General features: G+C 70.3%; 110 protein-coding genes (1 of these 110 only partly in view). 53 read left to right on the plus strand and 57 right to left on the minus strand.

What is annotated here, in order from left to right:
• Nucleotides 1-17: 17 nt before the first annotated feature.
• From mctP to IE325_RS10550, 5 genes are all read right to left on the minus strand, one after another.
• Complete coding sequence (gene mctP, locus IE325_RS10530) at nt 18-1646, minus strand: monocarboxylate uptake permease MctP (RefSeq protein ID WP_190069525.1); 1629 nt, start codon at nt 1644-1646, stop codon at nt 18-20.
• The gene (locus IE325_RS10535) at nt 1643-1897 is read right to left on the minus strand and encodes a DUF3311 domain-containing protein (RefSeq protein WP_190069526.1); all 255 of its coding nucleotides are present in this window, start codon (nt 1895-1897) and stop codon (nt 1643-1645) included. Before IE325_RS10535 ends, mctP begins: the two co-directional genes overlap by 4 nt.
• 128 nt (nt 1898-2025) lie before the next feature.
• Nucleotides 2026-2223 (minus strand): YbdD/YjiX family protein, encoded by a 198-nt coding sequence (locus IE325_RS10540; RefSeq protein ID WP_190069527.1) that lies wholly within the window; start codon nt 2221-2223, stop codon nt 2026-2028.
• Nucleotides 2195-4333 carry a carbon starvation CstA family protein gene (locus IE325_RS10545; RefSeq protein ID WP_190069528.1) on the minus strand — a complete coding sequence of 713 codons (2139 nt, stop codon included), beginning with the start codon at nt 4331-4333 and terminating at the stop codon, nt 2195-2197. Before IE325_RS10545 ends, IE325_RS10540 begins: the two co-directional genes overlap by 29 nt.
• A gap of 88 nt (nt 4334-4421) precedes the next feature.
• Nucleotides 4422-5186 (minus strand): GntR family transcriptional regulator, encoded by a 765-nt coding sequence (locus tag IE325_RS10550; protein ID WP_030947772.1) that lies wholly within the window; start codon nt 5184-5186, stop codon nt 4422-4424.
• Nucleotides 5187-5507: 321 nt separating this feature from the next.
• On the opposite strand from IE325_RS10550, the gene IE325_RS10555 reads away from it, so the two are divergent.
• The 4 genes from IE325_RS10555 (at nt 5508) to IE325_RS10570 (ending at nt 10175) form a co-directional block, all read left to right on the plus strand.
• A complete protein-coding gene (locus IE325_RS10555; protein WP_190069529.1) occupies nt 5508-6782 on the plus strand; it encodes an extracellular solute-binding protein in 1275 nt (424 codons plus the stop codon).
• A 79-nt stretch (nt 6783-6861) separates the two neighbouring features.
• On the plus strand, nt 6862-7854 hold the full coding sequence (locus tag IE325_RS10560) for a carbohydrate ABC transporter permease (RefSeq protein ID WP_190069530.1): 993 nt from the start codon (nt 6862-6864) through the stop codon (nt 7852-7854).
• Nucleotides 7851-8681, plus strand: a complete 831-nt coding sequence (locus IE325_RS10565) for a carbohydrate ABC transporter permease (RefSeq protein WP_190069531.1) — start codon at nt 7851-7853, stop codon at nt 8679-8681. The genes IE325_RS10560 and IE325_RS10565 overlap by 4 nt, the downstream gene beginning before the upstream one ends.
• Before the next feature lie 9 nt (nt 8682-8690).
• Nucleotides 8691-10175, plus strand: coding sequence for a glycoside hydrolase family 3 protein (locus IE325_RS10570; RefSeq protein WP_190069532.1), 1485 nt, complete (start codon nt 8691-8693; stop codon nt 10173-10175).
• 98 nt (nt 10176-10273) lie between these two features.
• Here the strand turns inward: IE325_RS10570 and nagB are convergent, their stop codons facing one another.
• Nucleotides 10274-11059 carry a glucosamine-6-phosphate deaminase gene (nagB, locus tag IE325_RS10575; RefSeq protein WP_190069533.1) on the minus strand — a complete coding sequence of 262 codons (786 nt, stop codon included), beginning with the start codon at nt 11057-11059 and terminating at the stop codon, nt 10274-10276.
• 329 nt (nt 11060-11388) lie between these two features.
• On the opposite strand from nagB, the gene IE325_RS10580 reads away from it, so the two are divergent.
• Nucleotides 11389-12477 (plus strand): SIS domain-containing protein, encoded by a 1089-nt coding sequence (locus IE325_RS10580; protein ID WP_190069534.1) that lies wholly within the window; start codon nt 11389-11391, stop codon nt 12475-12477.
• Nucleotides 12478-12505: 28 nt separating this feature from the next.
• On the opposite strand, the gene IE325_RS10585 is transcribed toward IE325_RS10580, so the two are convergent.
• Nucleotides 12506-13258: an SDR family oxidoreductase gene (locus IE325_RS10585; protein WP_190069535.1), complete on the minus strand. Its 753-nt coding sequence runs from the start codon at nt 13256-13258 to the stop codon at nt 12506-12508.
• Between the two features lie 88 nt (nt 13259-13346).
• Between IE325_RS10585 and IE325_RS10590 the strand changes: the two genes are divergently transcribed.
• On the plus strand, nt 13347-14069 hold the full coding sequence (locus tag IE325_RS10590; protein ID WP_373315137.1) for a TetR/AcrR family transcriptional regulator: 723 nt from the start codon (nt 13347-13349) through the stop codon (nt 14067-14069).
• Nucleotides 14070-14524: 455 nt separating this feature from the next.
• Entirely contained in the window at nt 14525-15991 is a 1467-nt protein-coding gene (locus IE325_RS10595) for a sensor histidine kinase (protein WP_190069803.1), read from the plus strand.
• Nucleotides 15992-16175: 184 nt separating this feature from the next.
• On the opposite strand, the gene IE325_RS10600 is transcribed toward IE325_RS10595, so the two are convergent.
• A complete protein-coding gene (locus IE325_RS10600) occupies nt 16176-16433 on the minus strand; it encodes a WhiB family transcriptional regulator (RefSeq protein ID WP_006142322.1) in 258 nt (85 codons plus the stop codon).
• Nucleotides 16434-16752: 319 nt separating this feature from the next.
• Nucleotides 16753-17721 (minus strand): diacylglycerol/lipid kinase family protein, encoded by a 969-nt coding sequence (locus IE325_RS10605; protein ID WP_190069536.1) that lies wholly within the window; start codon nt 17719-17721, stop codon nt 16753-16755.
• A gap of 144 nt (nt 17722-17865) precedes the next feature.
• Between IE325_RS10605 and IE325_RS10610 the strand changes: the two genes are divergently transcribed.
• Entirely contained in the window at nt 17866-18312 is a 447-nt protein-coding gene (locus tag IE325_RS10610; RefSeq protein WP_190069537.1) for a hypothetical protein, read from the plus strand.
• 20 nt (nt 18313-18332) lie between these two features.
• On the opposite strand, the gene IE325_RS10615 is transcribed toward IE325_RS10610, so the two are convergent.
• The 3 genes from IE325_RS10615 to IE325_RS10625 all read right to left on the minus strand — a co-directional run bounded on the left by IE325_RS10615 (nt 18333) and on the right by IE325_RS10625 (nt 20395).
• Nucleotides 18333-19433 carry an RNA polymerase sigma factor SigF gene (locus IE325_RS10615; RefSeq protein ID WP_229911768.1) on the minus strand — a complete coding sequence of 367 codons (1101 nt, stop codon included), beginning with the start codon at nt 19431-19433 and terminating at the stop codon, nt 18333-18335.
• 17 nt (nt 19434-19450) lie between these two features.
• Nucleotides 19451-19864 carry an ATP-binding protein gene (locus IE325_RS10620; RefSeq protein ID WP_019058277.1) on the minus strand — a complete coding sequence of 138 codons (414 nt, stop codon included), beginning with the start codon at nt 19862-19864 and terminating at the stop codon, nt 19451-19453.
• Nucleotides 19865-20134: 270 nt separating this feature from the next.
• On the minus strand, nt 20135-20395 hold the full coding sequence (locus IE325_RS10625) for a UBP-type zinc finger domain-containing protein (RefSeq protein ID WP_190069539.1): 261 nt from the start codon (nt 20393-20395) through the stop codon (nt 20135-20137).
• A 94-nt stretch (nt 20396-20489) separates the two neighbouring features.
• Here IE325_RS10625 and IE325_RS10630 point away from each other — a divergent pair, with 94 nt between their 5' ends.
• Nucleotides 20490-22085, plus strand: a complete 1596-nt coding sequence (locus IE325_RS10630; protein ID WP_190069540.1) for a Na+/H+ antiporter — start codon at nt 20490-20492, stop codon at nt 22083-22085.
• A 7-nt stretch (nt 22086-22092) separates the two neighbouring features.
• Here the strand turns inward: IE325_RS10630 and IE325_RS10635 are convergent, their stop codons facing one another.
• Nucleotides 22093-22995 carry a 1-aminocyclopropane-1-carboxylate deaminase/D-cysteine desulfhydrase gene (locus tag IE325_RS10635; protein ID WP_190069541.1) on the minus strand — a complete coding sequence of 301 codons (903 nt, stop codon included), beginning with the start codon at nt 22993-22995 and terminating at the stop codon, nt 22093-22095.
• 43 nt (nt 22996-23038) lie between these two features.
• Complete coding sequence (locus tag IE325_RS10640; RefSeq protein ID WP_190069542.1) at nt 23039-23626, minus strand: N-acetylmuramoyl-L-alanine amidase; 588 nt, start codon at nt 23624-23626, stop codon at nt 23039-23041.
• 304 nt (nt 23627-23930) lie between these two features.
• Here IE325_RS10640 and IE325_RS10645 point away from each other — a divergent pair, with 304 nt between their 5' ends.
• The 3 genes from IE325_RS10645 (at nt 23931) to IE325_RS10655 (ending at nt 27500) form a co-directional block, all read left to right on the plus strand.
• Nucleotides 23931-25337, plus strand: a complete 1407-nt coding sequence (locus IE325_RS10645) for a family 2B encapsulin nanocompartment shell protein (protein ID WP_190069543.1) — start codon at nt 23931-23933, stop codon at nt 25335-25337.
• 123 nt (nt 25338-25460) lie between these two features.
• On the plus strand, nt 25461-26618 hold the full coding sequence (locus IE325_RS10650) for a family 2 encapsulin nanocompartment cargo protein polyprenyl transferase (protein ID WP_190069544.1): 1158 nt from the start codon (nt 25461-25463) through the stop codon (nt 26616-26618).
• Between the two features lie 285 nt (nt 26619-26903).
• On the plus strand, nt 26904-27500 hold the full coding sequence (locus IE325_RS10655) for a GNAT family N-acetyltransferase (protein ID WP_190069545.1): 597 nt from the start codon (nt 26904-26906) through the stop codon (nt 27498-27500).
• Between the two features lie 10 nt (nt 27501-27510).
• On the opposite strand, the gene IE325_RS10660 is transcribed toward IE325_RS10655, so the two are convergent.
• The gene (locus IE325_RS10660; protein ID WP_190069546.1) at nt 27511-28101 is read right to left on the minus strand and encodes a TetR/AcrR family transcriptional regulator; all 591 of its coding nucleotides are present in this window, start codon (nt 28099-28101) and stop codon (nt 27511-27513) included.
• Between the two features lie 135 nt (nt 28102-28236).
• On the opposite strand from IE325_RS10660, the gene IE325_RS10665 reads away from it, so the two are divergent.
• The 6 genes from IE325_RS10665 (at nt 28237) to IE325_RS10690 (ending at nt 31379) form a co-directional block, all read left to right on the plus strand.
• Nucleotides 28237-28821, plus strand: coding sequence for a dihydrofolate reductase family protein (locus IE325_RS10665; RefSeq protein WP_190069547.1), 585 nt, complete (start codon nt 28237-28239; stop codon nt 28819-28821).
• A 26-nt stretch (nt 28822-28847) separates the two neighbouring features.
• Nucleotides 28848-29069 carry a hypothetical protein gene (locus IE325_RS10670; protein ID WP_190069548.1) on the plus strand — a complete coding sequence of 74 codons (222 nt, stop codon included), beginning with the start codon at nt 28848-28850 and terminating at the stop codon, nt 29067-29069.
• Between the two features lie 95 nt (nt 29070-29164).
• Entirely contained in the window at nt 29165-29578 is a 414-nt protein-coding gene (locus IE325_RS10675; protein WP_190069549.1) for a YciI family protein, read from the plus strand.
• A 5-nt stretch (nt 29579-29583) separates the two neighbouring features.
• Complete coding sequence (locus IE325_RS10680; protein ID WP_190069550.1) at nt 29584-30813, plus strand: RNA polymerase sigma factor; 1230 nt, start codon at nt 29584-29586, stop codon at nt 30811-30813.
• Nucleotides 30814-30822: 9 nt separating this feature from the next.
• A complete protein-coding gene (locus IE325_RS10685; protein ID WP_190069551.1) occupies nt 30823-31158 on the plus strand; it encodes a DUF952 domain-containing protein in 336 nt (111 codons plus the stop codon).
• Entirely contained in the window at nt 31155-31379 is a 225-nt protein-coding gene (locus IE325_RS10690; protein ID WP_229911744.1) for a hypothetical protein, read from the plus strand. The genes IE325_RS10685 and IE325_RS10690 overlap by 4 nt, the downstream gene beginning before the upstream one ends.
• On the opposite strand, the gene IE325_RS10695 is transcribed toward IE325_RS10690, so the two are convergent.
• Complete coding sequence (locus IE325_RS10695) at nt 31376-32116, minus strand: VOC family protein (RefSeq protein ID WP_190069552.1); 741 nt, start codon at nt 32114-32116, stop codon at nt 31376-31378. The genes IE325_RS10690 and IE325_RS10695 overlap by 4 nt on opposite strands.
• A gap of 168 nt (nt 32117-32284) precedes the next feature.
• Here IE325_RS10695 and IE325_RS10700 point away from each other — a divergent pair, with 168 nt between their 5' ends.
• On the plus strand, nt 32285-33442 hold the full coding sequence (locus tag IE325_RS10700) for an inorganic phosphate transporter (protein ID WP_190069553.1): 1158 nt from the start codon (nt 32285-32287) through the stop codon (nt 33440-33442).
• 35 nt (nt 33443-33477) lie between these two features.
• Nucleotides 33478-33711, plus strand: coding sequence for a hypothetical protein (locus IE325_RS10705; RefSeq protein ID WP_190069554.1), 234 nt, complete (start codon nt 33478-33480; stop codon nt 33709-33711).
• 27 nt (nt 33712-33738) lie between these two features.
• Here the strand turns inward: IE325_RS10705 and IE325_RS10710 are convergent, their stop codons facing one another.
• Nucleotides 33739-35202: a glycosyltransferase family 39 protein gene (locus IE325_RS10710; protein WP_229911745.1), complete on the minus strand. Its 1464-nt coding sequence runs from the start codon at nt 35200-35202 to the stop codon at nt 33739-33741.
• Between the two features lie 1093 nt (nt 35203-36295).
• Between IE325_RS10710 and IE325_RS10715 the strand changes: the two genes are divergently transcribed.
• Nucleotides 36296-37099: a hypothetical protein gene (locus IE325_RS10715; RefSeq protein WP_190069555.1), complete on the plus strand. Its 804-nt coding sequence runs from the start codon at nt 36296-36298 to the stop codon at nt 37097-37099.
• Between the two features lie 96 nt (nt 37100-37195).
• Here the strand turns inward: IE325_RS10715 and IE325_RS47005 are convergent, their stop codons facing one another.
• A complete protein-coding gene (locus IE325_RS47005) occupies nt 37196-37333 on the minus strand; it encodes a helix-turn-helix domain-containing protein (RefSeq protein WP_190069806.1) in 138 nt (45 codons plus the stop codon).
• Nucleotides 37334-37352: 19 nt separating this feature from the next.
• Here IE325_RS47005 and IE325_RS10725 point away from each other — a divergent pair, with 19 nt between their 5' ends.
• Both IE325_RS10725 and IE325_RS10730 read left to right on the plus strand, forming a co-directional pair.
• Nucleotides 37353-37922: a hypothetical protein gene (locus IE325_RS10725; RefSeq protein ID WP_190069556.1), complete on the plus strand. Its 570-nt coding sequence runs from the start codon at nt 37353-37355 to the stop codon at nt 37920-37922.
• A 463-nt stretch (nt 37923-38385) separates the two neighbouring features.
• A complete protein-coding gene (locus tag IE325_RS10730; protein ID WP_190069557.1) occupies nt 38386-38583 on the plus strand; it encodes a hypothetical protein in 198 nt (65 codons plus the stop codon).
• A gap of 48 nt (nt 38584-38631) precedes the next feature.
• Here IE325_RS10730 and IE325_RS10735 read toward each other — a convergent pair whose 3' ends face one another.
• On the minus strand, nt 38632-38874 hold the full coding sequence (locus IE325_RS10735; RefSeq protein WP_166663417.1) for a hypothetical protein: 243 nt from the start codon (nt 38872-38874) through the stop codon (nt 38632-38634).
• Between the two features lie 87 nt (nt 38875-38961).
• Here IE325_RS10735 and IE325_RS46835 point away from each other — a divergent pair, with 87 nt between their 5' ends.
• Nucleotides 38962-39096 (plus strand): hypothetical protein, encoded by a 135-nt coding sequence (locus IE325_RS46835; RefSeq protein WP_308437648.1) that lies wholly within the window; start codon nt 38962-38964, stop codon nt 39094-39096.
• Between the two features lie 741 nt (nt 39097-39837).
• Nucleotides 39838-40035, plus strand: a complete 198-nt coding sequence (locus IE325_RS10745; RefSeq protein ID WP_102908989.1) for a hypothetical protein — start codon at nt 39838-39840, stop codon at nt 40033-40035.
• A gap of 154 nt (nt 40036-40189) precedes the next feature.
• Here the strand turns inward: IE325_RS10745 and IE325_RS10750 are convergent, their stop codons facing one another.
• Together IE325_RS10750 and IE325_RS10755 are read right to left on the minus strand one after the other, a co-directional pair.
• Nucleotides 40190-40687, minus strand: coding sequence for an NUDIX domain-containing protein (locus IE325_RS10750; RefSeq protein ID WP_190069558.1), 498 nt, complete (start codon nt 40685-40687; stop codon nt 40190-40192).
• Between the two features lie 35 nt (nt 40688-40722).
• Complete coding sequence (locus tag IE325_RS10755; RefSeq protein ID WP_190069559.1) at nt 40723-42081, minus strand: NsdA family TPR-like regulatory protein; 1359 nt, start codon at nt 42079-42081, stop codon at nt 40723-40725.
• Between the two features lie 224 nt (nt 42082-42305).
• Here IE325_RS10755 and IE325_RS10760 point away from each other — a divergent pair, with 224 nt between their 5' ends.
• The 4 genes from IE325_RS10760 (at nt 42306) to IE325_RS10775 (ending at nt 45349) form a co-directional block, all read left to right on the plus strand.
• Nucleotides 42306-43055, plus strand: a complete 750-nt coding sequence (locus tag IE325_RS10760; RefSeq protein WP_190069560.1) for a hypothetical protein — start codon at nt 42306-42308, stop codon at nt 43053-43055.
• 77 nt (nt 43056-43132) lie between these two features.
• Entirely contained in the window at nt 43133-44044 is a 912-nt protein-coding gene (locus IE325_RS10765) for a phosphotransferase family protein (RefSeq protein WP_190069561.1), read from the plus strand.
• A complete protein-coding gene (locus IE325_RS10770) occupies nt 44045-44740 on the plus strand; it encodes a class I SAM-dependent methyltransferase (protein ID WP_190069562.1) in 696 nt (231 codons plus the stop codon).
• 30 nt (nt 44741-44770) lie between these two features.
• The gene (locus IE325_RS10775) at nt 44771-45349 is read left to right on the plus strand and encodes an HAD domain-containing protein (protein ID WP_190069563.1); all 579 of its coding nucleotides are present in this window, start codon (nt 44771-44773) and stop codon (nt 45347-45349) included.
• Nucleotides 45350-45414: 65 nt separating this feature from the next.
• On the opposite strand, the gene IE325_RS10780 is transcribed toward IE325_RS10775, so the two are convergent.
• The 4 genes from IE325_RS10780 to IE325_RS10795 all read right to left on the minus strand — a co-directional run bounded on the left by IE325_RS10780 (nt 45415) and on the right by IE325_RS10795 (nt 49986).
• Nucleotides 45415-47109 (minus strand): relaxase/mobilization nuclease domain-containing protein, encoded by a 1695-nt coding sequence (locus IE325_RS10780; protein ID WP_190069564.1) that lies wholly within the window; start codon nt 47107-47109, stop codon nt 45415-45417.
• On the minus strand, nt 47099-47650 hold the full coding sequence (locus tag IE325_RS10785; RefSeq protein ID WP_190069565.1) for a MobC domain-containing protein: 552 nt from the start codon (nt 47648-47650) through the stop codon (nt 47099-47101). The genes IE325_RS10780 and IE325_RS10785 overlap by 11 nt, the downstream gene beginning before the upstream one ends.
• 382 nt (nt 47651-48032) lie before the next feature.
• A complete protein-coding gene (locus IE325_RS10790) occupies nt 48033-49205 on the minus strand; it encodes a DUF3631 domain-containing protein (protein WP_190069807.1) in 1173 nt (390 codons plus the stop codon).
• A 586-nt stretch (nt 49206-49791) separates the two neighbouring features.
• Nucleotides 49792-49986 (minus strand): helix-turn-helix transcriptional regulator, encoded by a 195-nt coding sequence (locus IE325_RS10795; RefSeq protein WP_019889361.1) that lies wholly within the window; start codon nt 49984-49986, stop codon nt 49792-49794.
• A gap of 120 nt (nt 49987-50106) precedes the next feature.
• On the opposite strand from IE325_RS10795, the gene IE325_RS10800 reads away from it, so the two are divergent.
• On the plus strand, nt 50107-50610 hold the full coding sequence (locus IE325_RS10800) for a helix-turn-helix domain-containing protein (RefSeq protein WP_190069566.1): 504 nt from the start codon (nt 50107-50109) through the stop codon (nt 50608-50610).
• Nucleotides 50611-50631: 21 nt separating this feature from the next.
• Nucleotides 50632-51786: a tyrosine-type recombinase/integrase gene (locus IE325_RS10805; RefSeq protein WP_190069567.1), complete on the plus strand. Its 1155-nt coding sequence runs from the start codon at nt 50632-50634 to the stop codon at nt 51784-51786.
• Nucleotides 51787-51793: 7 nt separating this feature from the next.
• On the opposite strand, the gene sodN is transcribed toward IE325_RS10805, so the two are convergent.
• Nucleotides 51794-52189: a superoxide dismutase, Ni gene (gene sodN, locus IE325_RS10810; RefSeq protein WP_007491258.1), complete on the minus strand. Its 396-nt coding sequence runs from the start codon at nt 52187-52189 to the stop codon at nt 51794-51796.
• Between the two features lie 145 nt (nt 52190-52334).
• On the opposite strand from sodN, the gene sodX reads away from it, so the two are divergent.
• Nucleotides 52335-52769, plus strand: a complete 435-nt coding sequence (gene sodX / locus IE325_RS10815; RefSeq protein WP_190069808.1) for a nickel-type superoxide dismutase maturation protease — start codon at nt 52335-52337, stop codon at nt 52767-52769.
• Here sodX and IE325_RS10820 read toward each other — a convergent pair.
• On the minus strand, nt 52673-53302 hold the full coding sequence (locus IE325_RS10820) for a CGNR zinc finger domain-containing protein (protein WP_190069568.1): 630 nt from the start codon (nt 53300-53302) through the stop codon (nt 52673-52675). The genes sodX and IE325_RS10820 overlap by 97 nt on opposite strands.
• A 99-nt stretch (nt 53303-53401) precedes the next feature.
• On the opposite strand from IE325_RS10820, the gene IE325_RS10825 reads away from it, so the two are divergent.
• Nucleotides 53402-54181, plus strand: coding sequence for a class I SAM-dependent methyltransferase (locus IE325_RS10825; RefSeq protein WP_190069569.1), 780 nt, complete (start codon nt 53402-53404; stop codon nt 54179-54181).
• Between the two features lie 88 nt (nt 54182-54269).
• Here IE325_RS10825 and IE325_RS10830 read toward each other — a convergent pair whose 3' ends face one another.
• Genes IE325_RS10830 through IE325_RS10840 form a run of 3 tightly spaced genes read right to left on the minus strand, consistent with a single transcriptional unit; the run spans nt 54270 to nt 56993 of the window.
• The gene (locus tag IE325_RS10830; protein ID WP_308437650.1) at nt 54270-55031 is read right to left on the minus strand and encodes an amino acid ABC transporter ATP-binding protein; all 762 of its coding nucleotides are present in this window, start codon (nt 55029-55031) and stop codon (nt 54270-54272) included.
• Nucleotide 55032: 1 nt separating this feature from the next.
• Nucleotides 55033-55992: an amino acid ABC transporter permease gene (locus IE325_RS10835; protein WP_190069570.1), complete on the minus strand. Its 960-nt coding sequence runs from the start codon at nt 55990-55992 to the stop codon at nt 55033-55035.
• Between the two features lie 32 nt (nt 55993-56024).
• Complete coding sequence (locus tag IE325_RS10840) at nt 56025-56993, minus strand: ABC transporter substrate-binding protein (RefSeq protein ID WP_190069571.1); 969 nt, start codon at nt 56991-56993, stop codon at nt 56025-56027.
• A 677-nt stretch (nt 56994-57670) separates the two neighbouring features.
• On the opposite strand from IE325_RS10840, the gene IE325_RS10845 reads away from it, so the two are divergent.
• The 4 genes from IE325_RS10845 (at nt 57671) to IE325_RS10860 (ending at nt 61039) form a co-directional block, all read left to right on the plus strand.
• The gene (locus tag IE325_RS10845) at nt 57671-58894 is read left to right on the plus strand and encodes an NAD(P)-dependent malic enzyme (RefSeq protein WP_190069572.1); all 1224 of its coding nucleotides are present in this window, start codon (nt 57671-57673) and stop codon (nt 58892-58894) included.
• A 285-nt stretch (nt 58895-59179) separates the two neighbouring features.
• Nucleotides 59180-60142, plus strand: a complete 963-nt coding sequence (locus IE325_RS10850; protein ID WP_190069573.1) for a zinc-binding dehydrogenase — start codon at nt 59180-59182, stop codon at nt 60140-60142.
• A 124-nt stretch (nt 60143-60266) separates the two neighbouring features.
• On the plus strand, nt 60267-60476 hold the full coding sequence (locus IE325_RS10855) for a helix-turn-helix domain-containing protein (RefSeq protein WP_190069574.1): 210 nt from the start codon (nt 60267-60269) through the stop codon (nt 60474-60476).
• Nucleotides 60476-61039 (plus strand): Clp protease N-terminal domain-containing protein, encoded by a 564-nt coding sequence (locus IE325_RS10860; RefSeq protein WP_190069575.1) that lies wholly within the window; start codon nt 60476-60478, stop codon nt 61037-61039. Before IE325_RS10855 ends, IE325_RS10860 begins: the two co-directional genes overlap by 1 nt.
• A 37-nt stretch (nt 61040-61076) precedes the next feature.
• Here the strand turns inward: IE325_RS10860 and IE325_RS10865 are convergent, their stop codons facing one another.
• Together IE325_RS10865 and IE325_RS10870 are read right to left on the minus strand one after the other, a co-directional pair.
• Nucleotides 61077-62126, minus strand: a complete 1050-nt coding sequence (locus IE325_RS10865; protein WP_190069576.1) for a PadR family transcriptional regulator — start codon at nt 62124-62126, stop codon at nt 61077-61079.
• 1 nt (nt 62127) lies between these two features.
• Nucleotides 62128-63141: a DUF4097 family beta strand repeat-containing protein gene (locus tag IE325_RS10870; RefSeq protein ID WP_190069577.1), complete on the minus strand. Its 1014-nt coding sequence runs from the start codon at nt 63139-63141 to the stop codon at nt 62128-62130.
• Nucleotides 63142-63309: 168 nt separating this feature from the next.
• On the opposite strand from IE325_RS10870, the gene IE325_RS10875 reads away from it, so the two are divergent.
• Nucleotides 63310-64161, plus strand: coding sequence for a hypothetical protein (locus IE325_RS10875; RefSeq protein ID WP_190069578.1), 852 nt, complete (start codon nt 63310-63312; stop codon nt 64159-64161).
• 204 nt (nt 64162-64365) lie between these two features.
• Here IE325_RS10875 and IE325_RS10880 read toward each other — a convergent pair whose 3' ends face one another.
• Nucleotides 64366-64548: a DUF6104 family protein gene (locus IE325_RS10880; protein ID WP_190069579.1), complete on the minus strand. Its 183-nt coding sequence runs from the start codon at nt 64546-64548 to the stop codon at nt 64366-64368.
• 126 nt (nt 64549-64674) lie between these two features.
• Between IE325_RS10880 and IE325_RS10885 the strand changes: the two genes are divergently transcribed.
• A complete protein-coding gene (locus IE325_RS10885; protein WP_190069580.1) occupies nt 64675-65664 on the plus strand; it encodes a hypothetical protein in 990 nt (329 codons plus the stop codon).
• On the opposite strand, the gene IE325_RS46635 is transcribed toward IE325_RS10885, so the two are convergent.
• From IE325_RS46635 to IE325_RS10915, 6 genes are all read right to left on the minus strand, one after another.
• A complete protein-coding gene (locus tag IE325_RS46635) occupies nt 65661-68585 on the minus strand; it encodes a tetratricopeptide repeat protein (RefSeq protein WP_190069581.1) in 2925 nt (974 codons plus the stop codon). The two genes, IE325_RS10885 and IE325_RS46635, sit on opposite strands and share 4 nt — an antisense overlap.
• A complete protein-coding gene (locus tag IE325_RS10895; protein ID WP_229911746.1) occupies nt 68582-68914 on the minus strand; it encodes a CU044_2847 family protein in 333 nt (110 codons plus the stop codon). Before IE325_RS10895 ends, IE325_RS46635 begins: the two co-directional genes overlap by 4 nt.
• Before the next feature lie 141 nt (nt 68915-69055).
• On the minus strand, nt 69056-72841 hold the full coding sequence (locus IE325_RS10900) for a multifunctional oxoglutarate decarboxylase/oxoglutarate dehydrogenase thiamine pyrophosphate-binding subunit/dihydrolipoyllysine-residue succinyltransferase subunit (protein ID WP_190069582.1): 3786 nt from the start codon (nt 72839-72841) through the stop codon (nt 69056-69058).
• Between the two features lie 280 nt (nt 72842-73121).
• Nucleotides 73122-74228 carry a HAMP domain-containing sensor histidine kinase gene (locus IE325_RS10905; protein ID WP_190069583.1) on the minus strand — a complete coding sequence of 369 codons (1107 nt, stop codon included), beginning with the start codon at nt 74226-74228 and terminating at the stop codon, nt 73122-73124.
• A complete protein-coding gene (locus IE325_RS10910; protein WP_003997964.1) occupies nt 74225-74962 on the minus strand; it encodes a response regulator transcription factor in 738 nt (245 codons plus the stop codon). Before IE325_RS10910 ends, IE325_RS10905 begins: the two co-directional genes overlap by 4 nt.
• Before the next feature lie 142 nt (nt 74963-75104).
• Entirely contained in the window at nt 75105-75782 is a 678-nt protein-coding gene (locus IE325_RS10915; RefSeq protein WP_190069811.1) for a spermidine synthase family protein, read from the minus strand.
• A 187-nt stretch (nt 75783-75969) separates the two neighbouring features.
• Here IE325_RS10915 and IE325_RS10920 point away from each other — a divergent pair, with 187 nt between their 5' ends.
• The 4 genes from IE325_RS10920 (at nt 75970) to lon (ending at nt 81157) form a co-directional block, all read left to right on the plus strand.
• Nucleotides 75970-76752 carry a rhomboid-like protein gene (locus IE325_RS10920; protein WP_229911747.1) on the plus strand — a complete coding sequence of 261 codons (783 nt, stop codon included), beginning with the start codon at nt 75970-75972 and terminating at the stop codon, nt 76750-76752.
• 107 nt (nt 76753-76859) lie between these two features.
• Entirely contained in the window at nt 76860-77453 is a 594-nt protein-coding gene (locus IE325_RS10925; RefSeq protein WP_190069584.1) for a hypothetical protein, read from the plus strand.
• Between the two features lie 425 nt (nt 77454-77878).
• On the plus strand, nt 77879-78634 hold the full coding sequence (locus IE325_RS10930; protein ID WP_190069813.1) for a hypothetical protein: 756 nt from the start codon (nt 77879-77881) through the stop codon (nt 78632-78634).
• A gap of 108 nt (nt 78635-78742) precedes the next feature.
• Nucleotides 78743-81157: an endopeptidase La gene (gene lon, locus IE325_RS10935; RefSeq protein ID WP_190069585.1), complete on the plus strand. Its 2415-nt coding sequence runs from the start codon at nt 78743-78745 to the stop codon at nt 81155-81157.
• Nucleotides 81158-81227: 70 nt separating this feature from the next.
• Here the strand turns inward: lon and IE325_RS10940 are convergent, their stop codons facing one another.
• Nucleotides 81228-82055 (minus strand): lysozyme, encoded by an 828-nt coding sequence (locus IE325_RS10940; protein WP_190069586.1) that lies wholly within the window; start codon nt 82053-82055, stop codon nt 81228-81230.
• A gap of 226 nt (nt 82056-82281) precedes the next feature.
• Here IE325_RS10940 and IE325_RS10945 point away from each other — a divergent pair, with 226 nt between their 5' ends.
• Nucleotides 82282-82776: a MarR family winged helix-turn-helix transcriptional regulator gene (locus IE325_RS10945; protein ID WP_190069587.1), complete on the plus strand. Its 495-nt coding sequence runs from the start codon at nt 82282-82284 to the stop codon at nt 82774-82776.
• Between the two features lie 19 nt (nt 82777-82795).
• On the opposite strand, the gene IE325_RS10950 is transcribed toward IE325_RS10945, so the two are convergent.
• Complete coding sequence (locus tag IE325_RS10950; RefSeq protein ID WP_190069588.1) at nt 82796-83584, minus strand: protein phosphatase 2C domain-containing protein; 789 nt, start codon at nt 83582-83584, stop codon at nt 82796-82798.
• A 407-nt stretch (nt 83585-83991) separates the two neighbouring features.
• On the opposite strand from IE325_RS10950, the gene IE325_RS10955 reads away from it, so the two are divergent.
• From IE325_RS10955 to IE325_RS10975, 5 genes are read left to right on the plus strand one after another with little or no spacing between them, the layout of a single operon-like run.
• Nucleotides 83992-86709, plus strand: a complete 2718-nt coding sequence (locus IE325_RS10955; RefSeq protein ID WP_190069589.1) for a sensor histidine kinase — start codon at nt 83992-83994, stop codon at nt 86707-86709.
• Nucleotides 86706-87209, plus strand: a complete 504-nt coding sequence (locus IE325_RS10960; RefSeq protein WP_190069590.1) for a roadblock/LC7 domain-containing protein — start codon at nt 86706-86708, stop codon at nt 87207-87209. The genes IE325_RS10955 and IE325_RS10960 overlap by 4 nt, the downstream gene beginning before the upstream one ends.
• Nucleotides 87206-87610 (plus strand): DUF742 domain-containing protein, encoded by a 405-nt coding sequence (locus tag IE325_RS10965; RefSeq protein ID WP_190069591.1) that lies wholly within the window; start codon nt 87206-87208, stop codon nt 87608-87610. The genes IE325_RS10960 and IE325_RS10965 overlap by 4 nt, the downstream gene beginning before the upstream one ends.
• Nucleotides 87591-88202, plus strand: a complete 612-nt coding sequence (locus IE325_RS10970; RefSeq protein WP_190069592.1) for a GTP-binding protein — start codon at nt 87591-87593, stop codon at nt 88200-88202. The genes IE325_RS10965 and IE325_RS10970 overlap by 20 nt, the downstream gene beginning before the upstream one ends.
• Before the next feature lie 25 nt (nt 88203-88227).
• Entirely contained in the window at nt 88228-89490 is a 1263-nt protein-coding gene (locus IE325_RS10975; RefSeq protein WP_190069593.1) for a styrene monooxygenase/indole monooxygenase family protein, read from the plus strand.
• Here IE325_RS10975 and IE325_RS10980 read toward each other — a convergent pair.
• From IE325_RS10980 to IE325_RS10995, 4 genes are all read right to left on the minus strand, one after another.
• On the minus strand, nt 89399-90565 hold the full coding sequence (locus IE325_RS10980) for a C40 family peptidase (protein ID WP_190069594.1): 1167 nt from the start codon (nt 90563-90565) through the stop codon (nt 89399-89401). The two genes, IE325_RS10975 and IE325_RS10980, sit on opposite strands and share 92 nt — an antisense overlap.
• Nucleotides 90566-90664: 99 nt before the next feature.
• On the minus strand, nt 90665-90979 hold the full coding sequence (locus IE325_RS10985) for a DUF8847 domain-containing protein (protein ID WP_190069595.1): 315 nt from the start codon (nt 90977-90979) through the stop codon (nt 90665-90667).
• A 14-nt stretch (nt 90980-90993) separates the two neighbouring features.
• Nucleotides 90994-91647 carry a TetR/AcrR family transcriptional regulator gene (locus tag IE325_RS10990; RefSeq protein ID WP_190069596.1) on the minus strand — a complete coding sequence of 218 codons (654 nt, stop codon included), beginning with the start codon at nt 91645-91647 and terminating at the stop codon, nt 90994-90996.
• A 251-nt stretch (nt 91648-91898) separates the two neighbouring features.
• Nucleotides 91899-92837 (minus strand): AurF N-oxygenase family protein, encoded by a 939-nt coding sequence (locus tag IE325_RS10995; protein WP_190069597.1) that lies wholly within the window; start codon nt 92835-92837, stop codon nt 91899-91901.
• A gap of 126 nt (nt 92838-92963) precedes the next feature.
• Between IE325_RS10995 and IE325_RS11000 the strand changes: the two genes are divergently transcribed.
• Complete coding sequence (locus tag IE325_RS11000) at nt 92964-94070, plus strand: ferritin-like domain-containing protein (protein WP_190069598.1); 1107 nt, start codon at nt 92964-92966, stop codon at nt 94068-94070.
• On the opposite strand, the gene IE325_RS11005 is transcribed toward IE325_RS11000, so the two are convergent.
• Entirely contained in the window at nt 94067-94585 is a 519-nt protein-coding gene (locus IE325_RS11005; protein ID WP_190069599.1) for a DUF3291 domain-containing protein, read from the minus strand. The two genes, IE325_RS11000 and IE325_RS11005, sit on opposite strands and share 4 nt — an antisense overlap.
• A 167-nt stretch (nt 94586-94752) precedes the next feature.
• Between IE325_RS11005 and IE325_RS11010 the strand changes: the two genes are divergently transcribed.
• Nucleotides 94753-96708: a sensor histidine kinase gene (locus IE325_RS11010; RefSeq protein WP_190069600.1), complete on the plus strand. Its 1956-nt coding sequence runs from the start codon at nt 94753-94755 to the stop codon at nt 96706-96708.
• On the opposite strand, the gene IE325_RS11015 is transcribed toward IE325_RS11010, so the two are convergent.
• The 6 genes from IE325_RS11015 to IE325_RS11040 form a co-directional block, all read right to left on the minus strand.
• Complete coding sequence (locus tag IE325_RS11015) at nt 96685-98160, minus strand: penicillin-binding transpeptidase domain-containing protein (RefSeq protein ID WP_190069601.1); 1476 nt, start codon at nt 98158-98160, stop codon at nt 96685-96687. The genes IE325_RS11010 and IE325_RS11015 overlap by 24 nt on opposite strands.
• Nucleotides 98157-99557 (minus strand): FtsW/RodA/SpoVE family cell cycle protein, encoded by a 1401-nt coding sequence (locus IE325_RS11020; protein ID WP_190069602.1) that lies wholly within the window; start codon nt 99555-99557, stop codon nt 98157-98159. The genes IE325_RS11015 and IE325_RS11020 overlap by 4 nt, the downstream gene beginning before the upstream one ends.
• A gap of 44 nt (nt 99558-99601) precedes the next feature.
• On the minus strand, nt 99602-100060 hold the full coding sequence (locus IE325_RS11025) for an SH3 domain-containing protein (RefSeq protein ID WP_190069603.1): 459 nt from the start codon (nt 100058-100060) through the stop codon (nt 99602-99604).
• Nucleotides 100061-100176: 116 nt separating this feature from the next.
• Complete coding sequence (locus tag IE325_RS11030; protein WP_190069604.1) at nt 100177-101415, minus strand: ATP-binding protein; 1239 nt, start codon at nt 101413-101415, stop codon at nt 100177-100179.
• The gene (locus IE325_RS11035) at nt 101412-102140 is read right to left on the minus strand and encodes a hypothetical protein (RefSeq protein ID WP_190069605.1); all 729 of its coding nucleotides are present in this window, start codon (nt 102138-102140) and stop codon (nt 101412-101414) included. The genes IE325_RS11030 and IE325_RS11035 overlap by 4 nt, the downstream gene beginning before the upstream one ends.
• Nucleotides 102141-102231: 91 nt before the next feature.
• Complete coding sequence (locus IE325_RS11040; RefSeq protein ID WP_190069606.1) at nt 102232-102738, minus strand: protein-tyrosine phosphatase family protein; 507 nt, start codon at nt 102736-102738, stop codon at nt 102232-102234.
• A 99-nt stretch (nt 102739-102837) separates the two neighbouring features.
• Between IE325_RS11040 and IE325_RS11045 the strand changes: the two genes are divergently transcribed.
• Nucleotides 102838-103644: a nuclease-related domain-containing protein gene (locus IE325_RS11045; protein WP_190069607.1), complete on the plus strand. Its 807-nt coding sequence runs from the start codon at nt 102838-102840 to the stop codon at nt 103642-103644.
• Between the two features lie 119 nt (nt 103645-103763).
• On the opposite strand, the gene ligD is transcribed toward IE325_RS11045, so the two are convergent.
• Nucleotides 103764-104645 (minus strand): non-homologous end-joining DNA ligase, encoded by an 882-nt coding sequence (gene ligD / locus IE325_RS11050; protein ID WP_190069608.1) that lies wholly within the window; start codon nt 104643-104645, stop codon nt 103764-103766.
• Between the two features lie 51 nt (nt 104646-104696).
• Between ligD and ku the strand changes: the two genes are divergently transcribed.
• Nucleotides 104697-105719 (plus strand): non-homologous end joining protein Ku, encoded by a 1023-nt coding sequence (gene ku, locus IE325_RS11055; RefSeq protein WP_444546208.1) that lies wholly within the window; start codon nt 104697-104699, stop codon nt 105717-105719.
• Between the two features lie 15 nt (nt 105720-105734).
• Here ku and IE325_RS11060 read toward each other — a convergent pair whose 3' ends face one another.
• The 4 genes in view from IE325_RS11060 to IE325_RS11075 are tightly spaced (each overlapping or abutting the next) and all read right to left on the minus strand, a layout consistent with a single transcriptional unit that may run on beyond the window.
• A complete protein-coding gene (locus tag IE325_RS11060) occupies nt 105735-106490 on the minus strand; it encodes a thioesterase II family protein (RefSeq protein WP_190069610.1) in 756 nt (251 codons plus the stop codon).
• A complete protein-coding gene (locus IE325_RS11065) occupies nt 106487-108508 on the minus strand; it encodes a beta-ketoacyl synthase N-terminal-like domain-containing protein (protein ID WP_190069611.1) in 2022 nt (673 codons plus the stop codon). Before IE325_RS11065 ends, IE325_RS11060 begins: the two co-directional genes overlap by 4 nt.
• Nucleotides 108505-111714, minus strand: coding sequence for a non-ribosomal peptide synthetase (locus IE325_RS11070; RefSeq protein WP_190069612.1), 3210 nt, complete (start codon nt 111712-111714; stop codon nt 108505-108507). Before IE325_RS11070 ends, IE325_RS11065 begins: the two co-directional genes overlap by 4 nt.
• Nucleotides 111704-112142, minus strand: partial view of a non-ribosomal peptide synthetase gene (locus IE325_RS11075; RefSeq protein ID WP_190069613.1) — the final stretch only. It continues 3434 nt past the right edge of the window; 439 of the gene's 3873 nt are visible here — the last part of the coding sequence; its start codon lies off the right edge, out of view; it ends in the stop codon at nt 111704-111706. The genes IE325_RS11070 and IE325_RS11075 overlap by 11 nt, the downstream gene beginning before the upstream one ends.

Below are 112142 nucleotides of genomic sequence, written 5' to 3' on the forward strand. Positions count from 1 at the left end.
GTATCGCTCGGTATCGCTCAGTGGGTCTTGCCCGCGGTCGCCGGAGGCAGTTCCGCCTCGACGCCCGGGTCGCCCGCGTCCGCCGTGTAGTCCTCCGGCCTGGTCTCGTCCACGCCCTCCGGGGCCTTCGCGGCCTTCAGGACGAAGGTGAGGACCACCGTGACCACCACGTTCAGCACGAACGCCGTGAGGCCGATGTAGCCGATCTCGCCGATGCCCGGGATCTCCTTCGCCGACCCGCCGAAGTGCTTCTGGGTCGGGGAGGCGACGCCGTACGCGGCGACCGTGCCGTAGATCATGCCGACCGCCCAGCCGGCCAGCAGGGCCCAGCGGTGGAACCAGCGGGTGAACAGGCCGCCGACCAGGGCCGGGAAGGTCTGCAGGATCCAGATGCCGCCCAGCAGCTGGAAGTTGATGGCGACCGTCTTGTCCATGGTCAGGACGAAGACCAGTGCGCCGACCTTCACCAGCAGGGACACGATCTTGGAGACCTTGGTCTCCTGCGCGGGCGTCGCGTCCGGCTTGATGAAGTCCTTGTAGATGTTGCGGGTGAAGAGATTCGCGGCCGCGATGGACATGATGGCCGCCGGCACGAGGGCGCCGATGCCGATCGCTGCGAAGGCCACGCCCGCGAACCAGTCCGGGAACATGTTCTCGAACAGCTGCGGGATCGCCAGCTGGCCGTTCTGCACCTTGATGCCGGCCGCGATCGCCATGAAGCCCAGCAGCGCCAGCAGGCCCAGCATCAGGGAGTACAGCGGCAGGATCGTGGTGTTGCGGCGGATCACCTCACGGCTGCGCGAGGACAGCGTCGCGGTGATCGAGTGCGGGTACATGAACAGCGCGAGCGCGGAGCCCAGCGCCAGCGTGGCGTACGTCCACTGCCCGGCCTCGGCCGGCACCAGCGCACCGCGCGGCGCGCCCGTCGCCGGGTTGGTCTGGCTGTACGCCTCGCCCGCCTTGGCGAAGATCTCGTCGAAGCCGCCCAGCTTGATCGGGATGTAGATGATCGCCACCGCGATGACGATGTAGATCAGCGTGTCCTTCACGAACGCGATCAGCGCGGGGGCGCGCAGACCGGACGAGTAGGTGTACGCGGCCAGCACACCGAAGGCGATGAGCAGCGGCAGGTCCTTGATGAACCAGTTGGTGTTCTCGCCGCCGCCGACGCCCATCACGTCGAGCACGGCCTGGATGCCGACGAGCTGGAGCGCGATGTACGGCATCGTCGCCAGGATGCCGGTGACCGCGACGGCCAGCGACAGGCCCTTGGAGCCGAAGCGGCCGCGCACGAAGTCCGAGGTCGTCACATAGCCGTGCTTGTGGGACACCGACCACAGGCGGGGCAGGAACGTGAAGATCAACGGGTAGACGAGGATCGTGTACGGCACCGCGAAGAAGCCCGCCGCCCCGGCCGCGTAGATCGCCGCCGGGACCGCCACGAACGTATACGCCGTGTACAGGTCGCCGCCGAGCAGGAACCAGGTGACCCAGGTGCCGAACGACCGTCCGCCCAGGCCCCATTCGTCGAGGCTGTGCTCGTTCTCGGCCTTGCGCCAGCGCGCGGCCAGGAAGCCCATGACCGTGACGGCCAGGAAGAAGAAGATGAAGACGCCGAGCGCGACGCCGTTCACGCCGTCGTTCACTTGCTACCTCCACGGCGTCCGCGCTGGTCACGCTGCCACAACTTGTACGCGATCATCGTCAGCGCGGTGGAGATCAGCACCCAGAGCATCTGGTACCAGTAGAAGAACGGGATACCGGCGATCGCCGGGTCGGTCTTGGCGTACGAGCCGACCCACAGCATCGCCACGAAGGGCGCGACGAGACAGAGCGCGATGACGACCCGTACGGGCGTCACCACCGGCCCTCTGTTCACTTCCGAGGCATCTGACATCTGACGGCTCCGTCCCCTCACTGATCACCTGAGAAACGCCCGGGCAATGTAGGTGACGGTGCAACGACAGCGGAAGACCCTGTCCGCATATCGGATGTGGAGGATTGGTGTAGGCGGCAACGGCATGCTCAGCAGCAGCGGAACCCCTGGCGCGGGTCGGTCTCCTGACGGTCCGTCCGCATCCGTTCGAAGTCACGCCGGGAGGGCACCCGGGCGTCCGGATGCCCTTGCCGTACATGCGCGACATAGCGGTCGTACGCCGATTCGTCGGTCAGCTCCCGCAGATACCAGCGGACGCTACGGAGTACGCGCCGAAGCGAGCGCATCGCGCTCCTCCTCCTTCTCCTCCTTGGTCGGGATCAGCCCCGCCGGAGCGATGATCTTCGACTCGACATACGGCGCCTCGCTCAGCGTGGACAGCGCCGGGCGGCGGATGTGCCGGACGCAGACGCGGGTGGCGTCGGCGATCACGACGACGATCAGGATCGCGAGGGCCGCGGTGAGGACGCCGTCCACCGTGGAGTTGGTGACCACGGTGTGCATGTCGTCCATGGACTTGGCGGGCGGCAGGACCTCGCCGCGGTCGATGGCGTCCTGGAAGACCTGGCGCTGCTTGAAGAAGCCGACCTTGGGGTCGCTGGAGAACACCTTCTGCCAGCTGGCGGTCAGGGTGACCGTCGCGTCCCAGACCAGCGGAACCCCGGTGATCCAGGCCCACTTGAGGCGCCCGGACTTCACCAGCAGGGTCGTGCAGACGGCGAGGGCGACGGCCGCGAGCAACTGGTTGGAGATGCCGAAGATCGGGAAGAGCTGGTTGATGCCGCCGAGGGGTTCGTGGACGCCGACCCACAGGAAGTAGCCCCAGAGGCCGCACACGATGGCGCTGGTGATGGCCAGACCCGGCTTCCAACTGACGTTCTTGAAGGGCCGGTAGACGTTGCCCAGCATGTCCTGGAGCATGAACCGGCCCACCCGGGTGCCGGCGTCCAGCGCGGTCAGGATGAACAGCGCCTCGAACATGATGGCGAAGTGGTACCAGAAGGCACGCAGGCCGCCCCCGGTGACCTGCGAGAAGATCTCCGAGACGCCGATGGCGAGGGTCGGCGCACCGCCGGTCCGGGAGAGCAGCGACGCCTCCTCGACGTTCTCCGCCGCCCGCGCGAGCGCCTCCGGGGAGATCTGGTAACCCCAACTGCCCACCACCTGCGAGGCGTTCTGCACCGTGTCGCCGATGACCCCGGCGGGCGCGTTCATCGCGAAGTACAGGCCCGGGTCGATGATGCTCGCCGCGACCAGCGCCATCACGGCGACCGACGACTCCATCAGCATGGAGCCGTAGCCGATCATCCGGACCTGCGTCTCCTTCTGGATCATCTTCGGCGTCGTACCGGAGGAGATCAGCGCATGGAAGCCGGACAGGGCGCCGCAGGCGATGGTGATGAAGACGAAGGGGAAGAGGGAGCCGGCGAAGACCGGGCCGTCGCCGCGTGAGGCGAAGTCCGTGACCGGGTCCATCTTCAGCGTCGGCAGGGCGACGATCACGCCGAGGGCGAGCAGGAAGATCGTGCCGATCTTCATGAAGGTCGAGAGATAGTCGCGCGGCGCGAGCAGCATCCACACCGGCAGGATCGAGGCGATGAAGCCGTACGCCACCATCCAGACGACCAGCGTCGAGGGGGCGAGGGTGAAGGTGTCGGCCCAGGACGACTCGGCGACCCAGCGGCCCGCGACCAGCGCGAGCAGCAGCAGGGCGACGCCGATGACGGAGACCTCGCTGACCCGGCCGGGGCGCAGGACCCGCAGGTAGAAGCCCATCAGCAGGGCGATCGGGATCGTCATCGCGATGGAGAAGGTGCCCCAGGGGGACTGGGCGAGGGCGTTGACGATGACCAGGGCCAGCACACCGAGCAGGATGATCATGATGACGAAGGTGGCCACCAGCGCGGCCGCGCCGCCGAACGGGCCGATCTCCTCGCGCGCCATCTGACCGAGGGAGCGTCCGTCGCGGCGGGTGGAGAAGAACAGCACCACCATGTCCTGGACCGCGCCCGCGAAGATGACCCCGACGATGATCCAGATCGTGCCCGGCAGATACCCCATCTGCGCGGCCAGCACGGGCCCCACCAGCGGGCCGGCACCGGCTATCGCCGCGAAGTGATGACCGAGCAGGACCCGGCGGTCGGTGGGGTGGAAGTCGATGCCGTTGTTGAGGCGTTCGGCCGGGGTGGCCCGGGTCCGGTCGACCTTCAGGACCTTGTACGCGATGAACTTGGCGTAGAAGCGATACGCGATGGCGTACGAGCCGAGGGCGGCGGCGACCATCCAGGCGGCGGAGACCTCCTCGCCCCGGGAGAGCGCGAGTACGGTCCAGCCGGCGGCACCGACCAGCGCGACGAGCGTCCAGATGACGACGGTTCGGGGGTTCGCGGTACGCACCGGGTGGTCCTCCCGTCCATGGGGTGACGGGAGGAACGTAGAACAGGAAAGGGGGATGCGCTACACCGCGTGCATCAGGACAACTCGGCTAGTCCTGCGGTCGCTTCAGCCGTGCCACGAACTTGTACCGGTCCCCCCGGTACACCGACCGCACCCACTCCACCGGCTGCCCGTCCCGGTCCAGGGAATGGCGGGACAGCATCAGCATCGGCAGGCCCACGTCCGTGCCGAGCAGGCCGGCCTCGCGCGGGGTGGCCAGCGAGGTCTCGATGGTCTCCTCGGCCTCGGCGAGATGGACGTCGTAGACCTCGGCGAGGGCGGTGTAGAGGGAGGTGTACTTGACCAGGCTGCGGCGCAGGGCCGGGAAACGCTTGGCGCTGAGGTGGGTCGTCTCGATGGCCATCGGCTCGCCGTTGGCCATGCGCAGGCGCTCGATGCGCAGCACCCGGCCGCCGGCCGTGATGTCGAGCAGGTCGGCGAGGCGGTCGTCGGCGGTGATGTAGCCGATGTCGAGGAGCTGGGAGGTGGGCTCCAGGCCCTGGGCGCGCATGTCCTCGGTGTAGGAGGTGAGCTGGAGCGCCTGGGAGACCTTGGGCTTGGCGACGAACGTGCCCTTGCCCTGGATGCGCTCCAGGCGACCCTCGACGACCAGTTCCTGTAGGGCCTGGCGCACGGTCGTGCGGGAGGTGTCGAACTCGGCGGCCAGGGTGCGCTCGGGCGGCACCGGGGTGCCCGGGGCCTGGGTCTCCGTCATGTCGAGGAGGTGCTTCTTCAGGCGGTAGTACTTGGGCACGCGGGCGGTACGGACAGTGGCGCCGTTCTCGTTCTCCGCACTGCTGACGTCGGTGCTCATGCTTCGCCTTCCCGGCTCCGGATGCGGGTCACATCGTGATCCCTTCTATATACCGTCGCCGCCACTTTTGGTCTAGTCCATAGCTCTGAGTGGTCTAGCGGACGAGATTACCCCGGCGCTGTGGTTTTCGCTGGCTTCTTACTTAAAGGTTCCTGCATATGTAGGTCGCATAACGGCTGGTCAGGGCCCTTTCCGTGACCCTTGACAGGGCTTTTGGTCTGGTCCAAGCTCCCCGTACTGGTCTACACCATTGGTCCAGGTCCCGGCCCATCGCACGTGCGGGGAGGCAGGGGGGTTTGTGGCATCCCTGAGGAGGGTGGCGTGAAGCGCAAGCTGATATCCGCGATCGGTGTCGCGGGCATGATGATCTCCCTGGCGGCGTGCGGGGGCGACAACGGCGACGGCGACAAGACCGGTGCCGACGGCTACGCGGGCGAGACGCTCACCGTGTGGGTGATGGACGGGTCCTCCCCGGACCAGTGGCAGAAGGACGTCCAGGCGGCCTTCGAGAAGAAGACCAAGGCCAAGGTCAAGTTCGAGATCCAGCAGTGGAACGGCATCCAGCAGAAGCTGACCACCGCCCTGTCCGAGGAGAACCCGCCGGACGTCTTCGAGATCGGCAACACCCAGACCCCGGCCTACGCCAAGACCGGCGGCCTCGCCGACCTCGCGGACCTCAAGACCTCGATCGGCGCCGACTGGGCCGAGTCCCTGAACGAGTCGTCCATCTACGACGGCAAGCAGTACGCCGCCCCCTGGTACTTCGCCAACCGCGTGGTCCTCTACAACAAGAAGATCTGGGCCGAGGCGGGCATCAAGGACACCCCCAAGACCCGCGACGAGTTCTACGCCGACCTCAAGCAGATCGGCGAGAAGACCGACGCCGAGCCCATCTACCTGCCCGGCCAGAACTGGTACCACTTCGTCGGCCTGACCATCGGTGAGGGCGCCGAGCTGGTGAAGAAGGACGGCGACAAGTACGTCTCCAACCTCGACGACCCGAAGGTCGCCGCCGCCATGGAGACGTACAAGAAGTTCCAGGCCCTGTCCAAGGCCCCGAAGGACAAGGACGAGGCCACGCCGCAGCAGGCCGAGGTCTTCGCCAAGGGCAACGTCGGCGCGTTCATCGGCATGGGCTGGGAGGCTGGTACGGCGGTCGCGGCCAACAAGAAGATCGAGTCGGACATCGGCTACTTCACCATCCCGGGTGCCACGGCCGACAAGCCCGAGGGTGTCTTCCTCGGCGGCTCCAACCTCGCGGTCGCCGCGGGCAGCAAGAAGCAGGAGCTGGCCAAGGAGTTCCTGAAGATCGCCCTGTCCGACCAGTACGAGGGCGAGCTCGCCAAGCAGAACGGCGTCATCCCGAACAAGGAGTCGCTGCAGACCAACCTCAAGGGCAACGCCGTCGCCGAGGCCGCCGCGCCGGCCGCCGCGGGCGGTGGCACCACGCCGCTGATCCCGGAGTGGGCGGCCGTGGAGAACGCGCCCAACCCGGTCAAGCAGTACATGACCGCCGTGCTGAACGGTAAGTCGCCGGCCGAGGCGGCCAAGCAGGTCGAGGCCGAGTTCAACAAGCGTCTGTCGCAGCAGCAGTAGACGCACCGGGGGAAGGGGGCCGCTAGCGGCGGCCTCCTTCCCCGCGTATCGGCAGGTCTAGGAGGAAGAGAACGCGAGCATGACCGTGCAGACCGAACGGCCGCCCTCCGGCCCGGTGGACGTAGCCAAAAGAGGCGAAAGCGGGCCTGCGAGGCCGCGGGCCGCGTCCCGCTGGGGCGCGCTCGCCCCCTACCTTCTGCTCCTGCCCGCCTGCGCGGCCTCCGTGCTGCTGCTCGGCTGGCCGCTGCTGAAGGACCTGCTGCTGTCGTTCCAGAACCTCAACATGGCGCAGCTGATCCAGCACGCCACCGAGTGGAACGGCATCGACAACTACACCGAGGTCCTCACCGGCGACGAGTTCTGGCGGGTCACCCTCCGCTCGATCCTGTTCACGGCGGTCAACGTCGCCCTGACCATGTTCCTCGGCGGGCTCGTCGGCCTGCTGCTCGCCCGGCTCGGCAAGCGCATGCGGTTCACCCTGATGATGGGCCTGGTGCTGGCCTGGGCGATGCCGGTGGTCGCCGCCACCACGGTCTACCAGTGGCTCTTCGCGCAGCGCTTCGGCGTGGTCAACTGGGTGCTGGACAAGCTCGGCTGGCACTCCATGGCCGACTACAGCTGGACCAGCGACCAGATGTCGACGTTCTTCGTCGTCACCGTGCTCATCGTCTGGATGTCCATCCCGTTCGTCGCGATCAACCTCTACGCCGCGACGACGACCATCCCGGCCGAGCTCTACGAGGCTGCCTCCCTCGACGGCGCCGGCGCCTGGAAGAGCTTCACGACGGTCACCCTGCCGTTCCTGCGGCCCTTCCTCTACGCGACCACGTTCCTGGAGATCATCTGGATCTTCAAGGCGTTCGTGCAGGTCTACACCTTCAACCAGGGCGGCCCCGACCGCCTCACCGAGATCCTGCCGGTCTACGCCTACATCGAGGGCGTCGGCAACCAGCATTACGGCATGGGTGCCGCCATCGCCTTCCTGACCATCCTGATCATGATCGGTCTGACCGCCTACTACCTGCGGATCGTGCTCAAGCAGGAAAAGGAACAAGAGGAGGCCGGCCTGTGAAGCGCTCGCTCTTCGGCCGCGTCTGGCCCAACGCCACGGCCGTCGTCCTGTGCATCGGCTTCGTCTTCCCCGTGTACTGGATGATCGCCACGGCGTTCAAGCCGACCGGTGACATCACCTCCGAGGACCCGGTCTGGTTCCCGACCGACATCACCCTCGGCCACTTCCGGACGGCGACCAGCGCGGACCACTTCTGGACGTTCGTCACCAACTCGCTCACAGTCACCGTGCTGGCAGTGGTGTTCTCGCTGGTCATCGCGCTGGCCGGGTCCTTCGCACTGGCGCGGATGCGGTTCAAGGGGCGGCGCGGCTTCATCATCGGCTTCATGCTCGCCCAGATGGCACCCTGGGAAGTCATGATCATCGCGATGTACATGATCGTCCGGGACGCCTCGATGCTCAACAGCCTCGTCCCGCTGACGGCCTTCTACACGATGATGATCCTGCCGTTCACCATCCTCACCCTGCGCGGCTTCGTCGCCGCCGTGCCCGCGGAGCTGGAGGAGTCGGCCATGGTCGACGGCTGCACCCGTATGCAGGCCTTCCGCCGGGTGATCCTGCCGCTGCTCGCGCCGGGCCTGATGGCCACCTCGATGTTCGGCTTCATCACCGCCTGGAACGAGTTCGCTCTGGTCCTGGTGCTGAACAAGGACGCCGAGGCCCAGACGCTGCCGCTGTGGCTGACCAGCTTCCAGACCGTGTTCGGCAACGACTGGGGTGCCACGATGGCCGCCTCGACCCTCTTCGCCATCCCGATCCTGATCCTCTTCGTCTTCCTGCAACGCAAGGCTGTCAGCGGTCTGACGGCCGGCGCCGTGAAGGGATAACGCCACCCGATGACGACATTCGCCAGCGGCACCGACACCCTCACGCGCGACGCGCTGACGGTCCTCCAGCCCGGCTTCACCGGCACCACCGCCCCCGACTGGCTGCTCCGCCGCCTCGGCGAGGGCCTCGCCTCCGTCGGCCTGTTCGGCCGCAACATCGCCTCGCCCGAGCAACTGGCCGCGCTGACGGCCCAGTTGCGCGCCGAGCGCGACGACGTCCTGGTCGCGATCGACGAGGAAGGGGGTGATGTGACGAGGCTGGAGGTCAGGACCGGTTCCAGCTTCCCCGGCAACCACGCCCTCGGCGCGGTGGACGACGTCGAGCTGACCCGCGAGGTCGCCGCGGAGCTCGGGCGCCGCCTCGCCGCCTGCGGGGTGAACCTCAACTGGGCCCCGTCGGCGGACGTGAACTCCAATGCCGCGAACCCGGTGATCGGCGTGCGCTCCTTTGGCGCGGACACGGCCCTGGTCGCCCGCCACACCGCCGCCTATGTCACCGGCCTCCAGTCGGCGGGCGTGGCGGCCTGCACCAAGCACTTCCCGGGCCACGGCGACACGGCGGTCGACTCCCACCACGCCATGCCCCGCATCGACGCGGACGTGTCCGTGCTGTCCGACCGCGAACTCTCCCCGTTCCGCGCGGCGATCGCCGCCGGCTCACGGGCGGTGATGAGCGCCCACATCCTCGTCCCCGCCCTGGACCCGGACCACCCGGCGACCCTCTCCCGCCCCGTCCTGACCGACCTCCTGCGCGGCGAACTCGGCTACACCGGCCTCATCGTCACCGACGGCATGGAGATGCAGGCCATCGCCGCCACCTATGGCATCGAACGCGGCAGCGTCCTCGCCATCGCGGCCGGTGCCGACGCGATCTGCGTGGGCGGCGGTCTCGCCGACGACGAGACGGTACGGCGCCTGCGCGACGCGTTGGTCGCGGCGGTCCGCTCCGGCGAACTCCCCGAGGCCCGGCTGGCGGAGGCGGCGGAACGCGTCCGCGAACTGGCCCGCTGGACGGCGACCACGACACCGGCGGCCGAGGGCGCCGGGCGGGAGGACATCGGCCTCGTCGCGGCCCGCCGCGCCCTGCGGCTGACCTCCACATCGCCCTTCACACGCCTCACCGAGGCCCCGTTCGTCGCCGCCCTCACCCCGGTCGCGAACATCGCGGTCGGCGACGAGACCCCGTGGGGCGTGGCAGCGGAACTGGCCCGCCTCCTCCCCGGCACCGAGACCGGCAGCTACACGGGCGAGGACGCGGCCCGAGCGACCCTCGAAGCGGCCGGCGACCGCCGGATCGTGGCCGTGGTCCGCGACGAACACCGCCACCCCTGGATGGCGGCGGCCCTGGACGCCCTGCTGACCGCCCGCCCCGACACGATCGTGGTCGAGATGGGCGTCCCCCAGGCCCCTGCCCGCGGCGCCCTGCACCTCGCCACCCATGGCGCGGCCCGCGTGTGCGGACGGGCGGCGGCGGAGGTCATCGCGGGGGCGTAGGGGTGTGACGACGAGAAAGGTGCCGGATCCCTTCACAGGGATCCGGCACCTTCATTGCCGTCAGGGGCCCGGAGCGGTCCCGGCCCTGAATCCCCTGCCTAAATCCCCTGCCAGTCCGGCTTGTTGGCATACGTGTGCCGGAAGTAGTCGGCCAGCTTCAGCTTCGACGCGGCGGCCTCGTCCACCACGACCGTGGCATGCGGGTGCAGTTGCAGCGCCGAGGCCGGGCACACGGCCGCGATCGGCCCCTCGACCGTCGCCGCGACCGCGTCCGCCTTGCCCTCACCGGTGGCCAGCAGCACCAGATGCCGAGCCTCCAGGATCGTCCCGATCCCCTGGGTGATGACGTGGTGCGGCACCTGCTCGATGTCCCCGTCGAAGAACCGCGCGTTGTCGACCCGGGTCTGCTCGGTCAGCGTCTTGATCCGCGTCCGCGAGGCCAGCGACGAACAGGGCTCGTTGAACCCGATGTGCCCGTCCGTCCCGATCCCGAGCAACTGCAGGTCCACGCCCCCGGCCTCGGCCAGCGCCGCGTCATACGCCTCGCACGCGCCCTGCACGTCCTCGGCCGTGCCGTCCGGCCCCATGAACGCGTCCATCCCGATCCCCAGCGGCTCCAGCACCTCGCGCCGCAGTACCGAGCGGTACGACTCCGGGTGCTCCGCCGGCAGCCCCACATACTCGTCGAGCTGTGCGATCCGCGCCCGCGAGGCGTCGACGGCGCCGGAGCGCACCTTCGCCGCGAGTGCCGTGTAGATGGGCAGCGGTGTCGACCCGGTGGCCACGCCGAGCACGGCGTCGGGCTTGCGCCCGAGCAACTGCGCCATGGCCTCGGCTATCAGCTCGCCACCCGCCTTGGCGTCCGGAACGATGACAACTTCCACGCTGGGCCTGCCGATCTGAAGAGGGACTCGAAGGGCACCCTGAAGGGGCATGTGGTTTAGACCAATCTAACAGAGCGGACCCTACGCGGCCCAGGTGAACGCAAGCCCCACGGATACATCCCGGATAGCTCGACCACATCGATGCGGGCATGTCGACGCGGACATTTCGACGGCCCGTCGGGCAGGCGTCATTCGCCATGGGGGAGTGGAATGGACACTGTCCGCCCGGACGGCTCACCGGACCGGCCCCGGGCCTCCGGGATCGCCCGGACCCTCCGAGGCGACACCGTCAAGCCCGGCACGATGAGCGCGAGAGTCAGGAAGGGCCCATGACCACCACGACCCCGTACCCGCCCGACCCCCAGGCCCCCCACAACGAGCTCCCCGGCCGGATCATGGCCCGCGAGATGGCCGAACAGCCCGCCGTACTGCGCCGGATCCTGTCCCAGGGCGCCCCCGCCATCCGCGAGGTCGCCGAGCAGATCGCCGCCCGCGCCCCACGCTTCGTCCTCCTCACCGCCCGCGGCACCTCCGACAACGCCGCCCTCTACGCCAAGTACCTCCTGGAGATCCGCCTCGGCCTGCCCTGCGGTCTGACCTCGATGTCGACGACCACGGCCTACGGTGCACGCCCCGACCTCACCGATGTCCTCGTCATCACGGTCAGCCAGTCCGGCGGTTCCCCCGACCTGGTCGCCTCGACCCGGGCCGCCCGCGAGGCCGGCGCCATCACCCTCGCGGTGACCAACAACCCCGACTCCCCGCTCGCCGGTGTCTCCGAGTACCACCTCGACATCATGGCCGGACCGGAGCGGGCCCTCCCCGCGACCAAGACCTATACCGCCTCCCTCCTCACCCTCTATCTCTTCGCCGAAGGACTGCGCGGCGGCACCGGAGCCCCCGCCAAGGTCCTCCCCGACCTCGCCGAGCGTCTGCTCGCCCGGCAGCACGAGGTCCGCACCCTCGCCGCCCGCTACCGCTTCGCCGAACGCATGGTGATCACCTCCCGCGGCTACGGCTACCCCACCGCCAAGGAAGCCGCCCTCAAGCTGATGGAGACCAGTTACATCCCGGCGCTCGCCTACTCCGGCGCCGACCTCCTGCACGGCCCGCTCGCCATGGTCGACAACGTCTCCCCGGTCATCGCGGTCGTCACCGACGGCAAGGGCGGCGAGGCCCTCCGGCCCGTCCTCGACCGACTCCGCGGACGCGGCGCCGACCTCGTCGTCATCGGCCCCCGGCACCAGGTCGAGCAGGCCTCGGCCGGCTTCGTCCTGCCCACCGAGGAGGTGGCCGAGGAACTCCAGCCGATCCTGGAGATCCTCCCGCTGCAGCTCCTTGCCTATGAGGTCACCATCGCCCGAGGCCAGGACCCGGACGCGCCACGCGCGCTGGCGAAGGTGACCGAGACGCGCTGACACCGGTCAACGCTCCGGGGCCCGGACGCTACGTCAGTGAGCCGCCCGTCGCGTCCACCCAGCTCCCCGTCACCCAGCGCCCCGAGTCCGAGGCCAGGAACGCCACCACATCCGCCACATCGGCCGGCGCCCCCACCCGGCCGAGCGCGGAGAACGCCTCGGCCTGGGCCCACCCACCCTCGGTCCCATGCAGGAGCCCGGCGGTGTTGTCCGTGTCTATGATCCCCGGCGCCACCGAGTTCACGGTGATACCGCGAGGGCCCAGCACCTTGGACAGATCCCGGGTGAACACATCCAGCGCCCCCTTGGTCATCGCGTAGGCCATCAAGTCCGGCATCGCCGCTGTGCGCGCCAGCCCCGAGGAGATGTTGACGACCCTGCCGCCGTCCCGCAGTCGGCCGAGACCGTGCTTGACGATGAAGTGGGGTGCCTTCACATTCACCGCGAAGACCTTGTCGTACTCCTCCTCGTCGATTCGGCCGAGGGCCGACGAGGTGCCGATCCCCGCGTTGTTGACGAGGATGTCCACCCCGTCTGCATACCGGTCGAACTCCTGCCACAGCGTCTCGGCGTCCCCGGGCAGCCCCAGCTCGACGCCGATCGTGAACCCTGAGCCGCCCGCCGCCTCGATCGCGGCGACCGTCTCCTTCGCCGCCGCCTCATTCCTGCCGTAATGCACGCCGACCCGCGCCCCGTCGCGCCCCAGCCGCTCGGCGATCCCCCGTCCGATCCCCCTGCTCGCCCCGGTGACCAGAGCCGTCCTGCCCGCAAGCGCACCCATCACGGCGCCCCCTTCGCATTTCTCTAGCGGTCGCTACAAAAAAGACCGTAGATCACGCCATCGGCGATTGTCTAGCGCTCGCTATAAAATGCACTCCATGGTGAGCAGCAAGGCGAGCGAGCAGACCGGGACCCAGGGCCCTCCGGCAACCGATCGGCGCCCGGCAGCCGAGTCCCGTCCAGCGGCCAAGCCCCGTCCGGCGGCCAAGCCCGGCCCGGCGACCAAACCCCGCGGCCGCCCCCGCTCCTTCGACCGCGAGACCGCCCTGGAGAAGGCGCTCCTCGCCTTCTGGGAGCACGGCTACGAGGCGACCTCCGTCTCCGATCTGACCCGCGTGATGGACATCGGCGCCCCGAGTCTGTATGCCGCCTTCGGCGACAAGCGGTCGCTCTTCGAGGAGGTCGTGCGCGAGTACGGCGTGCGCTACGGCTCCTTCAGTGATCGCGCGCTCGCCGAGGAGTCCACCGCCCACGCCGCCGTGGCGCGGATGCTGCGCGAGGCCGCCGCGGAGTACACCGATCCGGCCCACCCCTACGGCTGTCTCGTCGTCCACGCGGCGACCAACTGCTCGACGCCCGAGGTCGAGGAGTCCCTGCGGGAGCGGCGCAACGCCAACATCGCCGCCATCCGCAGCCGTATCGAAGCCGACATGGCCACCGGCGCCCTCCCCGCCGATGTCGACGCCGCCGCCCTCGCCCGTCACACCGGCGCGATGATCCAGGGCATGTCACAACAGGCGCGCGACGGGGCGAGTCAGGAGGAACTGGAGGCACTCGTGGAAATTGCCATGGCCATCTGGCCCCGCACATGAACCCACACGGGTTAGGCTGCGTGATGTATGCCAGGGCGTCCTAACGGTTCTCCAGCTGGTTCGGAGCCCTCGAAGAAGCGTCAACAGCAAACACGCTCCAACGCATGGACACATCAGAGTGGTCTAGTCCACAATGCGAAGGAGTGCGTAGTACGAGAACGCACCGACTTCCGTCTTCCCCGCACAGGAAGGCGGACCGAGGAACCGGAGCTCTCTGCCCTGACTGCCCCGGCTCCTCATCCTTCGGCCGACCGGGACCGCACACCCCACGGCCGATATTGCTCCGGGCTGCGGTGCCGCGAGGGTTGAGGGTCCCTCCAGGCGCCGCGGCCCGCGGGTGTTTCCAGGGCCTTTCCGAGTTCCCGGGACCCAAGGATGCACAGGCCTGATCGCCTCCAGGTGACTGGTTTCGAGCCCTGTCCGTACCGCCAGGTACGCTCAGCCACGTGCCCTCCATGAACGAACTCGTACGCCAGCACACGGCCCTCGACGACTCCGACCTCGAGTGGCTCCACCTGCTGGTCTCGGAGTGGCAGCTGCTCTCCGACCTCTCCTTCGCCGACCTGGTCCTGTGGGTTCCCACCAGCGACGGCACCCGCTATGTGTCGGTGGCGCAGATGCGGCCCAACACCGGGCCGACCTCCTACCAGGACGACATGGTCGGCCATCTCGTCCCGCGCGGGCGCCGCCCGATGCTGGACGCCGCGCTCGACGAGGGACGCATCGTGCGCGAGGGCGACCCCGAGTGGCGCGAGGAGGTGCCGGTCCGTGTCGAGTCGATTCCGGTACGACGGGAGGGGCGCGTCCTCGGTGTCATCGCGCGGAACACCAACCTGCTGACCGTGCGCACCCCGAGCCGGCTGGAGCTGACGTACCTCCAGAGCGCCTCGGACCTCGCGCAGATGATCGCGGCGGGATCGTTCCCGTTCGCCAATCAGCAGGTCGACATGGACGCCTCTCCGCGCGTCGGCGACGGCCTGATCCGCCTCGACGCCGACGGCCTCGTCCAGTACGCCTCACCGAACGCGCTGTCCGCCTACCACCGCCTCGGCCTCGCCGCCGACCTCGTCGGCCACCACCTCGGCAAGACCACCGCCGAACTCGCCCCGACCCACGGCCCGGTGGACGAGGCGCTCGCCAAGGTCGCCAGCGGCTGGGCGCCCCGCAACTTCGAGATCGAGGCCAATGACGGGGTCATCCAGCTCCGCGCGATCCCGCTCAAGCCCAAGGGCACCCGTGTCGGTTCGCTGGTCCTGCTCCGGGACGTCACCGAACTGCGCCGCCGCGAACAGGAGTTGATCACCAAGGACGCCACCATCCGGGAGATCCACCACCGGGTGAAGAACAACCTCCAGACGGTGGCGGCCCTGCTGCGCCTCCAGGCCCGGCGCATCGAGTCCGAACGCGGCCGTGAGGCGCTGGAGGAGGCGGTACGGCGCGTCGGCTCGATCGCGATCGTGCACGAGACGCTGTCCCAGAACCTCGACGAGCGCGTGGAGTTCGACGAGATCGCCGACCGGGTGCTGGCCATGGTCGCCGAGATCTCACCCGGCAAGGTCAACGGCCGGCGCACCGGCCGCTTCGGCATCCTCGACGCCGAGGTCGCCACTCCGCTGTCGATGGTTCTGACCGAGATCCTCCAGAACGCCCTGGAACATGGCTTCCGCGAGGGCGAGACCGGCACGGTCGAGGTCACGGCGGTCCGCGGCGGTACGACCAAACAGGCCCGCCTGCTGGTCACCGTCCAGGACGACGGCGTCGGCCTGCCCGAGGGCTTCGACCCGCACACCGCGGGCAACCTCGGCCTGCAGATCGTACGGACCCTGGTCGAGGGCGAGTTGGGCGGCACGTTCGACATGGTGCCGGCGCCGGAGCGGGGGACCCGGGTGATCCTCGACATCCCGGTGCGGGCGCAGAAGTAGGCGCGCATCAACTGGACATGGGGACAGCAAAGAGCCCCAGCCCGTTCAGGGGGCTGGGGCTCAACATGCTCGTTGCCGGCATTCGCCGCGCATCGGGGGTACTGCGCGCTGCGGCTCGGGGGCGGGAGATGCGTACTCGCTGTACGCGCCGCCAAGCTCAGGCTGTTTTAGCGGGGTGGGTGTGTCAGGCGGAGGCCTGACGGGCCCGGTTGCGGGCGGCGCGGCGCTTCATGGCGCGGCGCTCGTCCTCGCTGAGACCACCCCAGACGCCGGAGTCCTGGCCGGACTCGAGCGCCCACTGCAGACACTGATCCATAACGGGGCAGCGACGGCAGACGGCCTTGGCTTCCTCGATCTGCAGCAGCGCAGGACCGGTGTTGCCGATGGGGAAGAAGAGCTCGGGGTCTTCCTCGCGGCAAACGGCGTTGTGACGCCAGTCCATGGCTGCTACCTCTCCTTGGTATTACGTGCTGATTGCTTGTGAATGTGAACGCTTTCACGAATCCCTCAACAAGTGAAGGGCCGACCGCCAGGTTCCCTGGCGAGGTCCTGTGATTCGAAGAGGGGTTCCGGTGATCAGTGGAGGCCGGTGTTGCGGGCCGTCCCGATCGCCACGTAGAGACTCGCAAACCTCAGCGACGGATACAACCCCTTCCGGAAAGTTTTTTTTGATTCCTCGGTGTCGACTAGGTCACAGCCGTACTTCCATGGGGTGGATCCTGGCCTAAACGTTCGAGTGAAAGGACTTTAGCCCGTTCCGCTCACACAATCACACGCAGTGCACGGCGTACGCCTGTGAACGTCACGCTCGTACGCAGCCCGAGGTGGTCGCCGTCCATCTGAAGGGGCAGGGGGACCTTCGAATGCAAGGTGAACTGGTCCAGGTCGTGCAGCGTGACCGCGTGCTTGCCGCGGGCCCCGCGCTCGGGGGACGAAGTGAGCAACTGGGTTGCATACCGGGCAACCGCGACCGTGGACATTCGGCTGAGACCGAGTACGTCGAGGCCCGTATCGAACGAGGCCTTAGGCGCCGCGTACACCGGACGGTTGCCCAGATATGTCCACGGAGCGGTATTGCAGACTATGGACAGCACCAAATCGGTCACCGGGTCCTCGCCCGGCCGCTCCAGGGTGATCGAGCCGTGCCGGCGGTTGGGCTCGCCCAGGAACTGGCGCACCGCCTGGCGGAGGTAGAGGGCGTGTGTGGATTTCCGGCCGCGTTCACGCTGCTGCTCCACACGGCCCACCACACCCGCGTCGAAACCGAGCCCCGCGTTGAAGAGGAACCAGCGGGGCGGGACCGCCTCGTCGTCGGTGCCCGGGGTGCCGGCGGTCAGGCCGAGCCCGACCGTACGTTCGCTGCCGTCGCGCAGGGCGTCCAGGAGGGCGCCGGTCGCCTCGACGGGATCGTTCGGCAGGCCCAGTGCGCGGGCGAAGACATTGGTGGAGCCGCCGGGGACCACAGCAAGGCCGGGCAGGTGCCGCGGGTCCGGTCCCGCGTGCAGCAGGCCGTTGACGACCTCGTTCACGGTGCCGTCGCCGCCGAGGGCCACGACCAGGTCGATGTCGTCGCTCTCCGCCGCCTGCCGGCCGAGGTCGCGCGCATGTCCGCGGTACTCGGTGGTGACCGCCTCCAGCTTCATCTCGCTGGCGAGCGCATGGATCAGGACATCGCGCGTACGTGCGCTTGTGGTGGTTGCTGCCGGATTGACCACGAGAAGTGCACGCATGAGTTGCAGCGTACCTACTGGGGGGTACCGGGCACAGGCCGAGGTAGGGATCAAGTAAGAGAAGGGGCGTGAGCCTGCACACGGCCCGGTGCCGAGGGGGGACTGGGGCGGTCGGCTCGATTGTGTCGCGGCTACCCTTCAGGGGTGACCAAGGAGCAGAACCCCGCCACCCCGGAAACCACCGAGCCGCGGCCGCGGCGGCTGACGTACGCCGCGTCGCTGACCGCGCTGGAAGGGGCGGCGCTCGCTGTCGGGGGAGTCTGGGTGCTGGTGATGGGGCTGGCCGGCGATCCGGACGACCGGCAGCAGGCCGTCACGCTCGGCGTGACCCTGGTCGCGCTGGCGCTGCTGCCGCTGCTCGCCGCGCGGGGGCTGTTCGCCCGGCGCAGCTGGAGTCGGGGGCCGTCCGTCATCACGCAGATCCTGGCGCTGCCGGTGGCCTACAGCCTGTTGCAGGCGGACAGCATCGCCATCCCGGCGGGCATCGCGATCGCCGCGGCCGCGATCGCCACGCTCGTGCTGCTGGTCAACCCGGCGACGACCGAGGCCCTCGGGATCCGGGGGCCCGGTAGCGCACCGGATCAGAAGTAGCCGACGGCTCCGCGGCCGTCCTACTCCTCGACCAGCAGCTTCTCCCGCAGTTGTGCGAGCGTGCGTGCCAGCAGGCGGGAGACATGCATCTGGGAGATGCCGACCTCCTGCGCGATCTGCGACTGCGTCATGTTGCCGAAGAAGCGCAGCAGCAGGATCCGCTTCTCGCGCGGCGGCAGGTCCTCCAGGAGCGGCTTGAGGGACTCGCGGTACTCGACGCCCTCCAGCGCCTCGTCCTCCGCGCCCAGGGTGTCCGCGACCGCCGGGGACTCGTCGTCGGTGTCGGGGACGTCCAGGGACAGCGTGGAGTACGCGTTGGCGGACTCCAGGCCCTCCAGGACCTCCTCCTCCGAGATGGCCAGCTTCTCGGCGAGCTCATGGACCGTGGGGGAGCGGCCGTGCTGCTGGGACAGCTCCGCCGTGGCTGTCGTCAGGGCGAGGCGCAGCTCCTGGAGCCGCCGCGGGACGCGCACGGCCCAGCCCTTGTCGCGGAAGTGGCGCTTGATCTCGCCGACGACCGTGGGGGTGGCGTACGTCGAGAACTCCACGCCCCGGTCCGGGTCGAACCGGTCGACCGATTTGATCAGGCCGATGGTGGCGACCTGGGTGAGGTCGTCGAGGGGCTCACCGCGGTTGCGGAAGCGGCGCGCGAGGTGCTCGACGAGCGGCAGATGCATCCGGACCAGCTTGTTGCGCAGCTCCGCGTACTCCGGGCTGCCGTCTTTCAGCTCGCGCAGTTCGAGGAACATGGCGCGTGCCCCGCTGCGGTCCTGCGGGTTGTGCTGTGTGGCCTGCGCGGTATGTGCGGTGTGCGCGCCCATCGCCTCGCCCTCGGCGTTTCGCTCGTGCTCGCTCATCGTCCCGCCCGTTGCCCTCTCCCGAGCCCTCGCCCCTGCTCGGACCGGGGAGACCCCGATCCGATCGCCCAGAGGCGCGCCGTGCACGGCACCCTCGTCATCCCGTCCGTCGGCCAGGAGGCCGGCCTCCACGGAGTCGTCCTCCGGGTGCGGCCGGGCCTGCTCGGGGATGCCGTCGATGCCGTCCGCCATGCGTCGGGAAACATCCGGAGAGTCCGCGCCCCCGGACTGCAGCTCCCGTGTGCCGCGCTCTTCGTCCCGCACCGGCCCGTCCCCGTTCCTCACGCCGGCCCGGGTCCCGCGCCGCGCTGTTTGTAGAGGCTGATCGAAACGGTTTTGTCCTCGTCGACGGCGGAGGAGACCTTGCCCGCGAGGGCGGACAGGACGGTCCAGGCGAAGGTGTCCCTGGCCGGGGCGTGGCCGTCCGTGGTCGGGGCCGAGACGGTGACCTCGAGCGAGTCGTCGACGAGCCGGAACACACAGCTGAGCACCGAGCCGGGCACGGCCTGCTGGAGCAGGATCGCGCAGGCCTCGTCCACCGCGATGCGCAGGTCCTCGATCTCGTCGAGGGTGAAGTCCAAACGGGCCGCGAGACCGGCAGTCGCCGTACGCAGCACCGACAGGTAGGCACCCGCGGCCGGCAGCCGGACTTCCACGAAGTCCTGGGTCGCGGGCTCGCCTGCGATCTGGGACACCCTCACCTCCAAGGTGGTACAAGCTTCTCGGGGCCGAGGGTCGCCCCCCGGGGTAACGCGATGTGTGGTTCAGCGGTGACGCTATCGCGCTCTGAACTTTCCTGTCCCCAGGACCCCAACCCCTTGCTGTCACTCATAGTAAACACACGGATACGCTCCGTGGCTAGGGGGTCTGCGGGCCCAATTGGGAAGAGCGCGCGCCGGTTTGACGTACCCAGGCGTCAGACGGTCGAACCGTCCGGATCCCCAGTCGTCCAGCGTACGTCGGTGTCACACCAGTACGTGGTCGACAAAGCACCAGCGCCATTCCTCGCCGGGCTCGAACGTCCGCATGATCGGATGCCCCGATTCCTTGTGGTGGCCGGTGGCGTGCCGTCCGGGCGAGGAGTCGCAGCAGCCGACGTGACCGCAGCTGAGGCACAGCCGCAGCTGTACCGGGTGCCAGCCCTCCGCCAGACACTCGGGACAGGTCTCGCTGAGCGGACCGGGTTCCGGGTGCGGCAGCGCGTCGGCGTGCGTGCACTGTTTCATGATTGCCAGGTTACGACGGCCGCGCGCACACCCGCGCGGAAAATCGAGGGCGGGCCGCTGCGGCGATGGACAAGGGCGAGGGTGGGCGAGGCGTATGGATGTGATGCCGCTGCTGTTGCTGGTGGCGGGGAGCGCTGTGGTGGCCGCGGCCGGGCGGCGGTCGCCCGTGCCGGTGCCGCTGCTGCTCGTCGCGGCCGGGCTCGCCGTCTCGTACGTGCCGGGCGTGCCCGAGTACACCCTCGACCCGCACATCGTCCTGCCGCTGGTGCTGCCCCCGCTGCTGCACAGCGCGGCGACGGACAGCTCGTATCTCGATCTGCGGGCGCAGATGCGGCCCGTGATGCTGCTGTCGGTCGGATATGTGCTCTTCGCGACCTTCGCCGTCGGCTGGGCCGCCTATCTTGTGATCCCGGAGCTGCCGCTGACCGCGGCGCTGGTGCTGGGCGCGGTGGTGGCGCCGCCGGACGCGGTCGCCGCCACGGCGGTCGCGCGCCGGGTGGGGCTGCCGTCCCGGATCACCACGATCCTCCAGGGCGAGTCCCTGGTGAACGACGCCACCGCCATCACCGCCTACCGCGTCGCCCTCGCGGCGGCCGTCGGGGAGGGCGCCACCTGGGCCGAGGGCATCCAGGAGTTCCTGCTCGCTGCGGTCGGCGGCATCGGCATGGGCCTGGTGCTGATGGTGCCGATCCACTGGCTGCGCACGCATGTGAAGGAGGCGCTGCTCCAGAACACGCTCTCGCTGCTGATCCCGTTCGTCGCGTACGCCGCCGCCGAGCAGGTGCACGCCTCCGGGGTGCTGGCCGTCGTGGTCGTCGCGCTCTATCTGGGGCACCGCGCGTGGGAGGTCGACTTCGCCACCCGGCTCCAGGAGGACGCGGTGTGGAAGATGGTCGCCTTCGTGCTGGAGTCGGCCGTGTTCGCGCTGATCGGGTTGCAGCTTCCGGTGGTCCTCAAGGGGCTCGGGGAGTACGAGGGCACTCGTGCCGCCTGGTATGCGATCGCCGTGTTCCTCGTGGTCGTCGTCTCGCGGTTCGTGTGGGTGTATCCGGCGACGTTCCTGCCGCGCATGATGTCGGCGCGGATCCGGCGGCGTGAGGAACATCCCACGTGGAAGGGTCCGTTCATCATCTCCTGGGCCGGCATGAGGGGCGTCGTCTCGCTCGCCATCGCCTTCTCGATCCCGCTCACCATGCACGGCGGCGAGGACTTCCCCGAACGCAACCTCATCCTCTTCCTGACCTTCACCACGGTCATCGGCACCCTGGTCGTCCAGGGCGTGACGCTGCCCCCGCTGGTCCGGGTGCTGAAGCTCCCCGGGCGCGACGCCCAGACCGAGACCCTCGCCGAGGCGAACGCCCAGGCCCAGGCCTCCCGCGCGGCCGAACGACGCCTGGAGGAACTCCTCTCCGACGAACGCAACACCCTCCCCGACCCCCTGGCCGACCGGCTGAGAGCCGTCCTGGAGCGCCGCCGCAACTCCGTCTGGGAACGCCTCGGCCAGGCCAACCCCATCACCGGTGAGTCCGTCGACGACACCTACCGCCGGCTGTCCCGTGAGGTCATCGGTACCGAACGCGCGGTCTTCGTGCGGCTGAGGGACGGTCGCTACATCGACGACGAGATGCTGCGGACGCTGCTGCGCCGACTGGACCTGGAGGAGGCGGCGGCGTACCGGGAGGCGGAGTGAGGGCCGCTCACGCGGGGAACGGGGAGCCGGTGACGACCGCCGCGAGGGTCGCCCCGCGCGGGAAGGCGCCCTCCTCGGCCAGGGCGACAAGGCCGTACAGCAACTTGGCGACATAGAGACGCTCCACGCGCACCCCGTGCCGCTCCTCGAAGTCCGCCGCGAAGGCGTCCAGTTCAGGAGCGGTACGCGCGTACCCCCCGAAGTGGAACCGCTCGTCCAGCCGCCAGTCCCCGCGCGGGCCCCCGAACGCCTCCATCTGCAACGCCCGTACGTCGGCGCCGAGGAAGCCGCCCTTGAGGACGGGCACACCCAGGGCCCGCTGACCGGGCCCGAGCCCGGCGGCCAGCCCCGCGAGCGTTCCGCCCGTACCGCAGGCGACCGCGACCACGTCGGCCCGCCCGCGCAGTTCCTCGCCGAGCGCCCGGCACGCGCGTACGGCATGGGCGTTGCTGCCGCCTTCCGGGACGACGTACGCCCCCTCCGCGTCCGCGGCGCGCAGGATGCCCGCCAGCGTCTCGGGCTCGGTCTTGCGCCGATACGTCGACCTGTCGACGAAATGCAGCCGCATGCCGTCGGCCGCGCAGCGCGCCAGCGACGGGTTGAGGGGGCTGTCCGCCAGCTCCTGGCCGCGCACCACACCGACCGTGGGGAGACCCAGGAGGCGGCCCGCGGCGGCCGTGGCGCGCAGGTGGTTGGAGTAGGCGCCGCCGAAGGTGAGCACAGTGCGGCCGGAGGCGGCCCGGAGGTTGGGCGCGAGCTTGCGCCACTTGTTGCCGATCAGCTCCGGATGGATCAGATCGTCCCGCTTGAGCAGCAGTCGAAGCCCGTGCCGGGTGAACCGCTCGTCCGCCGACTCCTGGAGTGGGGAGGGGAGCCGGGGGCGGAGGGCGGCGAGATCAGGGCTGGTCACCCTGCCATTGTCGCCCGGTGCCCGCCCTGGCACGCGCCCCCCACTACAGCCGCTCCCGGATCCGCGCCCGCATCGACGCCATCGTGAACCCGCGCGGATCGACCTTCCCCGGCTGCCACTCCAGATGCCCGATCACCGACCGCTCCGTCCAGCCGTGATGCCGGCAGACCGCCGCCGAGACCCGCTCGATCGCCTCCAGCTGGGCCTGCGGCCAAGGGTCCTTGCCGTCGCCCAGGTTCTCGCACTCGAAGCCGTAGAAGTGCCGGTTGCCGTCGGTGTTGGCCTCGTTGTCGGGCGGCAGGGCCGTCTCCGCGATGACCGCGCGCAGGACGTCGTCGTCGCCGAGCCCGGCGTGGTTGGCGCGGCCGTAGCCGACGAGGTGGACCCTGCCGTCCTTGGTGATCACGCCGAGGCACAGCGGGCCCGGCAGTCCCTCGTAGCCCTTGCGGCACAGCTCCACCGTGTGTGCGCTGCCCTTGGTCACCGTGTGGTGGATCATCACGCCGTGCACCGGGCCCCAGGGCCCCACATGGTTGCGGTTGTGGTGCTCCCAGTCGCCCACCTCGACGACCGTCGCGCCCTCCGCCCTGAGTCTCTCCAGGAATCTGCTCGCGGACATGGGTGTGGCCATGGCCGCCCCCTTCATGCCGTGCGCCGGCCGCCGTCCGCGGCCGCCTCGTACTCGTGCTCTACCGAAAACGGGCAGACGGGACTCCTCGCGCCCCCTCGCCTCGCACGGCGTGCGAGCTGTTTCGGACACTCGCCGGGCCCGGTATGTGTGGACAAGAGCCCTCTATTTGCCCAGGGTTCCGTGATCCATTCCCGCTCTTTCGGGTAATAGCATCGACACGCTCCGTAATGGAAGGCTCGGTCGTGCAGATCGCGATGCGTGGCGCCAGGTCGGCGTCGGCGCACGACCGGGAGGGCAATTCCTTATGTCGGTAGGCGAAGAGGTCCGCACGGAGCAGGGCAAGCCGCAGCAGAGTCTCGGCACCTCGGCCGCGCGGAACCTGGCCACCACGACCAAGTCCGCGCCGCAGATGCAGGAGATCAGCTCCCGCTGGCTGCTGCGCACGCTGCCCTGGGTGAACGTCCAGGGCGGTACGTACCGGGTGAACCGACGTCTGACGTACGCCGTCGGGGACGGCCGTATCACGTTCGTGAAGACCGGGGACCGCGTCGAGGTCATCCCCGGTGAGCTGTGCGAACTGCCGGCGCTGCGGTCGTACGAGGACGAGGAGGTGCTCTCGGAGCTCGCCCGGCGCTGCCAGCAGCGCGAGTTCGAGGCCGGCGCCGTGATCGCCTCCTTCGGCGGCCAGACCGACGAGGTGTTCCTGCTGGCGCACGGCAGGGTGGAGAAGCTCGGCACCGGCCCCTACGGCGAGGACGAGTCCCTCGGCGTCGCCGCCGACGGCGCCTACCTCGGCGACCAGGCGCTCCTCGACTCCGACGCCATCTGGGAGTACACGGTCCGCGCGGTCACCGCCTGCACGGTGCTCGTGCTGCCCCGCCAGGACGTCGAACAGGTCGCGGAGCGCGCCGAGTCGCTGAGCGAGCACCTCCAGCAGCTGCGGGCCATTCCCGCACAGCGCACCAACAAATACGGCGAGAAGGAGGTCGCTCTCGCGGCCGGCCACAGCGGCGAGCCCGACATCCCGCACACCTTCGTCGACTACGAGGCCCGGCCCCGCGAGTACGAACTGAGCATCGCCCAGACGGTGCTGCGCATCCACTCGCGCGTGGCCGACCTCTACAACCAGCCGATGAACCAGACCGAGCAGCAGCTGCGGCTGACCGTCGAGGCCCTGAAGGAGCGCCAGGAGCACGAGCTCGTCAACAACCGCGAGTTCGGGCTGCTCAACAACTGCGAGTACGACCAGCGGCTCCAGCCGCACGACGGCGTGCCCAGCCCCGACGACCTGGACGAGCTGCTCAGCCGCCGGCGCGGCACCAAGCTGCTCCTCGCCCACCCGCGGGCGATCTCCGCTTTCGGGCGTGAGCTGAACAAGCGCGGACTGGTCCCCGAGACCATCGAGGTGGCCGGCAACCGCATCCCCACCTGGCGCGGTGTGCCGATCTACCCCTGCAACAAGATCCCGGTCACCGAGGCCCGTACGACCTCGATCATCGCCATGCGTACGGGCGAGGCCGAGCAGGGTGTGATCGGGCTCCAGCAGGCGGGCATCCCGGACGAGATCGAGCCCAGCCTGTCCTGCCGCTTCATGGGCATCAACGAACAGGCCATCATCAAGTACCTGGTCACGGCCTACTACTCGGCCGCGGTCCTGGTGCCGGACGCCCTCGGTGTGCTGGAGAACGTCGAGATCGGCCGCTGGCGGTGACACTGCCGCGCACTCTCTCCGCCGGTACGCCGTGTCTTGTGCCGTCGCCGTGGGTAGACCCTCCCGGTAGGCGCCCAGCCGTAGCGGAAGGGCCACTGTCCGCCGACTCTCCGAGGCGATGCCATGGGTGAGTTCATGACGGAGACGCAGCAACGCCCCGCCGGGGCGCGGCCGTCCACCGAGACGCTCGAAAGGCGAGGGCCCATCGCGACCGACAGGGACGGCACGCCGGGTCCGCTCGACGGTCCCGAGGCGGCGGGCATCCTGGACGGCGTCCGGGCCGCGGTCGACCCCGAACTGCGGGCTGCCATCGAGTCGTTGCCGCCGTCGCTGCGCCGGATCGGGCTCTACCACTTCGGCTGGCAGCACCCGGACGGCACCCCGGCGGCGGGCAACGCGGGCAAGGCGATCCGTCCTGCCCTGGTCCTCACGGCGGCCGCCGCGCTCGGCGGTCCGGCGGCGCGGGCGGCCTCCGTGGCGGCGGCGGTCGCGGTGGAGCTGGTCCACAACTTCACGCTGCTGCACGACGACGTGATGGACCAGGACACCACCCGACGGCACCGGCCCACCGCATGGACCGTGTTCGGCGAGGCCGACGCCATCCTCGCCGGGGACGCCCTTCAGGCGCTGGCCCTGCGGCTGCTCGCCCAGGACCCGCACCCGGCGTCCGCGGCGGCGGCCGCCCGGCTCGCGGACTGCGTCGTGGAACTGTGCGCCGGGCAGCAGGCGGACACGGCACTGGAGAAGCGGGGCCCGGACGAGGTCGGTCTGGACGAGGTGCTCGCCATGGCCGAGGCCAAGACCGGCGCGCTGCTCGGGTGCGCGTGCGCGCTCGGCGCGCTGTACGCGGGCGCTTCGCAGGAGCATGTGGTGGCGCTGGACGCGTTCGGCCGGGAGGCCGGGCTCGCCTTCCAGCTCATCGACGACGTGATCGGCATATGGGGCGACCCGAGCCGCACCGGCAAGCCCGCCGGCGCGGATCTCGCCGCCCGCAAGAAGTCCCTGCCGGTCGTCGCCGCGCTGACCTCCGGCGGTCCGGCGGCGGCGGAGCTGGCCGCGCTGTACGAGAAGCCGTACGACAGGGACGACGGGGACGACAAGGAGGCCCTGCATCGCATCGCGCTCGGCGTCGAGCGGGCCGGCGGCCGTGACTGGGCGCAGGCCCAGGCCGCCGACCGGATGGCCCGCGCCATGCAGGAGCTGGCTCGCGCGGTGCCCGACCCGGAGGACGCGGGCGGGTTGCTGGCGCTGGCGGAGTTCGTGACGCGACGCAGCAACTGAGCAGGTCGCCCTTCCCGGGGCAGCGAGACTCCGGAGCCACCGGACCGTACGGTTCCTGACCCCGTACGGCCGCTGGGCGGCTCCGGAACGGCGGGTCCCGCACATCCCCACGGTGTGCGGGGCCCGTCCCTGTGGGCCCTCCTGTGCCCTCCCTGTCGGCCCGTACCGGTCCGGACACCGGCCGGATCTCGACAAACAGGCCCCACGGACCGCACATGCGTGCCATTCGCCTTACGATCAGGGCCAGTTGACGGGCCGAGTGGCATGAAGGGGCGGGTACACACCATGGGCGTCGCGATCCGGACGGCGGGCTATGAGGACCGGGAGCTGGTGGTCCGGCTGCTGGACGCGGCCTTCCAGGACGATCCGGTCAGCGGCTGGGTGTTCCCGGGCGCGGAGCACCGCCGTACGGCACACCCCCGGTTGATGGCGGCGTTCACCGACATCGTGCTGGACCAGGGCCGTATCGACGTCACCGAGGACGGCTCGGCGTGCGCGCTGTGGCTGTCCCTGCCGGCCGAGGCGCACGACGAGGACGACGACGAAGGGCCCGCGCGGCTGCGTGAGGCAGTCGACCCGGACAATGAGCGGGTCGAGCGGATCGGCAGGCTGACGGCCGCCATCCACCCGCAGGGCCGGGCCCACGAGTATCTGTGGATGATAGGCACGACACCCGGGCGGCAGGGCGAGGGCCTCGGCAGTGCGCTCATCACCTCGGTCCTCGACCGCTGCGACGAGCAGGGTGTGGCCGCCTACCTGGAGGCGAGCAGCGCCCGCAGCCGGCAGCTGTACGAGCGTCTCGGCTTCACCCTCGAAGGCCGCCCCCTCGACCTCCCGGACGGCCCCCGGATGTGGCCGATGTGGCGCGAGCCGCGCGGCTGAGCCGGGGCCTTCAGCGAACCGGCACGATGGTCGCCACCATGAGCTCCACCAGCCCCTCCGGCACCCCCACCCCGGGCAGGACGCCGTCCAGTACGTCCGGCAGGGTCAGATGCTCCAGGAGCAGTCCGAGCATCGCGAGATAGAGCACCGTGACGACCTCGTCGCCGCCGGGCAGGCCGGCGGCGCGGTGGAACTCGATGCCCTCCTCCAGGTCCCCGCGCACCGACTTGGTGAATGAGGCGCGCAGTTCGGGGCGCCGGCCCGACTCCAGGCGCATCTCCAGCAGGGCCAGATAGCCGGTGCGGTCGCGGGTGGCGCGGGCCATCAGGTCGTGCATGAAGGCGGTGACCAGCGAGCGGTCCCTCGGTCCCGCCAGCAGGTCGGCCATCACCTGCGGGTCCGGGGCCAGCCGCACATGCAGCCGGGCGTCGATCTGGCGGAGCAGGTCGTCGCGCCCGGTGAAGTAGTTGGAGGCGGTGCCGACCGGCACCCCCGCCTCGGCGTCCACCGCGCGGAACGTCAGCCCGCGCGCCCCCTCCCGGGCGAGCACCTCGACGCCCGCGTCGACGAGCGCGGCCCGGCGCTCCGGATTGCCCGCCATACGGAATCCCCTCTCTCACTTTCACCGGTCACGGAAATGCTCCCGTAAATGGCTTGCGACCACTACAAGTGGAGTACTACAACTGAAGCACTACAACCGAAGTGGTTGTTCGACACTCTACGAAAAGAGACCGGCTTGCGAAAGCTCACCTACTTCATCGCCTGCTCGATCGACGGCTTCATCGGCGGTCCGGACGGCGACGCCACGGCGATGGTCTCCTTCGTCGACGAGGAGTTCATGGAGTTCCTCAAGACCGAATACCCGGAGACCATGCCGACCCACGGGCGCCGCGCCCTGGGCTTCGACGACCTGGCCAACCGGCGGTTCGACACGATCATCCAGGGCAGGGCCAGCTATGACCTGGCCCTGAAGGAGGGCGTCACCAGCCCCTACGCCCATATGCGCCAGTACGTCGCCTCGCGCAGCCTCACCGAGTCGCCCGACCCGCAGGTCGAGATCGTCGCGGGCGACCTGGTCGCCAAGGTGCGTGAACTCAAGGCCGAAGAGGGCGAGTTCGGCATCTATCTGTGCGGCGGCGCGCAGGTCGCCGGTGAACTGCTCGACGAGGTCGACGAGCTCGTCATCAAGACCTACCCCATCGTGTACGGCACCGGCATGCCGATGTTCGGCTCGGGCTTCGACGTCACGGAGTTCACGCTCGGCGAGGTCCGCACGTTCGGAAACGGCGCCGTGGTTCGTACGTACAGCAGGAAGCGCTGAGCCCTCACCCGCCCTACTCTGAGGACATGGGCAGCCAAGAGCACGTCTGTCCCGAATGCGGACAGCCCGTCGACACCGTCGTCAAGCGCCACAAGACGCTGGGCGCCTGGGTCCCCACCTGGGTGGGCGGCCCCTGCAAGAACCCGGACTGCGCGGCGTACGCCGACTCCGAGGAAGGCGCCGAGCCCGAGGAGAAGCGCGCGGAGAAGCACGAGGAGACCGACACCCCCGCCGCGAAAAAAACCTGAGAACCATGTCGAGAAGCCCGGCCCGGCTCCGACGTCCCCTGTGAGAGCCGCCCGACAAGGGTGGCCCGAGCCGACGCAAGCGAAGGAGCGGACTGATGAAGTACCTGGTCATGGTGCAGGGCACGCAGGCGGACTACGAGGCGATGCAGGGCCGGGGTTCGGAGAGCTCCGTGGCCTGGAGCCAGGAGGACGTCCAGGCGATGTTCGCCTTCATGCAGGCCCTCAACGACGACCTCGCCGAGACCGGCGAGATGATCGACGGACAGGGGTTGGCCGAGCCCGCGAAGACCCGCCACGTCACCCTGGGCGACGACGGCAAGGCGGTCATCACCGACGGGCCGTACAGCGAGACCAAGGAACTCCTGGCCGGCTACTGGGTCCTGGACTGCGCGAGCCTGGAGCGGGTCACGGAGATCGCCGAGCGCGTGCTCCAGTGCCCCCAGCCCGCCGGAGCCCCCGTGTACCCGGTCGTGATCCGGCCGATCGACAGCGGCACCGGGGACGTCTGAGCCGTATGGAAGGACCCTTCAGCCGTACCGAGGACCTGCTGCGCCGCCATGCGCCGCAGGTCCTCGGCGCGCTGGTGCGCCGGTACGGCCACTTCGACAGCGCCGAGGACGCCGTACAGGAAGCCCTGCTCGCGGCGGCCGAGCAGTGGCCGCGCGCCGGGGTCCCGGACAATCCGCGCGGCTGGCTGATCAGGGTCGGGGCGCGTCGGCTGACCGACGCCCTGCGGGCGGAGGAGGCGCGGCGGGCGCGGGAGGAGAAGGTCGCGGCGCTCGCGCCCCGGGACGCCTTCACGGCTCCGCCGCCGGGTGCGGACCGGGCGCCCCGCGAGGACGACACCCTCACCCTGCTCTTCCTCAGCTGCCATCCGAACCTGACCCCGCCCGCGCAGATCGCCCTCACGCTCCGAGCCGTAGGCGGTCTGACCACGGCCGAGATCGCCCGCGCCTATCTCGTCCCCGAGGCGACGATGGCCCAGCGCATCAGCCGGGCCAAGCAGAAGGTCCGCGGGGTGCGCTTCGGGCGCCCCGACAACTGGGAGGACCGGCTGCCCGCGGTCCTCCAGACGCTGTACCTGATCTTCAACGAGGGCTATACGGCGACCTCCGGCACCAGCCTCCAGCGGCGCGAACTCGCCGGTGAGGCGATCCGGCTGGCGCGCGAGGTCCACCGGCTCCTCCCCGAGCACGGCGAGGTGGCCGGGCTGCTCGCGCTGATGCTGCTCACCGACGCCCGCCGCGACGCGCGCACCGGACCGCACGGCGAGCTGGTCCCACTCGACGAACAGGACCGCGACCGCTGGGACAAGGCCGCCATCGACGAGGGCGTCGCCCTGGTCACCCGGGCTCTGTCGCGCGGCCCCGCCGGCCCGTACCAGCTCCGCGCCGCCATCGCCGCCGTCCATGACGAGGCCCCGTCCGCGCGGGAGACCGACTGGCAGGAGATCCTCGGCCTCTACGACGTCCTCCTGCGTCTCGTCCCCGGGCCCGTCGAGCGCCTCAACCGCGCGGTCGCCGTCGCCATGGTCCAGGGCCCGCGCGCGGGACTGGCCGAACTGGCCGCGCTGGAGGACGAGCTGGGTGCCGGCCACCGGCTGGACGCCGTACGCGGGCATCTCCTGGAGCGGGCCGGCGCCCTCGACGAGGCACGCGCCGCCTACGAGGCCGCGGCCGCCAAGACGCTGAGCCTGCCCGAGCAGCGCTATCTGCACACCAGGGCGGCACGGCTGAAGCCGTAACCTCGCCCCATGCCTCCCGAACACACGTACATCCTCCACCTCACCGAACGCTCCCTGTGGGACGCGGCCCGCGAGCGCGGCACGTACGAGATGTCGACGCGCGGCCGCACCCTCCGGGAGGAGGGCTTCATCCACTGCTCGACCCGCGCCCAGCTCCCGTCCGTGGCCGCCTTCCTGTACGGCTCCTACGACGGCACCGACGAACTGGTGGTGCTGGTCGTGGATCCGGCGCGGCTGGATGTGCCGCTGAAGTACGAGGCGCCGAAGCCCGGGGGCGAGGAGTTCCCGCATGTGTACGGGCCGATTCCGGTGGACGCGGTGGTGGACGTGGAGGCGTGGAGGTGAGCGGTCGGCGCCGCTTATGGCTGTGGGCCGTGGCCGTGTGGGTGATGCTCGTGGCCGTCGCGGGCGGGGCGACGCTGTGGCTGCGGGACTCCGCCGAGCCGCCGGGGCCGTATCGCTGGGAGTACGCCAGCCCCAGGCCCTCGCTGCCCGAGCCGGTGTGCACCGATGCCACGCCCGACGAGAACGGACGGGGAGCCTGCGTCGTCGCGCGGCTGCCCTAGGACGCGGGCAGTCCGCCGGTCTCCGGGTCGCGTCCCGTCAGGCAGTACGTCCCGCCCGCCGGATCCCGCATCACCGTCCAGTGGGCCCCCTGGGCGACGAGGACCGCGCCCAGCTCCTCGTGCCGGGCGCGGGTCGCCGGGATGTCGGCGCAGGCCAGGTCCAGGTGGGCAGTGACGGGCCGCTCCTCGCCGACGCGCTGGAGCAGGACGCGCACCGGCAGCCCGTCCGGCGGCCGCAGCACATGGAACTCGGGGAGGGAGCCCGGCGCCGACTGCCAGCCCGCCAACAGCCCGCTCCAGAAGGCGACCTCGGTGTCGTACGCGGACGGCGGTACGTCCACGCACACCTGGTCCAGCCGGCTGCCCCGCACCACGGGCGGCCGCACCGACTCCCCGTGCCAGGGCACCGCACAGAACAACTGCCCGGCGGGGGAGCGCAGTACGGCCCACCCCTCGTGCCCGGCGGCCAGGCCCGCACCGCGCTCCAGTGCCGCCTTCACGAATTCGTCCACGTCGTCCACGGCGAAGTCGAGATGCGCCCCGCCGGGGCCCGAGCCGACGCCCTGCGCCTTCACACAGGCGTCCGCCCCGCCGCGCGGCAGCAGGGTCACGAACTCGCCCTGCTCGCCCCGGAATTCGGACAGCCCGGTGTCGGTCACCGCGGTCCAGAAGGCATGGGCCCTGGCGAAGGAGTCGACGGGGCGGTCGATGAAGGCGTAGGTCCAGCGGATGCTCATGGGGTGATCGTAGAACCGCCGGAACGGGCCCGGCCGTAGCCGCCGTACGACGGGCCGAACGGCCCCCACGCTGGCTTTGCAGGACCCTTACCAACCGCGCGCCGGCTCCTGGGACGTGCTTTGCCATCAGTTCGCCCCGCATTGGTCCGCGCTTGTTTGCATTGGGGAATGGACCACATCACGTTCCTGGTGGCGGTCGTCATCGTGACGGCCCTCGCCTTCGACTTCACCAACGGATTCCACGACACGGCGAACGCGATGGCGACCTCCATCGCCACGGGGGCCCTCAAACCGAGGACGGCCGTGCTCATCAGCGGCGTCCTGAACGTCGTCGGCGCCTTCCTGTCCACCGAGGTCGCCAAGACGATCTCCGGCGGCATCGTGGACGACGCACTCGTCACACCGGGCATGATCTTCGCGGGGCTCGTGGGGGCGATCCTGTGGAATCTGCTCACCTGGCTGGTGGGGCTGCCGTCCAGTTCGTCGCACGCGCTGTTCGGCGGGCTCATCGGGGCCGTCTGGGTCGGTGCGGGGGAGCACGGCGTGCACTTCGACAAGGTTGTCGAGAAGGTGCTCATCCCGGCGGTGGCCTCGCCGATCGTCGCGGGAGTCGCGGCGCTGCTGGCCACCTACCTGGCCTACAAGCTCACCGCCCGCGCCCGCAGCCGGTCCGTCACCAAGGGCTTCCGGGTCGGGCAGATCGCCTCGGCCTCGCTGGTCTCCCTCGCCCATGGCACCAATGACGCGCAGAAGACGATGGGCGTCATCACCCTGACCCTGATCTCGGCCGGCGCCCTCGGCCATGACGCGGGCCCGCCCCCGTGGGTGATCGCCTCCGCCGGTCTCGCCATCGGCCTCGGCACCTACCTCGGCGGCTGGCGCATCATCCGCACCATGGGCAGGGGCCTCACCGAGATCCAGTCCCCGCAGGGATTCGCCGCCGAGACGGCCTCCACCACGGTGATCCTCACGTCGGCCCACCTGGGCTTCGCCCTGTCCACCACCCAGGTCGCCTCCGGCAGCATCCTCGGCGCCGGACTCGGCCGCCGGCTCGCCGAGGTCCGCTGGGGCGTGGCCGGACGCATGGTCATGGCCTGGCTGATCACCCTGCCCGCCGCCGCGCTGGTCGGCGGTGTCTCGGCGAGCGTGGTCAAGCACGGCGGCAACCTCGGCACGGCCGTGGTGGCCCTGGTCGGTGCCGCCGTCGCCGCCGGCATCGTCTTCGTCTCGCGCCGCAACCCGGTGTCCGCGCACAACGTCAACGACACCCACGAGGTCACGGTCCGCGACACGGAGCCGAAGACGCCGGTCGGCACGGCCGCCTGAGACAACGTCATCTGAGACAAGGGGAGTTCCCACACATGAGCCTCGACTGGACCGCTCTCGGCCAGGTCGCCGCGGTGAGCCTCGCCGTCACCGTGGCCGTGGTCGCCGTCTTCGCCCTCGGCGTGCTGGGCCTGGCCCGCCACGAAGGGGCGCGCGAGGAGGGCGGCGGCACCTCCACCATCGGCCTCGCCCAGGCCGGGCTGTGCTTCGTGGCCTGCGCGGCGGTGGTGGCGTACGGGATCTATCTGATCGTGCCGCAGTTCCACTGATCGTGCCCTGAGGCGGAGGAGGCCCGCTCAGGTCCCCTCCGCCGGCCCGACCCGCTCGTACACCGTCACCCGCCGCCCCCGCACCCGCACATCCGTCACGACCCTGAAGTGCTCCTCCAGTACGGCCGTCTTGGCCCTGTCCCGCTGCGCCGTCACCGCCCGCGCCACCTCGGGCACATCGGTGACCAGCAGTATCCGCCGCTGCGCCAGCATCGCGGCCCGTATCCGCTCCGGGGCGGTCTCCTCGCCCTTCAACGTCCCCGACGCCACGGGGCTCTTCGCCAGCGCTATGTCCCGCAGCCCCGCGAAGTCACCGGGGGAGACCAGCGCGGTGTCACGCCGGGCCGCCGGGACGAAGACCACCGCGTCCCCGGCCTCCTTCAGCCGCCGTACGTCCGCCGCGACGGCCAGGACATCGTCCACCCGGCTCTGGGGGGAACGCTTGGCCAGCGACTGCGGCAACAGCGCCACGACCGCCACGCCGACCATGACGGGGACCAGCCATGTCGACGCCCGCGGGAAGCGGGGTCCGGCCACCCGCACCGCCGTTCCCAGCGCGGTGCCGATGAGCAGGGCGAGGCCCAGCAGGCCGAACAGGACGTAGCGGTCCAGGAACAGCGGCCGTACGAGGGAGAGCCCGAGCAGGCCGAGCTGCGGCACCGCGAGCAGCGGCAGCCCCACGGCGGCGACCGACAGCCGTCCCGCGCGCGGACGGTCGAGCAGGGCGCAGAGGCCGCCGATCGCCAGCAGCACCGTGGGCCCGATCAGCATGTGCCAGGTCAACGGCGGTATCCAGGAGACCTGTTCGGACTGGCTCCGGCTGAACAGGATCAACGGCAGTACGGCGGCCACGGCGGCCGTCGCGGCCACGGCCCAGCGCATCCCGGTCCGCCGTCCGGCCCGGGTCCACAACAGGGTCGCCAGATGCGCGGGCAGGATCAGCAGCGACAGCCAGTTCAGCAGCCCGCACACCGCGACCGTGCCGGCGTAGGCGATCCAGTGCGCGCGCCCTTCCAAGGCGGTCACCAGCAGCAGCGTCGAGAGACCGGCCCCGGCCGCGATCAGCGCGTACGGCCGCCCCTCCTGGAGATGGAACTGCACCGCCGGAAGCAGCCCGAGCGTCAGCCCCGCCGCCAGGCCCGCCCAGCGTCCGGCCAGCCGACGGCCGATCTCGGTGACACAGACCGCCGCCACCGCCATGGTCAGCACGGAGGGCAGCCGCAGGGTGGTCGTGCCGGGACCGAAGCACTCGAAGACGGCGTGCATCAGCAGGTAGTAGAGGCCGTGTACGGCGTCGACCTGGCCCAGCATGTGCCAGATCTCCCCGGTGGAGCGCTCCGCGACCTGCCAGGTCGCGGCCTCGTCCCGCCACACACTGTGCTGCCGGGACAGGCCCCACAGACCGAGGGCGACGGTCCAGAGGAAGGGGACGAGGAGCAGGAGTGCCGTTCTCGGGCAACGCGAATTCGGCCGTATCGGGGCTGAGTTCACGCGGGGGCTCTCCGGGGATCGACGGGTTCGGCCTTCCGTTCGCGGCAGGGGCCGGCCGCCGGGGGCATGACAAAAATACGGGGCGGCGACGATCCATGGCCACCTCGCAGCGCGTGAAGACAATCACCGAGAATTCACGGAACCGTAAGGTCCGGAAATCCCGTCCGCACACGCCGAAGGGGCCCGACCGGAGAACCGGTCGGACCCCTTCAGGAGGCCGAAGAGCCTTGAGTGAAGCCAAAGGGCCTTGAGTCAGGCCTTCTTGGTCTCCTAGTAATGGGGCGGGTCGGTGACCTGCAGGGATCTTTCCTGCGGGTTGCTGACCTGGTCTTTTGGCGATTGGTGGCGATGGGGTGCGACGGTCGTTAGCGGGTGTCCTGCGGACTGTGTGCGGACTGCTTGGCCTGCGCGAGCAGGACCCCCGCTGGGGCGGGCGTCCCCTGGAGCACGGTGTCAGCCGGGGCGCCATCCGCACCGCCGTCGCCGACCTCGTGAGCAGGCGCACCGCGGCCGGGCGGGCCTTGCGCTGTGCCGGGACCGCAGAAGTCCCCAGGGTGCCGTCCAAGGGCCGGCAGTCATCACGCCGGCGTGAGACAGGGCTCCGGCGTTGAGTGCCTTGGTGAGGCAGCCGGATCGCCTGGGAGATGGCGGCCTTGGCCATCTTTGGTGCGTCGAATACGGCGATGAGGTCCCGATAGTCGCGCCAGTGCGTCATCTTGCGGTCCCTGACGGTCACGACGGAGACGAAGCGGTTGTCGTAGGGCCGTCCCGTCACCGCCGACGTGCCGTGGACTTCGTACTCCGGGCTCGACCGCATCCTCGGGTTCTCCACCGTGAGCGGCGAGCAGCGCCCGCATCTTCAGTTCGGTGACGCTGTCAGCGAGGACCCGCAGAGCACCGCGCAGAATCCTCGGCCTGATCGCTCAGGCCGAGGCCGCGTCGACTGATACCAAGCTGCGCACCCTGCATCCGGATTGGGGCGACGCCCGCGTAACGAGGTCGTGCGCATCCACGCAGAGACCGACGCAGCCGTACCCGACCCCACCTAACGCCCCGTTCCTAAACACCAACTCCGAGGGCATGATGAGCCGTTGTGAAAGAATTGGTGATCGCGCTCGTGGCAGCGGTGTTCGGGTTGGCCGGAACCGTGATGGGTGCCGTCATCGCAGCACGCTCAACCAGAATCGGCGCCGAAAAGAACGCTGAGAGCGTGAGGCGACAGGTACAGGACCAAGGTGCCGTTGAGCATGGCCATTGGCTGAGGCAACAACGGCTCAGTACATATGAGGGCTTCCTCGAAGCGTGGGACGACTGCTTGCGCATCACACAAGCGTCTGGAGACGGGCACGAGCCCGACTCAACGGGCCTCGATGATCTGAGAGGGGCCGCAGGCCGTATGGCGGAACGCGCACGGCGCATAGCCCTCTTGGGGCCGGAGGAAGTTACACACGCGGCTGAGGAACTGACCGCGACGATGCAGGAAGACGTAGAGGTCTCCACCCGGTTCATCGAAGCAGCCCAAGCCGCGACAGCGGCGGTCGACGGCCGCCCGGTTGCCCTCGACGCCATGACCGAGGCAACAGAGGAATACAGGCAGCGCACGGGGCAACTTGCTGAGCTCATACAGGCCGCACGTGATCAGGGACGAGATCTACGAGACCTCGATGGTCACCCCCTGTTGCGCGAAGTAATGCTGAGCATGGAGCAGTACGGGCAAGCTTCCGCAGAGGCGCAGGGAGCACTGTTGGAGAATTTCGAGCGGCTGTCCGCAACCATGGACGAGGCATCCACAATGGTTGATGTACTCAAGCGCAACAAGGAAGCACGGGAACTCAGCCGGGAACGCTTCACGAGCGCGGTACGAAAGGCGCTAGGCACCCCGCCTCTGCCCGAGTAGCGATTTTGAACGGGGGTGAGCGGTGCCCGTCTCCCCCGAACTGACCGAAGATCTCACCGCGCGGGTGGTCAGCTCCATGAAGTCGACGCCGAGTACCTAGGCCAGACTGTCGATGACGTCCAGGCCCGGGGCGTTGACTTGCGACTCCCAGCGGGAGACAGCGGCGACGCTTCGGCCGACCTTCTCGCCGAGGTCGGTCTGACTGAGCCCACGCTCACGCCGAATCTGGCGCAGCGCGCCCTACGCTCCCGATATGGCACTGGAACCCTGGGAAGCCACCCTCATAGCCGCGTCCGTCGGCGCTGTGGCTTCAACATCCGCCGTACTCCTCACGCACCTGCTGACCCGCGCCCGCGACCGTCGGCACAAGAGGTGGGATCGCCGTATGGACACATACGTCGAGTTGCTGAAGTCGCGTCGGGCCATGGGGTCCGCCCGTCGAGACTTCCTCGCCAAACGAACCACACCGTCCCAAGTCTTCGACGCAGGGGAGGAACTCAAGGATCTCGGCCCACTCCGAGCGCAGCTCTCGATGTTCGGCTCAACCGCCGTCCAGGCGCTGGATGACCTGGCACTGGTCGGGTTCACACAATGGATGAAGGCCGTCAGCGAGTGGCGTGACTTCGACAGCATGGCTCGCGCTGACCCCGAGTCAGCTCGGAGAGCCGAAGAGAAGTTGGAGCAGATCAAGACGCTGAGCGAAAACGCCGACCTGATCGAGAAGCGTATGACCGAGGCGATCCTTGCCGAGGCAGATTTCAAGGTGCCGTTCGAGTTGGAGCGGTGGCGGAGACCCTTCCGGAGGGACGCCGTCAAGCGCTGAGGCTCAACGCGGGTTCAAGGCACATCGGGCCGCGTTGATGACGGTGTGGGCGTCCGGCCGTAGCGGCCCGGGGGTACCCCACGGAGAGCCTCGCCCCAGGTGACCCGTCAACGCGGTCCGGCTCCGGTACAGTTGCTTGTGCCGCGAGCGGAGTGCCCGACACCTCCGTGAAGTTGAGTAGCTGGCCGTCCTTAGTTGATGGACCAGCTCGGACTGAATCGCAGGTCGTAAAATTGGGCCGCAGAAACGTCCGCGATCCCGAGCAAGCTTCCTCGGGACGTCATGCCAAGAACAAGGCGCACAGAGGCGCAGAGTAAGAGGGTGAAGGCTTCCTAAGTAAGCCTTGGTAAGGCACCGAGAGCCAGACGTCGGCACGGCCTCAGCAAGACCACACGTACATCACGTGGTGGTCGGCTGAGGGCTGAGTGCCGGAGGTTCGACCACCAGAAAGGTAGTCGAACCGTTGAACCTCTCTCTCGGTGTCAGGGCGCTGATCGTCGTCATCTGCGTCCTGATCTCCGCCATCGTCGGCATCCTGGCGGGCCTGCTTAAACACACCCCCGCGACTCCGAAGGCACCGGCCATCCTCTACGGCGGGGGCGTGTTCGGGGGGTCTCTGACCCTGTGCCTGCTCGTGATGTCTGCGCTCGGCGTGCTGTGAACCTGCGGAAGCCCCGGAGACCACGGTGGCCTCCGGGGCTCCGACGCATCAACCGGCGGGGACGAAGCGGAACAGCCGAGGCACACCCGGGCCGACGTACACGCCGTGCGGACTGGCGGTGGTCTCGACCCAGAACGTCTCCGGGTGGTCCTTCAGGAACTCCTCAAGCTCCTGCGACTGACGGTCATCCGTATCGCCATCCTTCGGCGGCCAGAACTCTCGCTTGCCGTCGAGCCGCAGGACGCGCTGCCACCGGTCCCCGATCCAGACCTCAATGTGTAAGAGCTGCATGGCAAACAGACTGCCTCAACCGGAGCCGTGGGGTAACACACTCTTGAAGCCCAAGGTCGAGCCGGCCTTCTAGGGTCGGCGACGAACGTGCCCAAGCCCAGCTCGGTACGCACCTCACCCGTGTCGCGCAGGTGCGCCAACGCCTTCTGGGCGGTGCTGGCCGCGATGCCGAACTCTGCACTCAGCTCGACGATGCCCCTCACCCGGCTGACCGGCGGATAGGTCTCGTCGCCGATGCGCTTGCTGATGACCTCGGCCACCTGGCGCCAGATCGGACGGGAACGGTCAAGATCGGCACTCACTCCTCGACCGTACGATCACGCAGTGTGCCGCGCTATCGCAGTCTCGTAGCGATACCGCGATACCTACTGGTCAGGACGACGAGGGGGCCACATGGCCGGGTTAAGTATTCGGGTGTACACGTACGATGCCCCCACCAGGGAGACGCGCGAGGCGGGCGCGCGCGAGTGGTCGGTCGACTCCATGCCGAACCTGCCGTTACTCGGCGACCGGTGACCCCTCTGCCAGTGCTACGCCTGCCAGGGCAACGGCACCCCCGACAGACGCTGACCTGACCTCCCATCAGCCCCACCCCAACTCGACCGGGGTGGGGCTTCGTTGCGTCTTCACCCATTGCTGACTGATCTGAGCTAAACTGATAAGCGTTCAGGGGTCGCAACGGCCTCTGATTCCCATCTGGATGTTCGGCGCAAGGCCGACTCCAGAAGACGCGCCCGTTGAGCTTGTGAGCCCGCACATGGGCTGGATGCACGCCAAGCCGTGAAACGGGGGCCGACGTCTACCCCCAGCAATTCGCAATGCCGGGCTGACACTTGTTCAGCCCACCCCGAGAACACCTTTGCGCCTGGTGCATCCGCGCAGGTGTCTCGGTCCGAACCGTAGGGTTCGGATCGAGGCTGCCTGCGCACCCGATCCGACCCATGACAGGGAAGGTAAGGATCGGTGGACGGCACCGCCATCATCATCATTCTCGCCATCGCTGGCGTGGCTTCCGTGCTGCTCTTCGCTCTGAAGGGTCTGTTGGACCAGGTCCCGGACGTGATCGACTCCGCCGGACGCGCACGCGACTCGTGGCGGCAGTTCCGCAGGCCCGAGGTGCCGCCCCCGGCGGACGACGAGGAGCCGCCCATGGCCGCGTAGGCCCGTCGGGGGTCTCCGTCGCTCTCCCTGGACATAGAGTCGCCCCGCCAGTACTCGCGCCCGGCGGGGCGTCCGTGGGCTCAGGCGGCGATGGCCACCCGGAACCGGATCGGAGCCAGAGCGGCACCCCTGGAAAGAGGTGTGGGCGTTCCTATCACCAGCCGTCGAGGGAGACTTCCGGACCACCCGCGAGGTAGCCGTGGAGGGCACTGGCGGTGGTGTCCACGAACTCCGCGGGGATGGCGTCTGCATCGACCCAGCAGACCTGGGAGTGTTTGCGTGGTTCGCGGTTTTCGGGTTCGCCGGTCCATTCGTGGGCGGTGAAGACGACGGTGAGGAAGCCGTTGGGGGCTTCGACGCCCCAGGCGCCGTGGATGATGTGGGCGACCTTCAGGGCTTCCGGCTTCACGGCCAGACCGGTTTCCTCGTAGAGCTCCCGCACTGCCGTCTCTGTGATGGGCTCGCCGGGTTCGCTCTTGCCGACAGGGAGATCCCACATGCCCTGGGCGAACTTCGCGTTCTGGCTGCGTTGGAGGAGGACGACGCGGTTGGTGGCCTTGTCGTGGACGATGACGGCGGCGACCAGCAGGGTCATGGATTCGAGGGCGGGCGGCAGGGCTTTGGGCTGGTCGTCGGTTGTCCGCTGAGCCACGGCTTGTGTCCCTTCATCGGCCGGATGGTGGCAGCTTAGGCCAGTGCTTCGCGTGCGCGGCGGGCGAGTTCGGCGGCTCCGGGCACTTTGCGGCGCTGGTAGATGGAGAGGGTGGAGCGGAGCGAGGTGATGGCCTTGCGGGTGCGGTCGGAGGTCATGCCCTCCATCAGGGTCAGGGACTGTGACCAGGCGGCGACCGCCTCGTCGGCTCGAGCCTGGGCGGCGAGGCTGTCGCCGAGGTCGGCGTAGGTGAGGGCGTGGACGCGCTTGTACTTCTCGGGGTCCCAGCGCACGAGGGCGTCGCGGTGTTGTTGTTCGGTGCCGACGTGGTCGGCGAGGTCGGTCAGGGTGCGGGCGGTGTGGCTGGCGACGGTGCCGGCGGCCGGGCCGCTGACGCGGGAGTAGCTGGGCTGAGGGCCGTCCTCGCGCAGGAGGGCGTCTTCGGCGGCGAGCAGGGCGCGGGCTGCTGCTGGCTTCGCGCCGACCGCAGCGTATGCGCGGGCGTGGGTGATGTGCAGTAGCGCCTCGGTCTGGCCGTCGACGTGGCCCAGGCCGCGGGTGAGGGCTCCTTCGACGAGGTCGACGCAGTGGTGGGGCTGCTTGAGGCTCAGTGCCTGGTGGGCGAGGGCGCGCATCATCCAGGAGGCGTGACCGCGCGGGTCGGCTTCGCAGGCGAGTTGGTAGCCGACCTGGTAGTAGCGCTGTGCGGCGCCTTCCTGGCCGAGGTCGTGGTGCTTCCACCCTGCGAGGTAGGCGAGTTCGGCGACGGCGCCGAAGGCCGCTTGCCGTAGGGCTTCGTTCGGGAAGCGTCCGCGGAGCATGGGGGCGGCGGTGTCGGCGAGATAAGCGGTGACGGTAGTCAGGCCATGGCCGCCGCCGAGGCGTTCGTCAGCCGCACTGAAGGCTGCGGTGATCTGCCGTACGACCTCCACGTCCTCGATCCCGACCAGCGAGCTGCCGGTGCGGGCCCGCAACATGCGGGCGGTGGCCTCGTGGTCGTAGAAGAGCGGCATGGCCACGCCAGCCGTGGTGAAGGCGGCCACGGCAAGGAAACGGCGGCGTTCGACGTCGGCTCGTCCCAGATCGGTGGCGGCCAGAACAGGATCGGGCTCCTCCGACATCGCCGTTTCGGGTGCTCGCAGGCCGATCTCGGCAGGGGTGACGGTGCGGCCTGCTCGGCGGGACAGCGCCTCTGCGAGGTACTGGCCGGTCCGTCCGGCCGGCTGGCGTGTGCCATTCGCCCAGTGGGAGACGGCCGACTTGTTGGTCTGGAGGATCTCGCCGTTCTCGGCCGCGATACGCCGGATGTCCTTCGCCAGAGCCTCGTAGGTGCAGCCGATCGTCTCGATGACGTCACGCAGGCGGGAGTTGGGACCTCTCGGCGCTGCTGCCACGATCGCCTCCGCTCAGGAGCTGTAAACCGCGTATACCGATTCAACTGCCTCTCACCGTACCCACTGTGCGTGACGGAGGGTTCACTAAACATCAGCCGCCCGGCCCCGGACCGACACCGGAACCAGGCTCCCCCTTCGGCCGGGCGGCCCCCGAAGTTCCGTACGCCTACACCGGGTTCGGGCATTCCTGTGCCCGAACCCGGCCGATCAGAGACGGAGACACGGTGACCACCATCGACACTGCGGCCATCACGGTCGTATTGCCTGAGGCGTTCGACGAGCGCTGGAGCCGCCTGCCCGGCATCCAGGTCGACGGCCGGCGCATCACCATCGACCCGGCCGAGTACTTCTTCCGCTTCGAGTCCAGCTCCTGGCTCGTCGCCGACTGGGAGCTGGTCAAGTCCCAGCTCCTGGACGTGGAGGAGACCACCGAGAGCACAGTCGAGCAGCTCGCGCTGGACTTCATCAAGGCCCACGCCGAGTCCACCTCGGACGCCGCCCGCGTGCTGTCCACCGCCTACGCGGTGTACGCGTACCTGTTCCGCGACGAGCACCTCGTCGGCCTCGGCCTGCCGCAGATCACGGCCGAGCACCTGCGGATGCTGCGCGAGGCGGCCACGCTGATGGCGCTGAACAAGGTGGAGCTGGACGGGCACATCTCCAACGTCGGCCCGTGCTGGTTCTTCCCGGCCGCCACCTCCGTCGTCTTCGACCTCAGCGACGAGATGGGCGGCATGCTCGACGAGGTCTACCACGGCGGCTGGTTCAACGAGCACCGCCGCATCGAGTCCATCAAGGCCCACGCCGCCCTTGGTGGCCGACTTGTGCACGGCTGCCAGTCCGTGCCGGACCAGACCGGTGGCGTCGTCGCGCCCTACGGTGCCTCGATGGCCGCCTTCCGTGACGACCTCGCGGCCTTCAAGGCCGGATGGATCGAGCAGGTCTACGCCCACCGCGTGAGCCCAGCCGCGTAACACCGCACACCAGGCTCCGGGGCGGGACGGCACCTCTCGCCCGCCCCGGACGCCCTCTACCTCCTTGGAGCCCCCACGTGACCGCGAACCCCAGCGCCGAACTTCTCGACAACCTGCTCACCATGGCCAGCCGTACCACCGCCGTGCGCGAGGAGGTGCGCGTGTGGTCCATGTCCGGGGTCGAGCGCCTGATTTTCCCCGACTCCACCACCGCGATCTTCAAGTACGCGAAGCGGCCCTTCGACGGCGAGGATCAAGCTCTCCGTCTGGCGCGCACACTCGGCGTTCCCGTCCCGCAGGTCCACGCCTCCGCCGTCCTGGACGGCTGGCTCGGCATGCTCATGGAGGATCTCGACCCTGCCGTCCGCGACGCCGACGACCTCGACGGCACCGCCGCGGCCGTGGTCCTGCACGGCACCCGCACAGCTCCCGCCCTGCCCGTGCTCGACCAGGCCCGGCTCCGCACGCTGCCGGACAGGGCCCTGGAGCACCTCGCCCGGCTTCGCAAGGCCGAGCGGTGGCAGGAGGCGGACGACATCGAGGACGCGCTCGACCGAATCGCCCAGGCCGCCGAGACCCGCTCGGCCGGTGCCACGGTGGCTCCGTTCGGCTGGGTGCACTCCGAGTTCCACCCCACCAGCCTCCACATCGGCCGGCACGGCTGGCGGCTGTTGGACTTCGCCCGCGCCTTCACCGGCCCCGGCCTGCTCGACCTCGCCAGCTGGCACGGCACCCTCGACACCCCCGACCCCGTACGCCTCCGTGTCTTCCTGGAGCAGTACGTCACCGCCGGCGGAACCCCCGACGCCCTCACCCGGCGCGGCGGGCTCACTGCCGAGAACTGGGCCCTGGGCTGGCATCGCATGTGGGCCGTCGAGTGGTTCATGGAGCAGTCGATCCGTTGGATCAACGACCCGGCCACCGACCCCGCCTACATCAAGGCCGTACGCCGCCACCTCACCGACGTTCTCCACTTCCTGGGGGTCTAGGTGCTCGCCCACGCTTCCCCCTGGTACGTCCACGCCCTACAACGCACCACGGCAAACCCTGCCGAGCCACTCTCGGTCCCCGCGCGGATGGAGTGGACCACGCGGCCGGGCACCGGGCCCGGCGCCGAGATTCTCGGCCCGGACCTGCGGCGCAAGCGGCTGCTGGAACTCGGCTGCGGCCCCGGCCACAACGCCGCCCACCTCGCCACCCGCTACGGTGCCCAGGTCACCGGCGTCGACCTCGTCGGCCTGCAGGTCCGTCGAGCCCGCTCGCACTACGGCCGGTTGAACAGCCTCACCTTCGTGGCGGGCCACGCTCTGTACTACCTGCAAGCCTCAGACGAGCAATTCGACGCGGTTTACTCCGTCTTCGGCGCCATCGGGCTCGTCGCCCCCGAACTCCTACTCCCGGCCATCGCCCAGCACCTCAAGCCCGGCCGCACTCTCGCCTTCTCCGTTCCTCACCCGCAACGCGGCGGCCTCCGCCCGGCCACCGACGACCGGCCGCGCCGCGACTACGTCACCCTCCCCGACCGCACCCGACTGCCCCTCGCCCGCTGGGACTTCGACGCCGACCGCTGGGAGAAACACCTCGACCGCGCTGGCCTCTGGCTGACCTCGGCCAAGGAGTTCCACGACGCCCGCCACGGAGGCTGTTGGCCCACCACCCTGCTGATCACCGCGCGCAAACTCTGACCCTCACCCCGGCTCCCCTGGGAGAATCCGATGCGCCCGCCCTACCTGCTCCTCGACATCGACGGCGTCCTCATACCTTTCCCCGACGCGGAGGGCTCGACCCCAGCCACCCACGCCCGCCACGACGTCGTCCCGACTGGCCGCAGCGCCGACGCCCCGGTCACCATCTGGCTCAACCCTGCCCATGGCCCCATGCTTATGGAAGTGATCCGTACCGGCATGGTCACGCCAGTCTGGTGCACCAGTTGGCGCCAGGACGCCGCCACTCTGATCGGACCGCTCCTCGGTCTCCCACCCCTGCCGCATGTCGATCTCCCGCGCCCCAAGATCACAACAAGCCACCCCAATGGCTACCTGTGGAAACGCGACTACGTCGACGCGTGGCTGGCTGACGCCCCCGCTGTGTGGATTGACGACGACTTCACTGACCTCGACCACTCCTGGGCCGCGGAGCGCACCGCCCGTGGCGCGGTGACCCTGCTGGTACAGCCTGATCCCCGTGACGGGCTGCAGGCTGAACACCTGGCCGAAGCCCGAGCGTGGTCCGAGCGGCTGCTCGCCGTGCGGACTGGTGCACCCGCTGCTCCAGGCGGAACCGAAGCAGCCTGACGCGGAGCCGTGGCAGAACAGTCGATGCCCCCGCCGCGCGGTATGGCGAGGGCATCCGACCGGGTTTAGCGGTGCCGACCACGTTCTTCTGGCGCCATGTGCACTGGTGTGGCCGGAGGATGTGGAGCGGCGGACATGGACGTCGTGCCGCTGATGGTGCTTTTCCTACGTGCTGCCTGAGCGCGCCTGTTCGGTTGAGCGGTGATGCGCCAGTTGAGGACCTCGGCGGGATGCTCGGCACTGTCGAGTTCCCTCCGGGCGCCGACCTCGGACAGGAGGCGGCGGGGATTGTGGCCGGCGGTCTCGGCGCGGGCGAGGGTCGTGGTCAGGGCTGGCCATGCGGGATCGGAGAGGACGCGGTCGGCGTGGTCGGGGAGGGCTGCGCGCAGGTCCTGCTCGAAGCGGTTGGCTGTTGTGGCACGTGGTGCGCGACGGGCGAGATCCGCCAAGACTGGCTGGGCGGCCTGCTGGTAACCGGCCTGCAGGTGGCGGAAGGCTTCTTCGGCCGCGGCGGCCTGCTGCTCGTGACCGCGCTGCTCATGCCACTTGGCGGCGGCGCGCGCCACGTGGAGCGCGGCGAAGATCAGGGTGATGGCGAGTCCGCCCGGATCGTGTGAGGCGTAGGCGAGTTCCTTGGCGGCTTCCCGCAGGGCGGTAGCGGCCTGGTGGTCGGCCCGGATCGCCGAGCGGCGGGCGCGGTTGAACGCCCTTGCCGCGGCCTGCAGTTCGGCCCGATGCCCGCCGTTGGCGGTGAGGGCCAGGTTGTGAAGGGTGTCGCCGAAGGCATCCAGGTGACCCTGGGCCACGGTGTCGTCTCCCGAGTCGAGGACGGCGTGGGCGTCGCGGATGGCGGTTTCGGCGCGGTGCCACGGTTCGGCCGGGTCCGCCATCTGCTGGGGGCGGTCGGCCAGGGGCTGGGTGGGGAGGCGTTCACACAGGCGGTTGTAGGACAAGTCGGCGGCGAGGCTTGAGCCCCCGAACCAGATGGGCTCGTCCTTGCTGGTGTCGCCGGGCGCGGCCAGGCTGTAGCCGGTCACCTCGCCGGTCTCGGGGCCGATGCGCGGCCTGACCTGGATGCCGAGGGAGCGCAGCACGGTGAAGTACTCGTCGATGCTGCGTACGGCGGCGGCGACCGCGTACGCCTGCTCGCGCAGCCACTCCCGCGCGGTCTCCTCCCGGCCCTGGCGTTCCGCCTTCGCCCGCTCGGCGCCGGTCGGGGTACGCGGGGCGGTGAGGTCACCGGACTTCAGGCGGCGCAGCCCGAACTCGGCCTCGATCTTGCGGCATTCCAGCTGTGCCCGCCAGCCGTCCCGGTTCGTACGAGGGCGGCGGCCGTCGGCTCGGACGGTGGTGGCCATGATGTGGATGTGGTCGTCGGCGTGCCGGACCGCGATCCAGCGGCACGCCTTTTCGTCTCCCTCGGGGGCGATGCCCGTGGCGGCTACGACGCGGCGGGCAACCTCGGCCCACTCAGCGTCGGTGAGGAAGCGGTCGCCGGGCGCGGTGCGCACCGGGCAGTGCCACACATGCTGCGGTGGCTGCTTTCCGCCGAGTTCCCGGGTGCGGAGGTCGACGTGGTGGTCCAGGCGCCGGGCGAGCTGGGTGTAGGTGGCCTCGGGGTCGCGGCCGGGGTCAGGGGCGCCGGCCATGTCCCAGGCAGCCACGATGTGGGAGTCCGTGTGCTCGTCGCGCCGCCCCTTGCCGAAGAGGTAGTTGATCAGGCCGAGGGTGCTGGAGCCGGTGGAGACGTCAGGCACCATGACCGGCTCCTTCCGCCAGGAGCCGGTCCACGAGTGCGTAACTGGCCTGGGCGGCCTGCTCAATGCGGTCGAGGACGGCCTCGGCACGCTCGGGTATCGCGCCGGAGTGGATGGCTGCCATGATCTGGTTGAGGTTGGTGCCGATCCGGTTCAGAGCCTTGGTGTGCGCTTCGACGGCCTCCACCAACGGGCGGACAGGGTCGTCTTCTGGGCTGCCGACCATGCCCGCCTTGCCGAGCGCGACGGCGAGGGCGGCGTCGCCGACGAAGCTGGCGAACTTCTGGTGGCGCCGTTTGGCCTCGGCGTCGATGAGCCGGACCGCAGTCGGGGTGAAGCGGATCTTCTTCTCCTGGTCGCGCTTCTCGGTGGTGCGCTTGCGGTTCATCCGCGCGGGCAGTGCCGGGGCGTCGGGCTCACGCCACGAGGTCTGCTCGACGGCGGCGGGCGGTTGACGGGCAGACGGCTCGGCATCTGGGGTGACGGAGTCGGTGACGGGCTGCTCGGCGCTGTCGGCGGCAGACGCGGTGCGGGGCTCGATCACCCCCTCCTCAGGCTCGGGCGCCCGCTGGCGCCCGGCCCCCTCTCCCGCCGCCACCCCAGGGGCGGAGGCAAGCGCGGACGAAGCCCCGTTAGGGGCTCGTTCGCTCCAGCTTGCTGCTGTTCGTCGGTCCCGGCTGAACCAACCCCAGCGGCGGGAAGAAGAGGGGTTCGTGTCGTTCTCGGTGTGCATGGTGGTGCTCCGAAGGAGAGGGGGGATCGGGCTGTGTCACGTCCGTTGCATCCGTTGCATCCGTTGCATGCCTGGTCAGCACAGGTACGGAGACGCAGGCAGGTACGGAGAACTCCGTCCCGGCGACAGAGTCCGTCCCCGCGCTGACCTGCGCGGGGACGGATGCGACGAAGCGATACGGACCCCGGTGGGATCAGAGAGCGCGCTTCGGTCCGGCGGGGCCACCGGGCGGGCCGACAGGCAGGGTCCCCGCCGGGGCGGCGGGCGGCCTGTTCTGCGGCATGCGGGCGGGGGCGGCGCCGTGTTCGGGCTCGGGTGCCACCTCGACGAGGTCCGGGCAGTTGCGGGCCCAGGCGTCCAGGAATCGGTTGCGCATGTACGCCTTGGCCTGCCTGCCCTTGTCGAACCGGTGGTTGGCCGGGCTGATGTTGAAGTCCCGCAGCAGGTTGCTCAGGTGGTAGGCGTTCAGCCCTTTGGTGCCGTGCTCCGCCCACGGGGCCTCGGCGTCCTGGAGCAGAGAGGCGACCAGATCCTGAGTGGCCAGGGCCTCGGGGTTGTCCGCCTGCGCGAAGATGCGGTGGATGTCGCGCAGGAGCCTTGTCTTCAGGCTGCTCTGCTCGTCCTGGGCCGCCTCGTGGCGGGTCATGGCCAAGCAGGCGGCACGAGCCTGGGCGGGCCACTGGCCGCCTGCCAGGTCGGCGATGATGACCAGCGGCTCCCAGGTGTCCGCCGCCCGGTCCTCCACCGGCATCTGCGGCACCATTCGGGCAGCCTGCCCGCGCAGGGGACCCAGCCAGGCGGTCAGCCGGTCACGCAGCGCGTTGAGTTCCGGCACTGAATACCGGGAGCGGAACGGGGTGACCTTTTCGCCCGGCTTACGCTTCTGCATCCGCAGAACGACCGCCCGGTCCATGACCGTGTCCGGCAGGTCGCCGATCCCTGCGATGGCAGCCATGGCGAAGGTGGGGAACGGGGTCGGTTTGTGATCCGGACCGGAGATCCGCCAGGCGGGCCGGTTGCGCTGGTGCCCGGCATTCAGCAGGCCGCGCAGGATCTCACTGTCACCGCTCGCCTTGGGACCGAAGATGGTGTCCGCCTCGTCCACCAGCAGGGTGGGCGGGTTCTTGCCGATGACCCGGAAGACGACCGCCGGGGAGGTGTTCACCGTCATCATCGGCTGGTGCACCGTCTCGTGGAGCACGTCCAGAACCCGGGACTTGCCGCACCCCTTCGTCGGGCTCACCACCGCCAGACGTGGCGCGTGCTGCAGAGCCGTCTGGATGTGTGTGGCCGCCACCCACAGGGTGACCGCGGTCAGTGCCTCCTCGCTGGGCAGCACCACGTACTTGCCGATCGCTGCTCGCAACTCGTCCAGCAGCGCGACCCCGTCAGCGGCTACCTGAGCACCGGCGCCTTCATGGCCGCCGGCGAGTGCCCCGCCATCGGTGGCTGCGATCTCTTGTTGCTCGGCCCGCTCCACGGGGACGTCGGTCCCCGGCGACAGGGGACGGCCGCTGTCCCGGTCGCCACTGCGGTCCCCTGGTGCAACTCCAGAGTCTTGGGGACCGGTCCCCGTTGGCGCGCCGATGCCGCTGACCTGCACGTCTCCAACGGATGTGGGTATGGGGACGGTAGGTCGCGTCGACAGGGGACCGGCTGTATCGAGGGGACGGTCCCCTGATACCGCAGCAGCAGAATGCTCGTCCCCGCGGCGTCCGGGGACGCCTTGGCCGGGGACCGCGACCTCGGGCCAGATGACCTTGGGGACCGTGTTCGGGTTGGTGGGGGACGTAGAGTCCTCCATAGACGTTCCTCTCGGACGAGGGGCAGGACGGGCAAGGTCCAACCCCTCGTCGGCTTGTTCGCTCAGGGATGGGCGGTGTGCGGGGGACTCTCCGGCCTTCGGCGTTGGCGCGCCGAGGGCCGTTTCCGTGTCCCGGGCCTCCGGCGGCTCAGGAGGCCAGACCCCACTCGTCTCGGCCCTCGATCAGCGCCCGCTCGTAGCGCAGCAGTTCGGCCTCGGGGTACAGCACCCGCTTGCCGATCTTGATGCCGCGCGGGCCCTTCTCGATCTGGCGCCAGTAGCGGACGGTGCTCTCCGCTGTGCGGTAGCGCTCGGCGACCTCGGCGGTGGTCAGATATCGCATGCATTCCCAATCGACTAGGCGGCAATCCGGTCTGCATAGGTTGTACCCGACGATCGCCGGTCAACCAAATCGGCAAGCGTGTGTTTCAATTGGGAAAGAAACGGTCAGGATGGAGGTTCGATGGCAGGCGACAAGGCCGACGGCGGTGAGGTGCCGCTGCTCTACAGCGAGGGCAACATCGCCGCGCGGGTGGCGCTGGAGCGCGAGGTCAGGGGATGGAGCACGATCGAGCTGGCGGACCGGGTGTCCAAGGCCGGCGTCAAGATGAACCAGACCGCCGTCTGGCGCATCGAGAACGGCACCCCGCGCCGCCGTATCAACGTCGACGAGGCGCTCGCCTTCGCCCGCGTCTTCGAGCTGCCCCTCGAAGAGCTGATGTCCCCGCCGTTGGAAGGGCTGGACCTCGACAGCAGACGGCTCGTCCAGGAAGCCGTCGAGGCGTACTACGAGACACGCGACGCCGGAGACCGACTGCACCACGCAGTCGTCGGCATCGCCGAGTACATCCAGGCCCACCCCGACAGCTCACGGGCCATCCACGAGCAGTGCCTTCGCCTCATGGGCGATGAGCGCGACGCCCGCACCCTCACCGAGCACATCGAGGGCGGCGGCTACCACCGATAACCAACCCAAGGGAGAAGCCACTTGGCGAACATTCAGAAGCGCCCCAATGGCAAATGGCGGGCCCGCTACCGAGACCTCGACGGCAAGGAGCACGCCCGCCACTTCGACCGCAAGATCGACGCTCAGCGCTGGCTGGACGAGGTCACGGCCAGCATCGTGACCGGCCAATACGTGGACCCGCGCGCCGGACGGATCACCTTCGAGAAGTACGCGAAGAAGTGGGAGGAGTCACTCATCGCCAGCGAGGCGGGGGAGCGCATCACCGACAACGCGCTCCGACTTCATCTCGTCCCGGCACTGGGCTCCCGCGCCATGGCGGCGATACGCCGCAACGACCTCCAGGTGCTCTTCAAGAGCCTGTCCGAGCTGCTCGGCCCCGGCAGCGTGCGCAACGTCTACGACGTTCTCGTACGCCTCATGACCGCGGCCGTCGAGGACAAGGTCATTGCGTCTAGCCCGTGTCGCCGGATCACTCTCCCGCCCATGCCGGACGAGGAGGTCACCCCGCCCACGGTCGCGCAAGTCGAGGCCATGGCCCGTGTGATGCCGCCGTACATCCGCGCAGCCATCGTCACGCTTGCCGGATCAGGCTTGCGAATAGGCGAGTTGCTCGGCCTCAAGGTGTCGGACGTCGACTTCAAGGCGGGCACCATCCGCGTCGAGCGCCAGCGCCTCCAGTCCGGGAAGATCGGCCCACCGAAGACCGCCAAGTCCCGACGCACCGTCCCGGTCGGCGAGGTGGTCACCGACGCCCTCCTGGTGCACCTCGCCGCACGCCCCTCCAAGGAGTGGCTGTTCACGATGGAGGAGGGCGAACCGCTCAACTACCGCCGCTGGAAGACGGAGTGGAACTGCGCTCGCAGGACGCTCCAGGCGGCGGAGAACGAGGCGGCCGAGTGCGAGGGCCGCAAGCCCGTCGAACTGCCGCACATGGTGACCCACGACCTGCGCCACTTCTTCGCCTCCGCCCTCATCGCCGGCGGAGCGAGCGTCAAGCAGGTCCAGCTGGTTCTCGGCCACGCGTCCGCCGTCATCACGCTGCGGATCTACGCGCACCTCTGGCCGGGCGAAGAAGACCGCACCCGGACCGTCATGGACGCCGTTCTCGGCGGCCTGCGGACCGGGTGCGGACAGGTAGGCGATGCGACCCGCGTAACCGCAGGTCAGACGGCCTAGCCATAGATCAAGCCTTCTTGGTCTCCCAGAAGATCTTGTCGATCTGGGCGATGTAGTCGAGGGCCTTCTGGCCGGTCGCCGGGTCGGTGGACCCCTTGGCGGCCGAGAGGGCCTTCAGAGCGTCGTTGACGAGCTGGTGCAGCTCCGGGTACTTCTCGAAGTGCGGGGGCTTGAAGTAGTCGCTCCAGAGCACCGAGACGTGGTGCTTGGCGAGCTCGGCGCGCTGCTCCTTGATGACGGTGGCACGCGCCTGGAAGTGCGGGTCGTCGTTGGCGGCCATCTTTTCCTGCACGGCCTTCACCGACTCCGCCTCGATGCGGGCCTGGGCCGGGTCGTACACACCGCAGGGCAGGTCGCAGTGTGCGCTGACCTTGACCTTGGGGGCAAACAGGCGGGAAAGCATGGAGCATTCCTTCCTCGTGATCGTCTTCTCAGGTGGGACATTACTCCCTGCAAGACGGGTTTTCGCGAGTGCCCCCATGGGCTTAGGACAAAAGTCCGGGGTCAGACTGAGACTGGTGGAGGACCCTACCGGGGAGGTGCCGGGGATGCCGGAGTTGTCGCAGGAGACCGAGCGCGGGCGGACGGACCGGCCCTTCGGGTGGGCCGAGGTGACCGGGCCGTCGATGGTGCCCACGCTGTATCACGGCGACCTGCTCGTGGTGTGGCACAGGGGCCGGATCCGGCCCGGGGACGTCGTGGTGCTGCGGCATCCGTTCCAGCAGGACCTGCTGGTCGTCAAGCGGGCCTCGGAGCGCCGTGACGGCGGCTGGTGGGTGCTGGGGGACAACTCTTACGCCGGGGGCGACAGCACCGACTACGGCGTGGTGCCGGACGAGCTGATCCTGGGCAAGGTCCGGATGCGGTACCGGCCGCGCAAGCCGGATCAGCGCTCGCCGTTCGCGCTGGCGCGCTGGGCGCTGTCGGCCGTGCGGCTGGTGCCGGCGGACCGGTCGGCCTCCAGGCGTTTGCGGGCGCGGTAGGCGGCCACGTTGGCGCGGGTCGCGCAGCGGTCCGAGCAGTAGCGCCGGGAGCGGTTGGTGGAGGTGTCGAGGTAGGCGTTGCGGCAGGGCGCCGCCTCGCACAGGCCCAGGCGGTCCACGCCGTACTCGGTGAGGTGGAAGGCCAGGCCCATCGCGGCGATGGCGGCGTAGCCCGCGGTCGCGTTCGACGGGTGGTCGGCCAGGTGCATGTGCCACAGGGGGCGGCCGTCGTCGTCCCGGAAGTCATGGCCGGAGATCTGCGGGCTCACCGGGAACTCCAGCAGCAGCGAGTTCAGCAGGTTCACCGCGAGGGCCTCGTCGCCCTTGTCCGCCGCCTCGAAGACCGCCCTCAGCCGTGCGCGGACCGAGCGGAAGCGGGTGACGTCGGCGTCGGTGGCCCTGCGGCCCGCCTCCTGGCTGACGCCGAACAGGTCGCGGACGGCCTCGACCGAGGTCAGCGAGTCCTTGCCCCGGGCCGGGTCCTCGCTGTTGACGAGTCGTACGGCATAGTCCGAGTAATAGGCCAGTTCCACTTGTAGTCCTTACGGAGGCGTTCTATCGTCGTGGTGCGGTCGGGTAACAGCTGATCGTGCTTCCAGGGTATTACGTGACATGCGCGTTGGAGGGGCTCGATGACGGACAGGTCCACATCCACCACGACCGGGGCCGGGGCCGACTGGCCGGCCTGGCAGGAGAGCTGGGACCGGCAGCAGGAGTGGTACATGCCCGACCGGGAGGAACGCTTCCGGATCATGCTCGACATGGTGGAGGCCCTCGTCGGACCCGCCCCGCGCGTGCTCGACCTCGCGTGCGGCACGGGCAGTATCACGGCCCGGCTGCTCGCCCGGTTCCCCGGGGCCACCAGCACCGGTGTCGACCTCGACCCGGCGCTCCTCGCCATCGCCGAGGGCACCTTCGCCGACGACGAGCGGGTCTCCCTGGTCACGGCCGACCTCACGGACCCCGACTGGCCGGCGCGACTGCCGTACGACTCCTACGACGCCGTCCTGACCGCCACCGCCCTGCACTGGCTGCACCGTGAACCCCTCGCGGCCCTCTACGGTCGGGTCGCGGAGCTCGTCCGCGACGGCGGTGTCTTCCTGAACGCGGACCACATGATCGACGAGTCGACGCCCCGGATCAACGCGGCCGAGCGCGCACAGCGCCACGCCCGTATGGATCAGGCCAAGGCGAACGGCGCCCTCGACTGGTCCGAGTGGTGGCAGCTCGCCGCCAAGGACCCGGTCCTGGCCGAGCCGACGGCCCGCCGCTTCGAGATCTACGGCGAGCACGCCGAGGGCGACACGCCGTCCGCCGAGTGGCACGCGCGCGTGCTGCGCGAGAAGGGGTTCGGGGAGGCGCGGGCGGTGTGGTCCTCGCCGTCGGATGCGCTGATGCTCGCGCTGAAGTAGACCGGCGGCGCATGGACGAAGGGGCGGTACGAGGATCCTCGTACCGCCCCTTCACCTTCGTGTGAGCCGTCTATGAGCCGTCGTCCGGTCAGAGCACCTTGGACAGGAACGCCTGGGTCCGTTCGTGCTGCGGGTTGGTCAGGACCTCGCGCGGGTCGCCGGACTCGACGACCACGCCGCCGTCCATGAAGACCAGGCTGTCGCCGACCTCGCGGGCGAAGCCCATCTCATGGGTGACGACGACCATCGTCATGCCGGACTCGGCCAGGTCGCGCATGACGTCGAGGACGTCGCCGACCAGCTCCGGGTCGAGAGCCGAGGTCGGCTCGTCGAAGAGCATCAGCTTCGGGTCCATGGCGAGGGCCCGGGCGATGGCGACGCGCTGCTGCTGGCCGCCGGAGAGCTGGGCGGGGTAGCTGCCGGCCTTGTCGGCGAGGCCCACGCGGTCGAGGAGCTCCCTCGCGCGGTCCCTGGCCTGGGCCTTGCTCGTGCCCTTGACCTGGATCGGCGCCTCCATGACGTTCTCCTGCGCCGTCATGTGCGGGAACAGGTTGAACCGCTGGAACACCATGCCGATGTCCCGGCGCTGCTGGGCGACCTCGCTGTCCTTGAGCTCGTACAGCTTGTCGCCCTTCTGGCGGTAGCCGACCAGCTGGCCGTCGACATACAGCCGGCCGGCGTTGATCTTCTCCAGGTGGTTGATGCACCGCAGGAACGTCGACTTGCCGGAGCCGGAGGGACCGATGAGGCAGAACACCTCGCCGGTCTGCACCTCCAGGTCGATGCCCTTGAGGACCTGGACCGCGCCGAAGGACTTGTGAACGCCCTCGGACTTCACCATGGCGGTCATGTCACACGCCCCTTTCGCTGCCGAGGCCGAGCATGTTCGCCTTGATCTTCTGCCACGGCGTCGGCGGCAGGTTCCGCGTCGAGCCACGGGCGTAACGGCGCTCCAGGTAGTACTGGAAGACGCTGAACACGCTGGTCATGACCAGGTACCAGATGCACGCCACGAAGAGCATCTCCATCACGGCGTACGACGTGGAGCCGATCGTGGAGGTGGCGCGCAGCAGTTCGTTGTACGTCACCGCGTACACCAATGACGAGGTCTTCAACATGTTGATGAACTCGTTGCCGGTCGGCGGCACGATCACCCGCATCGCCTGCGGGATCACGATGCGGCGCAGCGTCTTCGCGTGGCTCATACCGAGCGCGTGCGAGGCCTCGGTCTGGCCCTCGTCCACGGCCATCAGACCGGCGCGGCAGATCTCCGCCATGTACGCCGCCTCGTTCAGGCCCAGACCCAGCAGGGCGGCCATGAACGGCGTCATGACGTCGACCATCTCGTCCTTGTAGAGAGGACCGAGGTTCAGCACGGGGAAGATCAGCGCCAGGTTGAACCACAGCAGCAGCTGGACATAGACCGGCGTGCCGCGGAAGAACCAGATGTAGACCCAGGCCACCCAGCTCGTCACCGGGTTCTTGGACAGGCGCATCACGGCCAGGACCACGCCGAGGACCACGCCCATGACCATCGCCAGGACGCTGATCAGCAGGGTGCGGCCGGCGCCCGCGAGGACCGTGGAGTCGAAGACGTAGTCGCCGACCGCGTTCCACTGGATCTTCTCCGCGCTGGCGAACGCGTTGATGAGCAGGGCCACCAGGGCCAGCACCACGACACCGCTGACCCAGCGGCCGTAGTGCCGTACCGGAATGGCCTTGATCGCCTCGGGCGGGATGGCCCCGCCCTCCTTGGAGACGGCGGCCGACGGGTTGGCGTCGGCCGGCTCCTTGTCGAACTTGTCAGTCACTGTGACTGCCCTTCAGTGCTTGCCCGGGACGGTCACTTGCCGCCGTTGATCGCGGCCTTGTCGATCGCGCCGGACTCGGCGCCCCACTTCTCGAGGATCTTCTTGTACGTGCCGTCCTCGATGATCGCGTTGACGGCCTCTTCGAGGGCCGCGGTGAGCTCCTTGTTGTCCTTGTTCACCGCGATGCCGAACGGACCGGCGTCGACCTGCTCGCCGACGACCTCGAAGTCATTGCCGCCGCCGGACTTGCGGGCCAGGTCCACGGCCACCGGGTAGTCGTTGACGCCGGCGACCGCGCCGCCCGACTTCACTCGGGTCTGGGCCTCGGTGTCGTTCTCGAACGACTCGATGTTGATCTTCTTCTTGCCGCCGTCCGTGCAGGCCTTGGACTGGGTCTGCAGGGCCTTCTCGTACGTCGTGCCGCGCTGCACGGCCGCCGTCTGGCCGCAGAGGTCCTCGATCGAGTTGATCTTCTTCGGGTTGCCCTTCTGGACGTACACGGCGGTGCCGGCCGTGAAGTAGTCGACGAAGTCGACACCCGGGCCGAGCTTCTTGCCCTTGTCGTCCAGGCCGTCCTGGCGCTGCGGGGTGTCCGTGATGGAGGACATGGCGACGTCGTAGCGACCCGAGTTCAGGGCGGTGATCAGACCGTCGAAGGAGCCGGAGGTGAACTGGAACTCCACGCCCAGCTTCTCGCCCAGCGCGGCGGCGATGTCGGGGTCGACACCGACGATCTTGCCGCCCTCCTGGAACTCCATGGGGGCGTACTCGGCGTTGGTGCCGGCCTTGATGACGCCCGCGTCCTGGATCTTCTTGGGCAGCTTGGCGAACAGCGGGGCCGCGCTGGACGACCCCGTGCCCTTGGTGCCCTCGTCGCTGCCGCTGTCGTTCGTCTGGTCACCGCAGCCGGTGAGAATCAGGGCGCCTGCGACCGCGATCGAGCCGACCGCTGCCAGCCGGGAGCGTGCGGCGGTCGTACGACGGGTGGTGCTTGCGGTCATGGTGGGTTCCTCCGGCGGATGGGTGGAGTTGCCGATGGGGCAGGCACCTGCCGTTCTGACCGGCAGAGGCCTTGGTTTCCTAGGTCGACGAGAGCACACGCCTTCGAGTGTCGCGACCTCGTGTGATTACGGCATCTTGCCATTCGGACTGAGGCATTCAGGGCGCCCGTCATGTCAAAATCGGATAACGGGTTACCCCCGAACTGCCGCAGGTCGGTACAACTTGACCGCACCTTCTGCGGGAATCTGCCGTTCCGGCCGGAAGATCTTCGGTTTATCTCGGGATGTGGACCGGTCGTGTGCGGGATTTGTGGGGATTGGTCACTCTTCGCGGTTACTCGTGTTGACATGTCCGCTCATTTGGCCATGAACCGCACCGGCGTCATCGACGGGCTGTGTCTGATTTGTGTCCGTCGACGTGGGAGTTTCCATTCCCGCCATGTGATCTTGCACGTATTGGACTCGTCGGCGGCGCCGTCCGTCCGGTAAGAAGGTTCTTTACACCCCTCATCCGGGGCTCAGGGCGCGTGTGCGGCGCGCCGTCGCGTATGGACCGTACGTCTGACGTCCTATCCGACGTCGTACGTATCAACGAACAGGGCCATGCGCGGTCCCGCCCACTTCTCACCAGGAGTGGTCCCACCCTCAAACCATGAACACTTAAGGGGTCAGACAAAGTGGCAGCGGAGATCGTCAATCCTCGCAGCGGCGGCAATACCGATCAGGACGGCGGGGTCGAGCCCCTCGATTCCTTCGATCCCGCCTTCGCGCTGCACCGTGGCGGCAAGATGGCCGTGCAGGCCACCGTGCCGGTCCGCGACAAGGACGACCTGTCCCTGGCGTACACGCCCGGCGTCGCGAAGGTGTGCAGCGCGATCGCCGAGCAGCCGGAGCTGGTGCACGACTACACCTGGAAGTCGTCCGTCGTGGCCGTGGTCACCGACGGCACGGCGGTGCTCGGGCTCGGCGACATCGGTCCGGAAGCCTCCCTCCCCGTGATGGAGGGCAAGGCGATTCTGTTCAAGCAGTTCGGCGGCGTCGACGCGGTGCCGATCGCGCTCGACTGCACCGGGGTCGACGAGATCGTCGAGACCGTGGTGCGGCTCGCGCCCTCCTTCGGTGGAGTGAACCTGGAGGACATCTCGGCGCCCCGGTGCTTCGAGATCGAGCGGAAGCTGCAGGAGCGGCTGGACATCCCGGTCTTCCATGACGACCAGCACGGCACGGCGGTCGTGACGCTGGCGGCCCTGCGGAACGCCGCGCGGCTGACCGGGAAGGGGCTCGGCGATCTGCGGGCCGTCATCTCCGGGGCCGGCGCGGCCGGTGTCGCCATCGCGAAGATGCTGGTCGAGGCCGGCATCGGTGACGTCGCCGTGGCCGACCGCAAGGGCGTCGTGTCGGCCGACCGGGAAGACCTGACGCCGGTCAAGCGGGAGGTCGCCGGGTTCACGAACAAGGCCGGGATCTCCGGGTCGCTGGAGGCGGCGCTGGAAGGCGCGGACGTCTTCATCGGCGTCTCCGGCGGTACGGTCGCGGAGGCGGCCGTCGCCTCGATGGCCGAGGGCGCGTTCGTGTTCGCCATGGCCAACCCGAACCCCGAGGTGCACCCCGACGTCGCGCACAAGTACGCGGCCGTGGTGGCGACCGGGCGGTCCGACTTCCCGAACCAGATCAACAACGTGCTGGCGTTCCCCGGCATCTTCGCGGGCGCGCTGCAGGTTCGGGCGTCCCGGATCACCGAGGGGATGAAGCTCGCGGCCGCTGAGGCGCTGGCGGGGGTCGTCGGGGACGACCTCGCCGCGGACTACGTCATCCCGTCGCCCTTCGACGAGCGGGTCGCTCCGGCCGTGACGGCGGCTGTCGCGGCCGCGGCTCGGGCGGAGGGTGTTGCTCGGCGGTGACTGTGCCGTTGGCTTGATGGCCCCGTCCGATTGGGCGGGGCCATTTGTCTGCCTACCCGTGCGGGTGATTGAGGCGGTTGCGCTTGGGGCGGGGGTGCCGGTCGTGCTGAGGGCTGCGCCCCCAGACCCCCTGTCGGCCCTTAAGGGGCCTCGTCCTCAAACGCCGGACGGGCTGGGCCGGGAAGAGCGACCGGGGTTCGATGGCGGCCCTGTTTCTGGCAAGAGGGTGTGCGTCACAGTGTGATCCGGTACCGCTGATTGCCATCGGCACCTATCGTCGACGGCATGTTCGCCGTCTACGCCGCCCGAATCGACCGCGACCAGCCGCTCAACGGCCTTGAACTGGGGGACCGTCCGGCTCCCGAGGCCCGGTCCGGCTGGAGTGTCGTCAACGTCAGAGCCGCCTCCCTCAACCACCACGACCTCTGGTCCCTGCGGGGCGTCGGCCTCCCGGAGGACCGGCTGCCGATGATCCTCGGCTGTGACGCCGCCGGTGTCGACGAGGACGGCAACGAGGTCGTCCTGCACTCGGTCATCGGACAGAGCGGGCACGGGGTGGGTCCCAGGGAGCCGCGGTCCATCCTCACCGAGCGGTATCAGGGCACCTTCGCCGAGCAGGTCGCCGTGCCCACCTGGAATGTGCTGCCCAAGCCCAAGGAACTCTCCTTCGTCGAGGCCGCCTGTCTGCCGACCGCCTGGCTGACCGCCTATCGGATGCTGTTCACCAACGCCGGTGTGCGGCCCGGTGACTCCGTGCTGGTGCAGGGGGCCGGGGGCGGGGTGGCGACCGCCGCCATCGTGCTCGGGAAGGCCGCGGGGCTCAGGGTGTTCGCCACCAGCCGGGACGAGGCCAAGCGGAAGCGGGCGCTGGAACTGGGGGCCGTGGAGGCCGTCGAGTCCGGGGCCCGGCTGCCGCAGCGGGTCGACGCCGTGATCGAGACGGTGGGGGCGGCGACCTGGTCGCACTCCATCAAGTCGCTCAAGCCGGGCGGCACGCTGGTCATCTCCGGTGCCACCAGTGGCGATCGGCCCTCGCACGCCGAACTCACCCGGATCTTCTTCCTGGAGCTGAAGATCGTGGGCTCCACCATGGGGACCAAGGACGAGCTGGAAGATCTGCTCGCCTTCTGTGCCGCCACCGGTGTGCGGCCTGTGATCGATGAGGTGCTGCCGATGGATCGGGCCCGGGAGGGGTTCGAACGGATGGAGTCGGGTGAGTTGTTCGGGAAGGTCGTGCTCACCAACTGACGGTTCGCGCCGCGCGGTGCTTGCGGCGGGTTCGGGGCTTGGCTTTGCCCCGGGCCCGCCGCTTTTCTGTTTGCCGTTGTCAACCCAGGTTGACATGAGTCGTGTGTCAACCTACATTGACAACATGACCGACGCTACAGATCTCGCCGAGCGGGCGGGCGATCGCGATCCCCGGATCGGGCTGCGGGCCGTCGCGGCGTTGCGGCGGCTGCTGGAGCAGCTGGAGGCCGTGCAGGTGCGCAGTGCGCGCAATCAGGGCTGGTCCTGGCAGGAGATCGCCGCGGAACTCGGGGTCAGCAGACAGGCCGTGCACAAGAAGTACGGGAGGCGTTGATGTTCGAGCGATTCACCAAGGATGCCCGTGCGGTGGTGACGGGTGCCGTGGAGCATGCCGAGCGGGGTGGGGGGCGAACCGTCGATGCCGAGCACCTGCTGCTCGCGCTGCTCGACCGGGAGGGCAGCCGCGCCTCGTTCGCGCTGGCCGCGCTCGGGGGCGGGCAGTGGCTGGAGTCCGTACGGGAGGCACTGGGCGAGGCCCGGCGGCGGGGCGGGCTGTCGCAGGCCGAGGCCGACGCGCTCGCCGGGCTGGGGATCGATGTCGGGGAGGTCGTCGCCCGGGTGGAGGAAGTGCACGGGGTCGGGGCGATGTCCGGGGACCGGAAGGACAAGGGGTGGTGGTCCGGGCACCGTTCCTTCAGCCGGGCGGCGAAGGACGTGCTGGAACGGGCGTTGCGCATCGCCGTCGCCCAGCGGGACCGGCATATCGGGGACGAGCACATCCTGCTGGCCCTGACCGCCCGCCCCGGTGTGCCCGCCGAGGCCCTCGCCGATCACGGGGTGACCCATGAGTCCGTGACGCGTGTGCTGTACGGCGGGGGAGAGGCCAAGGCCGGCTGAGGGGCCCGGCCTCACCCTTGCCGCCCAGCGGGCGGTGTCACGGCTTCGGTTCGCGCAGCAGTGCTCCGATATGTGCCGCCGCCGACGACAAGTGGTGGCGGGCGTCGCGGAGTTGGTCCGGGGTCACGCCATGGTCCCGGGCCGCGTCGCGGATGTCGTCGCGGAAGCGGTCCAGCAGGCGGTCCAGGTCGCGGGCCGGGTCTTCGCCGGGGGCCTCATGGGCCCAGGTGGGTTCGTAGGCGGCCGGGAAGTCCTCGGGAGTGTCGGAGTAGTCGGGCTGGTGCTGGGGCGACTTGGGGGCGTCCGGGCGGCCGAAGCCGAAGTCCCTGCCGAACTCCTTGCCGTAGTCCTTCCCGAAGTCGCCGAACTCCTTGGCCAGTTCCGTCAGGCCCTCCCGGACGCCCGTCGGCCAGTCGCCGCGTGCGAAGTGGTCCTGGACATGCTCCTGGACCCGGCGGGCGATTCGCTGGACCTCCTCCTGGGCCTGGGCGCGGGCGTGGTCCTGGGCCTCCTTGGCCTGGCGTCGGGCGCGCTGGGCCTCCTCACGGGCACGGCGGCTCTCGTCCTTGGCGCGGCGGGCCTGTTCCTTCCACTCCTGCTTGGCCCGGCGCATCTCCTCCTTGGCGGCGCGCCACGCCTCCTTGTCGGTGTAGTCCGAGAAGTCGCCGAAGGGTGTGTCGGTCCTGCCGCCCTTGCCCTTGCGGGCCTCCGACGCCGCCGCGCGCATCTCGCGGCGCAGATCGCCCGCGGCGCCCCGCACATCGGCCCTTATCTCGGCGGCCAGCTCGGCCACCGACTCCCTGATCTCCAGCTCCAGGTCGGCCAGCTCCCCGCTGCGGTCGGCGAGTTCGGCGCGGCCCGCGTCCGTGATGGCGTACACCTTGCGGCCGCCCTCGGTGGTGTGGGTGACCAGGCCCTCGGCCTCCAGCTTGGCGAGTCGGGGGTAGACGGTGCCGGCGGACGGTGCGTACAGCCCCTGGAAGCGCTCCTCAAGGAGGCGGATCACCTCATAGCCGTGGCGCGGGGCCTCGTCCAGCAGCTTCAGCAGATAGAGACGGAGGCGGCCGTGGGCGAAGACGGGAGGCATGTCAGAGCACCTTCTTGTCGGTCGTGCCGTCGGCCGGGGTGTCGGTGGAGTCGTCGCCCGGGCCGGAAACGGAATTGTCCCCCGAGGTGTGCTGTGCGCCGTTCGCAGGGTTGGTCGTCGCATCCGTGGGTGGGGTCGTCGAGTCTGTGGGTGGGGTGGTCGAGTCCATGGGTGGGGTGGTCGAGGACTCCGCGTCCCACGGCTCGTCCTCCCGGGGCGGGCGGCGCAGCAGGGCGATGGAGCCGGAGACCGTCGTCGCCCGGAGTTTGCCGGTGCCGTCGCCCAGGCGGCCGGTGATCTTGTGGGCGCCCCACTGGCCGTGCACCCGGAGGTCCTCGAAGGCGTTGGAGATGGTGCCGCTGGCGGTGTTGGCCTCGACGTCCGCGTCCGCCGGGGCCGGCAGGCGGATGGCGATCTCGCCGGAGACGCTGGTCAGCCGGATGTCCGTAGGGCCCTCCGGGTCGAGGTCGACGATCATCGAGCCGCTCACCGACTCGGCCTTCACGGAGGAACCCGAGCCCTCGACGACCGTGAGATCGCCGGAGACGGAGTTGAAGCGGAGGTCGCCGGTGACGGCCTGCGCCTCAAGGTTGCCCGAGACGGTGTCGGCGCGGACCGGCCCCGACAGGCCGACGAGTGTGGTGTCGCCGGTGACTCCCTTGACGACCGACGGGCCGTGGATCCCGGAGACGACCGCCCCGGCGCCGACCACGCCCACCTCCACGCGGGTGTCGGCCGGCACGGCAAGCGAGACCACCGTATTGCGACGCCAGCCCTTGCGGTCGAGCCACTTGAGGAAGCCCTTCCACGGCAGGTCCTCGTACGCCACCGTGAGGGTGCCGCCCTGCTGGGTCACCACCAGGGGCGGGCCCTCGATCTCGGAGACCTCCAGGCGGGCGGAACCTTCTTCGGTCCCCACGACGTTCACAGTTCCATTGACGATGCGCACATGGAGCTCGCGCACCGGCTCGTCGAAGGTGAGCTTCCCGGGCTCTGCTACGGACCACTCGGACATGGTGCGGACCTCCTGGGCGACCGGACACGGCCGCACGGGCCGGATCTGAATGACACGCCATATCGTGTCTTACGAGAAACACGATATATCGCGGACGGGGAAAGTCAAGGCACTCGTTCTGGTGATCACAAATCTCGCGAGATGGACAAAACGGCCTAGCGTGTTGTCATGTCGACGGATCAGCCCCGGACCGCTCGCCAGGCCCGCAGCCCCGCCCCGGGCGCCCTGCTGCTGTGCCGAGCCGCGCCCGAGGGCGTCGCCCCCGCCGCCAGGCTGCTGCGCGAGGACATGCTGCTCGCGCCGGCCGGCGAAGGCTGGAGCGTGCTCGTCCCCGAGGGCAGGCCCTGGCTGGACGGCGACGAACCCGTCGACCGCGTCCTCACCGGCTGGGCCACCGCACTCGCCGTCGGCGCGCCCTGGCCCGTGCTCGCCCTGTGGTGGGACGCCGACCGCGCCGGATACACCCTCGCCGCCGGCTTCCGCCGCCCCGTCGGCTATGTCTGGCTGCGCAACGGCACCCCGGCCGGCGAGGACGAGGCCATGCGCACCTTCGCCGCCCGGCTCGGCCTCGATCCGGTCCTGGACATGCAGTCCCTCGACGCGCTGACCCGCCCCGACTCCGAGGCCGACGCGACCGCACGCATGCGTGGCCTGATCGCCGTCCTCACGCGCGCGGGCGTCTCCCTGCCCGACGGCCTCGCACCCGGCGAGAGCGCCGACCGACTGCGGGACGCCACCCGCGACCAGCCGCACATCCGGCTGATCGAGTGGTCCGGCTGGCGCGACGCCTTCCGCGCGGAACTGGACGCCGTCGACGGCGGCCGCCTCGGCGCCCTCCTGCCCTGGGCCGGCGGCCCCCGCGCCCGAGCCCTCGCCCTGACCCAGATCGCGACCGGCGTCCCGCTCACGGTCTGGGGCCTACGGCGCCACAGCCCCGGCTGGGTCGTCGCCGGCGCGGTACTGCTGGCCCACGGCACGCTGGGGCTCGCGGCATGCACCACCGTGCGACCGCTGGACTGAGGCCGGGGGCGAGGGCGCCGTACGGCACGGGGCGCGGTACGGATGGCAGACGCGGGCCGCCGGGATCGCCGTACGGCACCAGGCGAGCCGCTCACATCTCGCCGTACGACACCACCGAAGGCCGCCCAGGTCGCCGAAAAACACGAAGGGCGCCCCGCATCAAGCATCAGGGCGCCCCGGGAACCTCCGGCCTCGGCGGACCGGCTACAGGTCGTCGTCCTCGTCGTCCAGGCGGGCCAGCCATGTCGCCAGCCGCTCCACCGGTACCTCGAAGTCCGGGTTCAGGTCGACGAAGGTGCGCAGCTGCTCGGCCAGCCACTCGAAGGTGATCTCCTCCTGGCCGCGCCGCTTCTCCAGTTCTTCGATGCCTCGGTCGGTGAAGTACATGAGGTGAGGATATGTCGTGCCCGCCACGCGTGCGTGCCGGGCTCTCACCGTCCGTGCGAAGGCCCCGTCCGGCCCGTGGAACACTGGGCGGCGAGAGGTTGTCTATCCACACGGAGACGGATCTTCATGGGCACGCACTTCGACCAAGTACCCCTTGTCGGAACAGGGCTTGACCCGGCCGGGGACATCGACGGCTGGCTGGCCTCCGTGCCCGTGCACGCCCTGGTCGAGGCGTTCTCCACCACCGAGCAGGACCACGAGCTGGCCCGCGACCTGGCCGCCGAGAAGGGCGACGTCGGCGAGCGGCTGGCGCGGCTCGACGCGTTCACCGACCGGTGGGACACCCGTAAGGGCCGCGAGCGCAACCAGGCCGACGAGCTGCCGATGCGGGCAGAGCAGGAGGAGCTGGTGCTGGCCGCCGCCGAGGCACTCGGCATGTGCGGCGGCACCCGGCTGCGCTACGACCGCTACGACCATGTCCTCATGCTCGGCGGCCTCATCCGCGCCTGCCTGGTACGCACCGCGTACGCCGCCCATCTGATCGAGAGCGGAAGGGTGAGCGCCGGCTCGGTCACCGCCCTCGGCGGCCACCGGCCCTTCGTAGGTGACGAGTTCGAGCTCGCGGCCCAGGCGGGCGCGCCCGAACTCGCCGAGGAGTACGAGGCGATGGACTTCGGGACCCGCAAGGCCTTCCGGCTCGGTGAACCGGAGTCCGTGGAGGGCGAGGAGTCCGAACTCCCGGGCGGCACCTGGGGCGTACGCCACTACCGCACGGCCGACGACATGCCCGTCCAGGTCGTGGCCGCGCCCTCCAGCGAGCCGGAGCGGCGCCGCGCGGACACACCCGACAGCTACGACTTCTTCGCCAAGCACGTCGCCGCGCTGAAGCCGGGACAGCGCCTGCTGCTCGTCACCACGGCCATCTACGTCCCGGCCCAGCACGCCGCCGCCGTACGGATGCTGAAGCTGCCGTTCGGGGTGGAGGTGGACACCATCGGCAACGACCCCGGGGTGGTCGCCGGGGCGCCCGCGCAGCGGTTCAGCGCGACCAAGTACCTGCTGGAAGTCCGCTCCACCGTGCGGTCACTGGCCCGGCTGGCGGAGGCGCTGGGTTAAGCGAGGGCCGCAAGGCAGTCGGCCTCCGCCGTGCTCGCCTGTCGTACGCCGTTCGCGCTCTCCAGCTCCTCGTAGAGCGTGAGTGACTCGCGGGCCTGGGTGAGGGCCTCGACGGCGCGGTGCTGGGCGAGCAGGGCCGCGGAGAGCAGCAGATGGGCCCGTGCCTGGCCGAAGCGGGCCTGCGCGGGCCGGTAGTAGGTGAGGGCGTCGCACAGGTGACGTTCGGCCGTCGCGTGGTCGCCCTGCTTGGCGCGCAGGTCGGCGGCGACCAGGAGGGCGTCCGGATAGGCGAAGCTGCGGGTGCGGCGCAGCAGTTCCAGGGCCCGCTCGTTGGCGTCCACCGCCTCGTCCATCCGGCCCGCGAGCCCCAGGGCGGAGGCGCGGTTGTTGATCGCGTGGGCGAGACCGCGGATGTCGCCCGCGGCTTCGTAGAGGGCCTCGGCCCTGTGCAGGATGGGGATGGCCCCCTCGTACGAGCCCATCAGCCGGTGGACGACCCCCGTCAGGTTGAGGCAGCGGGCCTGGCCCAGTGAGTAGTCGATCCGGTCCAGGAGCGCGCTCGCCCGGTCGAGGTGGCCGAGCGCGCGGTCGTGGTCGCCGCGCAACCGCCAGAGCATCCCGAGGGTGTACTCGGCCTCGGCCTGGCCGAATTCGTCCCCCAGGTCGGTGAACTCGGCCAGCGCCCGCTCACAGCTCGCCACGGCTCCGTCCCGGTCACCGAGGTTGTGCTGGACGTAACCCCCGCGGGCGAGCATGTCCGCCACCGCGACCCGGTCCCCGGCACCCTCGTAGAACTCCCGCGCCCCGCTCAACGCCCGCAGCGCGGCGTCCTGCTGCCCCGCCACCCGGTACGCCTCGCCCAGCAGCGCGTTCAGATCGGCCGCGGCCCTCCCCCAGACTCCGTCCGGGGGGACCCCCATCTCGCTTCGCTCGTCCCGCCCCCGCGCCGCCGCCAGCCCCGCCCGGTACGCCTCGATCGCCACATCCGTCTCCGAGGCCAGCGACAGGAAGTGGCCCATGGCCCGTGGAATGCGCCACACATACGGCGTCAGCCCGAACTCCTCCGCGAGCGCGGCGCACCGCAGCAGGTTCTCCCGCTCCGCCTGGAACCAGGCCAGCGCCGTCCTCCGGCCGGACACGTCGGGGAGGCGGGTGTGGTCCAGGTCGGGGCTGTCGGCGACCGGACGGGCCGGGTTCAGCGTGCGCTGGGCCGCCAGCGCCACGGCCAGGTAGAAGTCCAGCAGCCGCCCGGCGATCTCACGGTGCCGCTGCCACCCCGGCTCGTCGGCCGCCAGCCGCTCACGCGCGAACTCCCGCAGCAGATCGTGTGTGTGCAGCCGTCCGCCGCCGTCGTCCACCAGGCTCTCCGTGATCAGCGCGTCGATGGCGTCCTCGGCCTCCACCGGATCGTCCACCAGCGCCGCGGCGGCCTCCAGGCTCACGCCGCCCGGCGGATGCAGGCCGAGCCGGCGGAACAACTCCCGCTCCCGGGCGCCCAGATGGCCGTACGACGTGCTGAACACGGCGTTGATGGACAGATCCCCGACCCGCAGTGACTTCAGCCGGTCCGTCTCCCTCGCCATCTCGTCCCGGATCCGCGCGAGCGGGTACTTGCGCTGGCGCCCGGCCGCCAGGGACGCCTTGACCCGGATGGCCAGCGGCAGGAAGCCGCACAGCCGGACGATGTCGCGCACCGCCCCGGGGTCGGTGGCGGCCCGCTTCTCGCCGACGATGGCCGTGAACAGCCGTACGGACGTCTCCTCGTCGAACTCCTCCAGCGCCATCGGCACCGCCCCCTCCACGCCCAGCTCGTCCAGTCTGCGCCGGCTGGTGACGAGGACCAGTGAACCGGGGTGCTCGGGGAGCAGGGCCTCGATCTGGTCGTACGAGGCCGCGTTGTCCAGTACGACGATCAAGCGGCGGCGCCGCAGTACATCGCGCCAGATGCGGCTCAGGCGGGTGCGGTCGCCGATGTTCTGGGGCTTGCCCAGGGTGGCCTGCAACAGGGCGAGCAGGGCGTGCTCGGTGGTCAGCGGGCGGTGTTCGGCGCCTGCCTTGTGGGCCTGGAGGTCCAGCAGGAGCTGTCCGTCGGGGTAGTCCGGCGCGAGCCTGTGGGCGAGGTGGACGGCAAGCCTCGTCTTGCCGAGGCCGCCCATGCCCGCGATCGAGTGGATCGCCGGGCCCACGCTGTTCTCCCCGATCTGCTCGATCAGTTCGGCGATCTCGCTCGCGCGGCCGGTGAAGTCGCGGAGGTCGGGCGGCAGTTCGTAGGAGGTGCCGAGGCCGTCCAGCTCCGGCTCGACGGCCCGCTGCCTCGGGATCGCGGCCGCCGCCAGGGCCTCCCGCACCGGTGCGAGCCGCTCGGCGATCAGGCCCACGGGTAACAGCCAGGACATCCGCTCCGCACGGTAGGCCAGGACCACGATGCCGAAGACCTTCCCGGCCTCCGAGTCGTAGACCGCGCCGCCGCTGAAGCCGGGCTGGATCTCGACGCCGCCCGCATTGCGGTCGTTGAGCTGGATCCAGCCGGTGCCCATGGTCTCGCCGGTCACGGTGGCCGAGGCGTGCACGCCGGTGTGCAGCTGGCCGGGATAGCCGTAGGCCCAGACCGTGTCGCCGCGGCTCCAGGAGGCGTTGAGGGGAGCCGGGGTCGCGTCGGGCGGTGCGGGGCTGCTCAGCCGCAGCACGGCCGCGTCGCCCTCCTGACGGTCGCCCACGGGCCACCAGCCGCCCTCCGTGACGACGGCGGTGATCGGCTCGGGGGCCGCCGTGCCGAGGAACTCGACGTTGACGGGCCGGCCCGGATCGTCGCCGATGACATGGGCGCAGGTCAGGACCAGGTCCCGGCCCAGATAGACGCCCGCGCCGCAGATCGTGCCGTAGGTGTCGCTGATCCGGACCGACCAGCGCGTGAAGCTCACGCGTCGGTGTCCTTCTTCTCCCAGCCGAGCTTGACGACGATATGGCCCTCGACCCCGGCCTTGGTCAGCACGGCCCCGGCGCTGGCGTTGAGCTTCACGCCGAACTCCAGCTCCACCGTGCTGGGCTGGGCCGCCTGGAAGGTGCGCAGGGTCGCCTCCGCCGCACGCCGGATCGGCTCCAGGGCCTCCTCCAGAGAGACGGACGCCTCACGCATACGGTCGCCGACGCGGGAGGCGCGGACCATGCCGGGCTCGTCGTCCTCGACCTCGACGACCAGCCGTCCCTCGCCCTCGTCGTCCCCCATGGCGATCCGCAGCAGCTCGGCCATTCGTTCCCCCGTGTGTCCGGTTCGGTGTGTCGGTCACTCAATTTACCGGTGGGGCGGGGGAGTTGACCGGAAATGCCGGAAGGCCCGGCTCCGAGTCGCGAGGACTTGGAACCGGGCCTTCCGAATCGACCGTGGAGCGGGTCAGGCGTCGAACACCTCACGCACCAGCTGCTCCTGCTCGGCCTGGTGCCGCTTGGCGGAACCGACGGCCGGGGACGAGCCGTGCGGGCGCGAGATGCGGCGCAGACGCTCGTCGTGCGGGATGTCGGCGCCGACCGCCAGGTCCAGGTGGTCGATCAGGTTGAGGGCGATGAACGGCCAGGCACCCTGGTTCGCCGGCTCCTCCTGGGCCCACAGGTACTTCTCGGCGTTCGGGTACTTCTTGATCTCCGCCTGGAGCTCGGCACCCGGCAGCGGGTACAGGCGCTCGATGCGGATGATCGCCGTGTCCGTGACGCCGCGCTTCTGACGCTCGGCCTCCAGGTCGTAGTACAGCTTGCCCGCCACGAAGACGACCTTGCGGACCGCGGCCGCGTCGACGGTGGAGTCGCCGATGACCGGACGGAACTGACCCGAGGTGAACTCCTCCGTCTTCGACGCGGCGGCCTTCAGGCGCAGCATCGACTTCGGGGTGAAGACCACCAGCGGCTTGTGGTGCGGGTTGTGCACCTGCCACCGCAGGAGGTGGAAGTAGTTCGACGGCAGGGTCGGCATCGCGACCGTCATGTTGTTCTGGGCGCAGAGCTGGAGGAAGCGCTCGACACGGGCCGAGGAGTGGTCCGGGCCCTGGCCCTCGTAGCCGTGGGGGAGGAGCAGCGTGACACCGCTCGTCTGGCCCCACTTCTGCTCGGCCGCCGAGATGTACTCGTCGACCACCGTCTGCGCGCCGTTGACGAAGTCGCCGAACTGGGCCTCCCACATCACGAGCGCGTCGGGACGGGCCAGCGAGTAGCCGTACTCGAAGCCCATGACCGCGTACTCGGACAGCAGCGAGTTGTAGACGTTGTAGCGGGCCTGGTCCTCGGCGAGGTACTGGAGCGGGGTGTACTCCTCGCCCGTCTCGCGGTTGATGAGGACCGCGTGGCGCTGGCCGAACGTGCCGCGCTGGGAGTCCTGGCCCGAGAGACGGACCGGGGTGCCCTCAAGCAGCAGGGAGCCGACGGCCAGCGTCTCGCCCATGCCCCAGTCGATCGTCCCGTCCTCGACCATCGTCGCCCGGCGCTGCAGCTGAGGCAGCAGACGCGGGTGGACGTGGAAGGTGTCGGGGATGTTGACCTGGGACTCGGCGATCCGCTTGACGACCTCCGCGGAGATCGCGGTGTTCACGGCGACCGGGAACTCCGCCTGCGGGTCCGAGATCGGTCCCGCGGCCGGCGTGGCCGTGACGGCCTCACGGACCTCGGTGAAGACCTTCTCCAGCTGGCCCTGGTAGTCCTGGAGCGCCTGCTCGGCCTCTTCCAGGGTGATGTCGCCGCGACCGATGAGGGACTCGGTGTAGAGCTTGCGCACCGAGCGCTTCTTGTCGATCAGGTCGTACATCAGGGGCTGGGTGAAGGCCGGGTTGTCCGACTCGTTGTGACCGCGGCGGCGGTAGCAGATGAGGTCGATCACGACGTCCTTGTTGAACGCCTGGCGGAACTCGAAGGCCAGACGGGCAACGCGGACGACCGCCTCGGGGTCGTCGCCGTTCACATGGAAGATCGGCGCCTCGATCATGCGGGCCACGTCGGTGGCGTACATCGAGGAGCGCGACGACTCGGGAGCCGCCGTGAAGCCGACCTGGTTGTTGATGACGATATGGACCGTGCCGCCGGTGCGGTAACCCCGCAGCTGCGACATGTTCAGGGTCTCGGCCACCACGCCCTGGCCCGCGAAGGCCGCGTCACCGTGCAGGGCGACCGGCAGGACCGTGAAGTCCGTGCCGCCCTTGTTGATGATGTCCTGCTTGGCGCGGGCGATGCCCTCGATGACCGGGTCGACCGTCTCCAGGTGGGACGGGTTGGCGGCCAGCGAGACCGTGATCTGCTCGCCGTCCAGGCCGGTGAAGGTGCCCTGGGCGCCCAGGTGGTACTTCACGTCGCCGGAGCCGTGCATCGACTTCGGGTCGAGGTTGCCCTCGAACTCGCGGAAGATCTGGGCGTACGACTTGCCGACGATGTTGGCGAGAACGTTCAGGCGGCCGCGGTGGGCCATGCCGATGACGACCTCGTCCAGGCGGGACTCGGCGGCCGAGTCCAGGACCGCGTCCAGCAGCGGGATGACGGACTCGCCGCCCTCCAGGCTGAAGCGCTTCTGGCCGACGTACTTCGTCTGCAGGAAGGTCTCGAAGGCCTCCGCCGCGTTCAGCCGGCGCAGGATGCGCAGCTGCTCCTCGCGCTCCGGCTTGGAGTGCGGGCGCTCGATGCGGTCCTGGATCCACTTGCGCTGCTTGGGGTCCTGGATGTGCATGAACTCGATGCCGGTGGTGCGGCAGTACGAGTCGCGGAGCACGCCGAGGATGTCGCGCAGCTTCATCAGGGACTTGCCGGAGAAGCCGCCGACCGCGAACTCGCGCTCCAGGTCCCACAGGGTGAGGCCGTGCTCGGTGATGTCGAGGTCGGGGTGCTTGCGCTGGCGGTACTCCAGCGGGTCGGTGTCGGCCATGACGTGGCCGCGGACCCGGTAGGAGTGGATCAGCTCGAAGACGCGCGCGGCCTTCGTGACGTCGTCGTCGTGGCTGGCGTCGATGTCCTTGAGCCAGCGGACCGGCTCGTAGGGGATGCGCAGCGCCTCGAAGATCTCGTCGTAGAAGTTGTTCTCGCCGAGCAGGAGGTTCGCGACGATCCGCAGGAACTCGCCGGAGGCGGCGCCCTGGATGACCCGGTGGTCGTAGGTCGACGTGAGCGTCATGACCTTCGAGATGCCGAGCTTGTTCAGGGTGTCCTGGGAGGTGCCCTGGAACTCCGCGGGGTAGTCCATGGAGCCGACGCCCATGATGACCGACTGGCCGGGCATGAGGCGCGGGACCGAGTGGACGGTGCCGAGGCCGCCGGGGTTGGTCAGGGAGACCGTCACGCCGGTGAAGTCGTCCATGCCGAGCTTGCCGTCGCGGGCGCGGCGGACGATGTCCTCGTAGGCCTGCCAGAACTCGAAGAAGTTCAGGGTCTCGGCCTTCTTGATGCCCGCGACCACGAGCTGGCGGTCGCCGTTGGGCTTGACCAGGTCGATGGCGAGGCCGAAGTTGATGTGCTCCGGCTTGACCAGGGTCGGCTTGCCGTCCTTCTCCGCGAAGGAGTAGTTCATCGACGGCATGGCCTTGATGGCCTGCACCATCGCGTACCCGATGAGGTGCGTGAAGGAGATCTTCCCGCCTCGGGCGCGCTTCAGGTGGTTGTTGATGACGATGCGGTTGTCGAAGAGCAGCTTCACCGGGACCGCGCGCACGGACGTGGCCGTGGGCACCTCCAGCGAGGCGTTCATGTTCTTCGCGACCGCGGCGGCGGGGCCGCGCAGCGTCACGAGCTCCGGGCCCCCGGCGGGGGCGGCGGCGGGCGCCGCGGCCTGCTTCGGCTGGGCGGGCTTCGCGGCGGCCGGGGCCGCCGGAGCGGCGGGCGCGGCGGCAGCGGGCTTCGGCGCCGCAGGGGCCGGCGCGGGCACCGACGGGGCGGCGGGAGCAGCCGGGGCGGCGGGAGCGGGCTTGGGGGCCGTGGTGGTGGTCCCTGCGGCCCCCGCGGCCGCAGTACCCGCCGCAGCCGGGGCACCGGCGCCCGGCTTGTAGTCGGCGAAGAAGTCCCACCAGGCTCGGTCTACCGAATTCGGGTCCTGGAGGTACTGCTGATAGATCTCGTCGACGAGCCACTCGTTCGGTCCGAACGCGGCCGCGGGGTTCTTGCCCGCTTGGTCGGTGTCGGTCGAGATGCTCGAGTTACTGGGGGACTGTGGCGACACGGCGGCAACCGCCCTCTTCCGCTTCACAAGGTGATGGACAGCGGGAATAAAGGCTACGCCCCCATGGCCGGGAAGGTCAGGTCGAGCAAGGTCATCGTCGCGTAAGTCACATCGGAAAGCGTGTTTCGGGCCCGGAAATGGCGGGAAACAAGCGTGGTTCCGCTTCAGCAGGGATGGGGGCACCATGACCCGGCGCACCGAAAGCGCAGGTCTGTACCTGATCACACGTGTCCGTCAGCCAGGACGACGTGGATCTTGAGACTCCGCTTCGAACTTTACGTCAACTTTGAACGGAGGGCTGCCCCGGCAGTGTGACAAGAATCCGGCAGCCCCGATCGGATTCGGCCACCCCGATCCGGCCCCCGTGCAGATCCACCGCCCAGCGGGCGATCGCCAGCCCCAGCCCCGTACCGCCGTCGCTGCCCGGCCCGTGCGGACGGCGCACCGCGCCCCGGTTGAAGCGCTCGAAGACCTTGTGCCACTCCGACTTCGGAATGCCCGGCCCCTCGTCCAGGACCTCCAGCTCCAGCGACTCCGGGAGCGGCCCGCGCCGCGCCTTGACCGTCACGCGGCCGTGCGGCGGGCTGTGCTTGATCGCGTTGTCGATGAGATTGGCGACGACCTGGTGGATGCGCTCGGGGTCGGCGTGCGCGGTCAGCTCCGGCGGGGAGACGTCGAGGTGCAGATGGACGTCGGTGCGGGTGTGGCTGCCGGAGCCGGAGGCCATGCCGCCGCGCGCGGAGGCGACCATGTTGGCCTCCTTGAGCACGCCCGACAGATACGGCCACACCTCGAAGCGCCGCATGCGCAGCGGTACGACGCCGTTGTCCAGCCGGGACAGGTCCAGGAGGGTCTCCACGAGCCGGCCGAGCCGCTCGGTCTGCTGCAGCGCCGTGCGCATCGTCTCGGGGTCGGCCTGGGCGATGCCGTCCACGACGTTCTCCAGGACGGCACGAAGGCCCGCGATGGGGGTGCGCAGCTCGTGCGAGACGTTGGCCACCAGCTCCTTGCGCTGCAGGTCCTGGGCCTCCAGCTCATCGGCCATGAGGTTGATGGTCTCGGCGAGGTCGCCCAGCTCGTCGCGGCGGTTCTCACGGACCCGGCGGGTGTAGTCGCCCTGGGTGATGGACCGGGCGACCGCGTTCATCTCGTCCAGCGGCGCGGTCAGCGAGTGGGCCACGAACTGGGTGACCAGCAGGGTGGCGATCATCGAGAAGACCGTGATGAAGCGCAGCTCCGTCTGGTACCGCACCGCGTTCACCGACAGGCCGGTGGTGATCAGCACCGAGATGACGACGAGCGCACCCAGCTTGGTCTTGATCGAGAACGGACGTACGCCGCCCCAGGGCTCCCCGGGGCCTCTCCGCGGAGCCGGGCCGTCGCTCATGGCGTCGGGGTCTCCAGGGCGTAGCCCACGCCGTGCACGGTACGGATCCGCTCGGCACCGATCTTCCGGCGCAGCGCCTTGATGTGGCTGTCGACGGTGCGGGTGCCGGAGGCGTCGGCCCAGTCCCAGACCTCGGCGAGCAGCTGCTCGCGGGACAGGACCGCGCGCGGGGTGTTCGCCAGGCACACCAGGAGGTCGAACTCGGTCGGCGTGAGGTGGACGTCCTCGCTGCGGACCCGCACCCGGCGCTGCGCGTGGTCGATCTCCAGCTCGCCGAGGCGCAGGATGCCCGACCGCGGGGTCGTGGCGGCCAGCGCGGCCCGCTCGACGCGGCGCAGCAGCACATGCACGCGTGCCGCCAGCTCCCGCATCGAGAACGGCTTGGTCATGTAGTCGTCGGCGCCCACGCCGAGCCCGACCAGCATGTCGGTCTCGTCGTCGCGTGCGGTCAGCATCAGCACCGGGACGGGCCGCTGGGCCTGTACGCGGCGGCAGACCTCCAGACCGTCGAAGCCCGGCAGCATGATGTCGAGGATCAGCAGGTCGGGCTGCCAGGCCTCCGCCGTGTCGACCGCCGCCGGCCCGTCGCCGGCCGTCTGCACGAGGAATCCCTCGGCGCGCAGGCGGGCCGCGATGGCGTCCACGATGGTCGGATCGTCCTCGACCACGAGGACCCGGCGCTGTGCGCCCGGGGTCGCCGCCGTGCCGTTGTGGGAGGTGTGTGTCTGCTCCATCGCCCGCCCCAAAGTTGCTTTCCGGAATCCGTGGGGTGATTCCTCTGACTGGCTATGCCTTGCTATGCCTGCGCATGCTTGCGATTGACGCTTGAATGATCCGCGTCAGGTGAGCAGAGTACGGGGAGTCACCGCGCTACGGCTATCCAGGTCGTACGGCAAGGTGTACGACGTCCGGAACGCCCCGGGCAACGGGGATCTCTTCGGTACGCACCTGTTGGAATCCGGCATTACACAAGGTTTCTTCGAATTCCGGAGAGGGTCGGGCCGACCATACCGCCAGTACCCCGCCCGGCCTCAACGCCCGTGCACAGGCCGTGAGTCCGGCCGGTGAGTACAGGCTGTCGTTGCCCTCGGTGACGGTCCATCCGGGCCCGTTGTCGATGTCGAGACACAGGGCGTCATACGTGTCGGAAGTCTCATGTACGTACGCCACGAGATCCGTTTCCAGAATCTCGGTGCGCCGATCGGCGAGGGCACGGGCGGAGAAGTCCGTCAGGGGTCCGTCGAGATGCCAGCCGATAATCGCGCTCTCGCGCTCGACGACGGTGATCCGGCCGGGGCGGGGATCGGCGGCGGCGTGTGCGAGCGAGAAGCCGACGCCCAGGCCGCCGATCAGCAGGTGGGGGGCAGGCCGCCCGTCCAGCGCGCCCAGCGCGGCGTCAATCAGCAGCCGCTCGGAGCGTCCGTCGGACGTGTCCATCAGGAAGCAGCCGTTCGCGATGATCTGGAGCAGCTCACCATGCCGCCGCAGCACGATCTCGCCGTGCGGGCCCTCGCGGCGATCCAGGACTTCGGGGATGTCGTACGAAGTGGGCATCCGGCCATCCTCGCAGCTCCGGCCGGTCGGGCCAGGGGATTTCGGGTGGACGCCCGCCAAGGTGTGAACTCTGTAAGACGCCAGAACTTCTTGAGAGGTTGCTGAGAATCGGCCGACATGTGGCGCTGATCACAGACATGGGCGGACGGTGGTCCGAGGGTGGGGTAAACGGAAGGAGCGCCTCACCGTGGAACGGACTGTGACGGCGGGTGCGACGGGCTCGGCCACGGAGCCGATGTCCTCCGATGCCGTCGGGCTGCTGGACGCGATGCCGCGGCAGCGGGGTGCGGTGCCGGTCGCCTCTGTCCGGGCGGTCGAGGAGCGGGTCACTGCGCCACTCCCGGCGGCTCGCCCCTTTCGCCTCTGGCGGCTGCTGCTCCCCGTCCCCACCCCCTTCACCTTCGCCTACGCCGCCGTCCTGGCCGTCACCTCCCTGATCGCCACGTACGCCGACCCGGCCCTCGTCCACGACCTCCACCAGGCCTCCAGCACCGATGTGGCGCACCTCGTGCAGACGCCCGTGGTGGCGCTGTTCGCCAGTGCGCTGTGGGTGGCGGGCGGGATCATGGCGCCGTACACGCTCGGCTTCCTGCTGGTGCTCACCGCGCTGGAGCGGCGCATCGGCGGTGCGCGCACGGCCGTCGTCTTCCTCGCCGGGCATGTCCTGGCCACCCTCGCGACCGAGGTCCCGGTGGGGCTCGCGGTGCTGGTCGGGCACCTCCCCGAGAGCTCGCTGCACCGCCTCGACTACGGCGTCAGCTTCGGCGTCGCGGCGAGCGTCGGCGCGTTGAGCGGACTGCTGCGGCCGTGGCTGCGGTGGCCGCTGCTCGCGCTGTTCACCGCGATCCTGCTGGAGGACCTGCTCAACCTCACCGATCCGCTGACCAATTGGGGGCATCTCTTCGCGCTGGTCATCGGGGTGGGACTGTGGCCGGTGGTGCGGGGCTGGCACCGGGAGCGGACCGACTGACGGCAACTGCCCGTCTTTCCGGGCGACTTCCTTGGCCGGTTGCGCGGCCCTAGGCTCGTGATGCGGGTTCCGCGGGGGAACTCCGCCGTCCGTTCATCGGGGGCGACGTGGATGTGCCGACGCTGATCCTGCTGGGTGCCGCGGGAGGTGTGCTGCGCGGGGTCGTCGACTTCTACATCCAGTTCGCGAACTGGCGTTCGGCCCGCAGTGCTCATCTGCGTGAGCAGCCCCCTGGGCGTGAGATACCCCGCCTGACGCGGTACTTCGATCCTGTCGTCGACCTCGCCGCGGCCGGCGTGCACAGCGTGATGGGCGCCGGGCTCGCGGTGCTGTTCGGCAGCACGGGGCAGATCAGCGGGCCGTACGCGGCGATCGTCGTCGGCATCTCCGCTCCGGTGCTGCTGACCCAGCTGGCGCGGATCCAGTCGGTGAGCGAGGCGTTGGGGGGTGGGGCGGGTGACCCCGGTCAGCAGGGGGTGGCTCCCGCGGCGCAGACGGCGCTTCCTGAGCAGGGGGTGACCGCCGTCAATGGGACGTCCCCTGCGGGGGCGTCACCCGTCGTCCCTCAGCCGGGCCCCGAACCGCAGCCGAACGGGCGGCCCGTCGATCCGCCGCCCGCGGGACCGGGGCGGGGGCATGGTGGCCGGGAGGTTCCCCGGCTGAGGGGTGAACCGGCCGTCGGTGAGGAGGGCAGGCCATGACCACGCGCCCCTCCGTCGGCCGCCGTATCGCCGCCGCCGTACTCGGTGTGGAACGTCCTGGATCCCGGTCACAGGACCGCACCGCCCCGCGCGACCTCCCGTTCGGCCGACGACTGTTGGCCGCGGTGCTCGGTGTGCGGGCGGGGGACGGGGCGCGAAAGATCCCGGCCGGGATGAGGGCCGGGACCGAGACGCCGGCCGATCCCATTGCCGAGGCGCCGTCGCATTCTTCGACGGAGGACCCGACGCCGCCCCCCGTCCGGACCGGGGCGGCCGAGCGGCGGGACCCGCCTGCTCCCCGGGCGACGGATCACGCGGCCGGTCCGACGCCGCGGGAGGAGCCGCCCCTCGGGCCCGAGGAACCGCCCTCCACGCCGCCGCCCTGGCGCCCACCGAGCCCGTACGAAGGAGGGCGCGCGCCCCTCCTGGCCGAGGACCGTCCGGAGTACGAGCGGATCCTCGACGAGGCGCTGCGCTCCGCACCGCACCGCCCGGAACTGGCCGCTGTCGGACAGCGGCTGAACCCCGAGCAGCTGCGCACCATGGCGCTGAACGCCACCGCACTCATCACGGCGGCCGCGGCGCCGGAGTATCAGCACTATGTGAAGGTGCGCGAGGAAACGCGCCGGACGGCGGCGACCCGCGAACCCGGCGCCGCCGAGCCGGACGCGGGCGGCATCGGTGTCGTCGGCGTGATCGTCGTCCTGTCGCCCGTCCTCGCCGGCACCTCTGCGGCGCTCTTCCTGCTCATCGGCTACATCCTGAAGATGTTCAGCCCCGAACCGGCGATCGCCCAGACGATGCTCAACGCCGGATGGGTCTTCGGTGCTGTGACCGCGGCAGCGATCCTGGTCGCCGCCGTCGGACTCCTCCTCACCGCCCTGCGGAACACGTCGTCACCCGATCCGGGGCCGCACGGCGAACCGGGCGACGAGGTGGCCCGTGCCAGAGAGGCCTGGCGCGACGCCCTGCTGGAGCGCGGCATCCTGCCCTTCCTGCGGGAGGCGCTCGTCGACCCCGCCACGGCAGCGGCCCTGCCGGCCCGTATGTCGAACCGGGGCCACGTCCGCCCGGGTCTCGGCAGCCCCGACGACCGGCCCCCCGCGGGCCCGCGCCCCGGCTTCGGCACCCCGGATTTCACGAGCCCGGACTTCGGAGGACCGGAGCGCCAGCCGGAATAGCCCGGCGCCATCGATCGCTGTCAGCGAACGAGGATGACGTCCGGGAACATTCGCCCTCCCCCAAGCATTGAGTCGACGTAACTCAACTTGACTGCCTAAGGGGAGATCATGGCTTCGACGTCCACATCGCTCACCCTGCCCGTGCTGCCGCTCGACGACGACGTCGTGCTGCCCGGGATGGTGGTCCCGCTGGACTTGAACGACGCCGATGTACGCGCCGCGGTGGAGGCCGCCCAGGCCGCCGCCCGTGCCACGCCCGGGAAGCCCAGGGTGCTGCTGGTGCCGCGTATCGACGGTACGTACCCGGGCACCGGAGTGCTCGGCACCGTGGAGCAGGTCGGCCGGCTGGCCGATGGTGACCCCGGTGCCCTGATCCGTGGGCGCGGGCGGGTGCGGATCGGCGCCGGGACGACCGGACCGGGCGCCGCACTGTGGGTGGAAGGGACCCGGATCGACGAGAGCGTGCCCGAGCCGGTGCCCGGGCAGGTCGCCGAGCTGGTGAAGGAGTACAAGGCGCTCGCCACCGCATGGCTGCGCAAGCGCGGCGCCTGGCAGGTCGTGGACCGTGTGCAGGCCATCGACGACGTGTCCCAGCTCGCCGACAACTCCGGGTACTCGCCCTTCCTGACCACCGAGCAGAAGGTCGAGCTGCTGGAGACCGCCGACCCGGTCGGCCGCCTCAAGCTCGCCACCCAGCAGCTGCGCGACCACCTCGCCGAGCAGGATGTCGCCGAGACCATCGCCAAGGACGTCCAGGAGGGCGTCGACAAGCAGCAGCGGGAGTTCCTGCTGCGCCGTCAGCTCGAAGCCGTACGCAAGGAGCTGCGCGAGCTCAACGGCGAGAAGGACGGCGAGGAGTCCGACGACTACCGCACCCGGGTGGAGGCCGCCGACCTGCCGGAGAACGTCCGGGAGGCCGCCCTCAAGGAGGTCGACAAGCTGGAGCGGTCCAGCGACCAGTCGCCCGAGGGGTCATGGATCCGGACGTGGCTCGACACGGTTCTCGAACTGCCGTGGAACGAGCGGACCGAGGACCAGTACGACATCCAGGGCGCCAAGGCGATCCTCGACGCCGAGCACGCCGGACTGGAGGATGTGAAGGAGCGCATCACCGAGTACCTCGCGGTGCGCAAGCGCCGTACCGACCGGGGCCTCGGTGTCGTCGGCGGGCGGCGCGGCGGTGCCGTGCTCGCGCTGGTCGGCCCGCCCGGCGTCGGCAAGACCTCGCTCGGCGAGTCCGTCGCGCACGCGATGGGGCGCAAGTTCGTCCGTGTCGCCCTCGGCGGTGTGCGGGACGAGGCGGAGATCCGCGGTCACCGGCGGACGTACGTCGGCGCGCTGCCCGGCCGTATCGTCCGCGCCATCAAGGAGGCCGGGTCGATGAACCCGGTCGTCCTGCTCGACGAGATCGACAAGGTGGGCTCCGACTTCCGCGGTGACCCGGCGGCGGCCCTGCTGGAGGTCCTCGACCCGGCCCAGAACCACACCTTCCGGGACCACTACCTGGAGGTCGAGCTGGATCTGTCGGACGTGGTCTTCCTGGCCACGGCCAATGTCCTGGAGGCCATCCCGGAGGCGCTGCTCGACCGGATGGAACTGGTCCGGCTCGACGGCTACACCGAGGACGAGAAGATCGTCATCGCCCGTGACCACCTGCTTCCGCGCCAGCTGGAGCGGGCGGGGCTGAAGACGGACGAGGTCGCCATCGACGACGGCGCCCTGCGCAGGCTCGCCGGCGAGTACACGCGCGAGGCGGGCGTCCGAAACCTGGAGCGGTCCGTCGCGCGGCTGCTGCGCAAGGTCGCGGCCCAGCACGAACTGGGCGAGCGGAAGCTGCCGTTCACCATCGGCGAGGGTGACCTACGGAGTCTGATCGGACGGCCGCACCATGTGCCCGAGTCCGCCCAGGACCCGGCCGAGCGCCGTACGGCCGTGCCCGGCGTGGCGACCGGCCTCGCGGTCACGGGCGCGGGAGGTGACGTCCTGTTCGTGGAGGCGTCCCTCGCCGACCCGGAGACGGGCGCGGCGGGGCTGACCCTGACCGGTCAGCTCGGCGACGTCATGAAGGAGAGCGCGCAGATCGCCCTGTCCTTCCTGCGCTCGCACGGCGCCGAACTGGAGCTGCCGGTCGCCGACCTCAAGGACCGGGGCGCGCACATCCACTTCCCGGCGGGCGCGGTGCCCAAGGACGGCCCCAGCGCCGGCATCACGATGACGACGGCGCTCGCCTCGCTCCTGTCCGGCCGGCTGGTCCGTACGGATGTGGCGATGACGGGCGAGGTCTCGCTGACCGGCCGGGTCCTCCCGATCGGCGGTGTGAAGCAGAAGCTGCTCGCCGCGCATCGCGCCGGGGTGACCACCGTGATCATCCCCAAGCGCAACGAGCCCGACCTGGACGACGTCCCGGCCGAGGTGCTGGACAAGCTCGACGTCCACGCCGTGACCGATGTCCGCCAGGTCCTGGAACTGGCGCTGGCGCCGGCCACCAACGGCGCGGCCCCCGAGGTTCCGGTCGCGGCGTGACGGACGCGGCCGGAAAGGCAGGGCCCGGGTCCCGTGAGGGAGGCCCGGGCCTTCGCCGTATCGACGGTGGCTATCCGTTGGCCAGGGCCACGACCCGGCCGAGGTCGCCGTTGAACTTGTTGTGGTCGCCGACGGTCGGTCCGGAGGACGTGTACTGCCACATCGTGTAGTAGTCCCAGCCCGCCGGGAGTTCCCCCGCGTCCGCCGCGTACCGGGCGACCCACAGCGGGTTGGCGGTGGCGAAACCGCTGTAGTTGCCGGTGCACTGCTTCCACCAGGTCGTCGCCGTGTAGATGACGGCGTCGCGACCGGTGCGGGCCTTGTACTGGTTCAGGAAGTCGCGGATCCAGCTGACCATCGCGCTCGGCGTCTTGCCGTAGCAGGCGTTCCCGTACGGGTTCCACTCGATGTCGAGGGCGCCGGGCAGCGTCTTGCCGTCACGGGACCAGCCGCCGCCGTGCTCGACGAAATAGTTCGCCTGGGTTGCTCCATCGGTGGTGTCCGGGGTCGCGAAGTGGTAGGCGCCGCGGATCATGCCGGCGTTGTAGGAGCCGTTGTACTGCTGGGCGAAGTAGGGGTTCGTGTAGTAGGTCCCCTCGGCGGCCTTCACATAGGCCCACTTCACCCCGCTGTCCCACAGCGTCGACCAGGCGACGTCGCCCTGATGGCTGGAGACGTCGACGCCTTCCGTCTGAGCGGCCAGGTCGGAGGCGGGGACGCCGTCGATGCCGTCATGGGCCGCGACGCCCATGCCCATGTAGGCGGAGCCGCGGGGCGGGGTGTCGTCGGCGGACGCGGGGGAGGTCTGGGCGGCCAGTAACAGCAGCACGAGGAGGGAGAGGGCGGTCAACACAAGGGGGCGATGATTGCGGAGCTGTTCGGGTCTGTGCACGGGCATAGCGTGCCTCCGAAGGCTCGGTGACGCTCGGTGGGAAACGTGACTGTCGTGTGGCGTGGGCATGCCAGATCGGCCTCTTATGGAGGAAGCTAGGCAGCCGGAAGGGCAGGTGGAAGGGGGTCCGGGGGCTGCCGTTGGTCTATGCCTGCGAAATACTGGCGGAGCTGCGGCAACGACGGGGGTCGGCGGAAACTTTCAGGACCGGGAAATCGAGGCAGGGACTGACGTGCGCGAAGACGGCAACGGCGACGGACGAGGAGTCGGGTCCGGAGTGTCCGGTGGTGGCCCGGACCGGCCCGAATTCCTCGACCTGGAACGCGAGCTGACGGTCCTTTTCCGGCGCGCCCGCGCCAAGCAGGGCGAGATGGCCCGCGAGGTCCATCCCGACCTGGAGTCGGCGGCGTACGGCCTGCTGGTCCGTCTGGACGACGCCGGACGCCTGCGCGCCACCGAGCTCGCCGCCTACATCGGCGTCGGCAAGGCCACCATGTCCCGCCAGCTGCGCGCCCTGGAGGACCTGGGCCTGGTCGCCCGCGAACCGGACCCCGCCGACGGCCGCGCCTGGCTGGTCCACCTCACGGACGAGGGCCGCCGACGGGTCGCGAACGTACGGGAGGCCCGGCGGGCCCGCTATGTCGAGCAGCTCTCGAACTGGGACCGGAGCGAGGTGGCGGAACTGGCACGGCTGCTGAACCAGCTGAACCGGGGGATGGAGAAGTAGCTCCCTCGCTTCTTGCGGCTCACAGCTCCACGTACACGACCGTCGCGTCGTCATGCGTCTTGCTGCGCCGCAGATACGTCCGCTCCTCCGCGTCCGCCAGCTCCAGGGCCCGCACCCGGTCCACCAGTGCCCGTGCCCCCTCCTTCCGTACGAAGGTGAAGCAGTCGGACCAGTCGCCCTCGCGGAACTTCTCCACCCAGCGGGTCGCGCCGTCCGTCAGGGCGGCCAGGGCCCGGACCTCCCCGCGCGGCAGCACCCCCGTCACCGCGCGGGACGCCACCGTGGGATCCGCGGCCGCCGTGAAGAAACCGCCCTCCTTGTTGCGGACGTGGGCGTCGATCATGGCGTCCGTGGCCAGGGAGGCGCGGGGGAGGCGGGCCAGGCGGTCGTCCAGGTACGGGGTGATCGTGCGGTTCGGCGACTCGGTCAGCAGGGCGGAGTCCGAGAGGATCAGGTACTCCACCGTCTCCGAGGACCAGCGCGCCACAACCACCGTTGCCTGTGGGGTGCGTGGGTGAGAAAGGTCACAGGTTTCCCGGTGGGCGTCAGCGGTACGCGTGATGGCACCGGCCAGCGCTTCGGCGAGGGGAACATCAGGGAGGGAAACGGTCAGTTCGGTCAGTGCGCCGCCGAGTCGCGCGGTGAACCAGGGGACGGAATGCAGACAGCCCGTCTCACCCCTGGGTGGGGTCACTCCGTCCAGGACCACCAGCGCGCCGCCCTGTCCCGAGGCGGGAAGGCCGACACTCGCGAAGTCCTCGTTGGGGCGGGCCGGATCGCCGGGCTCCGAAACAAGCTCTGTTCGCATTCGGCCAGTCTGCACGAGCCCTTCACATGGTTCGCGAAGGGGTCGCATCGACTGCCGAATGGGTGCGAGCCCGCAGGTCAGGCGTCTGATTTGAGGGGGAATGACGCGCTCCGGACCGGCGTGGCGGCGAATACTGCCATCGCCCGCCGCAGACGTCCAACCGGCCCACCGCGCAAGGCGTGTGCACGCGCCGGAGGAACTTGCCCGCCAACTCTCCTCCGGGGTTCACTCCTTCGAGTGGCGGGTCGGGATGAAGCACGGCCCTTGCCCACCGGCACTGGGAGGGTCGGGGACCGGTGAGGGCACCCCCTGCTCGAACCAAGTCGAGAGCTTGGGGGAGGGGTGTGCGTACCGTCGACGGAAGTTGACGAAGCGTCATCCGGACCCATGGGTATCACGAGTCAGGAATGCGAGCACCGGTGCAGAAGATGCGGCCACGTCGCTCAGGCAAGAAGACGGCCTCCGCAGGGGGCGCGCAGCCCACTCCCGGCACCACCCCCGACGTCACACCCGTGGGCAAGGGGCGCCCGACACATGTACGGAACCGGCTGATCGTCGCCGTGGCCGTGGTGGCCGCCGCCATCGCCGCGGCAGGCGTCCCCTCGATCGTCGCCGCCTCCGGGCAACTGCACGACTCGCAGAGCCTGGTGACGCTCGCCGAACAGACCGAGAACGCGCTCACCCTCGCCCACTCCCTGTCCGACGAGCGCGACGAGGTCACCCCGTACATCGCCGCCGGCCGCCCCAAGTCCAAGGCGCCCAGCGAGCAGCGCAGCGCCCGCGTCGACCGGCAGGTCGAGGAACTGCGCGCCGACACCGATGTCCCCGCCTCGCTGCGCGAGGACCTCGACGCCATCGCCGCGCTGCGCCGGGCCGCGCTCACCGGCAAGAGCACCGCCCTGGAGTCGCACGCCGCCTACTCCGCGGCGATCGGCGAACTCCACCGGGTCGCCGAGCGCCTGGCCGAGCAGCTGCCGCCCCGCGCGGGCTCCGGCGCGCACGCCCTGGCCGAACTGGACACCGCCGTACAGCAGGCCGCCGCCACCCGCGGGCTGCTGCTCGCCGCGCTCAGCGTGCCGACCACCACCGAGACCGTCATCGACCCGGTCACCGGCCTCGCGACCACCCAGGAGACGTCCTCGGAGGCCGACGCCAAGCAGCGCACCGCACTCGGCGCCGCCGCCCAGCAGGCCCGGCTGCGCTCCGACGCCGCCCTCGCCGACTTCCGCGACACCGCCCCCAAGAGCGCCCGCGCCTCCTACGACTCCACGGTCACCGGACCCGAGGTCGACACCGCCGAGCGCTACCTCGCCGCCCTCACCGACCAGGCCACGCTCTCCGACCGCGACCTCGCCACCAACACCGAGCGGGCCGAGGCCGCCCTCTCCGCCCGCGTCGACTCGATGCGCGGTGCCGAGTCCGCGCTCTACGACCGCCGCACCAAGGCCCTGGAGCAGCTGCGCGACGACGACGTCACCGGGCTGGAGCTGCGGATCGCGATCCTCGGCGCCCTGATGCTGCTCGCCGTCGGTGTCGCCACCGGCATGGCCCGCAGCCTCACCCGCCCCCTCGCCGTGCTGCGCCTGGGCTCGGCGCGCCTGGCGAACGCCGAGGACCCGGCGGCCGAGGAACCGGTCAAGTTCACCGGCCGCAAGGACGAGTTCGCCCAGGTCGTCAACTCCGTCAACGCCCTGCACGCGCACGCCGTCGCCGTCCATGAGCGCATCGCCACCCTGGAGTCCGACCGCAAGCACCTGGTCGGACAGCGGCAGAAGATGGCCGATGCCCGCGAGGGTCTGCGCGGTGAACTCGCCGAATCCGCCGCCCAGTTGGAGCGGCTGCGGGACAGCATCGGCGGCACCTTCGTCAACCTCGCCCTGCGCACCCTCGGCCTGGTCGAGCGCCAGCTCGCCGTCATCGAGGGCCTGGAGGAGCGCGAGCAGGACCCCGAGCGCCTCGCCACCCTCTTCAAGCTGGACCACTTCGCCACGGTCATGCGCCGCCACAGCGAGAACCTCCTCGTGCTGGCCGGCACCGAGCATGTCCAGCAGCACGCGGGACCGGTCCCGCTGGTCGACGTCGTGCGCGCCGCGGTCAGCGAGATCGAGCGGTACGAGCGTGTCCGTATCGCCGCGCTGCCGCCGCACGCCCATGTGGCGGGCTTCGCGGCCGACGACCTCTCCCACCTCCTGGCCGAACTGATGGAGAACGCCACCGCGTCCTCCCCGCCCGACCTGCCCGTCGAGGTCTCCGGCTGGCTGCTGGAGAGCGGCGAGGTCATGCTCTCCGTCCAGGACGAGGGCATCGGCATGGCGGGCGAGCGCCTCACCCGCCTCAACTCCCGCCTCGCCGACTTCGACCCCGAGGCCTCCTACGACCAGGAGGGCGACGACGGCCTGGGCCTCGGCCTGTTCGTCGTGGCCCGCCTCGCCCACCGCCACGGCGTCCGCGTCCAGCTCCGCGAGCAGAAGCAGGGAGGCATCGCGGCGGTCGCGGTCCTGCCCAAGGGCCTGCTGACACCGGCCCCCGCCACGGCGGTCCCCTCGACCGCCCCCCACCACACCACGGCCCAGGCCTTCTCCCTCCCCGGCGCCGACGCCGAGGCCAACTCCAACGTCCTGCACGCCCGCCCGAAGAGCCAGGACCCGCTGGTGGCACTGGCGGAGAAGGCCGTACGGGACACCGAGGACGCCGGGGAAGCCGTACCGGAGACCGAGGCCGCGCCCGCCGAGACCACCATGGAGCTGCTGCTCCCGGAGGCCGCCGCCGAGCCCGCCGAGGAGCCGGAAGCCCCGGCCGGCGACCCGTACGCGATCGGACCCGACACCCATGAGCGGGCCCGTGACGAGCGGGACGAGGGCGATGAGGGGGAGGAGAGCGTCACCGGCAAGGGCCTCCCCAAGCGCACCCCGAAGATCACCGCCCCCGCGCAGACCCCGCGTCAGCGGACCGGCTCCGTCGACGCCGAAGCCCTCCGCAAGCGGCTCGGCGGCTTCCGCCGGGGAGCGGAGGCCGGCTACCGCGACGTACAGGCGGAGATCGCCGAACAGACCGCCCAGAACAAGGCACCCAGCACGGAGTCCGAAGCAGTAACGGGGGGCACAGTCGAGGAGGCAAGCAGTTGACCGCGCCCAGTACCTTCGGACTGAGCAGTGAAGCCCGCAACCTGCACTGGTTGTTGACGAATCTGGTCGAGGAGGTGCCGGGCATCCAGTCAGTAGCGGTGGTCTCGTCCGACGGCCTGCTCCTGCTCTCCTCCGACCCGGACCGCAACGAAGAGGCCCGCAAGGCCCGCGGCACCAGGCCCGCGGGCCCCCGCGGCTCCTCCGCAGACCTCGCCACCATCGTCTCCGGCATCGGCAGCCTCACCATCGGCACCGCCAAGCTGATGCAGTTCGGCGGGGTGAAGCACACGATGGTCGCGATGGACGAGGGCAGCCTGTTCGTGATGTCCATCAGCGATGGCTCGCTGCTCGGCGTGCACGGCTCCGCGGACTGCGACATGAGCGTCGTGGCGTACCACATGGCGCTCTTCGTCGGCCGGGCCGGCCATGTCCTCACCCCCGAACTCCGCAGCGAGCTACGGAAATCCCTAGAGGCCGCGTCCACAGGGAGTACCCGATGAACAAGCCCCACCTCCCCGTCCGCGGCGGCGACCGCAAGGCCGCCCGCGTACGCCCCTACTCGCTCACCGGCGGCCGGACCCGCTTCGGCCACGTCCTCCTCGTGGAGACGTTCGTGGCGGCCCTGGAGGCCCCCGAGGAGCGCAAGGAACTGACGAAAGGTTCCCTCACCACCCGGGTGATGCCGGAGATGCAGGCCATCGTCGAACTGTGCCGCCGCATGCGCACGGTGGCCGAGATCGCCGCGCTGCTGAAGATGCCGCTCGGCGTGGTCCGGGTGCTCCTCAGCGATCTCGCGGACCAGGGAAAGATCCGTGTGTACGGCACGGGAACCGGCCATGGCACGGGCCGGCCCGACCGCGCTCTGCTCGAAAGGGTGCTGAGTGGACTCCGTCGTCTCTGAAGTCACCGATGACCGCCCGCAGTCCTGGCAGACGGACCGCACCCGGGCCCCCATCGCGACGAAGATAGTCGTGGCGGGCGGCTTCGGGGTCGGCAAGACCACGCTGGTCACCGCCGTCTCGGAGATCACGCCGCTGCAGACCGAGGCGCTGATGACCGAGGCGAGCGAGGACACCGACGACCTCACCGCCACGCCGGGCAAGCTCACCACCACCGTGGCCATGGACTTCGGCCGCATCACGCTCGACGACGACCTGGTGCTCTACCTGTTCGGCACGCCGGGCCAGCAGCGGTTCTGGTTCATGTGGGACGACATGGTGCGCGGTGCGATCGGCGCGGTCGTGATGGCCGACACCCGCAGGCTGAAGGACTGCTTCCCCGCGCTGGACTACTTCGAGAGCTGCGGACTGCCGTACGTCGTCGCGGTCAACCACTTCGACGGCAGTGAGCTGTTCGAACCGGAGGATGTTCGGGAAGCGTTGACGATTCCCGCGCACATCCCTGTAATGATCATGGATGCGCGGCGCCGGATCTCGGTGATCGAGACCCTTCTGTCCCTCGTGGGCCACGCGCTCGACGAAACTCCCGAGTGAATCCCCGTTAGGAGCCCTCCCCGGTATGCGGAAGATACTCGTCGTCGGAGCCGGCCAGTCCGGACTCCAGCTCGCCCTCGGACTCCAGTCGAAGGGGTACGAGGTCACCCTGATGTCCAACCGGACAGCGGACGAGATCCGCTCCGGGCGGGTCATGTCCACGCAGTGCATGTTCGACATGGCCCTGCAGCACGAGCGCGATCTCCAGCTGAACTTCTGGGAGTCCCAGGCCCCGAAGATCGAAGGACTCGGCGTCTCGGTGGCGGCCCCCGGCTCCTGGGGCGAGGGCCCCGCGGCGCGCGCGATCGACTGGCTCGGGCACCTCGACGGGTTCGCGCAGTCCGTCGACCAGCGGGTGAAGATGGCCGGCTGGATGGAGACCTTCGCCCAGCGCGGCGGACAGCTCGTCATCCACGGCGCGGCCGTCGGCGACCTCGACTACTTCTCCCGTACGTACGACCTGGTGCTGGTCTCGGCCGGCAAGGGCGAGCTCGTCCAGATGTTCGGCCGGGACCCCGAGCGGTCCCCGTACAGCGAGCCGCAGCGCGCGCTGGCCGTGTCGTACGTGCACGGCCTCGGCCCGCGCCCCGAGCACCCGGACACCGAGGCCGTCCGCTGCAACCTCGTCCCAGGCGTCGGCGAACTCTTCGTCATGCCCGCCCTGACCACCTCCGGACGGGCCGACATCCTGTTCTGGGAGGGCATACCCGGCGGCCCGCTCGACGCCTTCAACGGTGTGAAGGACCCGGCCGAACACCTCTCCCTGACCCTGGGACTCATGGAGAAGTACACGCCGTGGGAGTACGCCCGCGCGACCAAGGCCGAACTCACCGACGCGGGCGGCGTGCTCAGCGGACGGTACGCGCCGACGGTGCGCAACCCCGTCGGGCGACTCCCCGGCGGCGGGCTCGTGCTGGGCGTGGCGGACGTCGTCGTGGCCAACGACCCCATCACCGGGCAGGGCTCCAACTCGGCGTCCAAGTGCGCCGCCGCCTACCTCGCCTCGATCATCGAGCACGAGGACAAGGAGTTCGACGAGGCCTGGATGCGGGCCACGTTCGACCGGTACTGGGCCACCGCGCAGCACGTCACCAAGTGGACGAACGCCATGCTGGCGCCGCCCCCGGAGCACATCCTCAACCTCATCGGTGCCGCCGGTCAGCTGCAGCCCGTCGCCGACCGTTTCGCCAACGGCTTCAACGACCCGGCTGACTTCGAGAACTACTTCTACGATCCGGAGAAGACGGGGGCGTATCTCGCTGAGGTTTCGGGGGCTTCCGGGGCTTGACGGCCTTGTGGGGCTTGACGGCCTTTTTGGGCTTGGCCTCCGGGCGTACGGCTCCGAGCACCGGGTTCGACGCGATCGGAGAGATCTTGATCTTCTCCCCGGTGCGCGGGGCCTGCACCACCTTGCCCTTGCCCACATACATGGCGACATGGGTGGCGTCCGGGAAGTAGACGACCAGGTCGCCGGGGCGCAGCTTCGTCAGCGGGACGCGCTTGAGCTTCGCCCACTGCTCCTGGCTGGTGCGGGGGATGCGGGTGCCGGCGTGGGCCCAGGCCTTGGACGTCAGTCCTGAGCAGTCGTAGGACTTGGGTCCTTCCGCGCCCCACTTGTACGGCTTCCCGAGCTGCTTCTTGGCGTAGCGGATCGCCCGGGCGCTCTCCCGGGACGGCTTGTGGTCGTCGTGAGCGAGGGCGCCCGACGCCAGGAACGCCCGCTGGGACTCCGCGGTGTCCTTCTTCTCCAGTTCGGCGAGTGCGGCGAGCTGGTCGGCGGTGAGGGACGTGAGGAGTTCCTCCACCTTCCGCAGTCGCTCCTGCACGGTGTCCCGGTTCCTCTTCTGGCGTTCCGCGAGGGCGAGTTGGGCGTCCAGGGCGCCCCGCGCCTTGCGGGCGAGGTCGGCCGCCTTGCGTTCCGTGCCGGTCAGCCGGCCGACGGTCTCGGCGCGCTCGCGTGCCAGGCGGGCGATGACATGGCCCTGGTCCAGGGCGTGCTGCGGGTCCTGGGCCAGGAGCAGGCCCACGTACGGGGAGATGTCCGTGGTGTTCTGGTACTGCTGGCGGGCCAGCCGGCCGGCCGCGCCCCTGCTGTCGTGCAGGGAGAGGCGGGCGTCGGCCAGCGCGATGTCCAGCCGGGTCACCTCGGTGCGCTGCCGCGCGAGTCTCTCCTCGGTGGCGTTGTACGTCTCCGTGGCCTGCTCCGTCTCGCGGTACAGGCGCTGAAGGTCCGTCAGGAGGTCGCTGGTGGACCGGGTTCCGGGGTGGGGTGCGGGCGATCTCGGGGCCGCGACCGCGGGAGCCGGCGCGAGGAGTGCGGCGGCCGCCGCCGTACACACCAGACGTAGAAGCCTTCCTGACACGTCATCACCTCCGATGCGGGGCGCTCTGCTCCACATCGTGAGCTTTAGACGGAGGTGACGGGTTCGCGCGGTAGTTGTGCTCGGTTCGGCGCAGTGACGTCACTCGTCCGTGTCTCGCGGCTTGCCGGGCGGCGTGGTGTGTGGCGTATGGCGCGGCTTTGACCATGGCCAGTTCAGGTTGCGGGGAGGGCGGCCCTCGGGGGCGTACTCGTACTTCCAGCGCTGGGTGAGGCCGGGGCGTCTGGTCCTTGTCCGGGGGGCGCGGACGTAGACCAGGACCGTGGGCTCGCCGCCGTGCGGGTCGGGGACCGGGATGCGGTACGTCTTGGGCGGGTGGCCCGTGATGCCCAAGAGGACGGGGAGGACGCGGCCGTCCATGGGGCCGCCCTCGAAGGGGGTGTCTTCGCTCTTCACGGCACCAGTGTCGGCTATGCGTCTGCCGCGAGCTGCTCGACCAGGGCCGCCGTCTGTGCGTCCCGGGCCGCCGTGACCCCCAAGGCGGCCGCGAACTGTTCGACCAGCCAGTCCCGTAGGTCGTCCACGGGGGGCTGCTTGCCCTCGTCCAGCCAGATCAGGCTCGCCGCCTCGACCGTGGTGATCCACATCCGGACGGTCATACGGAGGTGGAGGCCGGGGTCGGTGACCTCCAGGTGGTCGAGGATGTGCTCGGCGGCGGCGCGGCGGACTCCGTCCACTATGGCCGTCGTACGGGACGTCTCCACGACGCTGCCGCCCTGGAGCAAGGCGCTGAAGCCGGTGTCGTGCTGGTCGACGAAGGCGAGGTAGCGGTCCAGGGCGCGGGCCAGGCGGTGCAGGAGGGGGCCGTCGAGGGGTTCGTCGAAGCAGTGCTGGAGTTCCTCGGCGGCCGAGCGGAGGGACGCCTCGTAGAGCTGTTGCTTGCCGCCGGGGAAGTAGCGGTAGACGAGGGGGCGGGAGACGCCGGCCGCTTCCGCCACGTCGTCCAGGGACACGTCCTCGGGGGTGCGGTGGGCGAAGAGGGTGAGGGCGGCGGTGAGGAGTTGGGTGCGGCGCTCCTCGACGCTGAGGCGGCGGTAGGCGGGGGTAGGTGCCGAGGGCGTCATGACCAGCAGCGTAGCCCGCCGGGGGTGAGGGCCGGGATGCCTGCGGCGGCCTGCTCGGGTCGGTGGGGGTGCGTGTAGCGCGTGCGGCGCGTTTGTGGGTCGGGGTCGCGCCGGGGGGTGTCCGCCCTCGGTCGGGCGGTTGCCGTCGGACAGAGGGGCTTGCGTTCGTTGACGCCCGCCGCTGCGGGCGGACACCCCCCGGCGCGACCCCTGCCCGCCGTACGCGGGTGCCGGTGCGTGGGGGTACGCCCCTACGCCAGCAGGCCCGATGACTTCCAGAGGCGGCGGCCCACTCCGCGTAGGACTCCTATGTCGTCCAGGAAGTCCGTGAGGCGCTTGGCGCCTGTCTGCATCACCTCGCGGCGGTGGGCGCTTTCCTTCACCTGGGCCATTGCTTCTTTTTTGTCCAGGCCTACGTTCGTGTAGACCTCGGGGTTGATGAAGGCGACCGAGAAGACGCGGGCGAATTCGCCGGAGGTGACCCTGGTGAATTCCTGGGACCACCTGGGGGCCGTCACCATCTGGCGGCGCAGTTCCTCGCGGGCGTAGCGGACGTGGCGGGCCTCCTCGACCACGTGGATGCGGGTGACGCCGCGTATGAGGGGCTGGACGCGTTCGTCGGGGAAGGTCAGGCGCTGCATCCAGTCGAGGACCTCCTCGCCGAGGAGCGTTGCCGTGAAGGAGCCCGGGGTGGTGGAGATCGTCTTGAAGAGGCGGCCGAGATGCTGGTGGGCCCGGCTGACGGGGTACCAGGGGGTGCCGCCCTGGGAGATCAGGCGGGCGAACATCTTGGAGTGGCGGCACTCGTCCTCGATCTCGGTGAGGGCGTAGCGGACGTGGGCGCTGGTCGCTGACTTGTCGTAGATGTGGCGGACCAGGAGCTGCATGAGGATGATCTCGAACCAGATGCCCAGGGAGGCGAGGGCTGCGGCCTCGTGCTGGGAGAGGAGGATGCGCTGTTCCTCGCTCATGCGCTTCCAGAGGGGGGTGTCGTAGAGGGACACCAGCTCGGGGGGCCAGAACCACTTGCCCTCCTCGAAGGGGGCCTCCCAGTCCAGCTCCTTGTCGGGGTCGAAGGAGTGCTTGGCGGAGGAGGCGAGGAGGCGTTCGGCCACCTGTTCGCGGTCCTTGAGCAGCCCGAGTGCGTCGCGCAGCCCGTCTAGCGCGTCGGCTTCCGTCAGGGTCGTCATCGGTCCCTCACCTCTGTTACCGGGGGTACGCCGTTCGACTCTTATGAGACTGCCTGTCAGCAAGGTCGTCAATCCCTTGCGCGGAACTTGTTGACGCCGCGTCTACCCCGTGTGAGCCTGCCGAACATGCCGACATTCGACCTGTACGCCAACGATCCGGGAGAACCTCTCTGGCAGGTGCCCGCGGCCGGCGCGGCCCGCTTCAGCTGGGAGTACGACGACGGGCGCGACCGGCTGCTTGCCCTGTACCAGAAGGGCAAGGACAAGCAGTGGGACGGGCAGCTGAGGATCGACTGGGGGTTGGAGGTCGATCCGTTCGACGCCCTAGGGACGCCCGAGGAGGCCATGGCGCTCTACGGGACTCCGTACTGGGCGAAGATGAACGAGCGGGAGCGGGGCGAGCTGCGGCGGCACTACGCGTCCTGGCAGTTCAGCCAGTTCCTGCACGGCGAGCAGGGCGCGATGATCTGCGCGGCGCGGATCGTGGAGTCGGTGCCGGACACGGACGCCAAGTTCTATTCGGCCACGCAGACCATGGACGAGGCCCGGCATGCCGAGATCTATGGGCGTTTTCTGCACGAGAAGATCGGGATGGTCTATCCCATCAATGAGAATCTGCAGGCGTTGTTGGGGGACACGCTGCGGGACAGTCGGTGGGACATGCCCTATCTCGGGATGCAGGTGCTCATCGAAGGGCTTGCGCTGGCCGCCTTCGGGATGATTCGGGATACCACCACCAAGCCTTTGCCCAAGCAGATCCTCGCCTATGTGATGCAGGACGAGGCTCGGCATGTGGCTTTTGGGCGGATGGCGCTGCGGGATTACTACAAGCAGTTGACCGATGCCGAACTCCGTGAGCGGGAAGAGTTCGTCATCGAGGGCTGCTATCTGATGCGTGATCGGCTGCGGGGCGTCGAGGTCCTGGAGAACTTCGGTATTCCGAAGGCCGAGGCGGAGCAGATCAGTGAGCGGTCCGAGTTTCTCCAGCTGTTCCGGCGGCTGCTCTTCTCGCGCATCGTCCCGTGTGTGAAGGACATCGGGTTGTGGGGGAAGCGGCTCCAGCAGGCCTATGTGGATATGGGCGTGTTCGAGATGGGGGACTCCAATCTGGATCTGCTGATGGCCCAGGACGAGGAGATCGCAGACAAGCTGGACGCCGAACGGTTCGAGGTGGAGGAGCGGGAGCGGGTGGCGGAGGTGGAGGCGGCGATCGAGGCGGGCGTGGAGAGTTAGACCGAGCAGCCCAGGTCGTCCGGGATCTCGCCGAGCAGCTGCTCCGTCCCCTGCGGGGGGAACGACTTGCGCAGGGTGAAGGCGTAGGGCGTCGGGCCGTTCGTGCGCAGGTGGAGCAGGCGGGATTCCGCTTCCGCGACCGTCGGGCGGTGGCCCGCCGGGACCCACCACAGGGCCGTCATCGCCTCCCGCACCTTCTCGAACCACTCGCGGCGGCGGGCCAGCATCTCGCGGTGCCGGCCCTGGTACATGTACGCCGTCAGGGCGTTCGTGTCGCGCCACACCGTCAGGTTGATGATCAGCCACTCGTCGCCGAAGACGGGCACGTCCGTCGCGTCGCCCGAGTCGCTCTGAAGCCGCCACACGAAGCCGTCGGCGGCCTCGGCGTCGGCGTTCACCGGGTCGAGGTTGTCGACGAAGTCCTTCAACTGCGGTGAGTCCAGCGGGGCCTTGAGGCGGCCGATGTTGACCTGGGCGAGTTCGTAGGCGGGTTCCGGTGCGGCTGATGGCGTCATGGACCGAACGATAGGTCGGGGACCGTCGGTGGCCCAGAGGTCGTCTCAGTACGTGGGCACATGTCCCTCTTTCACAGCGGGGACGGTGGGTGCGTGAGTACCTGTGTACCGCCGTCTTACGGGCGGGAAACCGTGCCCTGACCGGCTCGCCCGTAGCGTCACGGGGCATGACGGGGAACGTACTGACCACCCTCCGCTCGATCGTCCGCCGCCCTGCCGCGCTGCCCGGCTGGAGCTCCATCCGGGGCCGTATGGCCATCGTGCTGGCCGTTCCGACCTGTCTGTTGCTCGCGCTCACCGGGATCGGCGTCGCCGACCGGGCCGCCGACTGGTCCGCCGCCCGGGAGACCGAGGCGCATGTCGGTGTGCTGCTGCGGGTGCAGGGGCTGGTCCGGGAGGTACAGCGGGAACGCGGGCTGACCAACGGGCTGCTCGGAGGTGAGGACGCGTACCGGGACGACGTCGTCGCGCAGCGGACCCGTACCGACCGGGCGCGGGACGCATTAAGCGCCGCGCTCGACGAGGAGAGCGGTCCGCTCGTCTCCGCCCTGCGTGCCGCCGACGCTCCGCTCGCCGCCCTCGCCACCACACGCGAGCACGTCGACGCCGGCACCGCCGATCGCGCCGCCACTCTGCGCACGTACACCAAGGCCGTCACGCGGCTCATCGACGCCGAGTCGGCCGGTGTCCCGGACGGTGACCGGCGTATCGCGCAGGGGGTGCAGGCGCTCCAGGCGCTGGCCCGGGCCACGGAGGCCGTCGCCCTCGAACGCGGCTCCCTCAACGGGGTGTTCGCGGCGGGGCGGTTCCGCTCCGGTGAGTACCTCGACTTCACGGAGGTCCGGGCCACCCGGCTGGCCGCGCTGGGGCAGTTCCGGCAACTCGCCGGTGCGGACGAGGAGTCCGCGCTCGACGACGCATTCGGTACGGCCGCCGCGCGCCGGGTCGGCGGGTACGAGGCGCGGGCCGAGCGAGGGGCCGACGGGTCCGCTCTCGATGTCGCCCCTGCCCGGTGGTGGGCCGACATGACGACCCTCGTGGACGATCTGCACGGTGTACAGCGGGGCGTCGGCGACGACGTCCGGGCGCGGGCCGCCGATGCCGGTTCCGCCGCCACCCGGCAGCTCGGCGGGTTCCTCACCCTCGGGGTGCTGATCCTGGGCGTGGCCGTCGCGCTCGCCGTCTTCTCGGCCCGCTCCATCACCCGGCCCCTCGGTGCCCTCGCCGACGAGGCGGACGCCGTGGCCGGGGCACGGCTGCCCGAGGCCGTCCGGCGGATCCAGGAGACCGACCCCGACAAACCCCGCACGGACGCCGGGGTCCGGCCCGAACTCCCCGGTGGCGCACGGGAGATCAGCCGACTGGCCGCCGCCCTGCGCAACGTCGAGGACACCGCCGTCGGTCTCGCCGCCCAGCAGGCCGTGCTGCGCCGCACCAGCACCGAGTCCCTGGCCAGCCTCGGCCGACGCAACCAGAGCCTGCTCAACCGGCAGCTCGGTCTGATCACCACCCTGGAGAGCCAGGAGCTCGACCCGGACGCCCTCGCCGAGCTCTTCGAACTCGACCACCTCGCCACCCGGATGCGCCGCAACGCCGAGTCCCTGCTGGTGCTGGCCGGTGAGGAGTCGCCGGCCCGGTCCTGGAAGGGCACGGTCGCCGTCACGGACGTGGTGCGCTCGGCCGTGGCGGAGGTCGAGCAGTACCAGCGGGTGGCCGCCGTCGACGTCCAGCAGTGCGGCGTCCGCGGCCACTGCGTCGCCGAGCTGTCCCACCTGCTCGCCGAGCTGGTGGAGAACGCGCTGATGTTCAGCCCGCCCAAACAGCCCGTCGAGGTCTACGGCTGGCGGGACGGCACCGAGTACTGCCTGGCCGTCCTGGACCGGGGGATCGGGATGACACCGCAGCGCATGGCCGAGGCCAACGCCGTGCTGTCGGGGAAGGGTGACTCCCTGCACACCGCCCCGACCCGGTTCCTCGGCCACCATGTCGTCGGCGCCCTCGCCGCCCGCCTCGGAGCCCATGCCGAGCTGCGGCCCACCCAGGGCACGGGCGTCACCGCGTACGTCGCCCTGCCGGCCGCCCTGATCCAGGAACCGGCCTCAACGGCCGTCGCCCGAGGGTGACTTCAGCACCGCCTCCATCACCGCGCGGGCGATCGGCGCCGCGTCGCCGCCGCCGCTGATCTCGCCCCGGTCCGCGTCCGCGTCCTCCACCACCACGGCCACGGCGACCTTGGGTTCCAGATCGAGGTCGCCCTTCGCCCAGGAGACGAACCAGGCGTACGGCGTCCCGGAGTTGCCCAGGCCGTGCTGGGCCGTGCCGGTCTTGCCGCCCACCGTGGCGCCGGGGATCCAGGCGTTGGTGCCGGTGCCCTCCCGCACCACGTCCACCATCATCTCCTTGAGCAGCCGCGCGGTCGACGGGCGCATCGCCTGCCGGATCGGGCCCGATCCGCCGGTCGACACCGTGGCGCCGCTCGCCCGTGTCGTGCGCTCCACCAGATACGGCGTGCGCACCTGGCCGCCGTTGGCCACGGCCGCCGCGACCATCGCCATCTGCAGCGGGGTGGCGCGGGTGTTGTACTGCCCGATCGAGGACAGGGCGAGCTGTGCCTTGTCCACCTTGGTGTCGAAGGTGGACTCGGCGACCGAGAACGGGATCCTCAGGTTCGCGTCGTTGAAGCCGAAGGCGGTCGCGGTCGACGACATCTGCTTCACGCCCGTCTTGACTCCCAGACGCGCGAACACCGTGTTGCACGACCACTCGAACGCCTTGCGCAGCGGGACGTCCTCGCAGCCCTCGGACTCGTTCGTCAGTCTGGTCCTGGTGCCGGGCAGGGTGTACGGATCGGGGGAGTCGGTCTTCTCGTCCAGGTCGTCCACCACACCCGCGTCCAGCGCGGCGGCCGCCGTCAGCACCTTGAAGGTCGAACCCGGCGGGTACGTCTTGCGGACGGCCCGGTTGAGCATCGGCTTGTCCCCGTCCTTGTTGAGGGACGACCAGGAACGGGCGACGGAGCTGCCGTTCCCGGACAGTGCCGACGGGTCGTAGGACGGGGCCGACACCAGGGCCAGGATGCGGCCCGTCGTCGGTTCGATCGCCGCGACGGCGCCCTTGCGGCCGTCCAGCCCTTCGTACGCCGCCTCCTGTGCCGCCTTGCGCAGGGTGGTGACCACGTCGCCGCCGGGGTAGCGGTCCCGGGCGACGCCGTTCCACAGCGCGAAGGGGGAGAGGAGGGGGTTCGTGCCCGCCAGGACGCCGTCCTCGGAGTGCTCCAGGAGCGTCGTGCCGTACTCCTGCGAGGCGAAGCCGGTGACGGGTGCGTACATCGGGCCGTTGGTGTACGTCCGCTCGTAGCGCAGGTGCTCGCCGGTGTCGTGGGAGCCGGTGACCGGTTCGCCGTCGACCAGGATGTCACCGCGCGGCTGGCCGTAACGGGCGATGGTGGTGCGGCGGTTGGCGATGTTGTCGTCGTAGGACGGGGCCTCGAAGACCTGGATGCGGGTGGCGTTGACCAGCAGCGCCACCAGGAGCAGGGCGCAGAAGAAGGCCGCGTGGCGGATGTGGCGCGTCATCCGGTGGCCTCCTTGGCGTCGGCCGGTGCCGCGGCCCTGGGGACGCCCAGCCGGCTGCGGGCCTTGTCGCTCAGGCGGATCAGCAGTGCCACGATCGCCCAGTTGGTGACCACCGACGAGCCGCCCTGCGCCAGGAACGGCATCGCCATGCCGGTCAGCGGGATCAGCCCGGTCACCCCGCCCGCGATCACGAACACCTGGAGCGCCACGATCGAGGCGAGCCCCACCGCGAGGAGCCGTCCGAAGGCGTCGCGCAGGGCGAGGCCCGCCCGGTAGCCGCGCTCCACCAGCAGGCCGTAGAGGATGAAGAGGGCCGACAGGCCGGCCAGGCCCAGTTCCTCGCCGGCCGTCGCCAGGATGAAGTCCGACTTGGCCGCGAAGCCGATCAGGATGGAGTGGCCGAGGCCTAGGCCGGTGCCCAGCGGGCCGCCCGCGGCGAAGGCGAACAGCGACTGGGAGAGCTGGTTGGGGCCCTCGCCCGCCTCGATCGAGGCGAACGGATGCTGCCAGTCCTCGACCCGGCCGTGCACATGCGGCTCCAACTCCCCGACGGCCACCGCGCCGACCGCCGCGAGCAGCAGGCCGACGGCGATCCACCCGGTGCGGCCGGTGGCGACGTAGAGGAGGACCACGAACAGGCCGAAGAAGAGGAGCGAGGTGCCGAGGTCGCGTTCCAGGACCAGGACGCCCACGCTCAGCAGCCAGATGGCGACGATCGGGCCGAGGACCCGGCCGGTGGGCAGTTGCAGTCGCTCGCTGCCGAAGACCCGGCGGCCCGTGTACGCCAGCGCCGTGCGGTTGGCGGCCAGATACGCCGCGAAGAACACCGCGAGCAGGACCTTCGCGAACTCGCCTGGCTGGATGGAGAATCCGGCGATCCGGATCCAGATACGGGCGCCGTTCACCGACGGGAAGAAGATCGGCAGGGTCAGGAGGGCGAGGGCGGCTACCACGCAGACGTAGGAATAGCGCTGGAGCACTCTGTGGTCGCGCAGCAGGAGGACCACCACGATGAACAGCGCCACTCCCAGCGTGGACCACACGAGTTGGGTGGGGGCCGCCCGGTCGCCCGGTGTCTCCAGGTCGAGCCGGTAGATCAGGACGAGGCCGATGCCGTTGAGCAGCACGCCGATCGGCAGCAGCAGGGGGTCGGCGGAAGGGGCGCGCAGGCGTACGGCCAGATGCGCGACCAGCGCCAGTACGCCGAGCCCGGCGCCGTAGCCGGCGGCGCCGGGCGGGACGGTGCCGCTGCGGGCGAGGCCGACCGCGCAGTAGCCGTACACGGAGAGCAGGACGGCCACGACGATGAGGGCCAGTTCGATGCCACGGCGCCGGGGGAGCGGTACGGCGGGAGCGGGCGCGTCCGCTGCCACCAGGGTGGTTCCGGCCTTGGTCATGTCCGGAACTTACCCAAATAGTGTGTCTTGCGCGCTCCCGCGTCTCAGCACCAGCGCGGCGACTTCCGGGTCTCGATGTAGCGGGCCGAACCCCAGGCCCAGGTGCCGTCCGCGAGCAGATACCAGTGCCGGTTGCCCTGCACGCTCTGCCCCTCGGTCTGGCAGAAGATCCGCACGCGGTCCCCTCGGTGCACCGTCCGGATCACCTGGCTGCCCCGGTTGGGCGCGCTGCGCAGCAGCAGCGTGCCCGCGGTGACCCGGCCGGGGGTGAACTCCTGGCCGCCGCCCCAGTCGCCCCCGGATCCACCCCAGTCCCCGCCGCCGTCTCCTCCCTGGCCCCCTCCTTGGTCTCCTCCTTGGTCTCCTCCTTCGGACCCGCCCCAGTCCTCGCCCTGGCCGGAGTCCCCCGGCGGCTCGTCGACGGCGACAGCGGGTGTGACGGCAGCCGCGCTGGCGAGTATGCCGACGGCTATGGACAGGGCGATGCGGGAACGCAGAGCCATGAGGACCACCTCCAGGGCAGGGGAACGAACCTGACTTATCGCCACATTAGGAGCGCGTTCGGGTCTACCGCTCGTCCTAATGGGCCAATGGAGGACTGCCGTGCCGTACGCCCCTTCTAGCGAAGCGTCAGCGTCGCCACCGCCCCGCCGTCCGCCGCGTTGGTGAACGCCAGCCGCGCCCCCAGCACCTCCGCCTGGCCCAGCGCGATGGTCAGCCCCAGGCCGTGCCCCTTGGCGCCGCCCTCGGTACGGAACCGCTGCGGCCCGTGTGCGAGGAGGTACTCCGGATAGCCGTCACCGTGATCCCGCACGGTCACCACCGGGCCGTCCACCGTGAGGGACACCGGCCCGCGCCCGTGCTTGTGCGCGTTCGCCACCAGGTTCCCCAGCACCCGCTCCAGCCGCCGCCGGTCCGTCTCCGCCACGACGTCCCGCAGGACGACGACCTCGGTCTCCGTCCCCGACGCCCGCACCACCCGCTCCGCCAGCGCCCCGAGCGGCTCGCTGTCCGGCTCCGACCGCTCCCGTCCGCTGTCCAGTCGGGAGATCTCCAGCAGGTCCTCGGTCAGCGTGCGCAACGCCGCCACCCGGTCCCGCACCAGCTCCGTGGGCCGCCCCGGCGGCAGCAGCTCGGCCGCCGCGTGCAGCCCGGTCAGCGGGGTGCGCAGCTCGTGCGCCACGTCCGCCGTGAACCGCTGCTCGGCCAGCAGCTTGCTCTGCAGCGAGGACGCCATGGAGTCCAGCGCGGCGGCCACCACGGCCACCTCGTCCTGCGGCCGGGTCGCGTCCGCCTTCGTACGCGGATCGTCCACCCGCGCGTCCAGATCGCCCCCGCTGATCCGCTGGGCCACCCGGGCCGTGGCGTGCAGCCGGCGCGTCACCCGGGTCACGAAGAACGCGCCCACCAGCACCGTCACCCCGATCGCCAGCGCCGACGACCACACGATCGCCCGGTCGAGGCCCTCGATGGTGCGGGCCTGCTGGGAGTAGTCCACCTCGACGGTGAGAGCCCGCTCGCCGGAGGCCGGGCCAGCCGCCCACATCGTGGGCCTGCCGTGGTGATCGGCGACCATCGTGCCGCGCTCCCCGGCCACCGCCAGTTCCCGCAACGGCTCGGGCAGCTCGGGCGGGTCGATGGCGACGCCGTGCCCGATGGGGTCGCCCTCCTCGAACGCCTCCGTCGCGTCCTCCAGCCGGGACAGCGCGAGGTCCCGGGCCTGGCCGACGGTCTGGTTGGTCACCGAGACATGCACCAGGATGCCGAGCAGCGCGGCGAGCGCACAGCACATCACCGTGATGAACAGGGCCGCCTTCACGGCGAGCGTGCCGGCCCACCGGGGGAGCGCGAGCCTCATCGCGTGCCGCTCGCGGAGGGGGACAGGGACGGGTGCGGGGTCTTCTTGCGCGGGCCGGTGCGCAGCATCTCGTCGTGGGTGAGCAGCATCGCCTTCTGGTCGGCGTCCCAGGTCCACTGCAGCCGGTACTCGTACCCGGCCACCTCGGACGGCGACCGTATGATCACCGACCGCCCGGCCAGCTCGACGCCGCTGATGGCGTCGTCCCAGCTCATCACCTGTACGAGCCGCCGCTTCTCGACGGTGTAGACGCGCACCGCGGTCGTCCTGCCCGGCAGCAGCCGGAAGCCGAGCGTGAGCTCGGGGCGCCCGTCGCCGGTCAGGTCCCGGTAGTACGGCTGGAGCACCGGGCACTTCCCGTGTCCGGCGCCGTCGCCGCACTGGGCCATCAGACGGCCGGTCTCGCGGTACTGCGCGTCCTTGCCCTGGTAGTCGCCGGGGCTCCGGTCCATCTCCTTGCGTACGACCGTCACCGGGTCCACGTCGCGCAGGCCGTCCTCGGGGACGGTGACGCCCTTCACGACCTCCCGGACCACCTCGCCGATCTCATAGGCGGGCCGGGACGCCGGCGTCAGCTTCGGCCACAGCTTGTCCGGGCTGACGGCGGTCTCCGTCGGCCCCGCGCCCTGGAGTTCCCCGGCGTCACCGCAGGCCGTGGCGCCCGCCAGCAGCAGTGCGACGAGGGCACTGAGCGCTGCGGTGCGCGTGGGGCGGCTGCGGGGCACGGTTCTCCTGGGGCTCGGGGTGTTGTCGGCCCGTACACCCTATTCGTACGGAAGTCCTTTTTGCGCACTCGATGGGCGGACGGGCGAAGGGTCACTCGGCGAGTTCCTCCAGGAGCCGGGCGGTGGGCAGGCCGGCCTGGAGGTAATCGACGAACAGCTCGTTGTGCAGGGCCCATGGAGAGCGGCGGGAGCGTATCAGCCGGATCGCCTGTTCGGCGGAACCGCTCCGGCGCATCAGGGCGTGGGCGACGACCAGGCCCGAGCGGTTGTACCCGTGATAGCAGCGCACCAGCACCGAGCGCCCCGCGTCCATGGCCTCGCACGCCGCCTCCGCGAGCCGGATCACCCCGGCGAGCTGGGTGCCGTCCAGCGGGCCGTCCGGGATCGGCCACACATGGTGCTCGACGCCGGGATCGGGGCCGTGCCCGGGCAGCCGCAGCAGTGTCTGTACGAGATCGAACTCGTCCCGTACGACAGCGAACTCCAGTTGCCCCGTACGCCCCCGGAACTCATGGCCGCCCATCCACAGACCGGGCACGATCTCGCTCCACGGGCGGTCCGGAGCGGGTACGTCGGGTTGCTTCCTGCGGGTACGCAACGGCGCCTCCCCAGGGGGTGTGCCCAACTCCTCTCAAAGGTAACCAGGTTCTTGCCCCCGCAGCACCCCGCCTGTTCCCATGGTCGGGGGTGATGGTGCATGAGCGGACTGCGCGTCATACCGACCTGGCGGCACGGCCAGGAACGGCTCTACGTCTGCCTCCGGGACGGGCGGAACCTCGCCTGGTACGACCGTGAGGCGGGCCGGATCAACCTGCTCAGCGACGAGCGCAGAGAAGAAGTGCTGGAGGTGCTCGGCCCCTTCGTCACCGGCTCGGTGACGGTGGGCCCGCCCCCGGTCCCCACGCCCGCCGAGCTGGCCCGGCTGACCCTGCATCCCGACGACGACCTCGCGCCCAACCGTCCCGGCGAGGCGCTGCTGATCTCCCTCGACCGGGATCCCGGCCCCCCGCACCGGCTGCGGGCCGATCCGCGGCGGCGGGCGCTGGCGGCAGAGCAGACGGTCGGTGACGCCCTGGACCGGCTGGACGCGGTGGGCTGGCACACCCTGCACTCCGTGCCGCTGCCCGGCGGCGACCGCATCCACCACCTCGTGATCGGGCCGGGCGGCCTCTTCGCGCTGCATGTCCTGTACGCCCGTAAGCAGCGGGTGACCGTCGCCGACCCGATGGTCACCCTCGGCCGCCGCGACTCCCAGCCCCTCCTGCGCCGGGTCCGCGCCGACGCCGACCGCGCGTCCTACGCCCTGACCGCCGAGGTCCACCCCGTCCTCGCCCTGGTCGCCCCCACCGACGTGGCGATCACCGCGACCTTGCGGGAGGTACGGGTGCTGCGGGACACGGAGGTCGAGGGGCTGGCGCGGACGGGCGGGGTGCTGAAGCCGGCGGATGTGGAGGCGCTGCATGCGATGGCTCGGGACCGGGGGGTGTGGGTGGCCGCCGGTTGAGGGCGCGCGTCGGTTGTCCTGACCGTCGCCCTGGGGGCTGCCGCCCCCAGACCCCCGCTCCGGCCATGAACGGGCCTTGTCCTCAAACGCCGGACGGGCTGAAAGATTGGTGAAGCCCGTCACGGCAGCCCTCCCGCCCCCTCCGCATCCAGCAGCGGTGCCAGCAGGTCGCCGTAGTCCTGTAGGCGGGGTGCCAGGTCGGGGGCCGTGAAGGTCAGGGACTCGGGGGAGGCGCAGTCCTCGATCTCCTGCCAGGTGACCGGGGTCGACACCGTCGGGTGGGGGCGGGCGCGGAGGGTGTAGGGGGTCGCCGTCGTCTTGCGGGCGGCGTTCTGGCTCCAGTCGACGAAGACCTTGCCGGGGCGCAGGCTCTTGGTCATTCGGTGGAGTGCGCGTCGGGGCAGGGCCTTCTCGGCCTCCATGGCGAGTTCTTTGGCGTATTCCGTCGCCTGCTCGGAGGGGGCCGGGTGGATGGCCGCCGCGAGGTGGAGGCCCTTGGAGCCCGATGTCTTGGCGTAGGCGTCGATGCCGTCGGCGGCCAGTCGTTCCCGTAGCCAGAGTGCGACCTCGCAGCACTCGACGACCGTGGCGGGCGGCCCGGGGTCGAGGTCGAAGACCAGGCGGTCCGCGTCTCCCGGTGCCCCGATCAGCCACTGCGGGGTGTGGAACTCCGTGACGAGGTTGGCCGCCCACATCAGTGACGGCAGGTCCTGGATCAGCACCATCCGCGCGGGGCCCTCGACGCGGGGCACCTCGGCCGTGGTGACCCACTTGGGGGTGCCGGGCGGGACGTTCTTGGTGAAGAAGACCTGGCCGTCCGGACCGTCCGGGTAGCGCAGGAAGGACACCGGACGGTCGAGCAGGTGCGGCAGCAGGACGTCGGCTGTGGTCGCGTAGTAGTGCAGCACCTCGCCCTTGGTGAATCCCGTCGCCGGGTACAGCACCTTCTCCAGGTTGCTGAGAGCCAGGCGCCGTCCCTCCACCTCTGTGATCGGCGTCATAGGATGAGAATCACATGAAATCGGCCGGAATCGCCTTGAAAGGTGCTGAACGTGCGATCCATATGGAACGGCGCCATCTCCTTCGGCCTGGTCAGCATCCCGATCAAGGTGGTGAACGCGACCGAGAGCCACTCGATCTCCTTCCGCCAGATCCACACCGAGGACGGCGGCCGGATCCGCTATCGCAAGTTCTGCGAACTGGAGGACCGCGAGGTCAGCCAGGCCGAGATCGGCAAGGGATACGAGGACGCGGACGGCTCGATCATTCCCATCACCGACGAGGACCTGGCTCAGCTGCCCCTCCCCACCGCGAAGACGATCGAGATCGTGGCCTTCGTCCCGGGCGACCGGATCGACCCGCTCCAGATGGACGCGGCGTACTACCTCGCCGCGAGTGGCGCCCCCGCCGCCAAGCCGTACACCTTGCTGCGCGAGGCGCTGAAGCGCAGCAACAAGGTCGCCATCGCGAAGTTCGCGCTGCGCGGGCGGGAGCGGCTCGGGATGCTCCGGGTCGTCGGCGATGCCATCGCCATGCACGGCCTGCTCTGGCCCGACGAGGTCCGCGCCCCCGAGGGCGTCGCCCCGGACAGCGACGTCACCGTACGGGACAAGGAGCTCGACCTCGCGGACGCCCTGATGGACACCCTCGGCGAGGTCGAGCTGGAGGATCTGCACGACGAGTACCGGGAGGCCGTCGAGGAGGTCATCGCCGCGAAGGCGGCCGGCGAGGCCGTGCCCGCCGCCCCCGAACCCGCCGCGGGCGGCAAGGTCCTCGACCTGATGGCGGCCCTGGAGAGCAGCGTCCGCGCCGCCAAGGAGTCCCGCGGCGAGGAACCGGAGAAGGCCGCGGGCGAGGTCAGACGCCTGCCCCAGCGCAAGACGGCCAAGGCGACCCCGAAGCAGACGGCGGGCAAGAAGTCGACGGCGACGAAGAAGGCGGCCACCAAGAAGACCGCGGCCTCGGCCAAGAAGAGCACCTCGAAGTCGGCGCAGTCCGCGAAGAAGACGGCGGCGAAGAGCACGGCGAAGAAGGCGCCGGCGAAGAAGACCGCCTCACGCAAGCGCACCGCGTGAGCGCGCCGCGCCCCTTCACAGCACTCGCGACGCCACGAACTCGACCAGCTCCTCCTTTCTCGGGTTCAGATAGAAGTGGTTCCCCTCGAAGGCCCGGACCTCCAGGCCCTTGGTCGTCACGTCCGACCACGCCGACAGGTCCTCCACCGCGCACGCGGGATCGCGGTCGCCCCCGCAGGCCGTGATGGGAACGTCCAGCCGGTGCAGCCGGGCCGGGCGGTGTCCGGCGAGGAGGCCGAAGTCGGCACGCAGGGACGGCATGATCAGCTCACGGAGCACCGGGTGCTCGTAGACCGCGGCGCCCTCGGGATCCAGCAGGCGGACGTGGTCCAGGATCTCGGTGTCGGACGGCGTCGGACGCGGCGGGAGTTCCTGCGGCAGGCGGGGCCGGGTCCGGCCCGACACGATCAGCCGGGTGAGCGTGGGGCCGGGGGTCTTCTCCAGCCGACGGGCCACCTCGTAGGCCACCGACGAACCCATGCTGTGGCCGAAGAAGGCCAGCGGCAGATCGCCGCCCGCCAGCTCCTGCCGCAGGGCGGCCGTGAGGGCGTCCGCCAGCTCCTCCATCGTGGTCGCGCACGGCTCGCCCAGCCGGTCCTGGCGGCCGGGGTACTGCACCGACAGGACCTCGATCTCCGGCGGTGTCAGCGCCGCCCAGCCATGGAAGGCGTTCGCCGCTCCGCCCGCGTGCGGAAAGCAGACGAGGCGGATCCGGGCGCCGGGCGCGCTCGTGCCCCTGAGCCAGCGTTCGCGGGTCTCGGGGACGGTCATGACTCCGCCTCGAACTCGGTCAGGAGCGCGTCCAGGGCGCCGTCCCCCTCGCCGTTCTGTTTCGTCTCCACGATGCGGTTCGTCATGTCCTTCAGTGTGATCGGTTCCAGGAACAGCTGGATCGGTACGTCGATGTCCAGTTCGTCACGCAGCCGCCCGGCGAGATGAACGGCCGTCAGCGAGTCCCCGCCCGCCTCGAAGTACGTCCGCTCCAGATCGGCGGCACCGCTCAGATCCAGCGCTTCGATCACCAACTCGGCCACTCTGGTCTCCAGTTCGTTCGCGGGCGCGGGCGATCCACCCTCCGCCACCGGCCCGCGCAGTGTCAGAGCGCCATGGCTGCCGCCCGCGAACGGGTACGTCGGCAGCCCCACCCGCCGCACCTCATCGCCGAGCGCCGGCCAGGTCACGTCCTCGCCCCGCAGCCATGCCTCGCCCAGGGGATCGGTCACCGTGTCCCGGTGGCCCTCGGCCCGTGCCGTGAGCCGGTCCGACGCCTCCCGTGCGTCGGTGGCCACGACATAGCCGCGTACGGGCATCGCGACCCGGCCGGTGCGCAGTGTGTGCGCGACATCGGACAGGGGCGGGGCGTCCGACGCGCGCAGCCGCGCCGCCAACCGGTCGGCGAGGACGGCCAGTTGGGGTGCCGAGCGGGCCGAGAGCGGGAGTACGACCGGGTGGGCGGCGGCGTGCGGACGCGGGGGTCGCTCGGGGGCCTCCTGCACCACCACGTGCACATTCGTGCCGCCGATCCCCACCGACGTGACGCCCGCCAGCCGGGGCAGGTCCGGCCCGCCCGGCCACTCCCGCGCCTCGGTCACCAGCCGCAGCGGCGAGTCCCGCAGGGCGGCGACCGGGCTGGTGACATCCACGGTCGGCGCCAGAGTCGTGTGCTCCAGCATCAGGATCGTCTTGATCAGCGCCGCCGCACCGGCCGCCGCGTCCGCGTGCCCGATGTTCGACTTCACCGAACCCAGCGCGATCTCGGTGCCGGTGCGCGCACCGAACGCCGTGCTCGCCGCCTCCAGTTCGATCCGGTCCCCGAGTTCCGTCCCGGTCCCGTGTGCCTCCAGGTACTGCGCCGCCGAGGGATCGAGACCCGCCGCCGCCCACGCCTCCGTGATCGCGGCCGTCTGCTGGTCCACGCCCGGCGCGGTGAACCCGACCTTGCCGGAACCGTCGTTGGTGACCGCCGTACCCCGGATCACCGCCCGCACCGGATCACCGTCGGCCAGCGCGTCCTCCAGCCGGCGCAGCACCAGCACGCCCACCCCGCTGCCCGGCACCGTGCCGGCGGCCTTCTCGTCGAAGGGGCGGCAGCGGCCGTCGGGCGAGAAGATCCCGCCCTGGTAGTGGACATAGCCCTGTCTGCGCACGCTGCCGATGGACACCCCGCCCGCGAGCGCCGTGTCGCACTCGCCGAGCAGCAGGGCCTGGGCGGCGAGATGGACCGCCGTCAGCGAGGTCGAGCAGGCCGTCTGGACCGTCATGCTCGGGCCGTCGAGACCGAGGCGGTAGGAGATCCAGGGCGCCAGGAACTCGCGGTCGGTGAGGATACGGACCTGAAGCGCGCCGATCGCCGCCGCCAGCGCCGGATCCGTGCCGGCGGCCAGGGCGTGCTCGGTCGGGCTGCCGCCGACGTAGACGCCGGTGCGGCGCGGCGCGTTCAACGGGGCGTACCCGGCGTCCTCCAGCGCCGACCAGGCCGTCTCCAGCAGCACCCGGTGCTGTGGGTCGAGCGCCGCCGCCTCGGTGCCGTTGAAGCCGAACAGCTCGGCCTCGAAGCGGTCCGCGTCCACGAGCCGACCCTGCGCGGGGACATACGCCGGATGGGCCGTCTGCGCCGGGTCCGCCCCGTCCGCGAGCAGTTCCTTCTCGGTGAAGGTGGAGAGGGAGCAGACCCCGTCGCGCAGATTGGCCCAGTACGTGTCGAGGTCGGGGGCGCCGGGGAAGCGTCCGCTCATCCCCACGACGGCCACCGCGGACTCCAGTTCGTGCTCGGCTGTCTGGGTCGTCATCGCGTCGTGCCCTTCCTGGAACGGAGCTTGTGCAGGGCCGCCCGCCGGTCGCTGCCGCGCCGGGCCGCCTCTTCGAGGGGTGTGGTGTCCTCGGCCGTACGGTCGAGATGGGCCGCCACGGCGGCGACCGTCGGATGCCGGAACAGATCGACCAGGGTGAGGTCCCGGTACTCCGGGTGGTCCTGGAGCGCGGCGAGCACGGCCAGCAGCCGTACCGAATTGCCGCCCAGGTCGAAGAAGTTGTCGTGGACGCCGACCCGGTCCAGGGTCAGCACCCGCTGCCAGACCCGGGCCACGCGCCGCTCGGCCTCGGTGCCCGGTGCGGCGTACGACTCGCTCAACTCGGGTCGGGAGGAAGGGGGTTCGGGGAGCCGGGACCGGTCGATCTTGCCGGAGCGGTTGAGGGGCAGTTCCGGCAGGCGTACGAAGACCTCCGGGACCATGTAGCCGGGGAGCCGCCCGGCCAGGTGGGCGCGCAGGGCCGTGTCCGGGACATCGGCGGTGGTGACGACATACGCCACCAGCCGCTGCTCGGCGCCCTTCCCGCGCACCGTCGCCGCGGCCACCGTGACATCGGGGTGTCCCGCCAGCAGGGCCTCGATCTCGCCGAGTTCGATGCGATAGCCGCGCAGCTTCACCTGGGAGTCGCCGCGGCCGAGGTAGTGCAGGACGCTGTGCGCGTCGACACGGCACAGATCCCCGGTGCGGTACATCCGGCTGCCGGGCGGGCCGTACGGGTCGGCGACGAAGCGCTCGGCCGTCATACCGGGCTGGCCGATGTAGCCGCGGGCCAGCGTGGAACCGGCGACGTACAGCTCGCCGGTCACCCCGACCGGGGCCGGGCGCAGATACCGGTCCAGGACGTAGGCGCGGGAGCCGGGGACGGGGTGGCCGATCACGACCGGTTCGCCCGGGCGCAGTTCGGCGGTGGTGGAATACACGGTGGCCTCGCTGGGGCCGTACGCGTTGACGATCCGCCGCCCCTCCTCGCCGAGCCGCTCCACCAGCTCGGCCGGGCACGCCTCCCCGCCGACCGCGAGCGTGCGCAGCTCGGGCAGTGCGCCCGGGGTGCGGGGGAGCGTCATCGCGGCGGACGGCGGCAGGAACACGTACGTGATCCGGGAGTCCCGCAGCCGTGCCTGAAGCGCCTCACCGAGCCGCTCGTCCTCCCGCGCGATGTGCAGCTCCGCGCCCGCGACCCAGGGGAAGAACAGATCGGACACGGCCACGTCGAAGCCGAACGACACGAACTGCAGGACACGGTCCGTGCCGGTCACCGGGAACGCCGGGCGGACGTTCACCGCGAGATTGTGCAGGGCCCGGTGCTCCACGGCCACGCCCTTGGGGACGCCGGTGGAGCCGGAGGTGTAGAGGACGTAGGCGAGGTCGTCGGGGGTGCACTCCACCGGGGCGAGCGCCCGGGGAGCCGGGTCGGTGTCCTCGTCCACCCGTAGCTCCGGTACGTCCGTCCCCGCCAGGCCCGTCGTTCCCGCCGCCGTCAGCAGCAGCGACGTACCCGAGTTGGCCACCATGTAGGCCAGGCGGGCGGGCGGGTGCGCCGGGTCCAGCGGGACGTATGCGGCGCCCGCCCGTAGGACGGCGAGGGCGGAGATCGCCATGTCGGCGCCACGGGGGAGCAGGAGGCCTACTCGGTCTCCTCGGCGGATGCGGTGGGTTTGCAGCGTGGCTGCCAAGTGGTCGGCACGGTGGAGGAGTTCGCCGTAGGTCAGGCGCAGGTTGCCGCATACCAGTGCTGTGGCGTCCGGTTGTGCGGCGGCGTTGCCTGCCACGAGGTCGGGTACGAGGGTCTCCGCGGGCGCCGTGCCCCTTTGGGGCGCTATCAGCCGGGCTCTCTCCGACTCCGGCAGCATGTCGATCCCCGACAGCGGAACCCCCGGACGCTCCAGCACCCCCTCCAGCAGCGTCTCGAAACACCGCACCCACCGCCGTACCGTCTCCGCCTCGAACAGCGCGCTGCGGTAGATCAGATACGCGGCGAGATCGTCCCCCCACCGCTCGACCTGGAGATGGAAGTCGAACTTGGCGGTGTCCAGGCCGACATGGACCCGTTCGACCTGCGCGCCCGCCAGCCGCAGGGTCAGTTCGGTGTCGTCGTCGTAGCCGAAGACCACCTGGACGACGGGGTCGTGGCTGATCTCGCGCGCGGGGGCGAGTTCGTCGACGACGGCCTCGAAGGGGGCGTCCTGGTGGGGCTGGGAGTCCAGCAGCGCCGTGCGCAGGCGGTCGATCAGGTCGGTGTACGACGGGTCGCCGGAGAGGTCGACGCGCAGGGCGAGGGTGTTGGTGAGCATGCCCACCATGTCCTGGAGCTCGGGGCGGTCCCGGCCGGAGACGGGGAAGCCGATCACCAGGTCCTCGGCGCCGGAGAGCCGGCTGACGAACGCGGCGTACGCGGCGAACAGCGCCATGAAGGGGGTGGCGCCGCGTGAGCGGGCCGTCTCGGCGACGCGCTCGCGGGTCCGGACCGGGAGGGTGAAGCGTTCGGTGCCGCCCGCCGCCGTGCGGACCGCGCCGCGCGGCCGGTCCAGGGGCAGGGCGACCGTCTCCGGGGCGCCGCGGAGCCGCTCGGCCCAGTGGGCGACCGACGCGGCGTACTCGCCGTTCGCCTGCCGTTCCCGCTGCCAGGCGGCGAAGTCCGGGAACTGGAGGGCGAGTTCGGGAGGCGTGTGCCGCAGGCCCTTGGTCTCGTTCTCGTACCCGGCGGCCAGCTCGCGCAGCAGTACGCCCAGCGACCAGCCGTCGCACACCAGGTGATGGGCGACGAGCAGGATGCGGTGGCTGCCGTCGGTCAGGGCGTACAGCGTGCAGCGCAGGAGCGGGCCGGTCGTCACGTCGAAGGGGCGGGCCGCCTCCGCGCGCATCCGGGCGTCCACGTCGGCCGGCGGTACGCCGTGCTCCACGAGCGGCTCCACCCGGCCGGTCGCGGACACGATCTGGAGCGGGACCCCGTCGGGGCCGGTGCGGAACACCGTGCGCAGGGACTCGTGCCGGGCGGTCAGCGCGTCCAGGGCGCGGGCGAACGCCGCCGCGTCGAAGGGGCCGTGCACGGCGAACGCCGCCGGCACGTGGTAGGTCGCGGCGCCCGGGTCCATATGGTCCAGGACGAGCAGCCGGGCCTGCGCGTCCGAGGTCGGGAACTCGTACTCCTCGTGCTCCCCGACCGTGCCGATGTCGTCAGCGGTCATCTGTCTGTGCTCCGTCCCCCGTACGATCCCGAGCCAACACGTCCTCCACGGCCGAGCCGATCTCGCCGGCCGGGCCCGGCGTCAGCACATCGCTGTGCCCGCAGTCCAGTTCGTGCACCTCCACCCCGGCCGCGCAGGCCGCCCACGCCGCGCGCTTCTCCTGAGTCGTCGCCTCCGGGGCGCGGGTCGCGGAGAAGAGGGTCACCCGGCCGTCGTACGGCGACGGCCGCCAGGCGCGGGCCAGCTCGATGTACCGCTCCATGGCGTCGACCAGGGTGTCCAGGCGCTCCTCGTCGAGGTCGGCGAGGAGCGCGCTGTGCGCGTGGACACGGGCGACGACCTCGGCGCGGTCCAGCGGGCCGGGCCCGGCCGGTGTGCCGGGCAGCGCGTTGCGCAGCAGGTTGGCCAGCGCCGTCCGCTCCACCACC

It is taken from the genome of Streptomyces lanatus, from assembly GCF_014655715.1.
Lineage (GTDB): Bacteria > Actinomycetota > Actinomycetes > Streptomycetales > Streptomycetaceae > Streptomyces > Streptomyces lanatus.

What these genes read in the sequence shown, in the direction of transcription:
- IE325_RS10535 (WP_190069526.1), bottom strand. Translation starts at nt 1,897, where the DNA reads ATGTCAGATGCCTCGGAAGTGAACAGAGGGCCGGTGGTGACGCCCGTA.
- IE325_RS10540 (WP_190069527.1), bottom strand. Translation starts at nt 2,223, where the DNA reads ATGCGCTCGCTTCGGCGCGTACTCCGTAGCGTCCGCTGGTATCTGCGG.
- IE325_RS10550 (WP_030947772.1), bottom strand. Translation starts at nt 5,186, where the DNA reads ATGAGCACCGACGTCAGCAGTGCGGAGAACGAGAACGGCGCCACTGTC.
- IE325_RS10560 (WP_190069530.1), top strand. Translation starts at nt 6,862, where the DNA reads ATGACCGTGCAGACCGAACGGCCGCCCTCCGGCCCGGTGGACGTAGCC.
- IE325_RS10570 (WP_190069532.1), top strand. Translation starts at nt 8,691, where the DNA reads ATGACGACATTCGCCAGCGGCACCGACACCCTCACGCGCGACGCGCTG.
- IE325_RS10580 (WP_190069534.1), top strand. Translation starts at nt 11,389, where the DNA reads ATGACCACCACGACCCCGTACCCGCCCGACCCCCAGGCCCCCCACAAC.
- IE325_RS10585 (WP_190069535.1), bottom strand. Translation starts at nt 13,258, where the DNA reads ATGGGTGCGCTTGCGGGCAGGACGGCTCTGGTCACCGGGGCGAGCAGG.
- IE325_RS10590 (WP_373315137.1), top strand. Translation starts at nt 13,347, where the DNA reads ATGCACTCCATGGTGAGCAGCAAGGCGAGCGAGCAGACCGGGACCCAG.
- IE325_RS10595 (WP_190069803.1), top strand. Translation starts at nt 14,525, where the DNA reads ATGAACGAACTCGTACGCCAGCACACGGCCCTCGACGACTCCGACCTC.
- IE325_RS10600 (WP_006142322.1), bottom strand. Translation starts at nt 16,433, where the DNA reads ATGGACTGGCGTCACAACGCCGTTTGCCGCGAGGAAGACCCCGAGCTC.
- IE325_RS10605 (WP_190069536.1), bottom strand. Translation starts at nt 17,721, where the DNA reads ATGCGTGCACTTCTCGTGGTCAATCCGGCAGCAACCACCACAAGCGCA.
- IE325_RS10625 (WP_190069539.1), bottom strand. Translation starts at nt 20,395, where the DNA reads ATGAAACAGTGCACGCACGCCGACGCGCTGCCGCACCCGGAACCCGGT.
- IE325_RS10630 (WP_190069540.1), top strand. Translation starts at nt 20,490, where the DNA reads ATGGATGTGATGCCGCTGCTGTTGCTGGTGGCGGGGAGCGCTGTGGTG.
- IE325_RS10640 (WP_190069542.1), bottom strand. Translation starts at nt 23,626, where the DNA reads ATGGCCACACCCATGTCCGCGAGCAGATTCCTGGAGAGACTCAGGGCG.
- IE325_RS10645 (WP_190069543.1), top strand. Translation starts at nt 23,931, where the DNA reads ATGTCGGTAGGCGAAGAGGTCCGCACGGAGCAGGGCAAGCCGCAGCAG.
- IE325_RS10650 (WP_190069544.1), top strand. Translation starts at nt 25,461, where the DNA reads ATGGGTGAGTTCATGACGGAGACGCAGCAACGCCCCGCCGGGGCGCGG.
- IE325_RS10655 (WP_190069545.1), top strand. Translation starts at nt 26,904, where the DNA reads ATGGGCGTCGCGATCCGGACGGCGGGCTATGAGGACCGGGAGCTGGTG.
- IE325_RS10660 (WP_190069546.1), bottom strand. Translation starts at nt 28,101, where the DNA reads ATGGCGGGCAATCCGGAGCGCCGGGCCGCGCTCGTCGACGCGGGCGTC.
- IE325_RS10670 (WP_190069548.1), top strand. Translation starts at nt 28,848, where the DNA reads ATGGGCAGCCAAGAGCACGTCTGTCCCGAATGCGGACAGCCCGTCGAC.
- IE325_RS10675 (WP_190069549.1), top strand. Translation starts at nt 29,165, where the DNA reads ATGAAGTACCTGGTCATGGTGCAGGGCACGCAGGCGGACTACGAGGCG.
- IE325_RS10680 (WP_190069550.1), top strand. Translation starts at nt 29,584, where the DNA reads ATGGAAGGACCCTTCAGCCGTACCGAGGACCTGCTGCGCCGCCATGCG.
- IE325_RS10685 (WP_190069551.1), top strand. Translation starts at nt 30,823, where the DNA reads ATGCCTCCCGAACACACGTACATCCTCCACCTCACCGAACGCTCCCTG.
- IE325_RS10695 (WP_190069552.1), bottom strand. Translation starts at nt 32,116, where the DNA reads ATGAGCATCCGCTGGACCTACGCCTTCATCGACCGCCCCGTCGACTCC.
- IE325_RS10700 (WP_190069553.1), top strand. Translation starts at nt 32,285, where the DNA reads ATGGACCACATCACGTTCCTGGTGGCGGTCGTCATCGTGACGGCCCTC.
- IE325_RS10705 (WP_190069554.1), top strand. Translation starts at nt 33,478, where the DNA reads ATGAGCCTCGACTGGACCGCTCTCGGCCAGGTCGCCGCGGTGAGCCTC.
- IE325_RS10725 (WP_190069556.1), top strand. Translation starts at nt 37,353, where the DNA reads ATGGCACTGGAACCCTGGGAAGCCACCCTCATAGCCGCGTCCGTCGGC.
- IE325_RS10735 (WP_166663417.1), bottom strand. Translation starts at nt 38,874, where the DNA reads ATGCAGCTCTTACACATTGAGGTCTGGATCGGGGACCGGTGGCAGCGC.
- IE325_RS10775 (WP_190069563.1), top strand. Translation starts at nt 44,771, where the DNA reads ATGCGCCCGCCCTACCTGCTCCTCGACATCGACGGCGTCCTCATACCT.
- IE325_RS10780 (WP_190069564.1), bottom strand. Translation starts at nt 47,109, where the DNA reads ATGGTGCCTGACGTCTCCACCGGCTCCAGCACCCTCGGCCTGATCAAC.
- IE325_RS10795 (WP_019889361.1), bottom strand. Translation starts at nt 49,986, where the DNA reads ATGCGATATCTGACCACCGCCGAGGTCGCCGAGCGCTACCGCACAGCG.
- IE325_RS10800 (WP_190069566.1), top strand. Translation starts at nt 50,107, where the DNA reads ATGGCAGGCGACAAGGCCGACGGCGGTGAGGTGCCGCTGCTCTACAGC.
- sodN (WP_007491258.1), bottom strand. Translation starts at nt 52,189, where the DNA reads ATGCTTTCCCGCCTGTTTGCCCCCAAGGTCAAGGTCAGCGCACACTGC.
- sodX (WP_190069808.1), top strand. Translation starts at nt 52,335, where the DNA reads ATGCCGGAGTTGTCGCAGGAGACCGAGCGCGGGCGGACGGACCGGCCC.
- IE325_RS10825 (WP_190069569.1), top strand. Translation starts at nt 53,402, where the DNA reads ATGACGGACAGGTCCACATCCACCACGACCGGGGCCGGGGCCGACTGG.
- IE325_RS10830 (WP_308437650.1), bottom strand. Translation starts at nt 55,031, where the DNA reads ATGACCGCCATGGTGAAGTCCGAGGGCGTTCACAAGTCCTTCGGCGCG.
- IE325_RS10840 (WP_190069571.1), bottom strand. Translation starts at nt 56,993, where the DNA reads ATGACCGCAAGCACCACCCGTCGTACGACCGCCGCACGCTCCCGGCTG.
- IE325_RS10850 (WP_190069573.1), top strand. Translation starts at nt 59,180, where the DNA reads ATGTTCGCCGTCTACGCCGCCCGAATCGACCGCGACCAGCCGCTCAAC.
- IE325_RS10855 (WP_190069574.1), top strand. Translation starts at nt 60,267, where the DNA reads ATGACCGACGCTACAGATCTCGCCGAGCGGGCGGGCGATCGCGATCCC.
- IE325_RS10860 (WP_190069575.1), top strand. Translation starts at nt 60,476, where the DNA reads ATGTTCGAGCGATTCACCAAGGATGCCCGTGCGGTGGTGACGGGTGCC.
- IE325_RS10865 (WP_190069576.1), bottom strand. Translation starts at nt 62,126, where the DNA reads ATGCCTCCCGTCTTCGCCCACGGCCGCCTCCGTCTCTATCTGCTGAAG.
- IE325_RS10870 (WP_190069577.1), bottom strand. Translation starts at nt 63,141, where the DNA reads ATGTCCGAGTGGTCCGTAGCAGAGCCCGGGAAGCTCACCTTCGACGAG.
- IE325_RS10875 (WP_190069578.1), top strand. Translation starts at nt 63,310, where the DNA reads ATGTCGACGGATCAGCCCCGGACCGCTCGCCAGGCCCGCAGCCCCGCC.
- IE325_RS10880 (WP_190069579.1), bottom strand. Translation starts at nt 64,548, where the DNA reads ATGTACTTCACCGACCGAGGCATCGAAGAACTGGAGAAGCGGCGCGGC.
- IE325_RS10885 (WP_190069580.1), top strand. Translation starts at nt 64,675, where the DNA reads ATGGGCACGCACTTCGACCAAGTACCCCTTGTCGGAACAGGGCTTGAC.
- IE325_RS10895 (WP_229911746.1), bottom strand. Translation starts at nt 68,914, where the DNA reads ATGGCCGAGCTGCTGCGGATCGCCATGGGGGACGACGAGGGCGAGGGA.
- IE325_RS10905 (WP_190069583.1), bottom strand. Translation starts at nt 74,228, where the DNA reads ATGAGCGACGGCCCGGCTCCGCGGAGAGGCCCCGGGGAGCCCTGGGGC.
- IE325_RS10910 (WP_003997964.1), bottom strand. Translation starts at nt 74,962, where the DNA reads ATGGAGCAGACACACACCTCCCACAACGGCACGGCGGCGACCCCGGGC.
- IE325_RS10915 (WP_190069811.1), bottom strand. Translation starts at nt 75,782, where the DNA reads ATGCCCACTTCGTACGACATCCCCGAAGTCCTGGATCGCCGCGAGGGC.
- lon (WP_190069585.1), top strand. Translation starts at nt 78,743, where the DNA reads ATGGCTTCGACGTCCACATCGCTCACCCTGCCCGTGCTGCCGCTCGAC.
- IE325_RS10940 (WP_190069586.1), bottom strand. Translation starts at nt 82,055, where the DNA reads ATGCCCGTGCACAGACCCGAACAGCTCCGCAATCATCGCCCCCTTGTG.
- IE325_RS10950 (WP_190069588.1), bottom strand. Translation starts at nt 83,584, where the DNA reads ATGCGAACAGAGCTTGTTTCGGAGCCCGGCGATCCGGCCCGCCCCAAC.
- IE325_RS10955 (WP_190069589.1), top strand. Translation starts at nt 83,992, where the DNA reads ATGCGAGCACCGGTGCAGAAGATGCGGCCACGTCGCTCAGGCAAGAAG.
- IE325_RS10965 (WP_190069591.1), top strand. Translation starts at nt 87,206, where the DNA reads ATGAACAAGCCCCACCTCCCCGTCCGCGGCGGCGACCGCAAGGCCGCC.
- IE325_RS10975 (WP_190069593.1), top strand. Translation starts at nt 88,228, where the DNA reads ATGCGGAAGATACTCGTCGTCGGAGCCGGCCAGTCCGGACTCCAGCTC.
- IE325_RS10990 (WP_190069596.1), bottom strand. Translation starts at nt 91,647, where the DNA reads ATGACGCCCTCGGCACCTACCCCCGCCTACCGCCGCCTCAGCGTCGAG.
- IE325_RS10995 (WP_190069597.1), bottom strand. Translation starts at nt 92,837, where the DNA reads ATGACGACCCTGACGGAAGCCGACGCGCTAGACGGGCTGCGCGACGCA.
- IE325_RS11000 (WP_190069598.1), top strand. Translation starts at nt 92,964, where the DNA reads ATGCCGACATTCGACCTGTACGCCAACGATCCGGGAGAACCTCTCTGG.
- IE325_RS11005 (WP_190069599.1), bottom strand. Translation starts at nt 94,585, where the DNA reads ATGACGCCATCAGCCGCACCGGAACCCGCCTACGAACTCGCCCAGGTC.
- IE325_RS11010 (WP_190069600.1), top strand. Translation starts at nt 94,753, where the DNA reads ATGACGGGGAACGTACTGACCACCCTCCGCTCGATCGTCCGCCGCCCT.
- IE325_RS11015 (WP_190069601.1), bottom strand. Translation starts at nt 98,160, where the DNA reads ATGACGCGCCACATCCGCCACGCGGCCTTCTTCTGCGCCCTGCTCCTG.
- IE325_RS11020 (WP_190069602.1), bottom strand. Translation starts at nt 99,557, where the DNA reads ATGACCAAGGCCGGAACCACCCTGGTGGCAGCGGACGCGCCCGCTCCC.
- IE325_RS11025 (WP_190069603.1), bottom strand. Translation starts at nt 100,060, where the DNA reads ATGGCTCTGCGTTCCCGCATCGCCCTGTCCATAGCCGTCGGCATACTC.
- IE325_RS11030 (WP_190069604.1), bottom strand. Translation starts at nt 101,415, where the DNA reads ATGAGGCTCGCGCTCCCCCGGTGGGCCGGCACGCTCGCCGTGAAGGCG.
- IE325_RS11045 (WP_190069607.1), top strand. Translation starts at nt 102,838, where the DNA reads ATGAGCGGACTGCGCGTCATACCGACCTGGCGGCACGGCCAGGAACGG.
- ligD (WP_190069608.1), bottom strand. Translation starts at nt 104,645, where the DNA reads ATGACGCCGATCACAGAGGTGGAGGGACGGCGCCTGGCTCTCAGCAAC.
- IE325_RS11060 (WP_190069610.1), bottom strand. Translation starts at nt 106,490, where the DNA reads ATGACCGTCCCCGAGACCCGCGAACGCTGGCTCAGGGGCACGAGCGCG.
- IE325_RS11065 (WP_190069611.1), bottom strand. Translation starts at nt 108,508, where the DNA reads ATGACGACCCAGACAGCCGAGCACGAACTGGAGTCCGCGGTGGCCGTC.
- IE325_RS11070 (WP_190069612.1), bottom strand. Translation starts at nt 111,714, where the DNA reads ATGACCGCTGACGACATCGGCACGGTCGGGGAGCACGAGGAGTACGAG.